Here is a 113158-nt window from a genome sequence, read left to right as displayed (position 1 = left end):
GCCCAGCGCCCTTCCGGCCCGCCGCGTTCACCCCGGCACAGGGCAGCGTTCCAGGCCTCCGCGTCATGGATCAGCGGTGGCAGCAGCCAGGGCAGCGAGGTGCCGACAAGGAGATGGTCGTACGAGCCCCGGTCCGACAGGGCCTGTTCGCGCACCCAGGCCGCCTCGGCCGGGTCCAGCATCGCCCGCGCGTCCTCCTTCAGGACCCGCCCCGCCCGGGTGTCGATCATCAGCAACCGCGTCCGGCCGAAGTCCCGGCGGTAACTCCAGCGCACGCAGGCCGGGTCGGCGTCCGCCTCCGCAGCGAACCGCCGCAGCAGGTCCGTGCCGTCCGGGACGGACCGGATCTCGGCGTACAGCGCGTCGGTGGCCAGCTCGGCGGGGGAGAGGTTGCCGAGGTGCTGGTACACCCAGTACGACATCAGCCCGCTGAGCACCCGCTCGCGCCACCAGTGCGTGGCCCGCATCCGGGCCAGCCAGGCGGCGCTGGTGTTCCAGTCGTCGATCACGTCGTGGTCGTCGAAGATCATGAAGCTGGGGACCGTGGAGAGCAGCCAGCGGACCTCGGGGTCGCCCCAGGACTCGTCGTAGAGCCGGGTGTACTCCTCGTAGTCCCCGACCTCCGAGCCCGGCGGGTCGCGCGGGTCCCGACGGGCGGCGAGCCATCGGCGGGTGGCGGCCGAGGTCTCGTCGGCGTACACCTGGTCACCCAACAGCACGAGCACGTCCGGCCGTTCGACGTCCGGCTGGTCGACATCCGGCGGTTCGGCGGCAGGCTGGTCGGCATTCGGCTGGTCGACATCCGGCTGGGCGCCGGCCGTGAGCTGCCGCGCGAGGTGCGTGGCGAGCGTGTCCAGGGCGTCCGGACCGACCGGGTCCCTCCCCTTCGCCGGTTTCGACGCCCAGCGGCAGGAGCCGAACGCCACCTTGACGTCGCCACCGGCGGAGGGGGTGCGGATCGTGCTCGGCGGGAAGCGCGAGTCGGCCGGCGGCCAGACCGTCCGGCCGTCGAGCCGCACCTCGTACGCCGTCGTCGTGCCGGGAGTCAGGCCGGTCACCGGGATCAGGGCGTAGTGATGGCCCGCGATCTGGAAGGTGCGCGTGCTGCCGCCGGCGCCGAAGGCGCCATGGACCTCCGCCGTGCACGGGCGGTCGGTCTCGACCCAGATCGTCGCCGAGTCGCCCGTCACCCCGTCGACGTACCGAAGTACTGGTCCGAGCCTCAGTCCGGCCGCCATCGATCTCTCCCCGCTCCTCCGTCGTCCCGCCCGTTCGGTAGGGAACGCCCGTACGGTACGGAACGAGGGAGGTGCGACGGAAGCGTTCTCAGCAGCCGTTCAGCACGGACTGCAGGGCGCTCTTCTCGGCGGAGTCCACGCTCAGGCCCCAGTAGTACTTCACGTGCACCCAGGCACGGGCGTACGTGCAGCGGTACGCGGTGCGCGACGGCATCCACTCGGCGGGGTCGAGGTCACCCTTGGCCTGGTTGACGTTGTCCGTCACGGCGATGAGCTGCGGGCGGGTCAGGTCGTTGGCGAACTGCTGGCGCTTGGCCGTGGTCCACGCGTTCGCGCCCGAGCGCCAGGCCTCGGAGAGCGCCACGACGTGGTCGATGTCGAGGTCGGCGGCGGCCGTCCAGGTCGCGCCGTCGTACTCGGAGTACCAACTGCCGCTGACGGCGGCGCAGCTGGAGTCCTGGACGACGTTCACGCCGTCGCGCTTGAGGACGACCTCGCGGGTGTTGCAGGCGCCGGACTGGGTGATCCAGTGGGGGAAGAGATCACGGCTGTAGCCGGAGGAGGAACCTTCCGCCTTGACCGTGAGGGAGGCGAGGTAGGTACGGGCGGCGGCCGCGCTGACAGGCGTGGGCATGGCTGCCTGGGCGGACGGCGCGGTGGCGAGGAGGCCGGTGACGGAGAGGGCGGCGGTGGCGGCGAGCACGGTCGCGCGACGGGCTATTCGACGCGCGTAGACGTTGGCGGCGAGCATGCGAACTCCCTTGAGGTGGGGGGACCTTGGCCGTGCCGTCCCGGGCGATCGCCCCGCGCGTCCCGGGCGGGTGCCCGGTGCGTACGGGGTGGAGTGCCCGGTGCGTGCCGGGTGGGTGCCCGGCGGCCCGGTCATCGTGGCGGCGCCAGGTTGCGGTTGGGGGTGCGCCAGGTAACAGGGTGACGACATGGGCACGTCACATCAAGGGGTGTGACGGAACGACACTTCCGTTTTCTGGCCCTAGGGTTGGTGCGTGCTTCTGGAAGTGAACGTCACCTTTGGGGTGGTTCTCGCCGTTCTGCTCGCCGTAGCGGCGGGCGTCGTCGCGTTCGCCCGGCTCGGGCGCCCCCGCGACTCGCTGATCGCGGGTGGGCGCGCGGCGGTCCAACTGGTCGCGGTGTCGCTCGTGATCGGCTGGGTGATGCGGCATCTGCCGCTGCTGCTGGTGTTCCTGGTGGTGATGTACGGGGTGGCGGCATGGACCGCGGGCCGGCGCGTCGTGCCCGGGGCGGGGCGGGGGCGGTGGTGGGTGGGGGTGCCGATCGCGGCCGGGGTCGGACCGGTGGTCGGAACGCTGCTGCTCACCGGGCTCGTGCCGGTACGGGGCGTGGCCCTCATCCCGGTCACCGGCATCCTCATCGGCGGCGCGCTGACCGCGACGGTCCTGGGCGGGAGGCGGGCCCTGGATGAGCTGGAGACGCGGCGCGGCGAGGTGGAGGCGGGGCTCGCGATCGGGCTGCCGGAACGGGAGGCGCGGCTGGAGGTGGCGCGGACGGCGGCGTCGGACGCGCTGCTGCCGGGGCTCGACCAGACGCGGACGGTGGGCCTCGTGACGCTGCCGGGGGCGTTCGTGGGGATGCTGCTGGGCGGTGCGTCGCCGTGGGAGGCGGGGGCGGTCCAGCTGTTCGTGCTGGTGGCGCTGATGGTGGTGCAGGCGGTGGCGGTGGCGGTGGTGCTGGAACTGGTGGCCAGGGGCGCGGTCGCGCGGGGGTGACCGGGGGGCGGGGGCCGCCGGGTCGGGGTGCGGGGTTACGCGAACGTCAGGCTGAGGGTGCCGTCCTGGAGGGGCGTCACCGTGATGGCCGTGAGGTCCTGGACGTGGACGTCCGGGGCGAAGGCCGCCGCCCGCGGGCCCACGCCCGCCACGCGCATGCCCGCCGCACGGCCCGCCTGGATGCCGGCCTCGGAGTCCTCGAAGACCACGCAGTCGGCCGGGTCGAAGCCCAGCTCCGCCGCGCCCTTGAGGAAGCCCTCCGGGTCCGGCTTGCTCGCGCCGACGCACTCCGCCGTCACCCGGGTCTCCGGCATCCGCAGCCCCGCCGCGCCCATCCGGGCCTGGGCGAGCTTCTCGTCCGCCGAGGTCACGAGGGCGTGCGGGAGGCCGTCGAGGGCGGCCATGAAGGCCGGGGCGCCCGGGACCGGGACGACGCCGTCGAGGTCCGCGGTCTCCTCCGCGAGCATCACCCGGTTGTCCTCGTAGTTCTGCTCCATGGGCCGGTCCGGGAGGAGGACGGCCATCGTCGCGTACCCCTGGCGGCCGTGGACGACCTTGAGCGCCTCGTCCGGGTCGAGGCCGTGACGCTCGGCCCAGCGGCGCCAGCAGCGCTCGACGACGGCGTCCGAGTTGACGAGCGTGCCGTCCATGTCGAGGAGCAGCGCGCGGGTGGTGAGCGCGGTCATCAAGGGTCTCCAGAGGGGTGGGAGGAGAGCAGAGCGGTCCCGCCCGCCGGTCAGGGGGTGCGGGCGGGGCCACTTTGTTCCTCGACGATACAAAACGAAAGGGCTCCCGCGCCAATCCGTCCCGCATCGCGGACCTCACGGGCCTCACGGGCCTCACGGGGCTAGGGACCTCACGGGCCTTGCAGGCCTCATGGCCGTGCTTCAGCCCGTGCGCTCAGTCCGTGCGCTCGGCACGTGCTCTCAGCCCGTGGTCACGGCCTCCAGGGCGCGGCGCGTCTCCGGCCCGTACACGCCCTCCTCGTCCTCCTCGATGTCCTGCCACGACTGGTACCGCTCGACCGCGCGCCGCACCTCTCTCGTGTACTCGCCGTCGATCGGGCCGTCGTAGACCCACACCTGTTCGAGCCGCCGCTGCAGCTCCGCGACCTCGGCCCCGGAGTCCCCGTAGCGCAGGGTCGGTGCCGGTGCGATCGGGGCGACCGTGGGCGTGCGCGTCGGTGCGGAAGTGGTCCGGGTGGCCGAAGGTGACGGCGGCCCGGCCGGCGCGGTGGCCGTGGTCGTGGCGGTCGCCTCCGTCGTACGGCTGGACGGGGACGGCGACGACGATGGTGACGTGGAACGTGAGGCCGAGGCGGACGCCGATGCCGCGGCGGACGAGGGGGACGCGGAGGCCGGTGAGGACGGGGCCTCCGACACGGCGACGTTCTCCGAGGCGCTCGCGGTGAGCGTGGGCGCGGCCGCCCGGTCGTCCGACTCGTTCCCGTCCCCGAGCAGCCCGCCCGCGACCGCCGCCGTGGCGACCACGGCGACCGCGACCGCCGCCGCCAGCGCCACCAGCGCGCCGCGCCGGCGGGTGGCAGGGCGCTCGGGTTCGTACGACCCGTACTCCGTGTCGTACTCGATGTCGTACGCCTGGGCCTCCGCCGCGATCCCGCTCAGGAGCAGGGGCGCCGTTTCGGCCGAGCCCGAGCCGGAGACCGGTCCCGAGCCCGAGACCGAGCCCGGTCCCGAGAACGAGTCGGGTCCGGAGGTCGGTCCCGGGGCCGCTCCGGGGCCGGAGACCGGTCCCGAGGTCGCTCCCGAGGTCGCTCCCGGGCCGGAGGCCCGTTCCAGACCGGCTTCCGGCCCGGCGGCCGGCCCAGGGCCCGCTTCCGGCCCCGCGCCCGGCCCGGCGACTGGCCCAGCGCTCGCTTCCGGGCGCTGACCTGCTCCCGGCTGCGGTCCCGCTTCCGGCCCGGCGGCCGGCCCAGCTCCCGCTCCCGGCCCCGCGCCCGCTTCCGCCCCCGAACCCGCCCCCGGAGGGGCCGGGACCGTCGGCGGGGCCGTCGGCGGGTTCCCCTGTTCGGCGGGCGACGACAGCGTCACGTACGGACGGATCCGCAGCGGATCGAAATCCTCCGCCGCGGCTATCTCCGCCTCGACACACGCGCAGCGCGGTCTGTGTACACCGCATTCAGGACAGACGTGTCCGACCACAGTTAGGCCCCTCCCCAGTTCACCTGGCAGCGATTATGCAGCCCGCACTTCGGCCGTCGTCCTCCACCAGGGGAACAGCCGTGCCCTTCCGCAGGCCATAACCGGACATTCCAATCAGGATGGGGAGGGGAACGGACCCGAGGAGATGCCCATGGCCCAGGAAGTACGCGCGGCAGACCCCAGCGGTGGCCCGGCGCCCGGGGACGGGCGGAGCCACCGCAGTGTGATGGTCGCGATCGGAGCGCTGCTGCTCGGCATGCTGCTCGCCGCACTCGACCAGACCATCGTCTCCACGGCCCTGCCGACCATCGTCAGCGAGCTCGGCGGCATGGAGCACCTGTCCTGGGTCGTCACCGCGTACATCCTCGCGTCGACCGCGGGCACGCCCCTGTGGGGCAAGCTCGGCGACCAGTACGGCCGTAAGAAACTCTTCCAGGGCGCCATCGTCATCTTCCTGGTCGGCTCCGCCCTCTGCGGCATCGCCCAGAACATGCCGCAGCTCATCGGCTTCCGTGCTCTCCAGGGCCTCGGCGGCGGTGGCCTGATGGTCCTGTCGATGGCCATCGTCGGCGACCTCGTGTCGCCCCGGGAACGCGGCAAGTACCAAGGGCTGTTCGGTGCGGTCTTCGGAGCGAGCAGCGTCCTCGGCCCGCTGCTCGGCGGGCTGTTCACCCAGCACCTCTCCTGGCGCTGGGTCTTCTACATCAACCTGCCGATCGGCATCGTCGCCCTCTTCGTGATCGCCGCCGTGCTGCACATCCCGGCCCGCTCCACCCGCCACACCATCGACTACCTCGGTACGCTCCTCATCGCCTCGGTCGCCACCTGTCTGGTCCTCGTCGCCTCCCTCGGCGGCACCACGTGGGACTGGAACTCCCCGCAGATCATCGGGCTCTCCGTTCTCGGAGCCGTACTCCTGGTGTGGTTCGTGTACGTCGAGGGGCGCGCCGCCGAGCCCGTCCTGCCGCTGAAGCTCTTCCGGATCCGGACCTTCACCCTCGTCTCGGTCATCAGCTTCGTGGTGGGTTTCGCGATGTTCGGCGCGCTGACCTATCTGCCGACCTTCCTCCAGGTCGTCCAGGGCGTCACCCCGACCGTTTCCGGCCTCCACATGCTGCCCATGGTCCTCGGCATGCTGATCACCTCGACCGTCTCCGGCCAGATCGTCTCCCGCACCGGGCGCTGGAAGGTCTTCCCGATCGCCGGCACCGGCATCACGGCCCTCGGGCTGCTGCTGCTCAACGAGCTGACGGAGAACAGCTCGACCTGGGAGACGAGCGCCTGCTTCTTCGTCTTCGGCGTCGGACTCGGCCTCGTCATGCAGGTCCTCGTCCTGGTCGTGCAGAACGCCGTCTCGTACCAGGACCTGGGTGTCGCCACCTCCGGCGCGACCTTCTTCCGCTCCATCGGAGCCTCGTTCGGCGTCGCCATCTTCGGCACGATCTTCACCCACCGGCTCAACATCAAACTCGACGCCGCCCTCGCCGGGCAGACGCTGCCGCCGGGCACCGGACCGGATCAGATCGCCGCCGACCCGCGCGCCATCTCCGACCTTCCGGCGGAGCTGCAGCAGCCGGTCGTGCACGCCTACTCGACCTCGATCACCGACGTCTTCCTCTACGCCGCGCCGGTCGTCCTCGTCGCCTTCGTCGTCGCCTGGTTCCTCAAGGAGGACAAGCTGCGCGGCTCGGTCACCGCCCCCGACGCCAGCCAGACCCTCGCCTCCAACCCGGTGGAGCGCTCCTCGTACGACGAGTGCGCCCGGGCCCTGTCCGTACTCGGCTCGCGCGAGGGGCGCAAGGCGGTCTACGAGAAGATCACCGCGAAGGCCGGGCTCGATCTGCTGCCCGCCGCGAGCTGGCTGCTGCTGCGGATCCGCCGCCACGGGACCGTGGAACCCGCCCGGCTCGCGGAGACCACCCCCGTACCTCTACGGGCCATCACCGCGGCGTCCCGCCAGATCGAGGAGCGCCGTCTGGCCCGCAGGGAGGGGCTGCAGCTCGTCCTCACGGAGGAAGGACTCGCGGCCGCGACACAGCTGGCCAAGGCGCGCGAGGAGTCGCTCGCCGAGCTGCTCGGCGACTGGTGGGGGCCGGACCGGCCCACCGATCTCGTCCAGCTGGTGGAGGAGCTGACGGCCGAGCTGAGCGGCTCGGACGCGGAGCGGCCGTACTCGCCCGAGCCGCCCCGCGACCATCACGCCTGAGCGTCCGTCACGCTGGAGTGACCATCACGCCTGAGCGTCCGTCACGCCTGAGCGACGATCACGCCTGAGCGTTCGTCACGCCTGAGCGTTCGTCACGCCTGAGCGACCGTCACACCCGAGCGTCCGTCATACCTGAGCGACGATCACGCCTGAGCGACGATCACGCCCGAGCGCCCGTCACGCCTGAGCGCGTTCGCGCTGGAGGTCCTTGCCGTACCAGACGTCCATGTAGGGGCCCTCGCAGTACGCCGGGATCTCCGCGTACCCGTGGCGCGTGTACAGGCCGCGGGCCTCGACCAGGTCCAGGCGCGTGTTGAGGACCATCCGCCGCGCGCCCAGGTCACGCGCCGCGTCCTCCAGCTTCCGCAGCAGGGCCCCGGCGCCGCCCGTGCCGCGGAAGGCGTGGCGCAGGAAGATCCGGGTCAGCTCGGCGCGGTCCTCGTCGAGCAGCAGCACCCCACCGCAGGCGGCCGGCTTCCCGTCGTAGCGGCCCACGAGGAAGTGTCCGGTCGGCGGGGCGAGCAGCTCCACGCCGTCGTTCGTCAGGCCCTCGTCTATCTCGGCCCGGGTCGCCGGCCGCTTCCAGTAGCGGCTCGCCACGTCGTCGTAGTAGTCCCGGCGCAGGGCGGTCGCGTCCTCCGTGTGGACGTCCTCGGGCGCGAAGGCCCAGCCCCCCGTGGTGGAACCGCTCACTTCGGGGACGCCTGCTGGACGACCTCGAACGACCAGAGCGTCGAGCCGCTGGCCGCCGGCTTGGGCCGCTCCCCGGCGCCGCCGCCCTCGTGCGCGGCCTTCATGGACCCGGACATCCAGTTCTGGAAGTCCTCCTCGCTGCGCCAGCGGGTGTACACGAGGTACTGGTCGGTGCCCTCGACGGGCCGCAGCAGTTCGAACCACTCGAAGCCGTCCGAGCCCTCCACGGCCCCGGCGCGCGAGGCGAACCGCTGCTCCAGGACCTCGCGCTGCTCGGCCGGGACGGTCAGTACGTTGATCTTCACGATGCTCATGAAGGGCAGGATATGACCGGCCCGGACCGGCCGCGTCACAGGAGCGGTGTGTCCGTCACGCCACGACCCGGGCCAGCAGCAGCCCGTCGTAACCCTTCACGCCGACCGTCTGGAGCGCTGTCGCATCCAACCGGGGTTCGCGGGAGACCAGTTCGAACATCGCGCGTGTGCCGGTGATCGCAGGGTCGTCCGTCTCCGCCTCCGCTTCGAGGATCGCACCGCCGCGCACGACGTTGTCGACGACGATGACCGTGCCGGGACGGGAGAGCTTCAGCGCCCACACCACGTAGTTCGGGTTGTTCACCTTGTCGGCGTCGATGAAGACGAAGTCGAACGGTCCCGCACCCTCGGTCTCCAGCTCGGCCAGGGTGTCCAGGGCCGCGCCCGTCCGGACCTCGACGACCTTCTCCAGCCCGGCACGGGCGATGTTGGCGCGAGCCACGTCCGCGTGGGTCGGGTTGTACTCCAGCGAGATCATCCGGCCGTCGGCGGGCAGCGCCCTGGCCATCCAGATCGTGCTGTAGCCGCCGAGCGTGCCGATCTCCAGGACCGAGCGCGCGCCGCACATCGTGACGAGCAGGTTCAGAAGCTTGCCCTGGTTGGGCGCGACGGCGATCTCGGGGAGTCCGGCGGCCGTGGAGTCGGCGAGGGTGGCGGCGAGCGCGTCGTCCGCCGGGGCGAGCAGATCGGTGAAGTAGCGGTCGACGGCGGTCCATTGATCCTGGGTCATGCGGCCGAACGTACCGCAGGGCTCCGCCGCCGTACGCGGATCGCCACGACCGTCCCGCCCGCCGCGAGCAGCACGCCGGAGACGGTGAGGAGCCAGACCGGGATCCCGTCGCCGACCGTGAGCAGCCGGTCGGTGTAGATCACCTCCCGGTACGGCGTGTCGGCGACCGTCCGCAGTTCGTGGTCGCCGTCGATCAGCGACGGTACGGGGAACGACTGGTCCAGGGCGGTCAGATAGACCGGGCGGCCGCCGGTGAGCGACGCGAGGGAGTCGCGCTGCGTCCCCTCGATCTCGCCCGCGAACCTCACCTCCGGCCGGTCGCCGCCGATGTCGTCGCGCGGCTCCATGCGGTGGTCGGCGAGGATGTACAGGCCGAGGGACTGCGGGGTCTTCGCCAGTCGGGAGAGCCGCATCGGGTAGACGAGCCGGTCGCTGGCGAAGCTGATCCGGAGCGGGGTCAGCTCGCCCTGGAGCGTGGTGCTGGTGCTGGTGCTGGTGCTGGTGCCGGTGGTGGTGCCGGTGGCGTCGGGCGCGAGCCGTACCGCTACGTACTCCCACTTCTGCTCGACGTACGGCGTCAGTTCGGTCGCCAGTCGTTCGGGGAGTTCGAAACCGTTCGTCTCCAGCCAGCCGCTCAGCGCCTTGGGGTCGGTGGCGGTCAGCCGCGCCACGTCGAAGGGGCCGAGCCGCTCGCGCCCGACGACACCGACGTCCGACCTGCCGCTCCCGGGAGCGGCGGCTCCGTCGGTGTCCGAGTTGTCGAGGTCGAAGGGCCAGTCGTCGCCGCGCGGCCAGAAGTAGTGCCGGTCCTCGTACGCGGGCCGGGTGAGGTCCTCCAGCGCGTCGAAGAGCGCCGCGTCGCCGAGCGTCACGTCCGCCCGGCCGGGTACGGGCATGATCCAGGCCGCCCGCTCGGCGTCCCCGCGCACGGTGAACCGCATGACGATCTGTTCCGTACGGCCGTCCCAGCGCACGGCCGAGGTCTCCCGGTCGACGCCGATCTGCTGGTTCCGGTCCGGGATCATGGCGCCGCAGCCGCAGGCGTACGCCGGTGCGATCAGCGAGCCGAGCTGGAGCGCGAGCAGCGCGACGATCATGGCCAGAATTCTGTGTGTCCCCCGCATGTGCGATCAGACGCGGCCCGGGAGATTCCGGTTCCGGGCGCCGAAAGCCTCGGAGCGGGGCGGGCGGGGCGGGCGGGGCGGGAGGCGGGGGCTCTGGGCGTAGGGGGATGGAACCCCCGCCTTCCGGTCTGTCAGGAGCGTCTGCCGGCCGCGTCCTTCGGGGGCGTTCGTCAGGAGCCGACCCGGACCCGCAACTCCTTGATCCCGTTCAGCCACGCCGCCCGCAGCCGCCGCGGTTCGCCCACCAGGGTCAGATCGGGCAGCACGTCCGCGAGCGCGTTGAAGATCAGATCGATCTCGTTGATCGCGAGCGACTTCCCGAGGCAGAAGTGCGGTCCTCCGCCGCCGAAGCCGAGATGCGGGTTCGGGTCGCGCGTGATGTCGAAGGTCTCGGGGTTCTCGAAGACCTCGGGGTCGTTGTTGGCGGAGGAGTAGAAGAGTCCGACCCGGTCTCCCCGCCGGATTTTCTGACCGCCGATCTCGGTGTCCTGGGTGGCGGTCCGCTGGAAGGAGACCACCGGGGTCGCCCAGCGCACGATCTCCTCGGCGGCGGTCGCAGGCCGCTCCCGCTTGTAGAGCTCCCACTCCTCGGGGTGGGTGAGGAAGGCGTGCATGCCGTGGCTGATGGCGTTGCGGGTGGTCTCGTTGCCGGCCACCGCGAGCAGCAGCACGAAGAAGCCGAACTCGTCGGAGGAGAGGTTGCCCTGGCCCTCGGCGGCGACGAGCTGGGTCACGATGTCCTTGGCCGGGCACTCCTTGCGCTCGGCGGCCAGGTTCATCGAGTAGCCGATGAGCTCCATGGCGGCCTCGGCGCCGATCTCCTCGGTGATGGCGTACTCGGGATCGTCGTACGCGACCATCTTGTTGGACCAGTCGAAGATCCGGGCACGGTCCTCCTGCGGTACGCCGATGAGTTCGGCGATCGCCTGGAGCGGCAGCTCGACGGCGACCTGGGTGACGAAGTCGAAGGAGCCGTCGTCGCCCGCGTTCCGCTTCGCCTCCTCGACGATCTTCCGGGCGCGCTCGCGCAGGGCGTTCTCCAGTGTCCGGATCGCGCGGGGGGTGAAGCCGCGCTGGACGATCTGGCGGACGCGGGTGTGCTCCGGCGGGTCCATGTTGAGCATGATCAGTTTCTGGACCTCGATCTGGTCCCTGGTGATGTGCTCGTTGAAGCGGATGACGGCCGTGTTCTCGGTGGAGGAGAACAACTCCGGGTGCGTGGAGACGTACTTGACGTCGGCGTGCCGGGTGACGGCCCAGTAGCCCTCGTCGTCGAAGCCCGTGATGCCGCGCGGCTGGGGGCACCACCAGACGGGTGCCGTCTGCCGCAGCGACGCGAACTCCGGGAAGGGTATGCGGCTCTGGAGCAGATCGGGATCGGTGGCGTCGAACCCTTCGGGGAGGTGAGGGCAGGGCATCGGCAACACACTCCATGTCTGGGACACCGGTGCCGGACGGCGTGCCTGGCGGCGTGTCCGGGCGGGTATGTCTGACGGCATGCTTGACGGGACGTCCAAAGTCTGACGGTCCATCAGAAGATGCCCGCAAGGTAGTAACGGGTTCTACAAGTCGCAAGGCATGCGACGGGAACTGTTGCCTGCGATCGGTGCACGCGGGTGCGTGCACGACCCTTGCGTACCGGCGGTAGCAGTCATAAGACTTCACTCAGAACTAGAACGCGTACTAGTTCCCCGTACCGCCCGCGTCGCGGAGTGCCGGGACACCCCGCCCGGGCGAGGAGAGGACGAGCTCATGGCCGCGGAACCCGTCATCGTCGAAGCAGTACGCACCCCCATCGGCAAGCGTGGAGGCGCGCTCGCCAATCTCCACCCCGCCTATCTCCTGGGCGAGACCTACCGTGAACTCCTCGGCCGCACCGGCATCCACGCCGACTGCGTCGAACAGATCGTCGGCGGTACCGTCACCCACGCCGGCGAGCAGTCCATGAACCCCGCGCGCAACGCCTGGCTCACCATGGGCCTTCCCTACGAGACCGCCGCCACCACCGTCGACTGTCAGTGCGGTTCCTCGCAGCAGGCGAGCCACATGGTCGCCAACATGATCGCCTCGGGCGTCATCGACATCGGCATCAGCTGCGGTGTCGAGGCCATGTCCCGCGTCCCGCTCGGCTCGGGATCCAAGCACGGGCCCGGTAAGCCCTGGCCGGACGAGTGGAACGTCGACCTGCCCAACCAGTTCGAAGCCGCCGAGCGCATCGCCCGGCACCGCGGCCTGACCCGCGAGCGGGTCGACTCCCTCGGCCTGCTCTCCCAGGAGCGGGCGGCGATCGCCTGGTCCGAGGAGCGGTTCAAGCGCGAGACCTTCGCCGTCCAGGTCCCGACCACCGAGGAGGAGCAGGCCGCGGGGCAGGGCATGTGGCGGCTCGTCGACCGTGACGAGGGGCTGCGCGACACCAGCATGGAGGCGCTGGCCCGGCTCAAGCCCGTCATGCCGACCGCCGTCCACACCGCCGGGAACTCCTCCCAGATCTCCGACGGGGCGTGCGCGCTGATGTGGGCGTCCAGGCGGATGGCCCGCGCCCTCAAGCTCAGGCCCCGTGCCCGGATCGTCGCCCAGGCCCTCGTGGGATCCGACCCGCACTTCCACCTCGACGGGCCGATCGACGCGACGCGCGCCGTGCTCGGCAAGGCGGGGATGTCGCTGAGGGACATCGACGTCGTCGAGATCAACGAGGCCTTCGCCTCGGTCGTCCTGAGCTGGGCGCAGGTCTTCGACCAGGACCTCGACAAGGTCAACGTCAACGGCGGCGCCATCGCGCTCGGGCATCCGGTGGGTGCGACCGGGGCGCGTCTGATCACCACGGCCCTGCATGAGCTGGAACGTACGGACAAGGAATTCGCGCTGATCACGATGTGCGCCGGCGGGGCGCTGGCGACCGGCACGATCATCCAGCGGCTGTAGGGCGCGAAAGCGCCGCCAGGCCGGCTGCCCGGGAAACGCCGCCGGGCCGGCCGCTCGGGAGACGCCGCCGGGCCGGCCGCTCCGGAAACGCCGCAGGCCCCGCCCCTCCGTGCGGAGGGCGGGGCCTGGCGGGTGCGCGGCTATCGGCGGCTGGGGGGTGACTCTTAGTACCAGCCGTTGGCCTGCCAGAACGCCCAGGCGGCGTTCGGGGAGCCGTAGCGCTCGTTCATGTAGTTGAGGCCCCACTTGATCTGGGTGGCCGGGTTGGTCTTCCAGTCCGAGCCGGCCGAAGACATCTTCGAGGCCGGGAGGGCCTGGACCAGGCCGTAGGCGCCGCTGGACGAGTTGGTGGCGGAGGGATTCCAGCCGGACTCGTGGGAGACGATCTTGCTGAAGGCCTGGTACTGCGAAGCCGGAACGATCTTCTTCGCGATCTCCTGCGGGGTCGCGGCCGAGGCCGTGGACGTCGTGCCGAGAACCGCACCCGAGGCGCCGAGCAGCACGGCTGCGGTGGCGGCGAAGGTCTTCTTGCGGGACGAGACACGAGTGGAGAGCGAGCGGAACACGAATCGACCTAACGTCGGGGACATGGGGCGCGCCGGACGTTTTCGGCAAGCCGGAACCAGAGCCCGGGGAACCCGGATCCTGCGGGGAATCGGCCTGTCCGAGGCGCTGCGCTGAACGCTGCTTGCCTGGCGACGTCCACCAGACAAGCAGGCCTCGGAAACCGCCGCAACGACCCCCTGTACGAAGCGGAGTCGGATCCGCGCCGAACGGCCCGGGGGTGGGCGCTCGGGTGTTGTCGCAGGTCAAGGCGGACTATGGGGGGATTTGGGAGGGTCTGACCCTCTCCTATTCCACGTCGTACGTGACCTACGTCCTGTGGGGCGCCTCACCCCGGAGCGGCACTTCCGGGCCCTCGAATGTGACCTGGGCCTCGAAGTTCGCACGCCGCGTGGCCCGCCGGAGCGCCTTCAGAAGGGTGCCGCCGACGGTCATCGTCAGGACGACGGTGAGGGCGGCCCTGCCGAGGTCCCAGCCGAGGGAGGTGGCGACGACGTACGCCAGGAAGCGGACCAGGTTCTCGTGCGCCGGCTCCCCGGGCTGGAACGAGATCCCGGTGCCGAGGCCGCCCACCGTGACCCAGCCGTACAGATTGGTGACGGTGCCGTACGCGAACGCCGCCACGAACCCGTACACCGACAGCATCAGCAGCTCGCCCCGGCCCCGGACCCCGTCCCGCGCCGCGCCCGGCAGCAGACCCGCGCCCATGGTGAACCAGCCCATGGCCAGCATCTGCACCGGCATCCAGGGGCCCACACCGCCCGTGAGCAGGGCGGACGCGAACATGGTGACGGCCCCGAGGACGAAACCGAAGCCCGGCCCGAGGACCCGGCCGCTCAGCACCATCAGGAAGAACATCGGCTCCAGGCCCGCCGTCCCCGCGCCGAGCGGCCGCAGCGCGGCGCCGACGGCTGCGAGGACGCCCAGCATCGCCACCGCCTTCGCGTCCATCCCGCAGTCGGCGATCGTCGCGACCACGACCGCGATCAGCAGCGGCAGCAGCGCGGCGAAGAGCCAGGGGGCGTCGGCGGCGTGGTTCGTGACGGCCGAGGCACCGTCCGCGAAGAGCGGCCAGGCGACGGCCATCGCCCCGACGAGGGAGACCAGGACGAGCGCCGCGATCGAGCGGGGCCCGAGACGTACGGGTCCTCTGCTCACCACGCCTCCCTCACCTGCTCGACCGTGAGCCAGGGCTGCGGGGCGAGGATCTTGGCGACCTGCGGGGAGAAGGCGGGTGAGGAGACGACGACCTCGGCCGTCGGGCCGTCCGCGACGACCTCGCCGCCCGCCAGGATCACCACCCGGTGCGCCAGCTCGGCCGCCAGCTCCACGTCGTGGGTGGCGAGCACGATGGCGTGGCCCGCGGCGGCGAGCTCGCGCAGATGGGCGACGAGGCGGGCCTTGGCCGCGTAGTCGAGACCGCGGGTCGGCTCGTCGAGGAGCAGGAGCGGGGGGCGGCCGGTCAGGACGACCGCGAGGGCCAGCGCCAGGCGCTGGCCCTCGGACAGGTCACGAGGGTGGGTGTCGTCCGCCACGCCCGGCAGCAGCTCGGAGACCAGAGCCCGGCAGGTGCCGGGGGCGGCGCCCGTGTCGGCGTCGGCGGCCGCGCACTCGGCACCGACGGTGTCCGCGTACAGCAGGTCACGGGGCTCCTGCGGCACGAGACCGACGTGACGGATCATCTCGCGGGGGTCGGTGCGGTGCGGGGCGTGGCCCGCGACGAGGGCGGTGCCGGAGGTGGGCGGGACGATGCCGACGAGCGCGTTGAGCAGCGTGGACTTGCCGGCGCCGTTGCGTCCCATCAGCGCGACGGTCTCACCCGCGTCGACCTTGAGCTCCACGCGCCGCAGCGCTTCGACCCGGCCGCGGCGGACGCCGAGGGCACGGACGTCGACGAGGTGGTGGGGGGCGGGCGCGGGTGCGTCGGGCAGGGGGCGCGGGCGCCGTCGGAACAGGGAGATTCCCCCATCCCTCCCCTTCCCGAGAGCCTGGCGGGGGCCGGCGGACGGCCGGTCCGCTCCGGGGCCGGCGGCTCGCTGCTCACCGAGGGCGGCGGACTGCTGCTCCCCGGGGCCGGCGGGCGCCTGAGCGCCGGGGGTGGCAGGTGACGCGCCGGGGGTGGCAGGTGATGCGCCGGGGGTCGCAGGAGACAAAGACGCCGAGGCGTCGGGGCGGAGGCCCCCGGCCGGAGTCCGGGCTTCCAGACGGGCCCGGACCGGGCCCGCCGCGCGGCGGGCGTCCCGGACCGTCAAGGGGAGCGGGCTCCAGCCCGCCAGGCGGCCCAGTGCCACCACCGGGGGGTGGACCGGGGAGACCGCCATGATCTCGGCGGGCGGGCCCATGACCCCGTCCGGAAGCAGCAGGACCTGGTCCGCGTACTGGACCACCCGCTCCAGGCGGTGCTCCGCCATCAGGACCGTCGTACCGAGGTCGTGGACCAGGCGCTGCAGCACCGCCAGGACGTCCTCGGCCGCCGCCGGGTCCAGCGCGGACGTCGGCTCGTCGAGGACGAGGACCTTCGGGTGCGGGGTCAGCACCGAACCGATCGCCACCCGCTGCTGCTGCCCGCCCGAGAGCGTCGCGATCGGACGGTCGCGCAGCTCCGCGAGCCCGAGCAGGTCCAGGGTCTCCTCGACCCGCCGCCGCATCACCGCCGGCGCCAGGCCCAGGGACTCCATCCCGTACGCCAGCTCGTCCTCGACCGTGTCCGTGACGAAGTGGGCCTGCGGGTCCTGGCCGACGGTGCCGACCACGTCCGCCAGCTCGCGCGGCATGTGGGTACGGGTGTCCCGGCCCGCCACCATCACGCGGCCCTTCAGTGTGCCGCCTGTGAAGTGCGGCACGAGCCCCGAGACCGCGCCGAGCAGCGTCGACTTGCCCACGCCCGACGGGCCCACCAGCAGGACCAGTTCGCCCTCGGGGACCGTCAGGTCCAGGTCCCGGAGCGTCGGCTCGCCCGCGCCGTACGTCACCGAGACGTTCTCGAACCGGATCACGAAGACTCCTTGGAGACGGGCACGGGGGCCACGAACGCGGGCACCAGGCCCACCAGGATCGACAGAGCGGGCCACACCGGAAGCTCCGGTGCGACCAGCGGTACGACGCCCGGGTGCAACGCCTCGTAGGCGTACGTGTTCGCCCAGATCATCAGCGCCGCCACCGCCACGCCCGAACCGGCGACCAGCCAGGCCCGCGCCCCCCACGCGTCCGGCCGGTACCGGCTCCGTACCGCCCGGCGGCCGCCGAGCCGGAGCCCGGCCATGGCCGCGACGAGACCGGCGACGACCAGCGGCAGCCCGTACCCCGCGCCCTGCGCCGCGAGCAGTCCGTACGATCCGGCGCACACCCCGAGCAGCCCGCCCAGCGTCAGGGCGTTCGTCGTCCGGCGCACGGCCGGAGGCACCTGCGCCGTACGGCCGTACCCGCGGGCGTCCATCGAGGCCGCCACCGCGATCGAGCGCTCCAGCGCGCCCTCCAGGACCGGCAGCCCGATCTGGAGCACCGCCCGTACCCCGCCCGTCGGCCGCCCCCGCAGCCGCCGGGCCGTCCGCAGCCGCACCACGTCGGCCACCATGTTCGGCGCGAAGGTCATCGCCACGACGACGGCGACCCCCGCCTCGTACAGCGCGCCCGGCAGCGACTTGAGCAGCCGCGCCGGGTTGGCGAGCGCGTTCGCCGCGCCCACGCAGATCAGCAGGGTCGCCAGCTTGGCACCGTCGTACACGGCGAAGACCACCTGCTCCGCCGTCACCCGGCCCCCGATCCGCACCCCTTGCGCCCAGTCCGGGATCGGCACCTCGGGCAGCGTGAACAGCTCGTACGTCCCGGGGATCGCCGAACCGAGCAGCACCGAGAACACCACCCGCAGCGCCACCACGAACAGACCCAGCTTCACGAACGCCCCGTAGGAGCGGGCCCACGGAGCGTCCGTGCGGCGGGCCGCGACGACGTAGCCCGCGACCGCGACGATCAGGCCGAGGAGCAGCGGGTTGGTGGTACGGGAGGCGGCGACGGCGAGGCCGAGCGCCCAGAGCCACCAGGCGCCCGCGTGCAGGGCGTTCGAGCGGCTCGCCTCGGGGGCACGGATCATGCGCGTCGGCGGGCCTTCCAGACCGCGGCGCCTCCGAGCACGAGCACCGCGGCTCCGCCCACGACGATCCCGACGGAGGGCCCCCCGTCGTCGTCACCCTTGGCCTCCGGCGCCGGGGTGGCCGTCACCGCGAGATCGCTGTCGGGCCGGCCTTCACCGGACGGCGGGTTCGTCTCCGCCACCTGCTCGCCGCAGCCCTTCGCCGGGTAGCCGGCGATCCCGCACAGCAGGGCTGCGCTGTCGTACCGCAGCGGCTTCGCCACCGCTGCCAGCGCATCCGCGCTCGTGGCGTCCTCGCGGACCTGGGCGCAGCCGGTCTTCACCGGCGGCCGGGGCGGGGCCTCGCCCGGCGGGGCGTCCTGCGGCGTGCCGAAGTCGACGACGACCGCCACCCGCTTGGTGCCGGCCTTCTCCTCCGTACCGCCGCAGACGCCTGCGAAGTCGGGGGCGGGGGTGGGCCGGGCGGCGTCGCTGCTGTCCTTGCTGACCGCGAAGCGGAAGCCGATGGCCTCGCCGTCGGACGGCCGGGCGGTCGCCGGGCCCTGCGTCGCGTACGCCCAGGTCCCGCCGCCGTCGCTCTCCCAGGACGACCAGTACCGGTAGCCGGCGGCCTCGGCGGGAGCGGCGGCGGCCAGCATCAGGGCGACGCCGGCCGCGGCGCCGAGGAGCCCGGCCCTCACTTCTTGCGCCCGCTCACCAGGAAGCCGATGCCGACGCCGACGACCATGCCGATGCCGATGATCCACCACACGTCGAAGGAGCCGGAGTCGTCGTCGCTCGCCGCGGGCGCGGCGGACGGCGAGGCCTGCGGCGCGGGCCCGGTGGCGGCCAGCTCCTTGAGGAGGTCGGTCGAGCCGAAGGCGCGCGGGTCGACGTGCATCGCCTTCGCGGCGAGGATCAGCTGCGCGTACGCGGCGGGGCCGCTCTCCTTCGCCCAGGCGGCGGAGTTCTTCTGGAGCCAGGCCAGCGCGCCGGACGCCTCCTTCGTGGCACCGGTCGCGGCGAGCGCGACGACGGCGTCGGCGGTGTTGCCGTGGTCGGGCAGTTCGGTCGGGTCGGTGGCGCCGGGCATCGGAGGGGTGTTCAGGTGGCCGGTCTTCGCCAGCGCGGCCGCCAGGTAGGAGGCGCCGTTGAGCGCGGCCCGGTCCATGGTGGGCTTCGCCAGGTCGGTGCAGACGGGGCTCTGCTGGGGCTCCACGCCCCGTGCGGTGATGCCCTTGCCGAGCCCGGCGAGCGTGGCGGCGGCGGTGGCGTCGGCGTTCGCGAGCAGCTTGCCGTCCTTGTCGGGCTGGTACGCGAAGGCGCCCGCTCCCTCCGTGGCGGAGCAGGGCACGGCGAGGCCGAGCAGGGCGTCGTACGGGGTCTTGCCCTCGGCGGACTTCACCGCGCCGGGCTTCTCGCCGAGCGCGGTGAGAGCGCTGATGACGATCGAGGTGGAGTTGGCGTCGCTGGGGCCGCCGGGGTTGTAGCCCCAGCCGCCGTCCTTGTTCTGTACGCCCTTCAGCCAGGTCGCGCCGGCCGCGGCCGCCTTGGCGAGGGGCTCGGGGTCGGTGCTCTGGCGCTTGGCGCCGGTGAGCGCCTGGACGGCGACGGCGGTGGCGTTGGTGTCCAGCATGGTGGCCGCGTCGCAGGGCTTGGCGGGGTCCGGGCGGTACGACGCGAAGGCGCCGCTGTCGCACTGCTGCTTCCGCAGCCAGGACACGGCCTCGTCGGCGGGCTGCACCCCGCTGGTGGTCTGGGCGATGAAGGCGAGCGACTGGCGCCACACGCCGTCGTACGTCGGGTCCTTCGTGCCGTAGAGCCCGGCGGGGATCACGGGCGCGGGGGTCGCGGACGGGGAGGGCGCGGCGGATGCGACGGGGGCGACGCCGGTGCAGAGCACCGCTGCGGCGGCGAACGCGGCGGCGCCGCGACGGACGGTGATCATGCGAGCTGTGGCCCTCTCCTGCGGCCGGGCACCGGCACGCTGAGGCACCAGGCTCGGCTCCGTATTCCTCGACGGTGCCGGCGGTCACGTCCCGGGCGGGGCATTCCGGCTTCCGTCCACGGCGGGCGAGGGCGGTCACGGTTGCGGGTCAGTGCCGGATTTGCACCGGCTTCCCCCCGTACGGGTGTGAGGACGACTCGCACACTCTACCGGCCCGTACACCGCCCGACCGGCGGGTGCGAGGCGCCTCACACGTCCGCCCGGACCGAGGGCGGCCGGGGCGTCACACCGCCACGTACGCCACGGGGTCGGTGCCCGGTGCGGCCTCCGCGCGGCCCAGTTTCACGAGGCGGCGCACATGGGCCTCCGCCTCACTGACCGCGATCGTCCGGGAGCCGTACGGGATCTGGTCCCACGGGCGGTTCCACTCCATGCGCTCGGCGAGCTGCCAGGGGGTGAGCGGGGTCGCGAGGAGGCGCAGGAGGCCGGTCAGCCGTTCCTCGTGGTGGTCGAGGAGCTCCCGTACCCGGCCGGCGGCGTCGGTGAAGGCGTACTGGTGGGCCGGGAGCACCTCGGCGACGCCGAGCCGCCCGATCCGCTCCAGCGAGTCCAGGTAGTCGCCCAGGGGGTCGGTGGCCGTCGCGTCGTCCGGGTCCTCGTAGAGGCCGATGTGCGGGGAGATCCCGGGGAGCAGGTGGTCGCCGGAGAAGAGCCGGCCGTGGCCCGGGAGTCCGGCGGGGTGTTCCTCCTCCAGGTGGAGGCAGACATGGCCGGGGGTGTGTCCGGGAGTCCAGACCGCGCGCAGTCGGCGGCCCGCGAGATCGAGGAGCTCGCCGGGGACGATCTCGCGGTCGGGGAGCGCGGAGCGCAGCCCGGGCAGGGTGCTCGCGCGGCCGGTGCGGGCGGCGCGGAGCGGCGCCGTGTGCTCCTCGGGGGCGCCGACGGCGGCCAGCTTGCGGGCGAGGTAGTCGAGCCAGGTGCCGGGTTCGGACTCGCGGGTGCGGCGGACGACGGCGGTGTCGGCGGCGTGCATCGCGATCCACGCGCCGGACGCCTCGCGCACCTGGCCCGAGAGGCCGTGGTGGTCGGGGTGGTGGTGGGTGATGACGACCCCGTGCACGTCGCGTACGGAGGTGCCCAACGCGGTCAGCCCGTCGGCCAGTTCGTTCCAGGACGCCGGATCGTCCCAGCCGGTGTCGATCAGCACGGGCCCGCGGTCCGTGTCGAGGACGTGCACGAGGGTGTGCCCGAGGGGGTTGTCCGGAATGGGTACCCGGATCGACCAGACGCCTCCGCCGTGCTCGGTCACCTGGCTCATGGGCCCTCATCTCTCCGCGACGGCAGGGCGATTGCTCGACCAGGGCCACTATAACGAGAACTGACGATCCGTCAGAGTAGCCCGCGGTGCATTGTCGGGCGCGCGGCGGCCGGGCCTGGGGTGGTGTCCGCGCGGCGGCCGGACACGGCCGCCGCGCGGACATGGCTCAGATCAGTACGTTCTTGTAGAAGATGCTGGAGCGCCGGTCGCCCTCGACGCCGGTGGCGAAGCCGATGAAGAGGCGGGCCTCGCCGGCGTCGGTGCGGTAGACCGCCAGGCCCTCGGGCTCGCGGTGGTGGAGGGTGGAGCCGGCCTTGGTGAGGACGGGGCCCTGCTTCACGGTGCCCGTGTTGATGTCGACGCTGGTGACGTAGGAGTTGCCGTCGCCGGTGGGGGTGCCGTCGCCGGGGTAGGCGTCACCCGTCAGGTAGTACATGTACGAGCCGTAGAGGGTGTAGCCCTGCGGAGTGCCGGGGATCGACGGCTGTGCGAAGTCGACCAGCGGCGACCCGAAGTCGCGCGTCTCGAAGGCGGAGAGGGGGTACACGGCGATGCGCTTGCCCCCGCTGGTGTGGTAGCGCACGATCATGCGCCGGTAGACGGGGTCGACGGAGCAGGTGTACTCGGTGGCCCCGGAGATCGGCCGGTACGCGGCCGAGCCGGCGGGCGAGCCCAGGGTGGTGTCGGCGGTGTACCGGATGGGAGCGAGCGCCGTGCCGTACCCGCCGGTGTTCGCGGCGCACTCGATCCACAGCTCGGTGCCGGAACCGCTCGGCAGCGCGGCGAAGGCGACGCCGTGGCCGAAGCCGTCGAGGTGCATGTACGAGATGTAGTTCCCGTCGAAGTCCATCTTGTTGATGCACAGGTCACCGGCGGACTCGGGGCTTCCGGTCCGCTTGGTCGCCACGAACAGGAACTTGTTCACCCAGTCGAAGGCGAAGCTCTGCTGGACCCGCGCACCGTGCGTGTTCGCGGACCGGAACAGGTCGTGCGACGGCTGCGTGAGATCGAACCGCTTGGTGGCGGCCACCGCGGCGGAGGCGGTCTGGGCGCCGACACCGAGCCCGAGTGCGGCGAGCGAGGCACCTGCGCCGGCGCGTATGAGGCCGCGACGGGAGAGGGGGGAGCCAGGGGTGTGGTTCATGGGGGGAAACTCCAGGCAGGGGTTTGGGGGGAAGGGAAAACGCGATGCTATCCGGCGCAGGAGAGTGGCCGATTGAGGGGTCTGGGTGGTCGGTTGGGGATCCGGCCGCCTTGGTGGCCCGAGTGCCGGTGAGGGCCATTGCCCCCTATAACTAGAACTGATATCAGTTCTGATACACAGTCAGAAACAGTGCGGGTTCCGGGAGGCAGTCGGCCATGACCGAGCTTGTGGAGCACGGAAAGCTGTACATCGGCGGGGCGTTGACCGATCCGGCCGGCGGGGACGTCATCGAGGTGATCTCGCCGCACACCGAGGAGGTCATCGGCCGTGTGCCGCACGCATCCCGGGGTGATGTCGACCGGGCCGTCGCCGCCGCGCGCGAGGCCTTCGACCACGGGCCCTGGCCCCGGATGACGCTCGAGGAGCGAATCGCGGTCGTCGGGCGGATCAAGGACGCCATCGCCGTACGCCACGAGGAGATCGCCCGCTCGATCAGCTCCCAGAACGGCTCCCCGTACTCCTGGAGCGTTCTCGCCCAGGCCCTCGGCGCCATGATGGTCTGGGACGCGGCGATCACCATCGCCCGTGACTTCCCGTACGAGAGCAGGCGCGCCGGCGTACTCGGGCCGATCCTGGTGCGGCGTGAGCCGGTCGGTGTCGTCGCGGCGGTCGTGCCGTGGAACGTCCCGCAGTTCACCGCCGCCGCCAAGCTCGGGCCCGCGCTGCTCGCCGGCTGCACGGTGGTCCTCAAGCCCTCGCCCGAGTCGCCGCTCGACTCGTACATCCTCGCCGAGATCGCCACCGAGGCGGGGCTCCCCGAAGGCGTCCTCTCCATCCTGCCCGCCGACCGCGAGGTCAGCGAGTACCTCGTCGGGCACCCGGGCGTCGACAAGGTCTCCTTCACCGGATCGGTCGCCGCCGGAAAGCGCGTGATGGAGGTCGCCTCCCGCAACCTCACCCGTGTCACCCTCGAACTCGGCGGCAAGTCCGCGGCCGTCATCCTGCCCGACGCCGACGTGGCCACCGCCGTCGCCGGGATCGTCCCCGCGGCCTGGATGAACAACGGCCAGGCGTGCGTCGCCCAGACCCGCATCCTCGCCCCGCGCAGCCGGTACGACGAGATCGCCGAGGCGTTCGCCGCCGCCGCGGGCGCGCTGGTGGTCGGCGACCCGCTCGACCCGGCCACCCAGGTCGGCCCCCTGGTCGCCCAGCGGCAGCGGCAGCGCTCCCTCGACTACATCAAGCTGGGCCAGGACGAGGGCGCCAAGGTCCTGACGGGCGGCGGCCGTCCGGCCGGCCTGGACCGCGGCTGGTACGTCGAGCCGACCCTCTTCGGAGCCGTCGACAACACCATGCGGATCGCCCGCGAGGAGATCTTCGGCCCGGTCATCTGCCTCCTTCCGTACGGGGAGGAGAGCGAGGCGCTCAGGATCGCCAACGACTCCGACTTCGGGCTCAGCGGCAGTGTCTGGACCGGGGACGTCGAGCACGGCATCGACTTCGCCCGCCAGGTCCGCACGGGCACGTTCAACATCAACACCTTCAGCCTGGACATGCTCGGCCCCTTCGGCGGCTACAAGAACTCGGGCCTGGGACGGGAGTTCGGCCCGGAGGGCTTCGGCGAGTACCTGGAGCACAAGATGATCCACCTGCCGGCCGGGTACGAGGGGCCGGGTGGTGCCTGATGGGCGACCGCTGGCATGTGGAGGTCGACCGGGGGGTGTGCATCGGCTCCGGCATGTGCGTGAACCACGCCCCGGACGGCTTCCGCCTCGACACGGCCCGTCAGTCCCACCCGAGCGAACCGGAGTCGGACGCGAACGAGCGGGTGCTGGCCGCGGCCGAGGGCTGCCCGGTGGAGGCCATCCTGATCACGCTGCTCGACAGCGGGGAGCCGGTCTTCCCGCCGGAGGAGTAGCCGCGAGCACTCGTTCACGCGTGCAAAAATCTTCCTCTGACCACGAGGGCAACAGGCCCGCGTGCGCCGAGGATTGGAAGAGTTGTGCGCAAGGCGATGGGGGTGGCGGCCGCGGCCGCCGGTGTGGTGCTGCTGGTGGCGGGTTGCGGCACCGAGGGCGGCGGCTCGGGCAAGAACAAGGGCGGCTCGTCCGCCTCCTCCTCGGGCTCCACGACCGGCGGTACGGAGGCGGGCGGCGGCGAGAGCCCGGATGCGGCCGCGGTACGGCAGGAGATCGGGACCGCGGCCACGGCGGCCGGCTTCACCGAGGACCCCTCGGGCGACGCGGTCCCGGCCGAGCTCAAGAGCTGCATGGTGTCCTGGACGGCCGACGCCAAGAAGGCGGCGGACCCGAAGAAGTCCTACGACGCCACGGTGACGGCGCTGACCGGTGGCGGCTGGAAGGAGGGCCCGGCCACGGAGCAGTCCGGTTCCACCGTCAAGACGCTGAACAAGGGCACCTGGTCGGTCAAGGCCAGCAACCACGGCGCCGCCGGCTTCGCCATCGTGATGTTCATCGGTACGGACAACACCCCGGAGTGCGAGGCCCTGTTCAAGGCCGACCTGGAGAAGAACAAGAAGCCGTAACGGCTCCTGGGGCTCCGTCAGACCGCTCCGCGGCCCTCGGCGGCCGCGGGCGTGGCCGGCCCGCTCGGCGCTCCCGGTGCGTTCTGCGCGGCCGGCCGGCCCTGCCCGGCCTGTCCGCTCGGTGCGGTGAGGTCGATCAGGCGGCAGACCGTCTCGATGTCGATCTTCACCTGTGCGATCGAGGCCCGACCCGACAGCCAGGTGATCAGCGCCGAGTGCCAGGTGTGCTCGATCACCCGTACCGCCGACAGCTGCTGCGGCGTCGGGTGTTCGAGCCCCATCGCGTCCAGGATGATCGCCGTCGTCAGCCGCGAGACCGTGTCCACCTCGGGGCTCACGCTCCGGTCCGCGAACGTCAGCGCCCGCACCATCGCGTCCGCGAGCTGCGGCTCGCGCTGGAGCGCCCGGAACGCCCTCATCAGGGTCTCCGCGACCCGCTCGGCCGAGGTGTCGCCCGCCGGCGGACGCTTCCGCAGCGTCGTGTGCATGTGCTGGAGCTGGTCCTGCATCGTCGCGACCAGCAGATGGATCTTGGACGGGAAGTAGCGGTACAGCGTGCCCAGGGCCACCCCGGCCGCGTCGGCGACCTCGCGCATCTGTACGGCGTCGAAACCGCCCCGCCCGGCGAGCTGCGCGCTGGCGTGCAGGATGCGGCGGCGTCGCGCCTCCTGGCGCTCTGTCAGGGGCGGCGAGGCCGGTCTTTCTTCCGCGGTCATGAAGTCCCGTTCCGTGCGGTGGGGGAGCGACAGTATGGCCGGAGTATGGCGGGGCTTCCGTCGTGGCGCGAATCACCTGATCCGGCTCTTACGGCGGGGCTACCTGCCGGTAGATTCTGTGCTCCTTGAACGATCAAGAACGATCAAGTCTGAAACTTGTTCTAGATTAGCGCGAGCGGTTACGCTCCCGCGAAACGCACGCTTGAAGGGGGCCGCGAGTGACCGCTGAGGCCATAGAGGCAGGCCCCCGCCAGGGCGTCACCGATCACGGTGACATTCCGTTGCGGATCGCTCTCCTCACGTACAAGGGTAATCCTTTCTGTGGCGGTCAGGGCGTCTATGTCCGCCACCTCTCCCGCGAACTCGCCCGCCTCGGCCACCACGTCGAGGTCATCGGCTCGCAGCCGTACCCGACCCTCGACGAGGGTGTGCCGCTCACCGAGATCGCCAGCCTCGACCTCTACCGCTCGCCCGACCCCTTCCGTACGCCGAAGCGGGACGAGTACCGAGACTGGATCGACGCCCTGGAAGTCGCCACCATGTGGACCGGCGGCTTCCCCGAGCCCCTCACGTTCTCCCTGCGGGCCCGGCGCATGCTCGCCGCCCGCCGCGGCGACTTCGACGTCGTCCACGACAACCAGACGCTCGGCTACGGACTCCTCGGCGGCACCCGCGCGCTCGGCGCCCCGCTCGTCACCACGATCCACCACCCCATCACCGTCGACCGGCAGCTGGAGCTCGACGCCGCCGCCGACTGGAAGCGCCGCGCCTCCGTCCGCCGCTGGTACGGCTTCACCCGGATGCAGAAGCGCGTCGCCCGCCGTATGCCGTCCGTCCTCACCGTCTCCGGCACCTCCCGGCAGGAGATCGTCGAGCACCTCGGCGTACGCGACGACCGCATCCGGGTCGTCCACATCGGTGCCGACACCGGCCTCTGGTCCCCCGACCCGTCCGTCGCCGAGATCCCCGGCCGGATCGTCACCACCTCCAGCGCCGACGTCCCGCTCAAGGGCCTGATCCACCTCGTCGAGGCCCTGGCGAAGCTCCGTACCGAGAACCCCGCCGCGCACCTCGTCGTCGTCGGCAGGCGCGCCGAGGACGGGCCGGTCGCGCAGGCCATCCAGCGGTACGGACTCCAGGACGCCGTCGAGTTCGTCAAGGGCATCTCCGACGCGGAGCTGGTGGACCTCGTCCGCTCCGCCCAGGTCTCGTGCGTGCCCTCGCTGTACGAAGGCTTCTCCCTGCCGGCCGCCGAGGCCATGGCGACCGGGACGCCGCTCGTCGCCACGACGGGGGGCGCCATCCCGGAGGTCGCGGGGGCCGACGGCGAGACGTGTCTGGCCGTGCCGCCGGGTGACGCGGACGCCCTGGCGACCGCGCTCGGCCGGGTCCTGGCCGATTCGGAACTCCGCGCGCGGCTCGGGGCGGCGGGGCGGGCGCGGGTCCTGGAGCGCTTCACCTGGGCGCGTGCCGCGCAAGGCACCGCGGACCTCTATCGCGAGGCGATCGCCCGCCAGGGCGCCCGGGTGCGCGGAGGCGCCGGGTGACCCCTCGCCGTGTGCGCCGGGTGCGGCCGGGTGGATGGGGTGTGCCCGCCCTTCCCCGAGCTTTCGGCTCCGCACGGGCAGGGGGGACCCCCGTCGCCGTGCGGAACGCCTGCCCACCACCCAGCGCCGCCCCGCAACCTCCCGTCAACACCGAAAGCAGGACCCCGTGCTGACCGTCGACTTCACCCGCTTCCCGCTCGCCCCCGGCGACCGCGTGCTCGACCTGGGCTGCGGTGCGGGCCGGCACGCCTTCGAGTGCTACCGGCGCGGCGCCCAGGTCGTGGCCCTCGACCAGAACGGCGAGGAGATCCGCGAGGTCGCCAAGTGGTTCGCGGCGATGAAGGAGGCAGGCGAGGCCCCGGCCGGTGCGACCGCCACCGCGATGGAGGGCGACGCGCTCAACCTGCCCTTCCCCGACGAGTCCTTCGACGTCGTGATCATCTCCGAGGTCATGGAGCACATCCCGGACGACAAGGGCGTCCTCGCCGAGATGGTCCGCGTGCTCAAGCCCGGCGGGCGGATCGCCATCACCGTCCCGCGCTACGGCCCCGAGAAGGTCTGCTGGGCCCTCTCCGACGAGTACCACGAGGTCGAGGGCGGCCACATCCGCATCTACAAGGCGGACGAGCTGCTCGCCAAGATCCGCCAGGCGGGCCTGAAGCCGTACGGCACCCACCACGCGCACGCGCTGCACTCGCCGTACTGGTGGCTGAAGTGCGCCTTCGGCGTGGACAACGACAAGGCCCTGCCGGTGCGGGCGTACCACAAGCTCCTGGTCTGGGACATCATGAAGAAGCCGGCCCTGACCCGGGTCGCCGAGCAGCTGCTCAACCCGGTGGTCGGCAAGAGCTTCGTGGCGTACGCGACGAAGCCGCATCTGCCGAAGGCCGACGCAGACGCCGCGGCCAGCGCTTCGGATGCCGCTTCTGACGCCGCTTCGGACGCTGTGGACGCGGCCAAGTGACCTCTCCCGAGCAGATCGCGGAGCACCTGCTCCTGCCCGGCGTCCTCACCGCCGAGCAGGCCGCCGAGACCGTCGCCGGAGTCCTCGCCGCGCAGCGCGAGGACGGGGCGATCCCGTGGTTCCGCAGCCACCACCTCGACCCGTGGGACCACACCGAGGCAGCCATGGCGCTGGACACGGCCGGCGAGCACACGGCGGCGGCCCGGGCGTACGAGTGGCTGGCCCGGCACCAGAACGCCGACGGCTCCTGGTACGCGGCCTACCGCGACGGCGACCCGGACGACGTCACGGACCGGGGCCGGGAGTCGAACTTCGTCGCGTACGTCGCCGTCGGCGTCTGGCACCACTACCTGGCGACCGGCGACGACGCCTTCCTCGACCGGATGTGGCCGGTCGTATACGCCGCCGTCGAGTTCGTCCTCGCCCTCCAGCAGCCCGGCGGGCAGATCGGCTGGAAGCGGGAGGAGGACGGCACGGCGGTCGACGACGCGCTCCTCACCGGCAGTTCCTCCATCCTCCAGGCGCTGCGCTGCGCGCTCGCCATCGCCGAGGCGCGCGAGGAGCCCCAGCCCGACTGGGAGCTGGCGGCGGGTGCGCTCGGCCACGCGATCCGCAGCCACCCCGAGCGCTTCCTCGACAAGTCCCGCTACTCGATGGACTGGTACTACCCGGTCCTCGGCGGCGCCGTCAGGGGCGCCGAGGCCACGGCCCGGATCGAGGCCCACTGGGACGACTTCGTCGTCCCCGGGCTCGGTGTGCGGTGCGTCCTGCCCAATCCGTGGGTGACCGGCGGCGAGAGCTGCGAGCTCGCCCTCGCGCTGTGGGCGATGGGGGAGTCCGACCGCGCCCTGGAGATCCTCCAGTCCATCCAGCACCTGCGCGCCGAGGGCGGTATGTACTGGACGGGGTACGTCTTCGAGGGCGACAAGGCCGTGTGGCCCGAGGAGCTCACGACCTGGACGGCCGGCTCGCTGCTCCTCGCCGTGGCGGCACTGGGCGGAGACGAGGCGACGGTAGCGGTCTTCGGCGGAGAACGGCTGCCGGCAGGCCTGGAGCCGGACTGCTGCGACTCCTGACACCGCCGGCCGGTCCGCAGCGGCCGGCCGCGGGGGTGGCCGCAGGGCCGACTGCCGGGCTGACTGCGGGGGGCGGCCGCCGGGCGGACTGCGGGGGTTGGCCGCCGGGCTGACTCCGGGCCGACTGCCGGGCTGACTGCGCGGCGTCAGCGGTGGCCGGCCGCAGGGCTGGCCGTCGGCCGGCCCCGGGCCGACCGCGGGGGTTGCCGCGTGGCGTCAGCGGCGGGCGAACTGCCGGGCTGACTGCGGGGGGTGGTCGCCGGGGCTGACGCCGGGCTGACTGCGCGGCGTGAGCGGCGGGCCCACCGCTGGGCTGACCTCGGGGCGTCAGCGGCGGGGTGCCCGCGGGGGGTGGGCGTGGGCTGCACCTGGGCGGACCGCCGTGCTGACTGCGCGGCGTCAGCGGTGGGCTGTCTGCCCGGGCTGACTGCGCGGTCGGCCGACCGCTGGGGTGGCCGCCGGGTTGCCCCCCGGGCCGATCGCCGGGCCGGTCGCAGGGCGTCAGCGGCGGGCTGCATGCGGGCCCCCGCCGGGCCGGCCCGGCGGGGGTTGACGCGTGGCGTCAGCGGCGGGGTGGCTGCGGGGCGAGCTCCGGGCCGGTCGTGCGGTGTCAGTGGCAGCGTAGGCTGCCGGCGACCGCGTGGCCGATCGCGAGGTAGACGACGGCGGCGAGGCCGTACCCCGTCACCACCCGCGCCCACGCCTCGTCGAAGGTGAAGAGGTCGTGGGACCATGCCGCCAGCCAGTGGGCGGCGTCCTGTACGAAGCTCACCAGGGCGTTGGCCCGGTTGGCCTCCAGCAGGTACATGAGGATCCACAGGATGATCAGGCCGGCCATGATGTCGGCGACCACGGCGATGACTCTCGCCGTCTGCGTTGTGCCGCTGCGTGAAGTCATGACGTTCGGTTTGCCGCGATCCGATGGCCGAAACCCGTTCGGAGTCGCCCGGGTGGCGGAGCCACGGGGGCGGGGCGAGGCTGTCGCCAAAGCCCTCAGGGAGGTTCCGCCGTGCCCCGCTCCGTACCCTCCGGTCCGATACGCCACGGCGTCGTGGCGCTCGTCCTGTCCTGCGCGCTGCTCCTGACGACCGCAGCCTGCGGCGGCAACGACGAGAGCGCGAGCGGCACGGTGACGCCGACGGGCACGGTCGAGCAGCAGCGGCTCGCCAAGACCCGCTTCGTCGCCAACGCGGGCCTGGCGGCGGGCGCGACGTACCAGTGGATCGTCAAGCCGTACCGCGACGGCAAGTTCAAGAAGGGCGCGGACGGACGGACGTTCGCCCTGGTCAAGGCCGGCCTCGCGGGTGCCTTCGCCTACAACCGGCTCAAGGCCGCGACGGAGAACGCCAAGGGTGACCCGCTCCTGTCGAAGGCGGTCGCGCCGCTCACGGCGGGCATCGACAAGCTCAAGGACCTCGGCACCAAGCTCCGTAAGGGCGAGGCGAGCGAGGCCGACGTCGGGGCGTTCGAGGACGTCATCACCGACGTGAAGGACGCGGGCAGGAGCGCGGGCGCGGTGGTGACCGACAAGGTGCCCAGCACGTCACAACTGGGCGGATGATCTCATGTGTTGAGCTCCGCGAGGAGCCGTAGCGTGGCCGGGTCCGGCGCCGTGACCAGCAGGTCGGTGACCGGGCCCTTTCGCCACCGGTCGAGCCGCTCGGCGATCCGCTCCCTCGGCCCGACGAGTGAGATCTCGTCCGCGAAGGCGTCGGGCACGGCGAGCACGGCCTCCTCGCGGCGGCCCGCGGCGAACAGCTCCTGGATGTGCCGGGCCTCGGACTCGTGTCCCATGCGCCCCATCAGATCGGCGTGGAAGTTCCGGGCGGCGTGCCCCATGCCGCCGATGTAGAAGCCGAGCATCGCCTTGACGGGCAGCAGTCCCTCGGCCGGGTCGTCGCAGAGCTGCGCACGGACCATGGGGGCGACACGGAAGCCGTCGGGGAGCCGGTCGGGAAGGGCGTAGACCTCGGCGTACCGCGCGGGGGACCAGTAGAGCGGCAGCCAGCCGTCGGCGATCCGCAGGGTCTGGGCGATGTTCTTGGGGCCTTCCGCCCCGAGCAGCACCGGCAGATCGGCCCTTAGGGGATGGGTGATCGGCTTGAGAGCCTTGCCGAGCCCGGTGCCGTCGTCCCCGGCGTACGGGTGGGAGTGGAACCGTCCGTCCAGCGCGACGGGCCCCTCGCGCCGCAGTACCTGGCGGATCACCTCCACGTACTCGCGGGTCGCCGTCAACGGGGAGCGGGGGAAGGGCCGGCCGTACCAGCCCTCGACGACCTGCGGCCCGGACAGACCGAGCCCGAGCATCATCCGCCCGCCGGAGAGGTGGTCGAGCGTGAGGGCGTGCATGGCGGTGGCGGTGGGCGTGCGCGCGGCCATCTGGGCGACGGCGGTCCCGAGTCCGATACGGGAGGTGTGCGCGGCGATCCAGGTCAGCGCGGTGAACGCGTCGGACCCCCAGGCCTCGGCGGTCCACACCGAGTCGTACCCGAGCCGCTCCGCCTCGCGGGCGAGTTCCAGATGGGCGGGGGAGGGGCCGCGCCCCCAGTAGCCGAGAGCGAGTCCGAGACGCATGACGTCCAGCCTTTCTGACGATCCGTCAGATCACCACTTCCCGGGACTGTACGACAACGGCCCCTCGCCCGGAAGGGATTCCGGGCGAGGGGCCGTGGGTGCGTCCGAGCGGAGGAGCGTGGGTGCTCAGCCGCGCTGGATGCCGGTGGTGTCCTGGAGGACGCCGCGGCGGCCGTCCTGCGTCTGGGCGATCAGACCCGGGCCGCGCTGCTCGACCGCCAGGTACCAGGTACCGGGGGCCAGTTCGGCGATCGGGGTGGGCGAGCCGTCCTCCGCGTACAGCGGACGGGCGACCGGGACGGCGAACCAGAACGGCGCGAAGTCACCGGACTGACCCTGGCCCTGCGCGGGGGCCGGCTGGGCGGTCGTCGGCTGAGCGGCCGGCTGGGCCTGCGCGTCGGGCTGCGGCTGGCCCGGGTACGGCTGGGGCTGAGCACCGTAGGGCTGCTGCTGCGCGCCCGGGTAGCCGTAGCCACCGGGGACGCCCTGCTGGCCGGGCTGACCCGGCTGCATGCCGTACGGCTGCGGGGTCTGCGGCTTCGGCGCGCTCAGCAGCGGGCCCTTGAGGGCCGGGACCAGCGGGGCGGCGACGGCGGCGGCAGCCAGGATCAGGGCGGCGATGAGGCCGAGGATGAGGCCGGCGCCGGCGTTGTCGGACTCGAACATCCACATCAGCACGTTCCAGGCCGAGGCCACGGCGAACGCGACGCCGACCTGGCCCAGCTCAAGACCCGCGACCTTACGGGGCTGCGGAAGTGCGTGCGACAGAACGACGAGAGCGGCACCCGCGATGCCGAGGAGGAAGGCGCCCCAGCCGAGGGGCGAGATCTCCCAGGAGTTCGTGCTCGGGACCTGGTCGCAGATCGCGGCGCCGGCGTCACAGCCGCTGATGTCGAGGAATGAGGCGATGAACAGCACCACCGCTGCACCGATCAGAACGCCATCGCCTCGAGTGAGGGAGCGGATATTCACGTAAGAGTCCTTCGTCGGGTCGTCTCGTCGGGGTGGCGCGAAAGCACGGGGGCGGCCCCCATCGTACGGAGGGAATCTATCGCCCGTCGGTACTACCCCTTGAGGTAGGTCCCGATGCCGTCCGCGATGCCCTGCGCCGCTTTCTGACGCCATGCCGCGTTCGTGAGGAGTGCGGCATCCTTCGAATCACGCATATTGCCGCATTCGACGAACACCTTGGGCACGGTCGAGAGATTGAGTCCCCCGAGATCGCCCCGTACGTCCAACCCCGTTCCGGAGCCGAGGTAGTTGGCGGGCGCGGTGCCGGTCGCGCGGGCGAACTGCCGGGCGATGTCCTCGCCGAGGTCGCGGGAGGGGCCGACGATCTTCGTGGTGTCGGCCACGCCGGTACTGACCTGGGCGGGCACGATCACATGGAACCCGCGGTTGCCGGTGGCGGATCCGTCGGCGTGCACGGAGACGACGGCGTCGGCGCGCGCGGAGTTGCCGATCCGGGCCCGCTCGTCGATGCAGGGGCCGAAGGGGCGGTCGGCATCGTGGGTGAGCACGACCTTCGCGCCCTGGGCCTTGAGGAGATCGCGCAGACGGTGTGAAACATCCAGGGTGAATGCGGCTTCGGTGTAATCCGCGTTCGTCGAGGTGCCTGTGGTGTCGCATTCCTTCCGTGCTGTGCCGATATCAACCTTCTGGTTGATTTCACGGGAATGCTGGAAATTGCCGGGATTGTGACCGGGGTCGACGACGATCGTGCGCCCGGCGAGCGGAAGGGCCCGGGCGGGGGCCGGGGTGGCTGCCGTGGGCGCCGAGGCCGTGTCCGGGGTCGCCGGTGTCGCCGGGGACCGGGTCGCTTTGGCGTCCGGTGTCCTCGGGGCGGCGGACTGCGAGCCGGCGCCGCAGCCGGCGAGGGCGGCACAGACGGTGAGGGCTCCGGTGAGCGCTGCGGCACGGGCTCCGGTGAGCGCTGCGGCGCGGGCTCCGGCGCGGGCTGCGGCGCGGGTGAGGATCTTGCGGTGGTCGTACGGCACCTTGCGACTCTAGTAGGCGGGCCCGCCGGGCGGTCCGTCGACGCGACAGGACTGTGCGGGGACTGTGCGGGGGCTGTGATGGGTAGGGAGAGAGGAGACACGGACCACGGGGGGAACTGTGGCGGGGGAAGAGCCGATCGACGCACGTCCATCGACCGGGCCGGGGGAGCCGAGGGACCCGAGGGTCTCGGAGACGCCCTGGGCCTACGGGGCGCCGGGGGCGTCAGGGTCCCTAGGGACACCTGGTACGCCGGGCCCGCCGGGTGCGCCCGCCGGGCCCCTGTTCCCGCCGCCGCCCACCGAACCGCCCGGCATGCCGGCGCAGCCACCCGCGCCGCCGGAGTCGAACCCGGCGCAGGCCGTCCTCGTCGGGCTGCTGAACCTCTCCTGCCTCGGACTCGGCTACGTCCTGCTCAAGCAGTGGATCCTGGCCGCCGTCTGCTGGCTGGCGACCGCCCTCCTGCTGCTCGTCGCGCTCCCCGCCGACGTGGACGGGGTCCCCACCGGCGTCCTCGCCGGTTACGGCGTCGTCCTGCTGGCCGCTGCCGTCGACGGGGCCCGGCGCGGGCTGCGCGCCCCGCTCGTGCTCGGCGGCGCACCGGGCGCGGGGACGGGCGCCGCCTCACGGCGTCTCGCGCTTCCGCCGGTCCTCGCGTTGGTCCTCGCGCTGGTCCTCCTCGCGGTGCCGGTCGGCGGATCGGTCGCCTATGGCGCGGCGCGGGACGAGGCCGTCGAGCAGTCGCTCCTGGCCCGCCTCGCCGCGGTGGACCAGCAGGTGAAGTCGGTCGAGGGCCAGAGCTTCGGCGGTGCCGAGCACACGTACCGCAAGGCGCTCGCCGTCTACCAGGAGCTCGGCACGAAGCACGCGGGCTCGCGGGCGGGCAAGCTCGTCCCGGACCGGCTCGCGGACTACTACGCCTCCGTCTCCGCCCCGTACGAACAGAAGAAGTACTGCGAGGCCGTCCCGGGCCTCCAGCATCTGCGCGCCCTGCCGGGGACGGTGGACCGCGGGCTGCTCGCCGGGCTGACGGGGAAGGCGGACGACCCGCTGGCCCACTCCTGGTACGAGTGCGGGGTCGCGGGACTCGGCCGGGCGGGCACCGAGACGACCGCCGGGGAGCACCTGAACGCGCTGCTGTCGACGTTCCCCCAGTCCCCGTACGCGGGGAAGGTCGAGCCCGCGGTCCGTGAGGGCCTCAGGACCCGGGCCGCGGCGGTGTCCGCCGGTGCCACCGGCGCCTGCGCCGCCGTCGTCGACCTGCGGCGCTTCGACACCTCCGTGGGCGCCCTGGAGCCGAAGGCCACGTTCGCCGCCGTCGCGCGCGACACGGGCAAGGAGATAGAGAAGGGCGACTTCGCCTGCGGGGTCGAGCAGTTCAAGGGCAAGGAGTTCAGCGAGGCCGTCCAGACGATGACGGAGTACGCCGAGCAGTACCCGGACAGCCCGCAGGCCGCCCACGCCAGGACCATCGCGATCGCCGCGGAGATAGCCGACGAGACGCCGGCCGCGGGCAGCCGGCTGCCGTCCGCCACCGCGCCCGGCGGCTCCCGGATGGTCATGGTGGTGTCCAACGACGGCCCGGGCGAGGTCGAGCTGCTCTACACCGGGCCGGTGACCGGCCGGGTCACGCTGAACGCATGCGGCAACTGCAAGGCGTACGAGGGCAGTCTCCGGCTGGGCGCGCCGAAGCCCAAGGTGTGCACCGGCCCGTCCTCGAAGTACCCGAAGGTGACGCTGACGCTGCCCGCCGGCCAGTACCACTTCCTGCAGAAGCGGTCGGAGACGGCGGGCACGCTGTCGGCGGCGGACAAGTCGAGCACGGCGAAGATCGAGCCGGGGTACTCGTACACGAACTGTCTGTACGTGACCTCGGGGTTCGGCTTCTAGCGTCGGCCGGGCCTCCGGCTTCGAGCGGCGACGGGGCTCTAGCGGCGACGGGGCTCTAGCGGCGGCGCAGGACGCGGAGGGAGTCCTTCACGGAGACCTCCTCGAAGTCGCCGGACTCCAGGGCCCGGAGGTAGATGCGGTACGGAGCCTGGCCGCCGTCCTCCGGGTTCGGGAAGACGTCGTGGATGACGAGCAGACCACCGGCGGCGACCTTGGGCGCCCAGCCCTCGTAGTCGTTGGTGGCGTGCTCGTCCGTGTGCCCGCCGTCGATGAAGACGAGGGCCAGCTCGCCCGCCCAGACCTTCGCGACCTGCGGGGAGCGGCCGACGACGGCGATCACGTGCTCCTCCAGGCCCGCCTTGCGCAGCGTCCGGCGGAAGGTGGGCAGGGTGTCCATGAGGCCGACCTCGGGGTCCACGACCGTCGGGTCGTGGTACTCCCACCCCGGCTGCTGCTCCTCGCTGCCCCGGTGGTGGTCCACGGTCACCGCGACGGTCCCCGCCTCCCGGGCCACGTCGGCGAGGAGGATCGTGGAGCGCCCGCAGTACGTGCCGACCTCGAGCAGCGGCAGGCCGAGCTTGGCGGCCTCCGTGGCGGCGGCGTGCAGCGCGAGCCCCTCGTCGACGGGCATGAAGCCCTTGGCGGCCTCGAAGGCGGCGAGGATCTCGGGCGCGGGCATGGGTCCTCCTACTGGCGGGTACGCAGGTGCGAGCGCCCATCGTGCCCTACGCGCCGCGGACGAACCACACCGTCCCCGCCCGCGACCGGCCCGGGCCGGTCGACCGCCGGCCCGCCCTCCCTGCGACCGCTGCCCCGCTCTCCCTGCGCCGCTAGCTCGCCTCCTTGCGCCGCACCATCTCGGCGATCCAGGCGGGCGCGAACGGCGAGGTGCAGTTCGGGGGAGTCGGGTAGTCCTTGAGTACCTCGAGCCGCTCGCCGATGTCGACCGCGCGGGCGCGGTACTCGGGGTGCTCGATCCCGATCTGCGCCAGGCAGTGGTTCATCGCCCACTGCAGCCGGTCCGGGGCGTCCTTCATCTCCGCCTCGACGATGTCGAGGAGACCCGGGAGGTCGAGGCCCTCGGGCTTCTTCGACACGCGCTCGGTGGTCAGCGCCCAGCCGGCGCTCGCGACCACGGGGTCCGGGTCCTCGAACCAGGAGAGGCGCAGCTCCTCGGCGTACGGGCTCTTCTTCACCACGTAGTTCACGAGCCAGTCGTGCACCTTGGGCGCGCGTGCCTCGCGCAGCATGGTGTCGAGCTCGTCGCGCTCGAAGGCCTTGGGGCGGCAGATCAGGAGCGCCAGGAGCCTCGCGGCGGTGTCATCCGTCGCCCAGAGCTCGCGCGAGAGATCCTGCTGCGTCTTGAGCTGCTTCGCGAGCGCGCGCAGCTTGCCGAGGTTCACACCGTGATCGTCACCGTGCTTCTCGTTCACCCTGCGCATCTTCGGGTCTTCGAGCACGGCCAGATCGGCCATGACCTCCGTCACCGTCGTCCCGGTCACCGTGGCCTCCTGTCCGTCGAGGGTGGGATCCAGGGTACGGCGGGCGGCCGGGGCGGCCGTTGCCGACGCCAGCGTTGCGCCGCACGAGGTTCACCTCCAGGTCATTGCAACATACGGGGGAGAGGTTGTTGCATTAGCCTCGAAGTCGTTGCAACGATTTGATGGCCGTGGCCTGCGTATATAGGAATCAGGCGCAATCGACTTGTTGCTCAGATCGTGAATGCAACGTAGCTTTTCCCTCATCGGAAACAGCGCGGCGCACGGAGCGCCCGCTCAGATGAAGGAGAGTCACCATGCAGAAGTTCGACACCCTCGCCCCGATCGCCGCCGTCCTCGACATCCCCGCCGGCCGCATCCGGTTCATCGCCGCCGACCGCGCCGACACCACCGTCGAGATCCTGCCCGCGGACGCCTCCAACGGCCGCGACGTGAAGGCCGCCGAGCAGACCCGCGTCGAGTTCGCCCACGGTGTCCTGCGGATCGAGGCCGCGCCGGCGAAGAGGGAGATCCTCGGCAGCTCCGGTTCGGTCGAGGTGACCGTCCAGCTGCCCGCCGGCTCCCGCGTCGAGGCCAAGGCGGCCGCCGCCGAACTCCGGGGCGTCGGACGCCTCGGCGACGTCACCGTCGAGGCCGCGCAGGGCCCGGTCAAGCTCGACGAGGCCGCGAGCGTCCGCGTCGCCCTGCTCGCCGGTGACGTGGTGGTCGGCCGCCTGGGCGGTCCCGCCGAGATCAGCACCAAGAAGGGCGACATCAGGATCGCCGAGGCCACCGGCGGCGAGGTCGTCCTGCGTACCGACGCCGGTGAGATCTCGGTCGACGCCGCCCGCGGGGTCTCCGCCTCCCTGGACGCCGGTACTTCCTACGGGCGGATCCGTAACGCGCTCCGGAACGCCGACGGCGCGGCCGCCGCCCTGAACATCCAGGCGACCACCGCCTACGGCGACATCACCGCCCGCAGCCTCTGACGCCGCACCCGTACGACAGGTCGTGGCGCCCACCCGCGGCGGACGGTGCCCTCACCGTCCGCCGCCGCCCGGCCCGGCACCGCTCGGCACCGCACCACAACCGCATCGCACCGCACCGCACCACAACCGCATCGCAGCGCACCACCCAGCACGGCATCGCAGCGCACCGCATCGCAACCCAGCACCGCATCGCACCGGCGAGGAAGGGCGAAGAGAATGAGCACCACTCAGGACTATCAGGCGGCGGAGCAGCTCCTCCGCCGACCCGCGCGCCCCGGCGAGCTCGTCGTCGGCGACAAGGTCAGGCCGCAGTGGATCGACGGGGGAGCCCGCTTCTGGTACGCGGTGAGCAACGGAGCCGGCAGGCGGTTCGTCCTCGTCGACCCGGCGGCGGGCACCCGCGAGCCGGCCTTCGACCACGCCCTGCTCGCCGCCGCGCTGGCCGCCGCCTCCGGACAGCAGGTCGACCCCGAGGCCCTGCCGTTCGCGGCCGTCGAACTGAACGGGAACGCCGTCGAGTTCGCCGCCTTCGGCGAGTACTGGCGTTGCCACCTGGACGGTTACGCCTGCGAGCGCGCCGCGTTCACGCCGCCCGGCAACCCCCTCGACGTCCCGTCGCCCGACAACACGTTCGCGGTCTCCCGGCGGGGACACGACCTGTGGGCCCGCTCGCTCCCCGACGGCCGCGAGTGGGCGCTGACCACCGACGGCGAGCCCGCCCACCAGTACGGCACCGGCCCCGAATGCACCGGAAACGGCACCCTGCTGCGCAAGATCGGCCTGCCGTACCTGCCGCCGGCGGTGGCCTGGTCGCCCGACTCGACGAAGGTCCTGGCCCACCGCACCGACGAGCGCGGCGTCCGGCAGACCCACCTCGTGGAGGCACGGCCCGCCGACGGCGCGGAGCCCCGCCTGCACACCCAGCGGTACGCCTACGCCGGGGACGAGAACCTGCCGCAGGCCGAGCTGGTCGTCCTGGACGTGGCCACCGGCTCGGTGGTCCGCGCGCAGGCCGAGCCGCTGCTCATGCCGGTGATGTCGCCGATCGCGGCCAAGTGGGCGTGGTGGGCCCCCGACAGCTCGGTCGTCCACTACCTCGGCCGGCCCCGTGACCTGCGCACGCTCACCCTGTACCGCCTCGACCCGGCCACCGGCGAGGTCACCGAAGTCCTCAGCGAGACCGGGGAGACCCGGGTGGAGCCCAACCAGTGGATGCTGGAGCCGCCGCTCGTGCGCGTCCTCGCCGACGAGGTGCTCTGGTACTCGCAGCGCGACGGCCGGGGCCATCTGTACCGGTACGACCTGCGCACCGGCGCGCTGCTCGGGCAGGTGACCTCCGGGCCGTGGGGGGTTCGGCAGATCCTGCGCGTCGACGAGGCCCAGCGGGTGGTGTACTTCACCGCCTCGGGGCTGGTCGACGAGGATCCGTACCGGCGCACGGTGTGCCGGGTCGGGTTGGACGGCTCCGGCTTCGCCCGGATCACGGACGACGCGCTGGACCACATCGTGACCATGAGGGACGGCCAGGAGTATTTCGTGGACTCCGCGTCCACCGTCGACACCCCGCCGGTGACGACGGTCCGCGACTGGACGGGGCGGGTGCTGGTCGAGCTGGAGCACGCCGACGTCGGCAAGCTCGTCGCCACGGGATGGACGCCGCCGGAACGGTTCCGCGTCAAGGCGGCCGACGGGGTGACGGACATCTACGGGGTGCTGTACCGGCCGCGGGGGTTCGACCCCGCCCGGTGCTATCCGGTGGTGGACAACGTCTACCCCGGCCCGCAGGTCGAACGGGTCGCCCCGTGCTTCGACCCCGGCGGGATGGGCCTCGACGCGGAACCCCTCGCGGCGCTGGGCTTCGTGGTGGTGGCGCTGGACGGGCGGGGTACCCCGGGCCGGGACAAGTCCTTCCACGACGCCTCCTTCGGCAACCTGGCCGACGCGGGCTGCCTGGCCGACCATGTCGCGGCGCTCCGGCAGCTGGCCGGGTCCCGGCCGTGGATGGACCTGGACCGGGTGGGCGTGTTCGGCCACTCCGGAGGCGGGTTCGCCGCGGCGCGGGCGATGCTGGACTTCCCCGAGGTGTACAAGGCAGGGGTCGCCCTCTCCGGCTCGCACGAGGCCCGCTGCTTCAACCCGGGCTTCGTGGAGACCTACGGCGGTGCGGACGACCCCGAAGCCTGGGCCCGCGCCTCCAACGTGGACCTGGCGGACCGGCTGGCCGGCAAGCTGCTGCTCGTCCACGGCGAGATGGACGACCAGGTCCACCCGGACCACACGCTGCGACTGGCCGACCGGCTCGTCGCCGCGGGCAAGGACTTCGAGCTGCTGATCGTGCCCGGGGCGGAGCACACGTTCATCGACTGCCTGGCCTACGTCCGCACGCGCTGCTGGGACTTCATGGTCCGCGAACTGATGGGCACGCGTCCCCCCGCCTACCGCCCGGCCCCCATCGCGATCGGCCCGGAGCTGCTGGCCGAGATGTTCGCCTGAGCACGGGCCTGTCGGGGGGTGAGCCGGCTCGCGGAGGCGCGCGCCGCCCGAGCCGGCTCCCCGGAGGAGCGTGGTACGGGCGGCTCAGTAACGGTAGCCGGGCCAGTGAGGGTCGTCCCAGCGAGCGGGACCGGTCAGCCCGATGAGCCGTATCCGGTGCAGCAGTTCCTCGTGACCGTGCCGGCCGCCGAGCCGCGCAGGGGCGCATCGGACGAGCCAGGCGGCGAGTTCGGTACGCAAGGCTTCCCTGTCGTTCCACGTGTCCCACGCGTCCCAGGGAAGTTCATCGCCCAGCAGGTCGTACTCCCAGTGGGCAGCGGCCTCGGCCAGGTGCCCGTCGGCGACGCGGTCGTCGAGTGCCTCCCAGACCGCGAGCCACGGGCCGAGCGTGGTGGACGCTTCGGTGCACAGGGCGAGGACTTCGTGGACGGGGACGGGGGGAGCCGGATCGGTGAGGCTCTGGGCCCACCAGGCCCGCAGGAACTCCCATACCGCCGCGCTCTGGTCCGCGGGCCACTGCCGCCAGTGACCACGGGCGAACGAATGCCCCACCTTGCCCATGCCGAACAGGGACTCCTCCACGAGTCCGTCGACCAGTGCCCGGGCGAACTGGGGCAGGATGCGGCGCAGCACCGCGCCGTGATCGTCCCAGTCGGGGGCGGTCCAGGTGCGGCGCAGAAGGTCGGGGGCGAGCTCGATGTCCGGAACCTTCAGCTGCGCGAGCTCCTCCGCGCTTCCCCAGTGACAGTCGCACTGCTGCTCCTCGCGGCGGGCGGTCATGCCGCGAAAGGTGGTGTCCAGGCGGTCGAGAGCGCGGTCGAGCCGGCGTCGCGCGGGAGTGTCGTCGGTGTTCGTCATGGTGGGCGGACCTCAGTGGGACTCCGGCGACTTCCGCCGACCGAAGATCCCGACTGTACGCATGACGCAAGGCGCCGTCACGCGAATTCTCCCTCCTCCGCGCTCTCGCGCATCCGGCGCGTATCTGACCTTCCGTCAGATTGAAACGTGTTCTAGTCTGCGCCTCATGGGCATCGGAATCACGCAAGAGCAGCGGGAGTTGGCCCGGTCCGTGCGCGGGTGGTTCGCTCGGGCCGTGCCGTCCGAGGATGTACGGAAGCTTCTCGACGCGCCTGCCGCGAGCGTCGTCGGACGGCCCGCCCACTGGGACGCGCTCGCCGGCCAGGGGCTCCTCGGGATCCATCTGGGCGAGGCGTACGGGGGTGGCGGCGGCGATCTCGTCGACCTGGCCGTCGTGCTGGAGGAGGCCGCGCGGGCGCTGCTGCCGGGGCCGTACCTCCCCACCGTGCTTGCCGCGGAGATCCTGCGCCGCGCCGGTGCCGCCGCCCCCGGTGCCGACGCCGGCGCCGTTCTTGTCGCGGAGCTCGCGAGTGGGGCCCGGGTCGCGGCGGTCGCCCTCGGGCCCGGTGGGCTGACCGCCGTCGAGACCGAGGGCGGGCTGCGGCTCGACGGCAGCGCCCCGCCCGTCCTCGGCGGCGCCCAGGCCGATCTGCTGATCCTGGCCGCGAGCACCGCGCGCGGTGTCGTCTGGGCCGCCGCGGACGCCGACACCCTCGCCGTCCGCCCCCACGAGAGCGCCGACCCCACCCGGCCGACCGCCCAGGTCACCGCCGACGGGACGCACGTGCCCGCCCACCGGATCCTGGACGTCGACCCCACCCTCGTACCGGACCTCGCCGCCGTGCTGTACGCCGCCGACGCCTGCGGGAACGCCGCCCGGGCGCTGGAGACGGCCACCGAGTACGCGAAGACGCGCGAGCAGTTCGGGCGGCCCATCGGGCAGTTCCAGGGGGTCAAGCACCTCTGCGCCGACATGCTCGTACGGGTCGAACAGGCCCGCGCCCTCACCTGGGACGCGGCCCGGGCGACCGAGGACGAGGCGCGCTCCCTGACCGCCGCGCTCGCCGCCTCGACCGCCCTCGACGCCGCCTACAGCTGCGCCAAGGACTGCATCCAGATCCTCGGCGGCATCGGCTTCACCTGGGAGCACGACGCCCATCTCACCCTCCGCCGCGCCCTCGTCGCCCGCCAGCTCCTCGGCACGGGCGACACCCACCGCGCGCACGCCGCACGGCTCGCGACGGAAGGCGCCAGGCGCGAGCTGAGGCTCGAACTGCCGCCCGAAGCCGACACGTTCCGCGCCGCTGCGCGCGAGGCGATCGCACCCGCCGCCGGGCTCGACCCGCGGGCTGCCCGCCGCGCCCTCGCCGCCACCGGCTATGCCGCCCCGCACCTGCCCGCGCCGTACGGACTCGGCGCCGGGCCGCTGCAACAACTGGCCGTACAGAGGGAGCTGGACGCGGCCGGGATCGTGGTCGGCGGACTCGGGATCGCGACCTGGGTCGTCCCCTCCCTCCTCGCGTACGGAACGGCCGAGCAGCAGGAGCGCTACCTCGCCGCCACCCTCCGGGGCGAGCTGCTCTGGTGCCAGCTCTTCTCCGAGCCCGGCGCCGGCTCCGACCTCGCCTCCCTCCGCACCAGGGCGGAACGCACCGAGGACGGCCGCTGGCGGATCAACGGACAGAAGGTGTGGACGAGCGCGGCCCAGTGGGCCGACCACGGCATCCTGCTCGCCCGCACCGATCCGGACGCGCCGAAGCACCGCGGGCTCACGTACTTCCTCGTCGACATGAGGACCACCCCCGGCATCGACATCCGGCCGCTCAAGGAGATCACCGGCGACTCGCTCTTCAACGAGGTGTTCTTCGACGACGTGCTCCTGCCGGCGGACGCCGTGGTCGGCGAGGTCGACGACGGCTGGCGCGTCGCCCGCAACACCCTCGGCAACGAACGCGTCCACATGGCCGACCAGGTCGCGTTCGACTCCGGTCTCGAAGCGCTGATCGAGCGGGCGGCCGACGCCGACAGCTCCGTACGCGTACGGATCGGGGCCCTGGCGGCCGAGGCGCACGCGCTCGCCTGCATCGGACTGCGGACCACGATGCTCCAGGTCTCCGGCCTGGAACCGGGCGCAGGGGCCAGCGTCCGCAAGCTCGTCCAGACCGTCCATCAGCAGAAGCTCGCCGAGCTCACGCTCGAAGTCCTCGGCCCCGAGGGCGCGGTGCGGGAGGGGCCGGGGGAGCGGGCGGTCCACGGCCTGCTGATGTCCCGCTGCCTCACCATCGCGGGCGGCACCACGCAGGTCCAGCTCAATGTCGTCGCCGAGCGCCTGCTCGGCCTGCCGAGGGACTGAGGGGGAACGAAGATGGGGAAGGCGTACATCGTCGGCGTCGGGATGACGAAGTTCGAGAAGCCCGAGACGCGCGACTGGCAGTACTGGGACATGGCGAAGGAAGCGGGGACGGCGGCGCTCGCCGACGCCGGGATCTCGTACGACCAGGTCGAGCAGGTTCCCGTCGGCTACTGCTTCCAGGCATCCACGGCCGGGCAGCGCGCCGCGTACGAACTCGGCCTGACCGGCGTGCCCGTCTACAACGTCAACAACAACTGCGCGACGGCGTCGACGGCGCTGATGATGGCCCGGCAGTTCGTGGAGGGCGGGATCTCCGACTGCGTCCTCGCGCTCGGCTTCGAGAAGATGGCGCGCGGGGCGCTCGGGGGCGGATCCGACGGGGGCGACTTCAAGACCTCGCCGGTGGCCCGGCACTACGGGATCATGGCCGCCGGCCACGGCTTCGAGATGAGCCCGCCGACCGCGCAGATCTTCGGCAACGCGGCCCGTGAGCACATGGAGCGGTACGGGACGACGGAGGCCCAGCTCGCCGCAGTCGGCGCCAAGAACCACCGGCACTCGGCGAACAACCCCAACGCCCAGTTCCAGGACGTGTACTCGGTCGAGGACATCCTCGCCGCCAAGACCATCCACCGGCCACTGACCAAACTCCAGTGCTCGCCCACCTCCGACGGCTCGGCGGCGGCGGTCGTGGTGTCGGAGCGGTTCGTGGTCGAGCACGGGCTGCACCAGAAAGCCGTCGAGATCGCGGCCCAGGCGATGACCACGGACACCGAGGACTCCTTCGCCTCCGGGTCGTGCATCGACGCGGTCGGCAGGCCCATGTCGCGCGCCGCGGCCCGGCAGGTGTACGAGCGCTCCGGCCTCGGCATCGAGGACGTCGACGTGGTGGAGCTGCACGACTGTTTCTCCATCAACGAGCTGCTCACCTACGAGGCGCTCGGCATGTGCGAGGACGGCGCCTCGGGGAAGCTCGTCGAGTCGGGCGCGACGACGTACGGCGGACGGTGGGTGGTGAACCCGTCCGGCGGGCTGATCTCGAAGGGGCATCCGCTGGGGGCCACCGGTCTCGCCCAGGCCGCCGAACTGGTCTGGCAGCTCCGCGGCGAGGCGGGCCCGCGCCAGGTCGAGGGGGCCCGCGTCGGCCTCGCGCACAACATAGGGCTCGGCGGCGCCGCGGTCGTCACGATGCTCCGGAGGTCGTAGGACTCATTCCCCATGTACGGGGTGCAGAGCGTCTGCGACCATCACACGCATGGTCCACACCGAGTCCGCCGCGTCCGCCGCCGCACCGACATCCCTCCGTCCCACCCCGCGCGCGTGGCTCGTCGTGCTCGCCGCGTGCGCGGGGCAGTTCCTGGTGGTGCTCGACGTGTCGGTGGTGAACGTCGCCCTGCCGTCGATGCGGACCGACCTCGGGCTCTCGGCCACCGGCCTGCAGTGGGTCCTCAACGCCTACTCGATCGCGTTCGCCGGGTTCATGCTGCTCGGTGGGCGGGCCGCCGATCTCTTCGGCCGGAAGCGGATGTTCCTGCTCGGGCTCGGGCTGTTCACCGCGGCCTCCGTCGCGGGCGGGCTCGCGCAGGAGGGCTGGCAGCTGGTCGCAGCCCGGGCCGTGCAGGGCCTCGGAGCCGCGGTGCTCGCGCCCGCGACGCTCACCATCGTGACCGCCGCCGTCCCCGCCGGGCCCGCGCGGACCCGGGCCATCGGCACCTGGACGGCCGTCGGTGCCGCCGGTGGCGCGGCGGGCGGCTTCGTCGGCGGGGTGCTCGTGGACCTCCTCTCCTGGCGCTGGGTGCTCCTGATCAACGTCCCCGTCGGGGTCCTGGTCCTCGTCGGCGCTGCGCTGTGGCTGAGCGAGAGCCGTACCGGCGCCGGCCGACGGCTCGACCTGCCGGGCGCCGTCCTCGTCACGGGCGGCCTCGCCTCCGTCGCCTACGGCATCGTGCAGACCGAGGAGGTGGGCTGGGGCGCGCCGGCAACCCTCGTCCCGCTGCTCGGGGGCCTGGCGCTCCTCGCGGCCTTCGTCGCCGTCGAGGCACGGACGGCGGCCCCGCTCATGCCGCTGAAGCTCTTCCGCTCGCGGGCGGTCTCGGCGGCCAACGTGGCGATACTGCTCGCGGGTTCGACCTCGTTCGCCATGTGGTTCTTCATGACCGTGTACGCCCAGAACGTCCTCGGCTACACCCCGATCCAGGCCGGGCTCGCCCTGGTCCCCAGCTCGGTCAGCGTCATCGTGGGCTCCAAACTGGCCCCCCGCCTGATGCCGACGACCGGCGCCCGCAACCTCGCGGTCGTCGGCGCCCTCATCGCCGCGGCGGGCTTCGGCTGGCAGTCGACGATGACCGCCGACGGCACGTTCCTGACCACCATCCTGGGCCCAGGCATCCTCATGATGGCCGGCATCGGCCTGCTCACCACCCCGCTGGCCACCCTCGCCACCTCCAGCGCCGCCCCCGCCGACGCCGGACTCGTCTCCGGCCTGGTCAACACCTCCCGCACGATGGGCGGCGCCCTGGGCCTGGCGGTCCTCTCCACCGTGGCCACCGCCCGGACGGCGGGCGCCACCACCCCCGCAGCCCTCACGGAGGGCTACGCCCTGGCCTTCCGCACGGCGACGGGGGTGCTGGTCGTGGCGGCGGCGCTGATGCTGCTGTGGCTTCCGGGCAGCGACAGGACACGCTCCACCGAGGCGTGATCTTGCCCACAAGGGGCGTCGGCAAACCCATTGTCACGCTTGGTGCTTCAACTGGAAGGCAGGTCTCCGGTTGAGGGTGGGCGTGGTGAACGGAGGGCCTGCAGCTGGCGCATCTCGGGGGCTGGAGAGGCCTGAGGTCCCTGTGCGCCTAGGGCCCCCTGGGGCCAAGGGTCGTCACGCTCCGTAGTCGAGGGGCGATCCCGGTCGGCGGTGGCACCCTGGTTGTCTCCTCATTTTCGCTGCTCATGGGGCGTTCGGGCCGACCGTCGCGTCCATGAGAACTCTTGACTCCGCGCGGCGCGATGCCGTTGGGTGACGCACCTGCTGTGTTCTTTGTGTAACCAGGGGTGGGGAAATGAACGGACAGTGGGCGCTTCGTCGTGCCCGCAGAACGACGGTTGCCGTCTCGGCAGTCGTCATGGCGCTGGTTGTCCCGGCGCCCGCCGTACAGGCGGTGAACCTGCCGGGGGCGGCGCCCGCGGCTGAGAAGACCACACTCGACGAGGGCCACCGCGCTCTCGCGGAGGCCAAGAAGTCGGGCCGGCGTGTCGAGGTCCAGGGCGAGCGGGCGGAGCGGACCACCGTCTTCGCCAACCCGGACGGCGACACCTTCACGCTGGAGCAGTCCACCGTGCCGGTGCGGGTCGCCAAGCCCGGCGGCGGCTGGCAGAAGCCGGACGCGACGCTCGTCCGCCGGTCCGACGGCTCGATCGGTCCCAAGGCGGCTTCGGCCGTCATGAGCTTCTCGGGCGGCGGCTCCTCGGAACCGCTCGTCACCATCGAGGAGCAGGGCCACTCGTTGGAGCTCGGCTGGCAGGGCAAGCTGCCGGCGCCGGTCATAGACGGGAGCAGCGCTCTCTACCGTGAGGTGCTTCCCGACGTCGACCTGAAGGTGACCGCCACTGTCGAGAGCTTCCAGCACGTGCTGGTGGTCAAGACGCCGAAGGCGGCCGCCAACCCGAAGCTGAAGGAGCTCACCTTCGGCCTCGAGGCCAAGGGCCTGAACGTCCGCAAGGGCGCCGCGGGCAACCTCAGCGCCGTCGACGGGACCGGGAAGACGATCTTCCGCGCGCCGCCGGCCCAGATGTGGAACTCGGCGGGATCGTCCGCCGAGACGCCGGCGACGACGGAGAAGCCCGCCGGGACCGCGGCGAAGCAGAAGTCCGCGTCACCTGCGTCGTCCGCGTCGCCGTCCTCGGTCGACGCCACGCCGCCCGGCACGCTGAGCGACCTATCCGAGACACAGCCGTCGGGCAAGGGCCTCGCGCCCGGCCAGGGCGACAAGGTCAAGCGGATGCAGGTCAAGCTCGGCAAGGGCACGTTGTCCGTCGTACCGGACGCCGCCATGCTCGCCACCAGCGACGCCTCGGCGTACCCGCTCTTCATCGACCCGACGGTGACGTGGGGCGAGTCGGAGCGGACGCTGCTGCGGAACGACGGCTACGAGTCGTACGGCTGGGGCAACGGCTCGGACGACCGAGGCATGGGCGTCGGCGAGTGCGGCTCCTGGGGGGCCTACTACTGCGGCCCCGGTTATGTGCAGCGCCTCTACTTCGAGTTCGCGCCCGACCAGCTCAAGGGCAAGCGCGTCCTCGACGCGACCTTCGCGGTGACCGAGCCCTGGGCCTTCCAGTGCGAGGACCGACAGGTCGACCTCGTCCGTACCGAGAACATCTCCTCCTCCACCACCTGGGCCCCCAAGGAACTGGACTGGATGGTCGACCGGTGGGTCTCGGCCGGACGCGGCTCGCTCTGCGACCCCAACTCCCCCGACGCGCCGATCGAGTTCAACGACAACCCGGAGGAGCCCAACGAGAACCTCACGCCGACCGTGCGCGACTTCGCCGCCGGCAAGTTCTCCCGGCTCACGCTGTCGCTGCGCGCCAACAACGAGACGGACACCTCGGCGTGGAAGCGGTTCAAGAACGACGCCGTGCTCCGGGTCGACTACGTCGCCTACCCGGACAGGCCGACCGGTGTCGGCATCGTGGGCGGATCCGGCGCGGTCTGCAGCACCAACGCGGCGGACCCGACGATCGTCTCCGACCCGACGCCCACGCTGAACTCGACGCCCCAGACCATGGCCGGCGGCGAGGCGGGCGCCAAGCTGAAGGCCTGGTTCCGTATCGAGACGCAGGCCGCGAACGGCACCTGGTCCGGTTCCGGCATCGGCGTCCCCGGAGGTACCGGCTTCGTCGGCGACAACGTCAAGGTCACCCACTCGTGGGGCGCCACTCTTGCCGAGGGCCCGCTGCACAAGTACATGTCGCTGACGCAGGTGTTCTACGACAACGGCACCCACGCGGGGTCCTCGGGCTACAGCCCGCACTGCTACTTCAAGGTCGACCCGACCGCTCCCAAGGCCCCCACGGTGGCGTTCAACGGTCCGTACCTCGAGTGCCTGCCCAACGCCTGCACGGCCGCCGGCGCTCCCGGTGTGGCCGGTGGCTTCACCTTCGGCCCCGCCGCCGGTGACACCAACAAGCAGTACGAGTACCGGCTGGCTCCCGCCACCACGTGGACGACGCTCGCCGCCGGCGTGCTGAAGGCGACCGTCAAGCCGCCGGCCTCCGGTACGTACGTCCTGGAGGTACGGGCGAAGGACACCCTGGGGCGCGCGGGCGCCACCAAGGCGGTCCAGTTCAAGGTCGCGACGGGTGCCGACCCCGTCGGCCACTGGCACTTCGACGAGACCGAGGGCGCTGCCCTGGACAAGGCACCCACCGGCGGGGCGTCCAACGCCACCCTCACCGGCCTGGTCAACCGGGACAGCCGAGGGCGACGCGGTCTGATCACGCACGACGGTCAGGGAGTGCCGCTGGAGGCGCCGATCACGGATAGGGGCCTCATCTACGCCGGGACCAACGGCTACGCCGCCACCAGCGGCCCCGTCGTGGCCACCGGATCGTCCTACACCGTCTCCACCTGGGTCCGCCTGGAGGACGGCAGCCGCAACAACACGGCTCTGAGCCAGGACGGCGCCATGACGCCCGCCTGGTACAGCGCCTTCTACCTCGGCTACCGGTCGGAGTCCAAGAAGTGGGAGCTGCGGACCTCGCCGAAGGATGCCACCGACGGTGACATCAGCAACCAGATCGTTCAGTCCAAGCGTCCCGCCGTCCTCGGTGTGTGGACCCACTTGGCCGCCGTCTACGACAACGACACCAAGACGATCAAGCTCTATGTCAACGGTGAGCTCCAGGGCACGGATGCCGTCGCCCAGTCGTGGACGTCCACCGGAAGGCTCCAGATCGGCCGCGTCTGGTGGCGCGGCGCGTACTACGACTACTGGAAGGGCTCGATCGACGAGGCCAAGGCCTGGCAGCGTGCCCTCATCGACTCCGAGATCGCCGACGAGGCGCGGCTGACGATGCCCGGCGGCATGACCGGTGTGGAACTCGTCGGAAGCTGGACGTCCGCCAACTCCAACGGCACCATCGTCGGCGACTTCGTCTCGGAGTACGGCCGTTCGCTGACGCTGGAGGGCGGGGCGGCACACGTCGGCGAAGAGATCGTGCTCGACGGCGTGGACGACGCGATGACCGTCGCGGGACCGGTCGTCGACGACACGGGCTCCTTCACGGTGTCGACGCAGGTCGCGCTGGACCGCGACAAGGTCCTCGCGAAGGCCGACGGCTACGTCGGCCAGGTGGTCGGCCAGCGCACGGCGGAGGGTTCGGCGTGGGGTCTCTGGTTCAAGAAGACCGGGACCAAGACGGTCCTCAACGAGGACACGCTGGAGGAGGAGACGCACCCCGTCGGGTTCTGGTTCTTCGGTCGGCTGAACACCGACGGGACCTTCTCGGCGGTGCAGTCGGACGCGGAGGCCGCCCTGGGAGCGACCGTCCGTCTGACAGGCGTCTTCGACGCCCAGAGCGGTGAGATCGCCCTCCGCGTCGGCACCTCGCAGAACGGCGACTGGAAGGCGTACACCGCCCAGGCCGGCACCGGCGAACTCGCCGTCGGCAAGGGCATGACCGGCGCGGCGTGGAAGCACTTCCTGCCAGCCAAGATCGCCGACGTACGGATCTGGGTCGGCGCCATGAACAACGAGAACCAGATCGAGGCTCAGGTCGGCTCCTGACCGGAACCGGCCTCGTCGGGCCGGGCGGCATCGCAGTGCGCGGTGGTGCCCGGCCCGACCCCTGTCGCGGGCGCTCGGGCGCTCCGTTCACCACGTCGTCAAAGGGTGGGGAAGAGTATCTGTGGTATTCGGAATAGGTAGTTCGGACACACGGCAGGGCAGAGCCCGCCGCAGGCGCCGCCGCGCGCTCGTGGTGTTGCCGCTCGCTGTGGCACTTTCCATACCGATCGGTCTCACACCGGTCGTGGCCGCGGACGGCAAGCCGGGCGGCCTCGGCCGCCCGGACCTTCCCGAACAGCGGGTCAGCAAGGTCAAGCCCGTCACGGGGCTCGGGGCGACGAAGGCCCACGAGCAGGTGGCGAAGGACCTGCGCGACAACACCGCGCAGGCGCTGCGAGCGCGAGCCGAACAGCAGCGCGGGGCCTGGCCGAAGGCCGGCTCCGCGGACGTGACGCTCGCAGCCGGAGAGACGAAGGCGGCCCCGGGCGGCCTGCCGGTCACGGTCACGCCTGCGGGCGGCAAGACCGGCGTCAAGGCGGGCACGGACACCACGGTGACGGTCCTTGACCAGAGGGCTGCGGGCAGGCTCGGTATCACTGGTGTCCTGCTCACCGCGGAGTCGGAGAACGCCGGCAAGGCCGAAGTGAGCGTCGACTACGGCGCCTTCGCCTCGGCGGTCGGCGGTGGCTGGTCCGGCAGGCTGACACTCGTACAGCTTCCGGCGTGTGCGCTGACGACGCCGCAGAAGGCGGAATGCCGCAAGCAGACCCCTCTCGCGTCTCGCAACGACGCGAAGGAACGGACGGTCTCCGCCGAGGTCACCCTCGCCAAGGCTGAGGACGGCCCGACCACGCAGCTCGGTGCCGCCGCCTCGGGCGCGACCGTGATCGCGGTGACGGCGTCGGGCAGTGGGCAGTCGGCCAAGGGAACGGGCGACTACAGCGCGACGCCCCTGGCGTCCTCGTCGTCCTGGGCGGCGGGCGGCAGCTCGGGCGCGTTCACCTGGTCGTACGGTCTCTCGACGCCGCCCGCGGCGGCCGGTCCTTCCCCCTCACTGACGCTGTCGTACGACTCGGGCAGCGTCGACGGCCGCACGGCCACCACGAACAATCAGCCCACCTCGGTCGGTGAGGGCTTCTCCCTCACCGACTCCTACATCGAGCGCACCTACGGCAGTTGTGACGACGACGGCCAGACGGACATCGCCGACCGCTGTTGGACGTACGACAACGCCCGTCTCGTGCTCAACGGCAAGTCCTCCCGCCTGGTCAAGACCGCCACGGCCGGAGTCTGGAAGCTGGAGAACGACGACTCCTCGACGGTGACCCGCCTCACCGGCGCCACCAACGGCGACAACGACGGTGAGTACTGGACGGTCGTCACCGGCGACGGTACGAAGTACGTCTTCGGCCAGGACAAGCTCGACGGGGCCACCACCCAGCGCACCAACTCCGCCTGGACCGCGCCCGTCTTCGGCGACGACGCCGGCGAGCCGGGCTACGACGCCGGCACCTCCTTCGCCGGCCGTGCGGTGACGCAGGCGTGGCGCTGGAACCTCGACTACGTCGAGGACACCCGCGGCAACGCGGCCACGTATTGGTACGCCAAGGACACCAACCACTACAAGAAGAACAAGGCCACCAAGGCGGACGCGGAGTACATCCGCAGCGGACGCCTGACGGAGATCAAATACGGTCTGCGCAAGGGCGCCCTGTTCACCGACAACGCCGACGCCAAGGTGATCTTCGGCTACGTCGAGCGGTGCACGGCGGCCGACTGCACGTCGCTGACGAAGGAGACGTCCGACAACTGGCCGGACGTGCCGTTCGACGCGATCTGCGCCAAGGACTCGACCGAATGCCTGTCGCAGTCCCCATCGTTCTTCACCCGCAAGCGCCTCACCGACGTCAGCACCTTCTCCTGGAACGCCACGAGCAGCGCCTACGACCCGGTCGACACATGGTCGTTCACGCAACAGTTCCTGGACGGCGGCGACATCGGAGACACGTCCGACCAGGTCCTGACCCTGCAGTCCCTCAAGCGGACGGCCAAGGCCGGCACGGCGATCGCGACGAATCCGATCTCGTTCACGTACCACATGCGTCCCAACCGCGTGGACGGCACGGACGACATCCTTCCGCTGACCCGTCCCCGGATCTCGACCGTCACCACGGAGACCGGCGCGATCACGACGGTCGGCATCAACGCGCCCGAGTGCGTCCGCAGCCAGGTCCTCGCCGCGCCGCAGGACTCCAACACGCGCAGTTGCTTTCCCCAGTTCTGGAACATCAACGGTGCGGCGGACGCGTCCGTCGACTGGTTCCACAAGTACCGTGTCCTCTCCGTCGTCACCACCGACCCGGCGGGCCAGAACGACGCCGTCGAGAACGAGTACGTCTACGGCGGTGCCGCCTGGCACTACAACGACGACCCGTTCACCCCGAAGGCCGAGCGGACCTGGTCCGACTGGCGCGGCTACCGCGAAGTCACCGTCTACAAGGGGTCGCGGAACGTCTCGCCCCGCTCCAGGACGGTCTCCCTGTACATGCAGGGCATGCACGGCGACCGGAACAAGGACGGCACCACCAAGTCGGTTTCCGTCGCCCCGCTCGCTCAGCCGACGATCGGCATCTCCACCATCCAGGACGGCGACGCGTACGCCGGGACACTGAGGGAGCAGGTCACCTACAACGGTGGCACTCCGATCTCGGCCACGGTCAACGACCCCTGGTCGCAGGAGACCGCGCGCCAAACGGACGTGGCCGACGCCGGTGACCACGTCGCGCGATTCGTGAGGACGAAGAAGACCACCAACTTCGCCTACCTCACCACGGCCGCGACGTGGCGCTCGACCGCCGTCGACACCGTCCACTTCGATGCCCACGGGCGCCCCGTCAAGGTCCTCGACACCGGAGACCTCGCCAAGACCGGCGACGAGACCTGCACCCAGACCTGGTACGCCGACAACGACACCGTGGGGCTCGGCAACCTCGTGTCCCGCGTGCGCACCGTCGCCCTGGGCTGTTCGTTCACCGAGGCGGACCTGAAGCTGGAAGCGGCCGACGGGACCCGCGGCAACGTCCTCTCGGACATGGCGACCGCCTACGACGGCTTCGCGTGGACCACCACGATGAAGCCCACCAAGGGCCTTCCCACGTGGATCAGCCGCGCCAAGAGCTACGGCACGGACGGGGCGGTCATCTGGGACAAGGGCACGACCACGGCGTACGACACGCTCGGCCGGCTCACCAAGGTAACCAACGCCGACATGAAGTCGACCACCACGGCGTACACGCCGGTCGACGCCGGTCCGTTGACCAAGACGGTCGACGTCAACGCCGAAACGCACCAGACCGTCACGTTCGTCGACCCGCGGCGTGGGCTGCCGGTCCGCATCTACGACGCGAACCTGAAGAAGACGGAGCTCGCCTACGACGCGTTCGGACGCCTGACGGACGTCTGGCTGCCGAACCGCATCCGCGGCACCCAGAGCCCCAACAGCACGTACGCGTACAGCCTCAGCAACACCAAGCAGTCCTGGGTTTCCACATCCTCCCTGAAGGCCGACGGCACGACCTACAAGACCAGCTTCGCGATCTACGACGCGCTGCTGCGGCCGCTGCAGACGCAGACGCCGACCCCGCAGGGCGGACGCCTGCTGACCGACACCCGCTACGACACCCGCGGTCTCGCCTACGAGACGTACGCGGACATCTTCGACACCACCAGCACTCCGAACAGCACGTACACGCGCGCCGAATACGGTGAGGCGCCCAACCAGACCCTCACCACGTTCGACGGCGCGGAGCGCGCCGTCTCCAGCACCATGCTCGTCTTCGGTGTGAACAAGGGGACGACGAACACCACCTACACCGGTGACTCGGTGGCCGCGACGGCGCTCGCCGGAGGATCGGCGACCCGTGCGATCACCGACGCCCGCGGCCGGACCACGGAGACCCGGGAGTACGCGGGCACCAGCCCGGTGGACACGCAGTTCGGGGGAGCGCTCGGCACGTCGTACACATCGACGACGTTCGGCTACGCCCTCGACGGCAAGCAGACGAGGATCACCGGCCCCGACGGCGCCGCGTGGACGTACACCTACGACCTGTTCGGCCGCCAGAAGAGCGCGAGCGACCCGGACAAGGGCACGACCACGACGGACTACGACCTTCTCGACCGGGCCGTGAAGACGACCACGGCCGGGAAGAGCGTCGTCACGGCCTACGACAACATCGGACGCCCGACCTCGACGTGGGCGGGCACGGCGACGCCCGCGAACCTGCTCACGAAGCGTACGTACGACAGCGTCCTCAAGGGGTACCCGACCGCCTCCACCCGCTACGTCGGCGGCGAGACCGGATCGGCCTACACCAAGACCGTCACGGCGTACGACGCGCTGAGCCGTCCCACGGCGACAGAGCTGACGCTCCCGGCCACGGACCCGATCACCGCCTCGGTTCCGGGCGGGAAACTGTCGTACACGAGCTCGTACCGGATCGACGGGACGGCGGACTCCGCATCTGAGCCCGCCCTCGGCGGTCTGCCTGCCGAGACGGTCAAGTACGGTTACGGCGATTTCGGCCAGCTCACCTCGCTCAAGGGCACGACCGGTTACCTCCAGAACGCCGACTACTCCGCCCTCGGCCAGCTCCAACAGGTCACCCTGGGCAAGGGCGGCACCGGTGACCGGAACGTCTACATCACCAACACCTACGAGGCCGGCACGGGTCGCCTGACCAACAGCGATGTCACGGACCAGACCCACCCATACATGCTGCAGGCCCTCACGTACACCTTCGACCAGGCCGGCAACGTCACCTCGATCGCCGACCCCACCACCCTGGGCGGCACGAGCCAGGCCGAGACCCAGTGCTTCACCTATGACGGCCACCGCCGTCTCCTCGAGGCCTGGACGCCCACGTCCAAGAACTGCGCGGACACCCGAGATTCCGCCGCCCTCGGCGGCCCCGCCCCCTACTGGACGTCGTACACGTACAACCAGGCCGGCCAGCGGAAGACGGAGACCCAGCACGCCGCCGCGGGCAACACGACGACGACGTACTGCTACGACGCCGCCAAGCAGCCGCACGCCCTCCGTTTCACCACGGTGCGGACGACCTGCGGCACGGCCGACCCGGTGAAGGACAAGGTCTACGACTACGGCAGCAGTGGCAACACCACGAAGCGCCCGGGCAGCGCAGCTCAGCAGGACCTGACGTGGTCCGATGAGGGCCAGCTCTCCAAGCTCACCGAGAGCGGGAAGTCCACGGACTACCTCTACGATGCCGACCGCACGCTACTGATCCGCAGCACCCAGGACGGCGAGCGGGTCCTGTACGCGGGCGCCACCGAACTCCACCTGCGTGCGAACGGCACCACCTGGGCCCAGCGCAGCTACACAGCAGGCCCTGCCGCGATCGCTGTCCGCACCAACCAGTCCGGCACCGACCAGCTCCAGTTCCTCGCCGGCGACCACCACGGCACACAGAGCCTCGCTGTCAGCTCTGACACCGAGCAGAAGATCACTAAGCGCCACATGACCCCCTTCGGGGCGGAACGTGACGCCAGGGTGGGCACCTGGCCCACGGACAAGGGATTCCTGAACAAGACCGCCGACAGGAACACGGGCCTGACGCACATTGGAGCCCGCCAGTACGACCCGGGAATCGGCCAGTTCATCAGCGTCGACCCGCTTCTCTCCGTAGGCCAGCACCAGTCTCTCAACGGCTACAGCTACGCGAATCAGCACCCGACCACGACCTCGGACCCCACGGGGCTGAAGGAAGACCACTGCAACCTCTACCGGGACTGCACGGCCAACGGCGGGTCCCGCAACGACTGCACGGGTGCGGTGGGCGACGGGAACTGTGTCTCCAATCCGGGAAAGCCGAAGAAGAAGCCGAAGACGCCCGAAGAAGAGGCCAAGAAGACTCGTCCGCAGGAGCAGGCTGAGCACGGCGATGAGGGTCGCGCCGAGGAGGCCAGGGAGTACCGCCTCCAGCAGTTGTTGGCCGGTGGCTACGGTGATATTGCCGATATATCAGGTGACCATGCCAGGCTCACCTGCAAGATGTCGGGAGGTGGAGCCTGTGGAATCATGGACTGGCTGTCCGAGATCATCGTGGCTGAATCGACGGAGAAGTATCTGCGGGAAATTCTTGAGAGGATCGACGAAAGCTGGGGTCGGGACTGGGGGCCGGGTCCGCGCAAGAAGACTGGACTGGACTTCAATCTCTCTTTCAAGGATGACACGGAGTTCATGACCGCATTCTTCCTTGCTCAAAAGGGTCACCACATCATGGGTCGCGATGACACCCTAGGTGGAGATGCTTACGTGGACGACGTCAGGGCAGATTTCAAGGCGGTCAGTACAGACAAGGAATCGACCATAGTCGGCGCGATCAAGAAGGCGAATGGCCAGGCTTCGGCGGGCGTGAAAATTGCCGTCATTGATCTGCGTCCCGGAGATGCGAGCCTGAAGACCGGAGAGGATGCGCTGGAATCCTTCAAGAGAAACAACACCGCGCGCCTGTCGGAAGTATGGTTCATCTCCGGGAATGAACTTGAGAAACACTCGCTAGGTTAGTGTCGTCGGGGGCCCACCCATTTCGGTGGGCCCCCGTGCGTTCCCGGAACTGATCGACGAAGGGATGGGTGAGCTGAATTGGATGAGCTTCCGGAGGGTACCTTTGTACTTCACGCGGGCTTTGCACGTGCGGAGAATGAGCCGCGCGAGGCTTTCCAGGAGAGCGACCGGAAAGGGCTCGCCGAGGCACTTGCAATGGTCATCGAATCGGTGGTCGGAACCTCCGCCAGCTGGAATGAGGATACGTCTGGCCTGTACCAGGCGGACTTCGACAGAGGTGACGTCTACGTCCAGCTGAGGCTGGATGACGGACGTGATGTGTGGCCGTACAACATGGTTCCGTCGTTGATCCGGGTCGTCGCCCAGGAAGGAGACGAGACGGTTCTCGAGATCTACCGTGCCCTGGACGCCCGTTCCTTCTATCTAGCTCTTGAGTGGGATGAACGAACCATGTTCTTGGAATCGAACTTCGTTGATGTATCGGAGTTCTGAGCGGAAGGCTTCGGAGTAGGTCCGGGGCGCGGTGTCCGAGGCTGCTGCAGTGCCCCGCCCCCGTTATTCCGCCTCACAGCGAGCCCAGTCGGCGGGCCGCGTGCACTGCCTCGGTGCGATTGCGGGTGCCCGTTTGCCGATCGCCGAGGAGAGGTAGTTGCGGACCGTGGAGTCGGACAGGTGGAGTGCCGTCGCGGTGTCCGCGGTCGCCGCACAGTCCGCCGAGGCCGCGAGGGTGTCCCTTCAGCGGGCCGTCAGCGGGTCCGGGCCCTCGTCGGGGGCCGCCGCGGCGAGGGCCGGGTCGATGACCGTTTCGCCGCGGAGGACCTGGCGAACGGCGTTCGCGAGCTCCTCCACGGGGCCGTCCTTCACCAGGAAGCCCGCCGCCCCCGCCTCCATCGCGCGGCGGAGGTGACCGGGGCGGCTGACCGTCGTGAGGATCAGGACCCGGCAGTCGGGGACCTCGTCGCGGAGGTCCGCGGCGGCCTCGAGGCCGGAGCGCCCGGGCAGTTCGACGTCCAGGAGCGCCACTTCCGGCCGGCTGACCAGTGCCGCGTCCACGATCTCGTCCCCCCGGCCCACCTGGGCGACGACCTCGATGTCGGGCTCCATGCCCAGCAGCAGGGTCAGGGCCCCGCGCCTCGTGCCCTGGTCCTCGGCGAGGAGGACCCTCACGGACTTCGCCGGCCGGTGGTCCTGCGGCATCTCGTTCACACGGAACAGCGTAGGGCGACCGGTCCGTCGGGGCGCGTTCGGCGAGCGGTGTCGGAGCAGATGACGCGGTCGTCCGATGGTGCGCTGCCCCGGGTGGGACGCGCACGCGGTTCGGAGCGGGGGCGGAGCTGGAGCGGGGCGGCCGGCAGCCGGCGCAAGGTGAGGCTCCCTGGAGCAGCGGGCTCCGGCGGAGGCCGTGCAGTGGCGACGGGCGGGCGGTCCGTCGTGGGCATCGCAGGGGACGTCGTGGCCGCCGCCGGCTGCACCGGGCCTCTCCCGGACGCCGTAACTGACGTACCGTCAGGCATGGCCGCCGGAGGGGTTCTCAACTCACCCCCGCTCGGCTATACATGAGGATCACCGACCTAGAACGCGTTCTAGAACGGGCGCGTACGGGACGGTCCCGCACGGCCTCGGTGCGGCCGACGGTGCGGACGGCCGCACCGAGGTCTTCCACTCGTCGAGGATCCTCACGGAACTCCAAGGAGCAGCATCCCCATGCCCATTGATGCCGCCAAGGCCGTCGCCGCCGAGCCCCGCAGCGCCGAGATCACCTGGGACCACAAGGACGTCCAGCTCTACCACCTGGGACTGGGCGCCGGGACCCCGGCGACCGACCCCGACGAGCTCCGCTACACCCTCGAATCCAGGCTCCACGTCCTGCCCAGCTTCGCCACCGTCGCCGGCGCCGGCATGGGAGCCGTCGGCGGCCTGTCCGCCCCCGGCATCGACGTGAACCTGGCCGCCGTCCTGCACGGCGGCCAGGCGATCACCCTCCACCGGCCGCTCCCCGCCCAGGGCAGGGCCGTCACCACCTCCCGCGTCGCCGCCGTCCACGACAAGGGCAAGGCGGCCGTCCTCGTACTGCGCTCCGAGGTCGCCGACGACGACGGCCCGCTGTGGACCAGCGACGCGCAGATCTTCGTACGGGGAGAGGGCGGCTGGGGCGGCGACCGCGGGCCCTCCGAGCGCCTCGAACTCCCCGACCGCGAACCCGACAAGACCGTCGAGCGCCCCGTACGCGACGACCAGGCGCTGCTCTACCGGCTCTCCGGCGACTGGAACCCCCTCCACGCCGATCCCGAGTTCGCCGAGCTCGCCGGCTTCGACCGGCCGATCCTCCACGGACTCTGCACGTACGGCATGACCCTGAAGACGGTGGTGGACACGGTGCTCGGCGGCGACGTCGCCCGGGTCCGCTCGTACCGCACCCGATTCGCCGGGATCGTCTTCCCCGGCGAGACCCTGCGTATCCGGATGTGGACCGGGGACGGCCGCGTCCAGGTGTCGGTCACGGCCGTGGAGCGCGAGGACGCTCCCGTGCTCGCCGACACTCTCGTCGAACATTCGTGATTGGAGCCGCACCATGCGCGCAGCCGTACTGCACGAGATCGGCCAGGAGAAACTCGAGGTCCTCGACGACGTCGAGGCGGTGGGCTTCGGCCCCGGCAAGGTGAAGATACGGGTCAGGGCGACCGGACTGTGCCACTCCGACGTCTCCGCCATGAGCGGAGTCCTCCCGCAGCCCGCGCCGTTCATCCCCGGCCACGAGGGCGCGGGCGAGATCCTCGACGTCGGCGACGGCGTCACCGGGCTGAGCGAAGGACAGCGGGTACTGCTCTGCTGGCTGCCCGCCTGCGGGGTGTGTCCCGCCTGCAAGCGCGGTCAGACCCAGCTCTGCCTCGCCGGCTTCATGAACGCCGGCACGCCCAACTTCCGCAGGCCCGGAGGGGAGGTCTTCGGCTTCGCCGGTACGGGCACGTTCACCGAGGAGGTCGTCGTCGACGCCGGCTGCGCCGTGCCGATCCCCGACGACGTGCCCTTCGACATCGCCGCCCTCATCGGCTGCGGCGTCACCACCGGGCTCGGCGCGGCCATCAACACGGCGAAGGTGGAGGCCGGTTCCTCGATCGCCGTCATCGGCTGCGGCGGCGTCGGCATCTCCGCGATCCAGGGCGCCAAGCTCCAGGGGGCCGCCCAGATCGTCGCCGTCGACCCCGTCGAGTCCCGGCGCGAGGCCGCCCTGCGCTTCGGCGCGACGGAGGCCGTCGCCCCCGACGCCCTCGGCGACGCCAAGCAGCGGGTCACCGCAGGTGAGGGCTTCGACTACGTCTTCGAGGTGGTCGGCAAGTCCGCCACCGCCCGGACCGCGTACGAGACGACCCGGCGCGGCGGCACGCTCTGCGTCGTCGGCGCGGGCGCCCTCGACGACTTCCTGCAGCTCAACATGTTCGAGCTGTTCTTCGACGAGAAGCGGATCCTGCCGTCGATGTACGGGGGCGGTGACGTGCTGCGCTCGTACGAGCGGGCCATCGCGCTCTGGCGGGCCGGCCGGATCGACCTGGAGTCCCTGATCACCCACCGGGTGCCGCTCTCCGGGATCAACGAGGCGCTGGAGCAGATGCGTACGGGTGTCGCGCTGCGCACCTGCATCGAGATCTGAGAGGACGAGAATCGATGTCACTCCCTCTGGAGGGGCTGTCCGCGATCGTCACCGGCGCGGGCCGGGGCCTGGGCCGTGCCGAGGCGCTGGAACTCGCCCGGCTGGGCGCGGCGGTGGTCGTCAACGACTACGGGCAGCCCGGGCGCGACGGCTCCGGCGCGGCGTCGGCGACCCCCGCCGAGGAGGTCGCCGAGGAGATCCGAACGGCGGGCGGCCGGGCGGTCGCGCACCTCGGCGACGTCGCCGACTTCGAGACGGCGCGGGGTCTGGTGGACCTGGCGGTGGGCGAGTTCGGGAAGCTGGACGTCCTGGTCAACAACGCGGGGATCCTGCGCGACCGGATGGTCTTCTCGATGAGCGAGGACGAGTGGGACTCGGTGATCCGGGTCCATCTGAAGGGCCACTTCAACACCACGCACTTCGCGGCGGTGCACTGGAGGGGCCGGGCCAAGGCGGGGGAGTCCGGGGTGTACGGCCGGATCGTCAACACGTCGTCGGAGGCGTTCCTCGCCGGTTCGGCGGGTCAGCCGAACTATGCGGCGGCCAAGGGCGGGATCGTGGGCCTGACGACGTCGACGGCGCTCGCGCTCGCAAAGTACGGCGTGACGGCGAACGCGATCTGCCCGCGGGCGCGCACCCGGATGACCGAGGACGTCTTCGCCGGGTTCGCGGAGCCGACGGAGGGTGAGCTGGACGCGCTGGCGCCGGAGCATGTCGCACCGGTCGTGGGCTATCTGGCCTCTCCCGCGGCGGCGGCCGTCAACGGCCAACTGCTGGTCGTGCACGGCGGGATGGTCGCCATCGTGGAACGCCCCAAGGTCACGGCGAAGTTCGACACGGCGAAGGACGCGTTCACGTACGAGGAACTGGACGGGCTGCTGTCCCCGCACTACGCGTCCCGGCCGGCGGGCGAGACGTTCGCGGCGGCGGAGGTGCTGGGACTGAAGCGAGGGTGAGGCCCGGGGATCCCGGGGTGGGTCCCCTACGGCTCCAGGTGGGGAACGTCGAACAGCCCCGGGTTTCCCCGGGGCTGCTCGGCGTGGTCACGACGAAGGATCAGGGCCGCTGGTCCGTGGCCACCGATCCGTGACTACTGCTCCGCGTTGCGGCGGTGGCGGCCGTGGGGGGAGGACGTGGAGTCCTCCGTCGGCGCCGCCTCGCCGCGGTGCTTTCCGGAGCCCTGCGACTCCGTCCCGTCCGTACGCGCTTCCGACATGGTGGAACTCACCCCGTAATGATCGCTGTTTTCGTGCGGCCGAGAGTCTAACCAGCGGCCTTACGGTCTGCGAGGGGTGCCTGCTGGAGTGGGACCGGGCGGCAGACGCGTGGCTCGACGGTGACCGTCACCGCGGCAGGCTCGGGGTCCGGCGGTACTTCGAGACCGATGATCCCGCAGGGCGTGTCAGGCGTCGTGTACGGGAGCCTCAGCACGCCCCCCGCCGTCCAGACCCCCGCCCCGGCCTGCCACCCCACCGGGGCGGCCAGTTGGTGCATCCGGCGCCCGGCCGGACGCCACATCCCCACCCAGCTCCCGGCCGCCGCGTCGATCCGCAGCGCGACCGCGCAGCTCTCCGGCAGCAGCACCTGCCCCGGCTGTACGGCGAAGGGGGTCACCGCCGCGTCGTCGAGCCGCAGGCACTCGGGGAACCGGACCGGCAGCAGACTGCCGAGCACGCCCCAGCCGAGCCGGTCGTGGCCGGGGGAGGGGGCGTCGGAGCGGATCAGCAGCAGTCCGCTGTCCGGGTCGGCCGTCAGCAGCCGGTCGTTGCTCTCCTCGGTGATCTGGAGCAGCGGCGTCACCTCGCCCCCGCGCTCCAGGTCGACCGCCACCGCCTTCACCGGTCCGTCGTCGAGGCTGCGGTCGAGTGCGAGCATCCGTCCGGTACGGTCCAGCCAGACGCCGCCCGTGCAGCGGCCCTTGACCTCCGCGACCTGCTCCGGACCGAACGCCCCGCCCGCCACCAGCCAGATCGTGGTGGTGTCCGCGCCGACGCACATCGCGTAGCCGCAGATGCCGTCGGGGGAGGGCGGCAGAAGGACGAGCTCGTCGGACTCGACGGCCCCCAGGGGCAGTTGACCCGTCCCCGGGCCCGTCGGATACAGCAGGGAGAACGTGTGCCGGCGGCCGTCCACCCGGCGGCAGATCAACACCCGCCCGTCCGCGAGCGGAAGCAGCTGGGTGTGGGACTCCTCGGGCTGGTCGAGCGGCAGCGGTACCGCGTACGGCTCCGGCCCGTCCAGCGTCCAACGCTCCGCGTACAAGGCGTCCCCCGTGCCGGCGAGCCGCGCCGCGTACGCCCCGTTCGCCGTGATCGTGAATCGCGCCGGCCGCACCGCGCCGCCGTCGTCCGTCGCTGTCTCAATGGCACAGGCTGTCATCGACTCGTCACCTCCGGCCACCGAAGCTAGTTTTCGCACTTCCTGCCGAACAACACGAGCCCGGTCACTTCACACATAAGGGTGGCCGTGAATCGATTCTGCTGAGGGGAGGGGGCCGGTTGTGCTGGAGAGATGAGTGGTGCATAAGGTAAGGCGATCCTAAGTGGAGCCTGTGGCTCCGGGTACGGGGCCGTCCTGCGCCCGTCCCGAACCGGCCACGCACCGGTGCACGCGTCGGTCGCGCGCCGGTTCTCGGGCCGGTTCTCGGGCCGTTCCCGGGCCGGTTCCGCCGCGGGTCCGAGCCGCCGTCCCCGTACTCGTACAGGAGAAGCCCCCCATGTCCCTCCGCCGCCGCGGCACCGCCGCCGCCGTCGCACTCGCCGCCGCGCTCTCCCTCGCGGCCTGTGGAAACGCTGACGACTCCTCGGGTGCCGCCTCGGAGAAGAAGGAGGGGGCCGCCAAGAAGGACGTCGCCACGGGCGGCAAGGACTTCGGCGACGCGGCCGCCAAGACCGCGGCGATGGGGACCGACGCCGGGCCCGGCCAGTTCCCGCGCACCCTCACCCACGCGCTCGGCACGACGGAGATCACCGCGGCTCCGAAGCGGGTCGTGGTCCTCGACGTGGGCGAGCTCGACAACGTCGTCTCGCTCGGCATCAAGCCCGTCGGATACGCCCCCTCCGAGGGGGACGATGGCATCCCCACGTATCTGGACAAGGACGCGGGCGCCCCCAAGTCCGTCGGCACCATCAACAACCTCAACCTCGAGGCGATCGCCAATCTGGAGCCGGACCTGATCCTCGGCAGCCAGCTGCGCGCCGCGGACAAGTACGACGAGCTGTCGAAGATCGCCCCCACCGTCTTCTCCATCCGCCCCGGCTTCACCTGGAGGGAGAACTACCTCCTCAACGCCGCGGCCCTGGACAAGACCGCCGACGCGAAGGCGAAGCTCGCCGCGTACGAGACGAAGGCGAAGCAGCTGGGCACGGACATCGGTCCGGACAAGCCGTCCGTCTCGATGGTCCGTTACCTCCCGGGCAAGATCCGCCTCTACGCCAAGGCGTCCTTCATCGGCACGATCCTGGAGGACGCGGGCCTGCCCCGGCCCAAGAACCAGCAGATCGACGACCTCGCCGCCGAGATCAGCCCCGAGAAGATCGACCAGGCCGACGCCGACTGGATCTTCACCGGCGTCTACGGCGACCCGAAGGCCACCAAGCGTGACACCGCCCAGGCCAACCCGCTGTGGAAGAACCTCACGGCGGTCAAGGCCGGCCGGGCCAAGGACGTCCCGGACGAGACCTGGTACCTGGGCCTCGGCGTGACGGCGGCGAACAGCGTCCTCGACGACCTGCGCGCCGACCTCGTCACGAAGTGACGACGTGACCTGGGGACGACGGGGCGGGCGGGGCCCGTCGCGGTTGTCCACAGGCAGGACGGCGGGGCACGGCGGCCAGGTAGCCTTTCCCCCGTGCCCCGTCTGTCTGAAGTCATCGCCGCGCTCGACGCTCTCTGGCCGCCCGAGCGGGCCGAGCAGTGGGACGCCGTCGGTACGGTCTGCGGCGACCCCGACGCCGAGGTCACCCGCGTCCTCTTCGCGGTCGACCCCGTCCAGGAGATCGCCGACGAGGCGATCGCGCTCGGCGCCGACCTGATCGTCACCCACCACCCCCTCTATCTGCGGGGTACGACGACGGTCGCGGCCTCGCACTTCAAGGGCCGCGTCGTGCACACGCTCATCAAGCACGACATCGCCCTGCATGTGGCGCACACCAACGCCGACACCGCCGACCCCGGAGTCTCGGACGCCCTCGCCGGCGCCCTCGACCTGCGGATCACCGGCCCCCTGGTCCCCGAGAACAACCTCGGCCGGATCTGCGAGCTGGACCACCCCGAGACGCTGGCCGAGTTCGCGGCACGCGCCGCGAAGCGGCTGCCCGCCACCGCGCAGGGCATCCGGGTCGCCGGAGACCCGGCGATGACCGTCCGCCGGGTCGCCGTCAGCGGCGGCTCGGGCGACAGCCTCTTCGACGCCGTACGGGCCGCGGGCGTGGACGCCTTCCTCACCGCCGACCTGCGCCACCACCCGGTGTCCGAGGCCACCCAGCACGCGCCGATCGGCCTGGTCGACGCCGCCCACTGGGCCACCGAATGGCCCTGGTGCGAGCAGGCCGCCGCCCAGCTCGACGAGATTTCCGACCGCCATGGCTGGGACCTGCGTGTCCACGTCTCGAAGACGGTCACCGACCCCTGGTCCTCCCATCACACCTCCCCTGGAGCCCCCAACTGAACGCCGCGCCCGCCGACCAGATCCGACTCCTCGACGTCCAGGCCCTGGACGTCCGTCTCCAGCAGCTCGCCCACAAGCGCAGGTCCCTGCCCGAGCACGCCGAGATCGAGTCGCTGACCAAGGACCTCACGCAGCTGCGCGACCTGCTCGTCGCCGCGCAGACCGAGGAGAGCGACTGCGCCCGCGAGCAGACCAAGGCCGAGCAGGACGTCGACCAGGTCCGCCAGCGCGCCGCGCGGGACCAGCAGCGCCTGGACTCCGGCGCCGTCTCGTCGCCGAAGGACCTGGAGAGCCTCCAGCGCGAGATCACCTCGCTCGCCAAGCGCCAGGGCGACCTGGAGGACATCGTCCTCGAGGTCATGGAGCGCCGTGAGTCCGCGACCGAGCGGGTCGCCGAGCTGACCGAGCGGGCCTCCGCCGTCCAGGCCAAGGCCGACGACGCGACCGCCCGCCGCGACACGGCCCAGGGCGAGCTGGACGCCGAGGCGGCGTCGATCAGCAAGGAGCGCGAGCTCGTGGCCGGTTCCGTCCCGGCCGACCTGCTGAAGCTCTACGAGAAGCTGCGTGAGCAGCAGGGCGGTGTCGGCGCGGCGCGGCTGTACCAGCGCAAGTGCGAGGGCTGCCACATCGAGCTGAACATCACCGAGCTGAACGAGGTCCGGGCGGCCGCCGCCGACACGGTGGTGCGGTGCGAGAACTGCCGTCGGATCCTGGTCCGTACGTCGGAGTCCGGCCTGTAATGACGGCCATCAGGGAAGTCGTCGTCGAGGCGGACGGGGGCTCCCGGGGGAACCCGGGGCCCGCCGGATACGGCGCGGTCGTCCTGGACCCGGTGACCGGCGAGACGCTGGCGGAGCGCGCCGAGTACATCGGCGTCGCCACGAACAACGTCGCCGAGTACAAGGGCCTGGTGGCCGGGCTGAAGGCGGCGCGTGAGCTGTTCCCCGACGCCGCGGTGCACGTCCGGATGGACTCCAAGCTCGTCGTCGAGCAGATGTCGGGCCGCTGGAAGATCAAGCACCCGGACATGAAGCCGCTCGCGGCGGAGGCGGCCCGGGTCTTCCCGGCGCGCCAGGTCCGCTACGAGTGGATCCCCCGCGAGAAGAACAAGCACGCGGACCGGCTCGCGAACGAGGCGATGGACGCGGGCAAGCGCGGCAGGCAGTGGGAGCCGTCGGCGTCCTCCGCGGCCCTGGACGCCTCGGCGGCGCCGAGCGCGCCGGCGGCGCCCTCGGGCCCTCCCGGCGACGCGACGGCGGGCGCGGCCCGCGCGCGGGCGGCCCTCGCGGGTACGGGCGCGGGCACGTCCTCCGGCGCGGGTACGGCCTCTCGTGCGGGTGCCTCCTCCGGTGCGCGTACGGGCTCCGGCGCCGGTACGGGCTCCGGCGGTGCGGCTGTCCGGGCCGACGACGGTCTGTTCGCCGCCGACGAGACGATCGCGGCGCAGGCCCGGGCCTCCCTGGCGGCGGCCGCCACGGCCGAGCGCGAGTCCGCGGCGAGCGGCGACTTCGAGGCCGAGGCCGGTGTCCTCGGCCACGAGCCCGCGCCCGCCGCGCCCGCCGCGCCCGGCTGGGGGGCGCCCGACATGGGGGCGCCGGCCACGTTCGTCCTGCTCCGGCACGGCGAGACCGCGCTCACGCCCGAGAAGCGCTTCTCCGGGAGCGGAGGCACCGACCCGGAGCTGTCCGCCGCCGGGCTGCGTCAGGCCGACGCCGTCGCCGCCGCGCTCGCCGCGCGCGGCACGATCCAGGACATCGTCAGCTCGCCGCTCAAGCGGTGCCGGCAGACCGCCGAGGCCGTCGCCGCCCGGCTCGGACTCGACGTACGGATCGAGGACGGGCTGCGGGAGACCGACTTCGGGGCCTGGGAGGGGCTGACCTTCGCCGAGGTGCGGGAGCGGTACGCCGAAGACCTCGACGCCTGGCTCGCCTCGCCCAAGGCCGCCCCGACCGGTGGTGGCGAGAGCTTCGCGACCGTCGCGCGGCGCGTCTCGGCGACCCGTGACCGGCTGACCGGCGCGTACGCGGGCCGGACCGTCCTCCTCGTCACCCACGTCACGCCGATCAAGACCCTGGTGCGGCTGGCCCTCGGCGCCCCGCCGGAGTCGCTGTTCCGGATGGAGCTCTCGGCCGCCTCGCTGTCGGCCGTGGCGTACTACGCGGACGGCAACGCCTCCGTACGGCTCCTGAACGACACCGCGCACCTGAGGTGACCTGAACGAAAGAACGGGGGCGGGGACACGGACGACCGTGACCCCGCCCCCGTTCGTGTTCCCGCGTACCGCGCGACCGCCCCACCGTGCCCCCCGCGACCGCCCCACCGTGCGACCCGCCGGGCCGCGATGCCCGGGTCGGCGCGCTCAGCGCGCCCGCAGCTCCGCCGCCTCGCGGGCCAGGGACTCCACGCGCGCCCAGTCGCGGGCCGCGAGGGCGTCGGCGGGCAGCATCCACGTACCGCCGACGCAGCCCACGTTGGGAAGCGACAGGTACGAAGGCGCCGAGCCCAGGGAGATGCCGCCGGTCGGGCAGAACCGGGCCTGGGGGAGCGGGCCGGAGAGCGACTTCAGATACGGGACGCCGCCTGCCGCCTCCGCCGGGAAGAACTTCATCTCGCGCACCCCGCGCTCCAGGAGCGCCACGACCTCCGAGGTCGTCGAGACCCCCGGGAGGAACGGCACACCCGCGGACCGCATGGCGTCCAGCAGGCTCTCCGTCCAGCCGGGGCTCACCAGGAAGCGTGCCCCCGCGCCGACCACGTCCGCGACGCCCGCAGCGGAGATGACGGTGCCCGCGCCGACGACGGCGTCCGGGACCTCGGCGGCGATCGCGCGGATCGCGTCGAGCGCGGCAGGGGTCCGCAGCGTCACCTCGATCGCGGGCAGGCCGCCCGCGACCAGGGCACGGGCCAGGGGTACGGCGTCGGCGGCGTCCTCGATCACCACCACCGGGACGACGGGTGCGAGGTCGAGAACGGAGGGCAGCGCGGAGGTCATGGACCTCATCCTGCCCGTACGCGACAACCTGCGCAACGAGCGTTGCGCGCTGTGCAACGCCCTGCTCCGGCCACCTAGTGGATCTCGTCCACCAGCACGTCCAGCGCCCCCGCCTTCCCCTCCTCCACCACGTACTTCAGGTCCCGTAGCGCCTCCACCAGCTCCACCGGGTCCTTCGGGGCCGCGCCCGCCTCGAGCAGGCTGCGCACGATCCGCCCCTTCGTCGCCTTGTTGAAGTGGCTGACCACCTTCCGCGTCGGCGCGTGCAGCACCCGGACCGTCGCGGTCCGCGCCGCCACCTCGCCCTTCGGCTTCCACGCCGAGGTGTAGGCGGAGGACCGCAGGTCCAGGACGAGCCCGTCTCCCGCTGCCTCCGGCATGACGGTCGCCATCGCGCCCCGCCAGTGCGTGCCCAGCGCCCCGAGCCCCGGCAGCTTCACACCCATCGAGCAGCGGTACGACGGGATCCGGTCGTCCACCCGCACCGCACCCCACAGCCCCGAGAAGACCAGGAGCGACGCCCGCGCCCGCTTCCGGGCGGCCGCGTCCAGGGTGGCCAGGCCCAGCGCGTCGTACAGCACGCCCGTGTAGATCTCGCCGGCCGGACGGGCGCCCGCCGTCCGCAGCTCCGTGTTCTTGGCGACCTCGCCGCGCAGCCCCTCGCTCAGCCCGAGCACCTCGCGCGCCTTCTCCTCGTCGGCGGCGCACAGCTCGACCAGCTCGTCCAGGACCGCCGCCCGCGCCTCGGCCAGGCCCGGCAGCGACAGGGACTCCGGCTTGAGCGGCGCCCCACGGCCCGATGCGGCCTTACCCTCCGACGGCGGCAACAGCACGAGCACGGTGGTTCTCCTTCGTACGTCCAGGGCTGGGGGTGCGGCCCCAGAGCGTTCAGCCTACAAAGTGCCGGGCCCCGCCCCGCGCCATACGCTCGGTCCATGCCCCGCCGCCACATCCACGTGACCGGCGCAGCCGAGGACCTGCGGGCCGCGCTGCGCGTACTGAGGACCCGGATGCAGGTCCCGGAGAGCTTTCCTCCGGCCGTCCTCGCCGAGGCCGAGGCGGCCGCGGCCTCCCCGCGGCTGCCGGAGTACGACGCCACCGACATCCCTCTCTTCACCATCGACCCGCCGGACTCCCGCGACCTCGACCAGGCCATGCACCTCGCCCGCCGGCCGGGCGGCGGCTACCGCGTCCACTACGCCATCGCCGATGTCGCCGCGTTCGTCACCCCCGGCGGGGAAGTCGACAAGGAGGCGCATCGGCGCGTCGAGACCCTCTACTTCCCCGACGAGAAGATCCCGCTGCACCCTCCGGTGCTCTCCGAGGGCGCCGCGAGCCTGCTGCCCGACCACACCGCGCCCGCCCTGCTCTGGTCCTTCGACCTGGACGCCGAAGGCCGCCAGGTCGCCGTCGACGTACGCCGTGCGCGCGTCCGCAGCCGACGCAGGCTCGACTACGCCGGCGCCCAGCAGCTGATCGACGCGGGCACGGCGGAGGAACCGCTCGCTCTGCTCAAGACGGTGGGCACGCTCCGCGAGGCCCTGGAGGTCGAACGCGGCGGGGTCTCCCTCGATCTCCCCGAACAGGAGGTCGTCGAGACCGGCGACACGTACACCCTGGTCTACCGGGCCCCGCGCCGGGTCGACGGCTGGAACGAGCAGATCTCTCTGCTCACCGGTATGGCCGCGGCCGACCTGATGATCGCCGCGGGCACCGGAATCCTGCGCACCCTCGGCGCCGCGCCGGACGGGGTCGACAAGCTCCGCAGCTCCGCCTCGGCGCTGGGGATCGAGTGGCCGCACCACTTCTCGTACGCGAAGCTCATCCGCTCGCTCGATCCGGGGAATCCCCGGCACGCCGCCTTCCTCATGGACGCCGCCACGGGCCTGTTCGAGAACTCCGGGTACATCGCCTTCGACAGCGGCCGTCTCCCGGACTCCGTGGTCCATTCCGCCATCGCCGACGAGTACACGCACTGCACCGCGCCCCTGCGCCGCCTGGTCGACCGCTATGTGGGCGAGCTCTGTCTGGCGGCCGTCGCGGGCCAGGCGCCACCCGGGTGGGTCGAGGACGCGCTGTCGAAGCTGCCGGCCGAGATGGACAGCGGGCGCGGCAAGGACGCCGACAGAGAGAGCATGGACGTCGTCGAGGCGGCGCTGCTCAAGGACCGGATCGACCAGGTCTTCGACGGGTTCGTGATCGACGTGAAGGACAGTGCGGGCAGGAAGGGCGTCGTGCATCTGAGGGACCCGGCCGTGGTGGGCACCGTGAAGAGTCAGCAGCGGCTGAAGCAGGGGAAGCCGGTGAAGGTGAAGCTGACGAAGGCCGACCCGAAGGACCCGGCCAGGGACAAGGTCCTCTTCGAGCACGTGCCGGAATGAGTCAGACGGTCGCGACGGCGTGTGTGAGCGCCCGGTGGAAGGACCGGGCGTCGTCCGCGTGACAGCGGACGATCCGCACGGCCCGGGGGCCGCCGAGGAACCGGGGCGCGTCGACCGGCTCGGTCAGCTCGATGACGACCGAGGTCTGTGAGGCGACGGCGAGATTCAGCTCCCCTTCCGTCTTCTCGTGGGTGAAGCGCAGCTCGTGCCGGACCGTCGCGATCCGGTCGAGCGGGATGTGGAGGTCGATGTGCGCGGCCTGCCGCAGGCGGAGCGCGTCGGGGGTGAGGATGTGCGGCCGGGTCACGGAGGCGGCGTGGATCCCGAGGACGAACAGGATCCCCGAGTACACGTCGAGGACCAGCACGATCGCATGGGTGACGGGCCAGTCGGCCAGCAGGTACGACATGCCGATGGTCTCGACGAGGCAGACGAACGCGAAGCCGTACATGAGGGCGGCCTGGTCACGGGCGTGCGGGAACACCTGGTCGCCGGGGCGGACGCCGTCGCGGCGGCGGGCGACCCACAGGGCGAGGCTGACCATCAGCCGCAGCTCGTGCCCGATGAGCCGCAGTACGGGTACGGGCACCAGCTCCCCGAGCGCCTGCCGCGCGGAGAGCCCGCGTCGCCGGAGGCCCACGTACGCCGTGAGGCTCGCGAGGGCGAGCAGGAGGGTGAGGACCTCGGCGGCGGCGAGGACGGGCATCGGTATCCGTACACCGGCGACGAGACAGACGACGAGGACGAGCTCGGCGGGCAGGGCGGTGTACGCGACCCCGCGCAGAAGCCGGATCAGGGCGGTCACCGGGCCCGCTCCGCGACGCGACGGAGGGCGTCCTGGACGGCGGCGGACTGGGCGGGGGAGAAGTCGCCGAAGAGGGCTTCGGCGAGCTGCCCCTGCGGTACGCCGCCCTGCTCGCCGAGCTGCACCGCCAGGGAGTCCGGCAGAAGGCCGGCGAGGGCCTGCCCCGCCTCGGCCACGCGCGGGTCGTCCGGGTCCGCGTCGGCGAGGGCGTCGAGGCGGGCGTACACGTCGTGGGCGCGGGCGACGGACTCGGGGTCCGAGGTCATGGCGCGCATCGTGCCGATGAGCTGCGACCGCTCCTCGTCCGGCGCCACGGTGTCGAGGAGCGCGAGGATCTCGCGGTCCTTGACGGCCATGGGGGACTCCGGGACCTCACCGAGGCCCGCGAACAGATCGGCCAGCTCGGCCGAGACGGGGCCCTCCGAGGTCAGCCGACCGGCGCGCGCCTCCCCGAGCAGCTCGGCGAGCCGCTCGCGCCGCTCGTGGATCACGGCCTCCTGCCGCGCGAGGTCGGTGTCCAGCTCCTCCAGTACCTCCACCAGCTCCCGCCCCTCGTCGTCGGCGAGCACGTCCCGCACCTCGTCGAGCCCGAGGCCGAGTTCGGTCAGCCGCCGGATCCGGGCGAGCAGGACGGCGTCCCGGATGCCGTACTCGCGGTAGCCGTTGGCCAGCCGTACGGGCTCGGGCAGCAGCCCGAGATGGTGGTAGTGCCGCACGGCCCGCGGGGTGACCCCGACGAGCGCGGCGATCTCGCCGATTCGCATGAGGTCAGTAGAAACCCTGACGCTGCGACAAGGTCAAGCGGACGCCGGGCGACGGGTAGCATGGTCGGCACGGCAGACGAGCCGGGCGGGCGGCCGCGTGGGGATCCTCGGATCCTCCCGAGGAACGTCCGGGCTCCACAGGGCAGGGTGGTGGCTAACGGCCACCCGGGGTGACCCGCGGGACAGTGCCACAGAAAACAGACCGCCGGGGACCTCGGTCCTCGGTAAGGGTGAAACGGTGGTGTAAGAGACCACCAGCGCCTGAGGTGACTCAGGCGGCTAGGTAAACCCCACCCGGAGCAAGGTCAAGAGGGGTCGTCCTCGGACGACTCTGCGCGGACGATCGAGGGCTGCCCGCCCGAGTTCGCGGGTAGACCGCACGAGGCCGGCGGCAACGCCGGCCCTAGATGGATGGCCGTCACCCCGACGACCGCGAGGTCCCGGGGAACAGAACCCGGCGTACAGCCCAGCTCGTCTGCCTCCACCCCCCCTGACCTGGGCTTCCTCCCGGGCGGAGGGCGGGCCCGCCACCGCTCCGTCACTCCGTCAGGGAGCGCTCCGCCACCCGCCGCACGTGCCCCGCGAAGACCTCGGCGGCATCCGGAGTCAGCGTGCGCAGCGCGACCATCGCCGTGATGATCACGTCGCACAGCTCGGACTCGACGTCCTGCCAGGTGTGCGAGGCGCCCTTGCGCGGGTTCTGTCCCGTCGCGCCGATGACGGCCTGCGCCACCTCGCCGACCTCCTCCGAAAGCTTCAGGACCCGCAGCAGGACGTCCTGTTCCGGAGGGAGCGTGTGGTGCGCGGAGATCCAGGAGGCGAGACGGTCGATGGTGTTCCACGGGTCGCTCATGGTGCAGAAGACTGCCAGTTCAGCGCGGTCGGTAGGGTACGCGCGTGATATTCGGGCGTGCGCGGCTCCAGGCCGCCGTGAGTGAGTTCGAGACCGCCGTACGGGCGCAGGACGGTGCTGCCGCCGAGCGTGCCTTCGGTGGTCTGCACCGGGCCTTCGGGCGGGCCGGCGACGCGGAGCTGCTGGAGGCCGGGCCGCGGCTCGCGGCGTTCCTCGCCGAGGTGCCCCCGGGGCCGCGCGCCGTGACCGCGGTGATGGTCGGGGCGTGCGTGGAGCGCGGGGCCGACGCCGTCGCCTGCGCTCCCGCCGTGTTCGCGGGGGCGCGTGAGGCGTTCGAGGCAGCCGAGGTGTTCTGCGAGCGGTGGGCGGCCACCGGCGGCGGCGACCTGCCGGGTCACGAGGACGGCGACCTGACGGAGGCCCACGTCGAGCGGGTCGGCTTCGAGGCCGTCGTCGGCTGGGAGTCGCTTCCGCAGTGGGAGATGGCCTGCGTCGCGATGCTCAACGCGAAGGCGGTACGGCACGAGAGCGGCGGCAAGGCGGAGCTGCGGGCGGTCGTGGAGCGCGTCCGGGAGGCGTCGGGGGACCCGTTCAAGTGCCTCGCCTACGCCCTGGACGTGCTGGACGACGAGCCGCTCGTCGTGCTCGACCGGCAGTCCGGTGCCGGATTCGCCGTACGCGTATCCGGGATCGGCGACAACTTCCAGCTGCACACCCTCCTCGCCGACGCCCTGATCGGCGGCGGACACCTGCCCGGTACGGCGCCCTCCCCGCAGGCCGTCGCCATGTGCCGGGACCAGCCCGGGATGACCTCGACCACCGGCTCCTTCAACCTCGTCGGCGCCGACGGCGAGTGGATATGGAACGAGGGCAACCCCTCCGAGATCCCGGTCGTCGACGGCGTACGGCTCGTGGTCCTCGACCCGCCCCCGTACGAGCGGAGCTGGCCGGCCGGCCGGTTCTTCCCCGGGATGACCGGCGAGCTCGTCCTCGAACGCGTCCTGCCCGGGAACGAGGCCGCGGCCCTGCTCGTCCAGGTGGCCGAGTCCGTGCGCTGAGCCGCGCCACACGTGCGGCCCGGGTCCGTGGGGAACGGGGCGGGGCGGTGTACGGGTAGGGCCATGACGATTCCCGTGGACAGACTCAGCGACCCGGCCGTGCGCGCCTTCGTCACGGCCCTCAACGCCAATGACCGCGACGCCTTCTTCGCGGTCCTCACTCCTGGCGCCACCATGTCCGACGACGGTTCCGACCGGAACGTCGACGAGTGGACCGACAAGGAGATCTTCTCCTCGCGCGGCCACATCGAGGTCGAGTCCGAGAAGGACGGCGGGCGCGCCCTCGTCGCCCGCTACCGCAACGACACCTGGGGTGAGATGCGGACGGCCTGGAGGTTCCAGGTGCAGGACGGGAAGGTCAGCCGCTTCGAAACCGGCCAGGCGTAGCCCCGGAGGGCGGGGGCCCTCCGAGGGCCCCTACCCTCGCCCGATGTACGGCATCGCCGTCGCCATCACCGTCGCGAACTGCACGTTCGCCTCCAGCGGCAGGCCCGCCATGTGCACCACGGTCGCCGCCACGTCCGCCGCGTCCATCACCGGCTCCGCCGCCAGCTGCCCGTTCGCCTGCAGGATCCCCGACTGCATCCGCGCCGTCATCTCCGTCGCCGCGTTCCCGATGTCGATCTGACCGCACGCGATCCGGTACGGCCGCCCGTCGAGCGACAGCGACTTCGTCAGGCCCGTCATCGCGTGCTTGGTCGCCGTGTACGCGATCGAGTGCGGGCGCGGCACATGCGCCGAGATCGAGCCGTTGTTGATGATCCGGCCGCCCTGCGGGGACTGCTCCTTCATCGTCCGGAACGCCGCCTGGGCGCACAGGAACGAGCCCGTCAGGTTCACGTCCACGACCGAGCGCCAGGTCTCGTGGGCGAGGTCCTCGACCGGGGTCCCGCCGCCCGCGAACGTCCCCGCGTTGTTGAAGAGCAGGTCGACCCGGCCCCACCGGTCCCGTACCGCGTCGAAGAGGGCCGTCACCGCCTCCGGCGAGGTCACGTCCGTCGGGACGCACAGGACGTCGGACGACGGGACGGACGCCGCCGTCTCCTCCAGGGGCTCGCGCCGGCGGCCCGCCAGCGCCACCGACCAGCCCGCCTCGGCCAGGGCCCGGGCCACGCCCCGGCCGATGCCCGATCCCGCTCCCGTCACCACTGCGATGCGCGACTCAGTGCTCATGGGCGCGCAGCGTACGTGAGATCGGTGCACAGGGAACTCATCTGTCCGACACGCGGATGTTCTGTACCCGACAACCCAGGGTCGTCCCGCGCCACTCCAATGCCTGACGGACAACATCCGTCAGGGGAGGGGCATATGACGTACGCACAGACACCCGCGTCCAGCCATACCGACGAACTCCGCGCCGCCGTGCGGCACTTCGGGCGCCGCGGCTTCCTCACCACCGCGGGCGCCGCCGCCGCGCTCGCCTTCGCGGTCCAGCTGCCGGCCGCCGGCGCGGCGAGCGCCGCCGAGCTGAACCCCCGCCGCATCACCGAGGACCCGTTCACCCTGGGGGTGGCATCCGGCGACCCGCTGCCGGGCTCGGTCGTCCTCTGGACCCGGCTCGCGCCGCGCCCCTTCGAGCCCGACGGCGGACTGCCCCGCGAACGGGTGGCCGTCCACTGGGAGCTCGCCCACGACGAGCGCTTCGGCCGGACCGTCAGGCGGGGCAAGGTCACCGCCCACCCCGAGTTCCAGCACAGCGTCCATGTCGAGATCGACCACCTCGACCAGGATCGTGTGTACTTCTACCGGTTCCGCGCCGGCGACTGGACCAGCCCCGTCGGCCGCACCCGGACCGCGCCCGCCCCCGGCGCGCGCATATCCGAGCTCAAGATCGCCGCCGTCTCCTGCCAGGCGTACCACGACGGCTACTTCACCGCCTACGGCCACCTCGCCCAGGAGGACCTCGACGTCGTCTTCCACCTCGGCGACTACCTCTACGAGTACGCCGTCAACGCCACCGGCGGCGCCCGCGCCTACACCGACCGGCGCCTGCCCGCGCACTTCAACCGGGAGACGATCACCCTGGAGGACTACCGGCTGCGGTACGCCCTCTACAAGTCCGACCCCGACCTGCGGGCGGCCCACGCCGCGCACCCCTTCGTCGTCACCTGGGACGACCACGAGACCGAGAACAACTACGCGGGCGACGTCCCCGAGAACGACGTGCCGCCGGAGGAGTTCCTGCTCCGCAGGGCCGCCGCCTACCGTGCGTACTGGGAGAACCAGCCGCTCAGGAGGGTCCAGCGGCCCGAGGGCCCGGACATGCGGCTCTACCGCCGCCTCCGCTTCGGCCGGCTCGCCCAGTTCGACATCCTCGACACCCGCCAGTACCGCTCCAACCAGGCGTACGGCGACGGCTGGCGGGTCCCCGGGCCCGAGTCCGAGGACCCGAGCCGCACCATGACCGGAGCCACGCAGGAGCGCTGGCTGCTCGACGGCTGGCGTGACTCGCGCGCCCTGTGGAACGTCGTCCCGCAGCAGGTCGTCTTCGCCGAGCGGCGCGACGTCCCGACCGACGCCTTCAAGCTCTCCATGGACTCCTGGGACGGCTACCCGGCCTCCCGGCAGCGGATCCTGGACGGCGCGGCGGCGGCCGGCATCGAGAACCTGATGGTGCTCACCGGCGACGTCCACGTCGGCTACGGCCTCGACATCAAGGCCGACCACCGTGACCCGGCCTCGCGCACCCTCGGGACCGAGATCGTCGCCACCTCCATCGCCAGCGGCAAGGACGGCGCCGACCGGCCCGCCAACTACGACAACCTCACCACCGCCAATCCGCACCTGAAGTTCTACAACGGGCGGCGCGGCTATGTGACGGTCGCGCTCGGCCGGGACAGCGCCCGCGCCGACTTCCGTACGGTGTCGGCGGTGACGACCCCCGGCGCCCCGGTCACGACGGCCGGGTCGTTCGTCACGGAGGCGGGCAACCCCGGTCTCACACCGGCGTGACCGACAGCTCCTGGGGATAGCGGACGCCGATGCGGTCCCGTACCGCGTCGAGCGTCCGCATCACCGCGAGGGAGCCCTCCAGCGGTACGAGCGGGGACTCCGTCAGCCCCGCCCGCAGACAGCGCGCCACCTCGGCCGCCTCCGGCAGCAGCGACTGCCGGTCGCCGTCCAGGACGAACTCCTCCGGCTCCCGGCCGTGGCGGCGCAGCGTGAAGCGGTCCGGGAAGAAGAAGCCGGCCGGGACGTCGATCCGGCCCGCCGACCCCGTCACGGAGGCGGTCATCGGGGTGTCCGCCACGAGCGAGCAGGACAGCAGGGCCGAGGCCCCCGAGGACCAGCCGAGGAGCATCCCCGTGTTCAGGTCCACGCCCTCGGGCGAGAGCAGCGCATGAGCCTGGACCGAGCCGGGCTCACCGAGCAGCAGATGCGCGAAGGAGACCGGATAGACCCCGAGGTCCAGAAGCGCCCCGCCGCCGACGGCCGGGTCGCGCAGCCGGTGGTCGGCGGCGAACGGGCCCGCGAGCCCGAAGTCCGCCTGGACGGTCCTGACCTCGCCGATCGCACCGTCCCGGACCAGCTCCGCCAGCTGCCGGACCAGCGGATTGCAGTACATCCACATGGCCTCCATCAGGAAGAGACCACGGTCCCGGGCGAGGGCGGCCAACTCCTCGGCCTCCCGCGCGTTCAGGGTGAGAGCCTTCTCGCAGAGGACCGCCTTGCCCGCCTCCAGGGCGAGCCCGGCGGCTTCCCGGTGCGCGTGGTGCGGGGTCGCCACGTACACCACGTCGACGTCCGGATCGGCGACGAGCGCGGCCCACGACCCGTACGCCTTCGGTATCCCGAACCGGTCGGCGAAGGCCCGCGCCGACGCCTCCGTACGGGAGGCCACGGCCACCACCTCCGCGTCGTCCGCCGCGAGCAGGTCGCCGGCGAACTTCGCCGCGATCCCGCCCGTCGCCAGCACGCCCCACCGCACGGTCTTCCCCATGTGCCCCACCCCACGACGTCCCGGTCCGTTCCGACGAGCTGAGAGCATAGGGAAAGTTTCAACGAAAGGGAGCAGTCGATGCCGGAGAGCGGCCAGCCCACGAAACAGGGATCGCAAGGACACATATCCGCCGGCCCCGCCGCCCCCGCACGGCGCGCGAGCCTGCTCGTCACGCTCGTCCTCGGCGGTCTCACCGCCCTCCCGCCGCTCTCCATGGACATGTACCTGCCGGCGCTGCCGGAGGTCACCGAGATGCTGCGCTCGCCCGCGGCGACGGTCCAGCTGACCCTGACCGCCTGCCTCGCCGGCATGGCGCTCGGCCAGCTCGTCGTCGGCCCGATGAGCGACCGATGGGGCCGCCGCAGACCGCTGCTCATCGGCATGATCGTGTACGTCGCCGCCACCGCGGTCTGTGCCTTCGCCCCCACGGTCGAACTGCTCATCGGCTTCCGGCTGCTCCAGGGCCTTGCGGGCGCGGCCGGCATCGTGATCGCCCGGGCCGTGGTCCGTGATCTGTACGACGGCGTCGCGATGGCCCGGTTCTTCTCCACCCTGATGCTGATCTCCGGCGTCGCCCCGATCATCGCCCCGCTCATCGGCGGCCAGATCCTGCGGATCACCGACTGGCGGGGCGTCTTCCACGTGCTCGCCGCCATCGGTGTCCTCCTGACCCTGGTGGTCTGGAAGTGGCTGGGGGAGACGCTGCCGCCGGAGCGGCGTCACGAGGGCGGTGTCGGGGAGGCGCTGCGCACCATGCGCGGGCTGCTCGCCGACCGGGTCTTCACCGGCTACATGCTGGCCGGCGGGCTCGCCTTCGCCGCGCTCTTCGCCTACATCAGCGCCTCGCCCTTCGTGGTCCAGGAGATCTACGGCGCCTCCCCGCAGACCTTCAGCCTCCTCTTCGGCCTCAACTCCGTCGGCCTCGTCGCCGTCGGGCAGATCAACGGCAAACTGCTCGTCGGCCGGGTCAGCCTCGACAAGGCGCTGGGCTGGGGACTCTGCGTGATCCTGCTCGCCTCGGTGGCGCTGCTGCTCATGACGAGCGGGGTCTTCGGGGAGCCGGGGCTCGCGCCGGTGGCCGCCGGGCTCTTCGTCCTGATGTCGGCGATGGGTCTGGCGATGCCCAACACCAACGCGCAGGCGCTGATGCGCACGCCGCACGCGGCGGGCTCCGCCTCCGCGCTGCTCGGCACCTCGTCCTTCCTGATCGGGGCGATCGCCTCCCCGCTGGTCGGCATCGCGGGCGAGGCCACGGCTGTGCCGATGGCCGTGGTGCAGCTGGTCTGTGCGGCTGGGGCGCTTGCCTGCTTCCTGGGCCTGTGCCGGCCGTGGCGCCCCCAGCCGGCCGCCTAAAATGTGGAGGTGAACGCCTCCGCCTCCCTTCCCTCCGGTGACACCGCCGCAGGTGACGCCTCCGGTGCCGCCTCGCGCGGCAGCCTGCGCACAGCCTCCGGCGACGAGCTGCGCGCCGCGCTCGCCGGACTCCTCGACGGGCTCCCGCCGCGCCAGGCGACCCAGGCCGTCGACCGGCTGATCGCCAACTACCGGGGGACCACCCCGACCGACGCCCCCGTGCTGCGCGACCGCTCCGACGTCGCGGCCTACGCCGCGTACCGGATGCCGGCGACGTTCGAGGCGGTACGGGCGGCACTCGACGCCCTGCGGGACGCGGCCCCCTCGTGGGAGCCGGCCACACACACCGACGTCGGCGGCGGCACCGGAGCGGCGAGCTGGGCGGTCGCGGAGGCCTGGGACGGCGCCGCCCGCACGACCGTGCTCGACTGGGCCGAGCCCGCGCTCGCCCTCGGCAAGGAGCTGGCGGACGGGGTCTTCCACGCGGAGTGGCGCCGGGACCGCATCAGCGGGGCGCTGCGGCTCGACACGGCGGACCTGGTGACGGTCAGCTACGTCCTCAAGGAGCTGACCGAGGCCGACCGCCGCGCGGTCGTGACCGAGGCCGCGCGGGTGGCGCAGGCCGTCGTGATCGTCGAGCCCGGCACCCCCGACGGCTACGAGCGGATCATCGAGGCGCGCTCCCTCCTCGTGGAGGCGGGCTTCACCGTGGCCGCGCCGTGCCCGCACAGCGGGGCCTGCCCGATCGAGCCGGGCAAGGACTGGTGCCACTTCGCGGCCCGGGTGAGCAGATCGTCGCTGCACCGGCAGGTGAAGGGCGGCTCGCTGCCGTACGAGGACGAGAAGTTCGCCTACGTGGCGGCGACCCGGTTCCCCGTCCTGCCTGCGGCCTCCCGGGTCATCCGCAAGCCCCAGATCCGCAAGGGCCAGGTCCTGCTGGACCTCTGCGGCCCCGAGGAGACCGGCCTGGCGCGCGAGACGGTCAGCAAGCGGCACGGGGCGCTGTACAAGGCCGCGCGGGACGCGGAGTGGGGCGACCCCTGGCCCCCGGAGCCCTCGGAGTAGGGCCCGGCGGGGAGGGGCCGCCCCGGGACTCACCCCAGGCGGGGGCGCAGCTCCTGGGTGCAGCACTTCACGCTGCCGCCGCCCTTGAGCAGCTCCGACAGGTCCATGCCCACCGGCTCGAAGCCACGGTCACGGAGCGGTTCGAAGAGGTCCACCGCCGCCTGGGGCAGCAGCACATGGCGGCCGTCGCTCACCGCGTTCAGGCCCAGCGTCGCCGCGTCCTGCTCCGTCGCGAGCAGGGCGTCGGGGAAGAGCCGGGACAGCACGGCCCGGCTGCCGGGGGAGAAGGCGCCGGGGTAGTACATGATCTCGTCGCGCGCCGGGTCGAGCACGCACAGCGCCGTGTCCAGGTGGTAGTAGCGCGGGTCCACCAGCTCCAGGCCGATGAGCGGGCGCCCGAAGAACTCCTGCGCCTCCAGGTGGGAGAGCGGGGTCGAGCGGAAGCCCCGGCCGGCCAGGATCCAGGACGAGGTCACGGCGAAGTCGCCCTCGCCCTCGTTCACGTGTTCCGGCACGCGGACCTCCGCGTAACCGTTTCCGCGGAACCAGTCCAGGTGCGCCGCCTCCTCCTCCGTACGCTGAGGATGGGCGAACCTCGCCCCCAGCACGCGGCCGTCGACCACGGTCGCGCCGTTCGCGGTGAAGACCATGTCGGGCAGGCCCGGGACCGGGTCGAGCAGCTCGACGGTGTGACCGAGCGCGCGGTACTTGGCCGTCAGGTCCTCCCACTGGGCGAGGGCGAGCGGCAGGTCCACCGGCTTGGTGGGGTCCATCCAGGGGTTGATGGAGTACGTCACCTCGAAGTGCGTGGGTGGGCACATCAGATAACGGCGGGGCGAGGCCTCGCGCGGGGTCTGGCGCAAAGAGGGCTCCTCACGGACGGAAGAACAGTCGTCTGACGGAGCCCATGGTCCGCCCTCGACCGGCTCCGCGCAGTGGACCGTTCGGGTGGTTCACCGAACGTCCGGACCGGGTACGAGAGGTAGGCGAGACGCACCGTCTCGCCTGCTGCTAGATTGGTGCCATGCCCGACACCAAGAGCCCGGCCGGCAAGAGCCCCGACGCCACCCGTCGCAGCGAGCGCTCCCGCCGCGCCATCTACGAGGCCGCCCTCGCCCTCGTCTCCGAGACCGGCTACGCCAGGACGACCATCGAGGGCATCGCCGCCCGCGCCGGGGTCGGCAAGCAGACGATCTACCGCTGGTGGCCCTCCAAGGCCGCCGTCCTCCTCGAGGCCTTCCTCGACCTCGCCGCTCAGGCCAACGAGGCGCTGGGGGGCGACGCCGACAGTGAGATCCCCGACACCGGCGACCTCGCCGCCGACCTGAAGTTCGTGCTCCGCGCCACGGTCGACGAGCTGAACAACCCCACCTACGACGCCCCCTCCCGCGCCCTGGCCGCCGAGGGCATCGTCAACCCCGAGCTCGGCGCCCAGTTCGTCGAGAAACTCCTGGAACCCCAGCTCCAGTACTACGTACGCCGCATCGAGGCCGCCCAGGCCGCCGGTGACATCGACCCCGGCGTCGACCCGCGCATCGCCCTCGAACTCCTCGTCGGCCCCCTGAACCACCGCTGGCTCCACCGCACCCTGCCCCTCACCCACGCCTACGCCGACACCCTCGTCGACTACGCGCTGCGCGGGCTCGCGCCCAGGGCGTAACCCCGTTACGTACCCCGGTTGGGGACTCCGGTCACCTGGAGCACCGGAAGATGCGACGATGGGCAGAGCCGAACGGGCGAGGACAGGTGTGAGGGGATAGATGGGCGACGGTATCGGCCGCTACCGCGGCACGGAGAGCAGGCTCCCGCAGTGGCTGCGCAGGCGGCCCAAACGCACCGCGGCCGAGGACGAGTCCCGCCGCGAGGACCTGCTCCTGGCCACCGCCGCCGCCGGACTGCCCCTCGCCCCCGCCGCGTACCCCGTCGGCTACCGCTGTTCCTGCGAGCGCATCGGCTGTCCCACGCCCGCCCGGCACCCCGTCTCCTTCGCCTGGCAGACGCAGTCGACCACCGACCGCGCGCAGATCGAGCGCTGGGCCAGGAACGAGCCCGAGGCGAACTTCATCACGGCCACCGGCATGGTCCACGACGTCCTCGACGTCCCCCTGGAAGCCGGCCGGGCTGCCCTGGCACGGCTCCTCGACCAGGGTGTGGAGGTCGGACCGGTCGCCGAGTCCGCCGAGAGCGCGGGCGACGGCGGCCGGATGCTCTTCTTCACCGCCACCCGCGGCACCCCCGAGGACGAGGACGAGTGGTGGCCCTGCGAGCTGGACTGCCATCCGGAGACCATGGACGAGCACCCGGGGCTCCGCTGGCACTGTCGTGGCAGCTACGTCCTCGTACCGCCGGCCCGGCTCATCGGTGACGAGGAGGAGCGGCCCGCGGTCAGCTGGGTCCGCGGCCCCGAGCACCCTCTGCCCGACCCGCTGAACCTCCTGGAGACCCTGACGGACGCCTGCGCCCGGCACGCGGCCGCGCAGGGGGACCAGCACACCGGACACGAGGTGGCCTGGCCGCTCGGCCGCCGCTGAACGAGCCCGGCGACGAGCCGTTCCGCTGCACCGGTCCGGCTACGAGCCCTTCGCGCCCGTGACGCCCTGGAGCCGGCCCGCGACCGTGACCCCGTCCGCGTCCGTGCCCGCCGGCTTCACCAGCACGGTCTGGCTCGACACCCACTCCTTGGTGACGGTGTTCTTCACCTCACCCGTCATCAGCGCCTTCACATCGGGGTCGACCTTCGGCCGGTACCCCTTGGCCGCCGTCTGCTGCTCGAAGTAGCGCGTCGCGAAGAAGACCAGCGCCCCGCCGTCCTCCGTCGCGAGAGCCAGCGGTGCGAAGTCCCCGGCGTCCGTGACCTGGTCGACGTACTGCGTCGCGAGCCCCACCCGCTTCGCGCCCTTCTCCCGCTCCTCACGCCACTGCGTGGTGTGCGGACCGGCGGCGAACTGGCCCCGCTCCCCGCCGCCGAGGAACGAGACGTAGCTCCGTCCCAGATCCTTGGGCGCGACCGCGAGGCCCGTGGAGTCCGCCGGCACCGGGACGGCGAACCCGCCCTCGGTCTTGAACGCCGGGATCTCGTCCGGGGTCAGGATCGCCAGATAGGCGACCTCCCACAGCTCGTCGGCGCCGTTGCGCACGAAGACCAGGAGCCAGCGGTTGTCGCCCCGGCCGTCGTCGGCGTCCCGGTTGGAGTCGGTGTCAGCCACGAACCAGCGTGGCCAGCCCGCCTTCTTGGGAAGGAAGAACGTCGCGTCCGTCAGCTCGAGCGGCTGATGCTGCGGGTTGCCCCCGGGGGCGGTGACCGAACGGGACTTCAGACCGGCCTGGTTGATCGCCCCGAGCGCTCCGGTGACCCGGTCCGAGTCGAGCTTCGGGTCGTGCGCCTTGTCGGCCTTGTTGTAGGCGTCGGTGAAGTCCTTGAGGGCCTGCTCGGCCTCGGTCTTCGTCGCCGCCGGGATCAGCTCCCGCTCGCCGTGCACCGTCACGCAGCCACTCGCCGTCAGCGCCAGCACGGTCGCCGCCGTCGTCGCAAGGAACGCCCTCGACGGTTGCCTCAGCCTTCTCATCGGTCGCCTTCTGCATCTTCACCGGCACGGACGGACCCGACCCTACCGGGGCCGCGAACAGCGCGAGCGCCGGGAGGGGACAGTGCGCCCACACCGTGACCTGAAGGACCGTCGGGTCCGTGGGGGGCAGGCACCTACGGTCACGTGCCCGAAGTGTCCGCGATCCTCGCTGCGGTGGCGCCGGTACCGCGTGCCGTGCGGCGCGGGACGACCAGCGGAACCCCCGTCCCCGGGTGCGGGAGGACCTCCACCGCCTGCCGGTACACCCGGCTCAGCAGCTCCTCCTCGAAGACCTCGGCCGGCGGCCCGTCGGCGGCGATCCGGCCGGCGTGCAGCACCCCGACCCGGTCCGCGTGCGCGGCCGCGAGTCCGAGGTCGTGCAGCACGACGACGACCGCGACTCCGGCCGCGGCACGCTCCCGGCAGACGCGCAGCACCAGTTCCTGATGGCGCAGGTCGAGCGCCGCCGTCGGCTCGTCGAGCAGCAGCAGCGCAGTGCGCTGGGCGAGCACCCGGGTTAGGGCCACGCGGGCCCGCTCGCCGCCGGACAGCGCGGAGAACGGGCGCCGGCCAGCCGGCGGCTGACCGGCCGCGGATCCGCATCTCGCCGGCCGCGGGCGCGAGATCGGCCGCAAAGGCCGCCAACAGGGTGGACTTCCCCGCCCCGTTGGGCCCGACCAGGGCCAGCACCTCACCGGCGCGTACGACGGTGTCCACCCCGCCGAGCACCTCGCGGCTTGCCGAGCCCGACCGGAAGCCCCCGGGCCTCGGCGACGATCTCGCCCGCTCGGGGAGGAGCGGGCAGCTCACGCGTTCGACGGGGGAGGAGACCGCGGATCAGTACGGGCGTCATGCCCAGCCACCTTGCTTGCGACGGGTCCTGCGCACCAGCCAGAAGAAGAACGGGCTGCCGAAGAGGGCGGTCAGGACGCCCAGGGGGAGTTCGGCGGGCGCCGCGAGCGTACGGGCCGCCAGGTCGCCGGCCGCGAGGACCACCGCGCCGCCGAGGGCGCTAGATGGGGCCGCACCCCCGGAAACGGCGGTGCGCGGGGCGTTGGCCCGTCGACACCAGCGCCGTCCCGTGCGTGTCCGGTTAGCGTGCGGGCATGCGACTGTTCCGGGAGAGCCCCTTCGGGCCGGTGTACCGCGTGGAGGGGCCGGCCGAACCGCCCGCACTGCGCTGGGAGATGACGGACGGCCGCAGGGCGCTGCTGCGCCAGTCGGGACGGCCCCTCCTGCTCGCCCGCGTCGACGAGGACCGGGGCGGGGTCCGACTCCACCGCCGCGCCGGGTACCGCTCGCCCCTTCCGCCGATCCGGGCCGACGAGTCCCGGCTGCTGCCCGACTGGCAGAGCCGGTACGCCGATCGGCTGGCAGCCTCCGAGCACGGGCCCCTGTATCCGGGGCGGTGGACGGTCGGCACGCGTGACGTGTTCCCGCCGTACGTCTGGGGCGAGGACTTCGTCACGGAGGGGCCGTACGGACACCTGGACTGGGGCAAGGACGGCTGGAACGGCGTCGTCCCGTCGCGGAGCCTGTCCGCCGCGGACGCTCCTCGCGTCAAGGCGTACCGCAAGCAGGCCAGGGACGGCACTCTCGCCCCCGTACTGCTGTGGTGGGTCACCGCCCTCGACGGCTGGCTGCTCCTCGACGGGCACGATCGGGCCGTCGCGGCCCTCGCCGAGGACCGTGCGCCGCATGCGGTCGTCCTGGCTGCCGCGGAGGACGACGAAACGCTGGCCGAGCGGTTCGCGGCGCTCTCCGAGCAGGAGGAGGAGGTCCGGACGCGCGCGTTCCGCGGTCCCGAACCCGAGCGGCAGCGCGCGGCGTTCCTGCGCGGCCTCGACGACTACGCCGCGGTGATCCCGTACGAGGAGGCCCGCACGCGTGCCTGGCCGATTCCCGGTGGACCGGCGGAGTGGGACGCCTGGATGCTTGAATTCCGCCATGAACGTGACCGCGACCGCGACGACCAGCGCGACTGACATCGACGTCCTGCGCGTCTTCTGCTCCGGCGACGGCCGGTACGGCAACGCCCTGGGCGTCGTACGGGACGGGCGCGCGTATCCCGACGAGGCGTCCCGGCAGGCGCTCGCCAAGGAGCTCGGGTTCAGCGAGACCGTGTTCGTGGACGACCCGGAGCGCGGGATCGTCGACATATACACACCCGGTGTGCGGCTGCCGTTCGCCGGTCATCCCCTGGTCGGGTCGGCCTGGCTGCTCGACCTGGAGGTCGTCCGCCCGCCCGCCGGTGAGGTGTGGGTCCGCGGCGACGGGGAGTTCACGTGGATAGAGGCCCGCGCCGAGTGGGCCCCGCCGCGGACCTTGCGGCGGTACGGCTCCGCCGCCGAGGTCGACGCGCTGGACGTGCCCGAGCCGGGGGAGTGGATCTACGCCTGGGCCTGGGAGGACGAGGCCGCCGGGCGCATCCGGGCCCGGGGGTTCCCCGGCCGCGGTGACGGCATCGACGAGGACGAGGCGACGGGCGCGGCGGCCCTGCTGCTCACGGACCGGCTCGGCCGGGCCCTGAACATCACGCAGGGCCGGGGGTCGCAGATACTGACGGCCCCCGGCCCGGACGGTGTGATCGAACTGGGCGGACGGGTCCGCCTGGAGCGGATCCTCGCCCGCTAGGCGGTCACGCGGCGGTCAGCGGGAACTCGCTTCCCAGCTCCCGGAACACCGCGCCGTTGAAGTCGAACGCGCGCTTGCACTCGTCGATGATCCGCTGCTTCTCCAGATCGTCGGCGTTCACCCCGTCGAGCAGCTCCCGGTACCCCCGCTTGAAGGCCGCCGGGTTCGCGATCTCCTCGAACACGTAGAAGCGGACACCGTCGCCCTTGCGTGCGAAGCCCCAGGTCCGCTCCGCCTTGTCGCGGATGATCTGGCCGCCGGAGAGGTCACCGAGGTAGCGCGTGTAGTGGTGCGCCACATAGCCGGCGGGCCACTCCCGCGCGCACTCCGCCACGCGCGCCGCGTAGGCGGCCGTGGCGGGCAGCGGGGAGAGCCCCTCGCGCCAGTCCGGGCCCCGCAGATGGGCGAGGTCCTGCTCCAGGGCGGCGGTGCGGAACAGCTCCGGCTGTATGAACGGCCCGGCGACCGGGTCGTCCTTCAGCGCCTCGGCGCCCTCCTCCAGCGCGCGGTACACGAACCACAGCTGCTCCGTGTACCGCGTGTAGGCGTCCACCGCGAGCCGGCCACCGAGGAGGTCGCTCATGAAGGTCGACGTCTCGGCCTCGGTGTGCTGCTCGTGAGAGGCCGTGCGGATGAGCGTCGAGAAAGGCGTGTCCAAGGCGTGCCTCCGGAGCCGATGGGGACGGGAACCTGCTGAGATACTGCTACTTAGGCATACCTAAGTCAACTGGTTCCCGACGTCCTGTCGGTAAACAACTACCCCGGGAGCGGCTCAGGGCAACGTAAGGATCTCGGCCCCGCTGTCCGTCACGACGAGCGTGTGCTCGAACTGTGCCGTCCGCTTCCGGTCCTTGGTCACGACCGTCCAGCCGTCGTCCCACATGTCGTACTCGTGCGTGCCCAGCGTCAGCATCGGCTCGATGGTGAACGTCATGCCGGGCTGGATGACCGTGGTGGCGTGCGGGGAGTCGTAGTGGGGGATGATCAGACCGGAATGGAAGGACGAGTTGATGCCGTGCCCGGTGAAGTCGCGCACGACGCCGTAGCCGAACCGCTTGGCGTACGACTCGATGACCCGGCCGATGATGTTGATCTGCCGGCCCGGCTTGACCGCCTTGATGGCCCGGTTCAGGGACTCGCGGGTGCGCTCGACGAGCAGCCGGGACTCCTCGTCCACGTCACCGCACAGGTAGGTGGCGTTGTTGTCGCCGTGGACCCCGTTGATGTACGCCGTGACGTCCAGGTTCACGATGTCGCCGTCGTTGAGGACGGTCGAGTCGGGGATTCCGTGGCAGATGACCTCGTTGACCGAGGAGCAGAGCGACTTCGGGAAACCGCGGTAGCCGAGGGTGGAGGGGTACGCCCCGTGGTCGCACATGAACTCGTGGGCGACCCGGTCCAGCTCGTCCGTGGTGACACCCGGAGCGATGTGCTTGGCGGCCTCCTCCATCGCCTGCGCGGCGATGCGGCCGGCGATCCGCATCCGCTCGACGGTGTCGGAATCCTGCACCTCGGGCCCCGTGTACGGGGTGGGCGCGGGCTTCCCGACGTACTCGGGACGACGGATGGCTCCCGGAACGGAGCGGTGGGGGGAGAGCTCCCCCGGTACGAGCAGCGACTGGCCAGACATGTCAGCGAGTCTAACGACCGCGTCTGGGGCAGCATGGCCTCAGAGGAAGGAGCCGACGATGGCCCTGTTCAAGAAGCGCACGGTGGGCAAACCGGGCGAGTGGTACTACTGCCTGGAGCACAAGAAGGTCGAGGAGGGGCCGGAGTGCCCGTCGAAGAACCGTTTCGGACCGTACGCCACACGTGAGGAGGCGTCCCACGCGATGGAGACCGCGCGGGACCGCAACGAGCAGTGGGAGACGGACCCGAAGTGGCACGACGCGCCGAAGGCGGACGAGACCCCGGACTAGATCCCGCCGTCACCGCACGTCGGACTTCTGCCCGTCAGGAGGCCGGGGCCCCGGTCCCGGCCTCCCGTGCGTCCCGCGCCCCGCCCGCCGGCGCCTCGCGGGCCTCCCGCTCCGCCTGCGCGGCCCTGTGGCGCAGCGCGTCCTCGTCCGTCTCGGAGTCGTACCGCAGGAGCTTCGGCAGGGCGAGGCAGAGCAGTCCCACCGAGGCCACGCACGCGACGCCGCCGGACCAGATCGCGGCCCGCGTCCCCGTCCAGCCCGCCATGGCGCCCGCCCGGACCTGGCCCAGCTGCGGGCCGACGCTGTAGGAGAGCACCTCGATCCCGGCGAGCCGGCCACGCAGCTCCTCCGGAATCGTCTGGTTCCAGATCGTGGCGCGGCCCAGACCGCTCGCCATGTCACCCGCGCCCGCGAAGGCCAGGCAGAGCAGCACCAGCCAGATGTTCGAGAACCAGCCGGCCGCGGCGATCGCGAGCCCCCACGCCGTGGCCCCGCACACGACCAGCCATCCGTGCCGGCGGATCCGCGAGGTCCAGCCGCTGGTCAGACCGAGGACGAGCGAGCCGACCGAGCCCGCCGCGTACATCAGACCCAGTGACCAGTCGGCGTCCAGCTCGTCCGCCAGGAACGGGAAGATCGTGTTCGGGAACGCGAAGAACATCGCGGCCAGATCGATCGCGTACGTCCCGAGGAGCACCGGCCGCGACCAGGCGTAGCGCGCGCCCTCCACGATGCCGCGCAGGGACGGCTTGTCGGCGTCGTGCGCGGGCGGCGCGGGGGAGAGCCGTAGACACAGCAGTACGGAGGCGAGGAAACCGGCGATCGTCACGGCGTAGGCGGGGGCGTGCCCCGCGTACGCCACGAGCAGGCCGGCGAGCGCGGGGCCCGCGATGGTGCCCATCTGCCAGCGCAGCGAGTTGAGCGCCGCGGCGGCGGTCTGCTGGTCGTGCGGCACGATCCGGGCGAGCAGGGAGTCCAGGGCGGGGCGCTGGAGACCGGCGAGCGCGGAGACGCCGGCGGCGACGACGTACAGCGGCCAGAGCATCGGCTCGGGCAGCAGGGAGTTGAGGAGCAGCAGCAGGGCGAGCAGCGCGAGCCCGGACTCGGTGGCGACGAGGACCTTGCGGCGGTCGACGGCGTCGGCGAGCGCGCCGCCGTAGAGCCCGAAGACGACCAGGGGGACCAGCTCGACCGCGCCCATCGCGCCGACGGCGAGCGGGGAGCCGGTCAGATCCTTGATCTGCAACGGCAGCGCGATCATCGCCACGGCGCTGGAGAAGAAGGCGACGAGCCCCTGGACCCAGAGGAGCCGGAAGTCGCGCGAGGAGCGCCAGGGCGCGAGATCGGGCAGTACGGCGGAGAGCTTCGAGGTCACGAGGTGCCATGCTCCGACCGCCACGAGGCGCCCGGCAACCGAATTACGGGGCGCAGGCAGGGGGGCGACCGCGGAAGGCGGAGGGCGCGATGGCGCCGGGAGTTCCGGAATGTGGTGACCGCGGACTGGCCGCGACCGGTTGCCGCGGGCTACCAGCGTGCCCGGGCGTTACCGGAACCGGTTGCCGTGGGCTACCAGCGTGTCGGTGGCGGAGACGTCAGGTGGTCCGCCAGGAGGGAGAGGCGGTCCCGGAGGCGGCGCCGCCCGCGCGGGGAGGGCAGGCTGTTCTCGCCGGCCGCCGCGCTCACCAGGTGCTGGACGGTGTCCAGGTCGACCTCCGCGCCCTCCCCCACCGTCAGCGTCTCGTGCGCGAGGCCCTGGACCTCCGGATCGCCGCCGTCGAGCGAGAGCACCGTCGCCCCCGCCCTGCGCGCGTCGTGGACGCGCTCCAGGAGCCCCGTGGGGGGCCGCTCCGGCGCCACCATCAGCAGCGTCGCCCCGCGCCGCGCCGACTCCAGCCGGCCGAGGCCCACGGCCAGGTGCGCCGGATCGCCCGGCCGCACCCGGTGCCGTACGAGCGTCGGCGTCAGCTCGGGCCTGCCCGACCAGGCAGCCTCGTCCACCAGATGGGCCGCCAGATGCCAGGGCTCGTACCCCTCCGTCCCCACCAGGAGCAGCCCGCCCCCGTGCGGTACGACCGAGGAGCGGAGCGAGCCCGCGAACCGGCGGGCCGCGGCCGGCCACTCCGTCCCGGCGAGCACTTCCCGCAGCAACGCGACGCGTACGGCATCCATGGGGCCGCATCCTGCCGCAGCCGGGCCGCGCGCGGAGGGCGGTTGCCGTGGGTTCCACCCGTACGGGAAAACCCGCCCGACGGGAAACGGATGGGCTGACCGGCCAGTAATGTCGAGGCCATGACTACGACTGACAGCAAGCCCGCCCCCAAGGACCCCTGGGACCTCCCCGAGGTGTCCGGCCTCGTCGTCGGCGTCCTCGGCGGCACCGGCGACCAGGGCCGCGGCCTCGCCTACCGCCTCGCCAAGGCCGGCCAGAAGGTGATCATCGGCTCCCGTGCCGCCGAGCGCGCCCGGACCGCCGCCGACGAGCTCGGTCTCGGCGTCGAGGGCGCCGACAACGCCGAGTGCGCCCGCCGCAGCGACATCGTGATCGTCGCCGTTCCGTGGGACGGGCACGCCAAGACGCTGGAGTCGCTGCGCGACGAACTCACGGGCAAGCTCGTCGTCGACTGCGTCAACCCGCTCGGTTTCGACAAGAAGGGCGCCTACGCCCTCAAGCCCGAGGAGGGCTCCGCCGCCGAGCAGGCCGCCGCTCTGCTGCCCGGGGCCCGGGTGACCGCCGCCTTCCACCACCTCTCCGCCGTCCTGCTCCAGGACCCCTCGATCGACGAGATCGACACGGACGTGATGGTCCTCGGCGATGAGCGCGCCGACGTCGAGATCGTCCAGGCGCTCGCCGGCCGCATCCCCGGCATGCGCGGCGTCTTCGCGGGCCGGCTGCGCAACGCCCACCAGGTCGAGTCGCTCGTCGCCAACCTGATCTCGGTCAACCGCCGCTACAAGGCCCACGCGGGGCTCCGGGTCACCGACGTCTGACCGCGTGCCCGGGCGGGCCCGGGCATGGGGGACACTGGACGGGCACCATCAGCCGTACCCGGACAGGAGCCGACCCCCATGCCCCGCCTCGCTCTGTACGCCCTCGCCGTCTGCGCTCTCGCCGTCGTCGCGGCCGTCGTCTCCTTCGCCGCGGGTATGTGGCTGGGGATCGTCTGGGTCCTGCTCGCCGGCCTCTCCTCGAACATGGCCTGGTACTACATCCGCCGCGCGAGGACCGAGGCCGCCCGCCCCGCCTCCGAGACGGCCTAGCCCCCGGGGCAGCCCTGATCCGGCCGGCTTCCCCCCGCCGTAGTGAGCTGTGGCGGGCGGAGTTCCTCGTGTCCGTCACCCTGGGCCGCACGGTGGGTAGCGCAGGCCGGGGCCGCGGCCCTAGACCTCGCAGAGGTCCGGCGTCTCCTGCCAGATGCGGTAGAGGTTCGAGCCGCAGTAGCGGGATTCCTCGGGCACGCCGAGCGCCCGCATCAGCGCGTCGATAGCGTCGAAGAACGCGCCGTTGACCGCCGGGACGAAGAGCAGCGCGATCACGATGAAGAAGCCGTACGGCGCGTACGGCTCGATCTGCCGCTTGATCTTGTACGACAGCCAGGGCTCGATCACCCCGTAGCCGTCCAGGCCCGGCACCGGCAGGAAGTTCAGCAGCGCGGCCGTCACCTGGAGGAACGCCAGGAACGCGAGCGCGTACTGGAACGCGAGCGGGACGCCCTCCAGCGCGTCCAGCCAGAACGGCGCCGTACAGACGATCGCGAACAGGACGTTCGCCACCGGGCCCGCCGCCGAGATGAGGCTGTGCTTCCAGCGCCCCCGGATCCGCCCCTGCTCGATGAAGACCGCGCCGCCCGGCAGACCGATTCCGCCCATGATCACGAAGAGCACCGGCAGGATGATGCTCAGCACGGCGTGGGTGTAGGCGAGCGGATTGAGGGTGAGATACCCCTTCGCGCCGACCGTGATGTCCCCGCTGTGCAGCGCGGTGCGGGCGTGCGCGTACTCGTGCAGACAGAGCGACACGATCCACGCCGAGGTCACGAAGAGGAAGATCGCCAGGCCGGCGGAGGAGGCGAAGCCGGTCCACACGGCCCAGCCGGTGACCGCCATGACGGCGAGGATCGCCAGGAAGACCGGGCTGATCCTGCGCTCATGGCTGCGGGCGGTGGCCGTGGTCATCGGTGGGACTCCCTGGGGCGCGGCGGGGTGTCTGCGGGAAACGTGCCGGGGCGGGGGTGAGTTCCTGCGATGATCCCCGGCTCACGGAGAATAGGGCCTGTGCGTTATTCCGTCCTCGGTCCGACCCAGGCCCACACCGCCCACGGCGCCCCCGTCGCCCTCGGCGGGGCCCGTCTGCGGGCGCTGCTGACCGTTCTGGCCCTGCGGGCCGGGCGGACGGTGCCGGTCTCCGTCCTCGTCGACGAGGTCTGGGCCGGGGACCCGCCGGCCGACGCCGGCGCCGCGCTCCAGGCCCTGGTGGGCCGGTTGCGTCGGGCGCTCGGGCGGGAAGCCGTGGAGTCGTCCCCGGGCGGCTACCGGCTGGCGGCCGGCCCCGAGGACGTGGACGCGCAGCGCTTCGAACGGCTGGCGGGCGAGGGCGTACGGGCGTTGGGCGCGGGCGACCCGGGGCGGGCGGCGGAGCTGCTCGACGAGGCGCTCGGCCTGTGGCGGGGGCCCGCGCTCGCCGACCTGCCCGACCGTACGGCGGAGGCGGCCCGCTGGGAGACCCGCCGCCTCGACACCCGCCGCGCCCGCTTCGACGCGGCCCTCGCGCTCGGTGACGGCGCGTCGGTCCTGCCCGAACTGTTCGCCCTCTGCGAGGCGCACCCGCTCGACGAACCCCTCCAGGCCCTGCGCATCCGCGCGTTGCGCGACACGGGCCGCGCGGCGGAGGCCCTCGCCGCCTACGACGCCGTCCGCCGCGACCTGGCAGACCGCCTGGGCACGACCCCGTCCCCGCCCCTGCGCGCGCTCCACGCGGAGCTGCTGTCGCCGGAGACCGGGCCGCCGGGCCCGGGCCAGGGGCGGACACCCCACGAGCCGCTCGCCCGGCCCGGGAACGGCCCCGGCTCGCGGGACGACCTGCCAGGCACCGGCACCCCTGCCGGGGCTGCGGGGCGGGGTGTGACTCGCCCCTCGGCCGCGACCGCTTCGGCACAAGCCGCCAACGCCGCTTCTGCCGGCCCTGCGGGGCACGGGGGCTCCGCCGCCCCGGCGCAGGCCGCCACGCCCGGCCCCGCCGGTCCCGGGGGCGCGGACGGATCGGTGCCCCCGGCGGCCACCGGCCCGGCGCAGGACGCCAACGGCGCCCCCGCCGCTACCGCGGATGGGCCCGTCGCCCGCGCGGCCATCGGCCCTGCGGGCGGCGCCGGTGTCGCCGCCCGGCCTTCGGGGCCGGACGGCTCCGTCGCCCCGATGACGCCCGGCCCGGCGCAGGCCGCCGACGGCGCCCCCGCCGCTTCCGCGGACGCGCCCGTCGCCCCGGTTACCCCCGGCCCGGCGCAGGACGCCACCGCCGCTCCCGCCAGCGCGGACGGATCCGTCCCCCCGGCAGCCCCCGGCCCGGCGCAGGCCGCCAACGGCGGCCCCGCCGCTCCCGCCGACGCGGGCGGATCCGTCGCCCCGGCGGCCACTGGCCAGGCGCAGGACGCCCCCGCCGACGCGGGCGGAGCCGTCGCCCCGGCACCCCCCGGCCCGGCGCAGGACGCCAACGGCGGCCCCGCTGCTCCCGCAGACGGCTCCGTCGCCCCGGCAACCCCCGGCCCGGCGCAGGACGCCGCCCCCGCCGCCCCCGCGGGGCCCGGCGGATCCGTGACCCCGGGAGGCCCCCGCCCGGCGCACTTTGCCCCCGGCGGTCTTGGTGGGCCTGTGGGGCGCGGGGGAGCTTGGGGGGCGGCGGCCCCCGGCTCGGCCCACGCCCCGGGCGCAGGGCGGGACGCGGAGGGCCTCGCGGACCCGGGGCGTAGCATCGGGCCGCCCCGGCCCGGGAACCTTCGGGCGCGGCTCACCAGTTTCGTCGGGCGCGGTCAGGACATCGCCCAGCTCCGCGACGACCTGCACGGGAGCCGGCTCGTCACGCTGCTCGGTCCCGGTGGGGCCGGGAAGACCCGGCTCTCGCAGGAGGGGGCCGAGCGCGCCGCCGGGGCCGGGGCGTGGCCCGACGGCGTCTGGCTCGCCGAACTCGCGCCCGTCACCGACCCCGAGGCCGTCGCCGAGGCCGTGCTCGGCGCCGTCGGGGCGCGCGAGACCGTGCTGCGGGGCGCGGGCGCGGAGGAGCTGCGCGGCACCGACACCCCGCTCGGACGCCTCGTCGAGCACTGCGCCGCGCGCCGCCTCCTGCTCATCCTGGACAACTGCGAACACGTCGTGGACGCGGCCGCCGCCCTGGCCGAGTCGCTCCTCGCCCGGTGCCCCGGCGTGACCGTCCTCGCCACGAGCCGCGAACCGCTCGGTGTCCCCGGCGAGTTCCTGCGCCCGGTGGAGCCGCTGCCGCCCGGGAGCGCGCTGCGGCTGCTCGGCGAGCGCGGCGCCGCGGCCCGCCCCGGCTTCGACCCCGGTGACGATCCCGAGGCGTGTGCGGAGATCTGCCGGCGCCTCGACGGCCTCCCGCTCGCGATCGAGCTCGCGGCCGCGCGGCTACGGCTCCTGACACCGCGCCAGATCGCCGACCGCCTCGACAACCGCTTTCGTCTCCTCACCTCGGGAGCCCGCACCGTCCTGCCCCGCCAGCAGACCCTCCGCGCGGTGGTCGACTGGTCCTGGGATCTGCTCGACGCGTCCGAACGGGCCGTTCTGCGCCGCCTGTCCGCCTTCACCGGCGGCTGCGGCCTGGAGGCGGCGGAGGCCGTCTGCACGGCACCCGTAGGACCGGCCGGCGAGGCCTCCGAGCCCGCCGCGCCGCACGTGGAGACCCTCGACGTGCTCGGCTCGCTCGTCGACAAGTCGCTGGTCGTCGCCGCGCCCGCCGACGACGGGACGATGCGCTACCGGCTCCTGGAGACCGTCGCCGAGTACGCCGGCGAGCGGCTCGACCAGGCGGGGGAGCGCGCGGAGATCGAACGGCGCCACCTCGTCCACTACCGCGAACTCGCCCGCCGTACCGATCCCGAACTCCGCAGCGGCGGCCAGCGCCGCGCCGTGACCTGGTTCCGGACCGAGTACGAGAACCTGCGCACCGCGCTGCGCCGCGCCGTCGCCGTACGGGACGAGCATGAGGCGCTCGTGCTCGTCCACTGCCTCATCTGGTACTGGCAGCTGCGCGACCTGCGCGCCGACGCCCTGCACTGGGCCGAGGAGGTCGCCGCGCTCGGGCCCGACCCGTTCGCGCCGCCCGCCGTCCCCGCCGTACCGCTCCACGAGCCCTGCACCGCCACTCCGCCACCGCTGAGCGAGGAGCAGCTCTGGGAGGCCAGACGCGGGGTGCGGCTGATCGAGCTGCTCAACATGGACTACGAGACGGGCGGGTGGACCAGCCCCGAAGGCTCGGAGCGGCTGCGCCGCATCACCGCCGTCTACCGGCCCGGGCTCCCCCAGACCTGCCGGATGCCCGGCTCCTTCGCCGTCTTCGCCGTCCTCCTCATCGGCGAAGGGGGCCGGATGCGGGAGGTCCTCGACGCCACCGTCGAGGCGTGCCGCGCCTTCGGGTACGAATGGGAGCTCGCCAACGCCCTCCAGACGCGCGCCAACCTGCTGGCCAACCGGTCCGACCTGGCGGCCGAGGCGGCCGCCGACGCCGAGGAGAGCCTGAAGATCTTCGTCCGCCTCGACGACGCGTGGGGCGCGGCCGAGGCGCTCTCCTCACGCGGCGAGGCCCGCGAGCGGCAGCGCCGGTACGAGGGCGCGGCGGAGGATTTCGCCGCGGCCATCGGCTACGCCGAGCGGATCGGCGCCCAGACCCAGAAGGCCCTGCTGCGCGCCCGCTACGCGGACATGCTCGCCGTGACCGGCCATGAGGAGGAGGCGGAGGTGATCCTCCGTGAGGTCCTGGAAGCCGGGGAGAACCGCGGACACGAGCCGGTGCTCGCGGCCCGGCTGTTCCTGGCGATGCTGCTCGGCCGCACCGGTCGTACAGCCGAGGCCCGGCAGCAACTGACCGGTCTCCTGGAGGACTTCAGCTCCGACACCCTGTCGATCTTCGCCGGGTTCACCCTCGGCGGTCTGGCCTGGCTGGACAACCTCGACGGGCAGTACGCCCCGGCGCTCGACCTGGCCCGGGAGGCCCTGGACCGGTCCCTGAGCACGCTGTCGATGATGGTCGCCCCCCAGATGCCGGCCCTCCATCTGGTCACCGCGGCCTGGGCCCTCGCCGGTCTCGGCGGCCCCGGTGGCCACGGCGGCCCCGGCGGCCACGACGCGACGATCGGCGCCCGGCTCCTCGGCGCCCACCGGGGCCTGCTCCCCGAGGGCCATCTGCTCTCGCCGCCCGAGCGGGAGAACCTGGAGCAGGCCACGGCACTCGCCCGGTCCGTCCTCGGGGACGAGGCCTTCGAGGCCGCCTACGCCGAAGGCGGTGGCCTCTCCCTGGAGGAGGCCACCGCCCTGCTCGCCCGCACCGACGCGATCAACGGGCGCGCCGAGTCCTGAACCCGTGAGCCTCAGGTCTTCTTGCGGAACTTGGCGACCGCGAGCGGCGCCGTCACGGCCGTGATCACCACGGCCCAGCCGAGCGTCATCCACACCGAGTCGCCGACGGGGGTGCCGTTGATCATGGCCCGGGCGGCGTCGGCGAGGTTCGACAGCGGGTTGTAGTCGGTGAAGGTCTCCAGCCAGCCGGGCATCGAGGTCGGCGGGGCGAAGATCGACGAGCCGAACTGCAGCGGCATCAGAACGATCATGGCCATCCCCTGGACGGCCTGGGCCGTCTTCATCGCGAGACCGAGCAGGATGAAGATCCACATCAGTGAGGCGCCGAAGACCATGGACAGGCCGATGGCGCCGAACAGGTCCAGGATCGAGCCCTTGATCTCCAGGCCCAGCAGGAAGCCCATGCCGAGGAGGATCGCGGTGGCGATCAGCATCCGGCCGATCTCGACGACGATCTTCGCGATGAGGACGGAGGACCGGGCGATCGGCATCGTCCGGAACCGGTCCATGACCCCCTTCTTGAAGTCGTCGTTGATGCCCGTGCCCACGGCCATGGCGATGTTCATGCCCATCATGGCCATCAGGCCGGGGACCACGTAGTTGACGTAGGCGTCGTTGTTGCCCTTGCCGGAGATCGCGCCGCCGAAGACGTACACGAAGAGCAGGACGAAGATGATCGGCATCAGGACGACGTCGAACATCGACTCCGGGTCCTGCTTGATCTGCAGGGCGTTCCGCCGGGCCAGGGCGCCGATGTGGCGGAGGTTGGCGCGCAGACCGATCCGGCCCTCACCGCCGGGCGCCGGACGCGTCGGAGCCGGGCCCGGCGCGTCGACGGGAGCCTTGGTGAGCTGTGTGGTCGTCGTGGTGCTCACGCGTCGACCTCCTCGGGGGTCGTGTCGGAAACGGTGGTCTTCTCGCCCGTGATGGCGAGGAAGACCTCGTCCAGGCTGGGCAGGTGCGTGCCGATGTGGGCGATGCCGAAGCCCCGCGCGCCCAGCAGGCCGACGACGGCGGTCAGCTGCTCGTCCGTCAGGATCGGCACGTACAGCGCGCCCTCGTCGGGGACGACGGTCGAGCCGGCGATGCCGTCCAGGCCCGACTCGCGCAGCGCCGACGCCATCGCGGGCAGGTCGGCCGGGTCCACCGGGCGGATCGTGAGCGTGCGGCCGCCGACGCGGGCCTTGAGCTCGTCGACCTTGCCGTTGGCGATGACCTTGCCGCGGTCGATGACGGTCAGCTCGCTCGCGAGCTGCTCCGCCTCCTCCATGTACTGCGTGGTGAGCAGCACGGTCACGCCCTCGGCGACCATCCGCTTCACCTCGTCCCAGACCTCGTTGCGGGTGCGCGGGTCGAGGCCGGTGGTGGGCTCGTCCAGATAGAGGACGGCGGGCTGCCCGATCATCGAGGCGGCGAGGTCGAGCCGCCGGCGCATACCGCCGGAGTACTGCATCGCGGGCCGCTTGGCGGCCTCGGTCAGCGAGAACCGCTCCAGGAGGTCGTCGGCGCGGCGCCGGGCGTCCGCGCGCGAGAGGTCGAGCAGCCGCCCGATCATGTAGAGGTTCTCCCAGCCGGAGAGCTTCTCGTCGACCGAGGCGTACTGGCCGGTGAGGCCGATCGTGCGGCGGAGCTGGCGGGGCTGCTTCACCACGTCGTAGCCGGCGACGGTGGCGGTCCCGGAGTCCGGGACGATGAGGGTGGACAGGCAGCGGACGAGCGTGGTCTTGCCGGCCCCGTTCGGGCCGAGCACGCCGAGGACCGTGCCCTCCCGGACGTCCAGGTCGACCCCGTCGAGGGCCTTCGTCTCGCCGTAGTGCTTCACGAGGCCTCGTACCTCGACGGCGTTGTGTGCGGATCGCGTCATGGCCACCATCAGATCAGCCGCCACTGACAACGCACCGACAGAAGACCGACAGCCGTCCGACACCCCGCCGACCGGCGTCGGAACGAATTCGGGCGACAGCGCGCGGCGGCTCTGGAACGCTGTCGGCCCGAACCGACGAGCGAACCGCGAGGGAGGGGCGACCGATGACGTTCGCGCTGGAGGGACCGCTTCTGGAGGGCGCGCTGGTGCGCCTGGAGCCGCTGGACCAACGCCACGCGGCGGATCTGGCCGCGGCGGCAGAGGAGGACCGCGGCTCCTACCGCTTCACGCGGGTACCGGTGCGGGCCGGGATCGAGGAGTACATCGAGACCCGGCTCGCCCTGGCCGCCACCGGGAAGCTGGCGCCGTACGCGCAGGTGGAGCGGGCATCGGGGCGCGCTGTCGGCGTCACCGCCTACTGCGCGCCGCGGCTCTCCCCGTCGGGGGACGGACTGCGCGCCGTCGAGGTTGGCTACACCTGGCTCGCGGCGTCCGCGCAGGGCACGGGCGTGAACACCGAGTCCAAGTACCTGCTGTTCCGGCACGCCTTCGAGAACTGGGACCTGCCCCGCCTCGATCTGGAGACGGACGCGCGCAACAGCCGTTCGCGCGCCGCGATCGAAGCGGTGGGCGCGCGCTTCGAAGGGGTGTTGCGCCAGTGGGCGCCGTCATGGGTCGAGGGCGAGGAGGGCCGGCTCCGCGACTCGGCGCTCTACTCGGTCATCGCCGCCGAGTGGCCGGACTGCCGGGCCCGGCTCGAACAGCGGCTGGCCGCGGGCCGCGCGAAGAGCTCGCGCGCGGCCCGCGGCCGGCTGTCCTGATCGAACGGCCCTCCTCAAGGGGCCCGAAGGCCTCCTAGCGGAAGGCGAACGGCCCTCCTCAAGGGGCCCCGGAGGCCTGCTAGTGGAAGGTGTGCTCCTCGGCCGGGAACGCCCCGCCGGTGACGTCCTCCGCGAAGGCCCGGGCGGCGTCGCCGAGGGTCTCGCGCAGGTTCGCGTACTGCTTGGTGAAGCGCGGCACCTTGCCGCCGGTCAGACCGGCCATGTCGGTCCAGACGAGGACCTGGGCGTCGGTGTCCGGGCCGGCGCCGATGCCGATGGTCGGGATGTGCAGGGAGCGGGTGACCTCGGCGGCCAGCTCGGCCGGTACGAGTTCGAGGACGACGGCGAAGGCGCCCGCGTCCTGGGCCGCCTTGGCGTCGCTGAGCAGCCGGTGCGCGGCCTCGTCGCTGCGGCCCTGCACCCGGTAGCCCATGGTGTTGACGGACTGCGGGGTCAGGCCCAGGTGGGACATGACCGGGATCCCGGCCTGGACGAGCAGCTCGGTCTGCGGCAGCGAACGCTCGCCGCCCTCCAGCTTGACCGCGCCGACGCCCGCGTCCTTGACGAGCCGGGTCGCGTTGCGCAGGGCCTGGACGGGCCCTTCCTGGTACGAGCCGAAGGGGAGGTCGCCGACGACGAGGGCGCGCTTGGTGCCCCGTACGACGGCGGCCGACAGGATGGTCATCTCGTCCATCGTGACGGGCACGGTGGTGTCGTAGCCGAGATGGCAGTTGCCCATGGAGTCGCCGACGAGGACGACCGGGATACCGGCCTCGTCGAAGACGGACGCGGTCATGGCGTCGTAGGCGGTGAGCATCGGCCACTTCTCGCCGCGGGCCTTGGCAGCGGTGATGTCGTGGACCGTGATACGGCGCGTGCCCTTGCCTCCGTACAGCGCCTTGCTGCTGTCGGGGGACTGCTTCTGGGCAGGCTGAAGCGTCATGGTGAACGGCTCCTTCGTCATCTCGAGGCGCCCTGACGGCGTCCCCGGACCACGTCCATGGTGGCACCTCCCGCGGCGACGGGGGAAGTGCGGTGAAGTGGCGCTGTTCACACCGCCGCAACGGCAGAATTTCGGCGCGTACGTACGAATGTGCGCGTTCTGTCACAGCCACCCCGCCCCGCGCCGGGCGCGGGAACCCGCCGCGCGGCCCTGTCGTCCCCCGTGGCAGTACCGAGGACCCGTCATCACCTAGTGTCGACGTCGGGTCACGGGGCACGGCAGCACGACGGCAAGGCAGTGAGGACTGAGTGATGGCGCGGGTGGACATGGCGGAGACGGAGAACGGTGGCGCCGGGGACGAGCGCTCCGGATCCCGGTTCCGATCGGCGCTCGACCGCCTCCGCGGCGACCGGGGCATCTGGCGCCGCGGCATCCTGCTGGCCGTCTGCGCGGTGCTTCTCACGCTGGCGATGGCCTTCCACGCCGAGATCCCCAACCGGATCGGAAATCTGGGCAGCCTCAACGAGACCTTCCTGCCCTGGCTGGGCGTCCTCGTGCCGGTGCTGCTGCTCCTGGCCCTGCTGCGGCGCTCGGCCACCGCGCTGATCGCCCTGCTCCTGCCGGCCGTGGTCTGGGTGAACCTCTTCGGCGGGCTGATCACCGACAAGTCCGAGGCGGGCGGTGACCTCACCGTCGCCACCCACAACGTGAACGCCGACAACCCCGACCCCGAGGGCACGGCCCGCCAGATCGCCGAGTCCGGCGCGGACGTGGTGGCCCTGGAGGAGCTCAAGGGCGAGATGGTCCCGGTCTACGAGAAGGGCCTGGCCGAGGCGTACAAGTACCACTCCGTGCAGGGCACGGTCGGCCTGTGGAGCAAGTACCCGCTGCACGGCACCGACTCCGTCGACATCGGGATGGGCTGGACCCGGGCGATGCGCTCCACGGTCTCCGCGCCCGGTGCCGAGGTCGCCGTCTACGTCGCCCACCTCCCGTCCGTCCGGGTCAAGATGAACGCGGGCTTCACCGCCAACCAGCGCGACAACAGCGCGGACCTGCTGGGCGAGGCCATCGCCGCGGAGTCCCACGAGCGGGTCGTCCTGCTCGGCGACCTCAACGGCACCATGAACGACCGCTCGCTCAACGCCGTCACCGCGCAGATGCGCTCGACACAGGGCGCCTCGGGCGACGGCTTCGGCTTCAGCTGGCCTGCCTCGTTCCCGATGGCGCGGATCGACCAGATCCTGGTGAAGGGCGTCGAGCCGATGTCCTCGTGGACGCTGCCGGAGACCAGGAGCGACCACCTGCCGATCGCGGCGCGCATCAAGCTCTGACGCTCGTACGGCTCCGACGCTCGTACGGTTCTGATCCGCTCCGGTCGTCGGACGGCCCTGATCGCGGCCGGGTCGAAACCTTCCCGTCACCTGGGGGAGGCCGCCGGGAACATTTCGGCTGAGAGTATTTGTTCAGTCGAAGAACTATTCCCTGGAAAGGCTTCTCCCATGCCCCTGGCGCTGTTCGCGCTCGCCGTCTCCGCCTTCGGCATCGGCACGACCGAGTTCGTGATGATGGGCCTGCTGCCCAACGTCGCCGACGACCTCGGCACCTCCGTCCCCACCGCCGGCCACCTGGTCTCCGCGTATGCGATCGGCGTCGTCATCGGCGCCCCGCTGCTCACCGCCCTCGGCTCGCGCGTGCCGCGCAAGAAGATGCTGCTCCTGCTGATGGCGCTGTTCGTCGTCGGCAACCTGGCGTCCGCGCTCGCACCCGGCTTCGGCTGGCTGGTCGCGGGCCGGGTCCTGGCCGGGCTCCCGCACGGCGCGTTCTTCGGCGTCGGCGCCGTCGTCGCCGCGCGGCTCGTGGCCGAGGGCCGGCAGGCTCGGGCGGTCGCCACGATGTTCCTGGGACTCACGGTCGCCAACATCCTCGGCGTACCGGCCGCGACCCTGCTCGGCCAGCACCTCGGCTGGCGGGCCACCTTCCTCGTCGTCACCGTCATCGGCCTGCTGGCCATGGCGGCGCTCGCCCGGCTCGTGCCGTACGTCCCCGTCGACGAACGCCAGAGCCTGGGCCGCGAGGTGCGCGCGCTCGGCCGGCCTCAGGTCCTGCTGGGCCTGCTCACCGCGGTCTTCGGCTTCGCGGGCGTCTTCGCCGTCTACTCCTACCTCGCCTCGATGACCACCGAGGTGATGGGCTTCGGCGAGTCCTCGGTCACCCTCGTCCTCGCCCTCTTCGGCATCGGCATGACGGCCGGCGCGCTCGCCGCGGGCCCGCTGACCGACCGGGCGCTGCGACCGACGCTGTACGGCTCCCTCACCGCCCTCGCGCTCGTCCTGGTCGCCTTCCGCTTCACGATCCATGTGCCGTGGCTGGCGCTCGTGACCGTCGTCGTCCTCGGCGCCGTCGGCTTCATGACCACCACCCCGCTCCAGATGCTGGTCATGAACAAGGCCAAGGACGCGCCGACGCTGGCCTCCGCCTCCAACCACTCCGCCTTCAACCTCGCCAACGCGGGCGGCGCCTGGGCGGGCGGCGCGGCCGTCGCGGCCGGCTGGGGCTGGAGCTCCCCGACCCTGGTCGGTGCGGTCCTGGCGGTGGTCGGCCTGGCGATCGCCGCGGTGGCGGGCCTGCTGGACCGCACCCGTACGACCGGGCACGCCTCCCGCGTCGTCGCGGGAGGCGCCCCGGCCGCCGAACGAGCGGTCAGTGGCTCGTCGTCTCCCGCCAGCGGTTCGTGATCGGCAGGCGGCGGTCCTTGCCGAAGCCCTTGGCCGAGATCTTGGTACCCGGCGGGTACTGGCGTCGCTTGTACTCCGCCGTGTCCACCATCCGCAGCGTCCGCGCCACCAGCTCCTCGTCGAAGCCGGCCGCGACGATGGCGTCCTTGCCCTGGTCGCGGTCGACGTACAGCGCGAGGATCCGGTCCAGGACGTCGTAGTCCGGCAGCGAGTCGGTGTCCACCTGCCCCGGGCGCAGCTCGGCGCTCGGCGGCTTGGTGATCGAGCTCTCCGGGATCGGCGGCGTCATGCCGCGCTCCTCGGCCGCCCGGTTGCGCCAGCGCGCCAGCCGGAACACGGTCGACTTGTAGACGTCCTTGATGGGTCCGTACGCCCCGACCGAGTCGCCGTACAGGGTCGAATACCCCACCGCCAGCTCGGACTTGTTGCCCGGCGCGAGGACGATGTGGCCCTCCTGGTTGGAGAGCGCCATCAGCATCGTGCCGCGCAGCCGGGACTGGAGGTTCTCCTCCGCGAGACCGGTGAGCCCCAGGGCGCCCATGTACGCGTCGAACATCGGCTCGATCGACACCGTACGGAAGTTGAGGCCGGTACGGCGGGCCAGTTCGGCGGCGTCGCCGCGTGAGTGGTCCGAGGAGTACTTGGACGGCATCGAGACGCCGTACACGTTCTGCGCGCCCACCGCGTCGCAGGCGATCGCGGCGACCAGTGCCGAGTCGATACCGCCGGAGAGGCCGATGAGGACCGAGCGGAAGCCGTTCTTCGCGGCGTACGCGCGCAGGCCCACGACCAGCGCCGAGTAGACCTCCTCGTCGTCGTCGAGCCGGTCCGCGTACCCGCCGGTCAGCTCCGGCTCGTACGCGGGCAGCGGCTCCTCGGAGAGGACCACCCGCTCGATCCGCAGCCCGTCGTCGACGACGCCGGTGGGCGCGTCGGGGGAGGCGGCCGGCAGGTCGAGGTCGACGATCACCGTGCCCTCGGAGAACTGCGGGGCGCGCGCGACGACTTCGCCGCTCGCGTCGACGACGATCGAGTCGCCGTCGAAGACCAGCTCGTCCTGGCCGCCCATCATCGCGAGATAGGCCGTGGTGCAGCCCGCCTCCTGGGCGCGCTTGCGGACCAGTTCGAGGCGCGTGTCGTCCTTGTCCTGCTCGTAGGGCGAGGCGTTGATCGAGACGAGCAGCCCGGCACCCGCGCTGCGGGCCGCCGGAACCCGGCCGCCGTCCTGCCACAGGTCCTCGCAGATCGCGAGCGCCACGTCGACGCCGTGGACCCGGACGACGGGCATGGTGTCGCCCTGGACGAAGTAGCGGTACTCGTCGAAGACGCCGTAGTTGGGGAGGTGGTGCTTGGCGAAGCGCAGCACCACCTCGCCGCGGTGGAGCACGGCGGCGGCGTTCTCGGGGGACCCGGCGGGCCGGCCGAGGCGGGGCTTGGCGCGGTCCGAACGGTCGAGATAGCCGACGATCACGGGGAGCTCCCCGAAACCCGCGGCGTCGAGGCGCCGGGCGAGCGCCCGCAGGGCGTCCCGGGACGCCTCGACGAAGGACGAGCGCAGCGCGAGGTCCTCGACGGGGTAGCCGGTCAGCACCATCTCCGGGAACGCGACCAGATGCGCGCCCTGCTCGGCGGAGTGCCGGGTCCAGTGGACGATCGCCTCGGCGTTCCCGGCGAGATCGCCGACGGTCGAGTCGATCTGATTCAGAGCGAGGCGTAGTTGAGGCACGTGCCCAGTGTAATCGTCAGACCGACGCTATGTCCTGACGACGGCCAGGATCGGTGTGGTCAGGCCGGGGCCGGGGTGGCTGCTCGGCCCCGGCCGCCGGACGACGACGGCCGACGGCGCGGCGGGGGGGGGGGCCCCCCCCGGGGGGGGGGGGGGGGGCGGCCCCCCGGGGGGGGGGGGGGCCCCGGCGGGGGGGGGGGGGGGGCCCCCCCCCGGGGGGGGGGGGCCCGGCCCCGCGCCGCGCGTTCGGCTACTTCGTCGGGCCGAGCCAGATCGCTTCCTCGTGGTCGAGGATCGTCGGGCTCAGCTGGACCTGCAGCTCCCCGTCCGCCTTCGGCGAGACCGAGAACGTGAAGTCGGACTTGGCCTGCTTGCCGGGCAGCACGTTGCCCTGGAACATCTGCGTGGCGTTGCTGCCGTCGAAGACCGGCTCGGCCCGCGCGCCCTCCGCGTCGCTCGCGTCCACCAGGGCGCCGGTGACGTCGAGGGTCTCCTTGCTGCCGTTGACGATCGTGACCGTCACCTGGAACGCGCTGTTGCCCTTGGCGTGCCCGGCGGCGAACTGGTCGGGCTTGTAGGCGCGCGGCTTGGAGACGGTCACCTTGATCCCGTCCTCGTACGCGAAGGTCTGACCGAACTTCAGCGCCGTCGGCGCGGCCTCGGTCGGCTCGGCGTCCGTGGCCTCCGCACCGGGCTTGGCGGGAGCGGCGGTGGCCTTCTCCTGCTTCTTGATCTCCTTGTCGATCTCGTCCGCGACGTCCTTCACCGCGGTGGCGACGACGATCAGCCAGATGATCGAGACGACGATGGAGAGCGCGCCGAGGATGAGGCCGGTGAGGGCCATCCCCTTGTTCGTCGCCTCGCCCTTACGCGCGCGGGAGTGGCCGATGATGCCGAATATGAGGGCCAGCAGGCCCAGGATCCCGCCGAGCCAGAACAGGAACGGGATGATCGCGAAGAGCAGGCCCACGATGCCGAGGACGAGAGCGGTCACCCCGAGCCCGTTGCGCGGCTGCTGGAACGGCGGCTGCGGCGGCATCCCGGGCATGCCGGTCGGCGGCTGCCCCCAGGGGTTCTGGCCTGGGGCGTTCATGGGCGTGGTCATGCGGCATCCTCCGAGGTGGTCAGGGTGTTGACGTTAAGCCAGCTGATTATGGAGGAGCCAGGGATTTTGTGATCAATCGGTGGTGGTCGCCGGCCGGCCGGTCGCACCCCGGCCGGTGGGACCCGGCAGCGTCCGCATAACATCCGTACCACTATGTCCACTTCTCGTCCCGGCAGTGCCGCGCGAGTCACCGCGGTCCTCCTCGTCCTCGGCGCGCTCGCGTACACCGCCTGGGCCCTCGAAGCCGTCGTCAGGACCGGGCTCGACCCGGTGCGGACGTACGTCTCCGAACTCGCCGCCACCGACCAGCCGCTCGGCGGCCTCTTCCGCGCGACCGACCTCACGGCAGGCCTCCTCGTCCTCGCGGCGGCCACCACGGCGCTCCTGGCGACCCGTCGGCAGCCGACGGACTCCGGCCGCCCCCGCCCCCGCCGTCTCGTCCTCGTCGGCTGGTTCGCCCTCGCGCTCTTCGGCGCCGCCACCGCCGTCGACTCCCGGCTGCCGCTCAGCTGCGCCCCCACCGCCGACCCGGCCTGCGCCGCCCGCGAGGCCTCCGGCCTGGTCCCCGGCACCCACACCGCGCACGCCGCCAGCTCCGGTCTCGCCATGGCAGGGGCGCTGGCCGCCATGATCGCCCTGACCCTCGCCGCCCGCCGCTACCGCATCTGGCGGCCCCTCAGCCGTACCGGCGCCGTCCTCGTCGCCCTCGAACTCGCCGCCACCGTCTGGACCCTGACCGCCGTCGCCGCCTTCGAGACGGGCGGGGGCACCTGGGCGCTGGGGGTCGGCCAGCGGCTCCAGGTCCTCCTCGTGGCACTCTGGCTCGCAGTACTCGCCGTCTCCGTGGCCAGGGAGAGACCTTGAGCGTGTTCGTACGGGTCGGGGGCGTGGCCCATCACGTCGTGACCGAGGGCACCGGACCCGTCTGCGTCCTCAGCGCGGGCCTCGGCATGAGTTGGTTCGACTGGGACGCGGTCGTCCCGCTGCTCACCCCCCACCGCACGGTCGTCCGCTTCGACCGGCCCGGCCACGGCCTCTCCGCCCCGGCCGCCGTCCCGCCCAGCGCCACGGGCGAGGCGCACCGCATCGCGGGCCTTCTGGACGCGCTCTCCCTGCCCGGGCCGGTCACCGTCGTCGGGCACTCCATCGCCGGGTTCCACGCGGAGGCCTTCGCGCGCCTCCACCCGGACCGTACCGCCGGGATCGTCCTCGTCGACGCGTCCGTCGAGGAGCACGCCCGTACCCCCGCCGCCCCCGCCCTGCGCACCGCCGCCGCCCGCGGCCTCGGGACCCTGCTGTCGGCCGCCGGCGCCCCGGCCGCCATCGGCCCCGCGGCCCGCCACGCCACCGTACGGCTCTCCCGCGCCGCGGGCGGGGACCCGGCACCCGCCGACCTCGTACGACGCGTGTACTCCACCTCGCGCGTGCTCCACGGAACGCTCCTGGAGAACACCCACTACCGCGCCGTCGCCGCCGAACTCCTCGCCCTGCGCGAGCGGTTCCCGCTGCCGCAGGGCCGCCCCGTCACCGTCCTCGCCGCCCCCGACGGCTCCGCCCGCTGGGCGAGCCGCCAGCGCGCACTGGCCCGACGGCTCGGCGCCCGCTACGAGGCGGTCGAGCCGTCGGGCCATCTGATGATGTGGGACCGCCCGGACGCCGTGGCGCGCGCGGTACGGGATCAGGAGGAGGCGTAGACGGTCGCGCAGAACTCCTTGATCTGCTCGTCGTTCAGATGCTGCGCCAGATCGGCCTCGCTGATCATCCCCACGAGACGCTTGTTCTCGATGACCGGCAGCCGCTTGATCTGGTGCCCCGTCATCTCGTCGAGAACCTGGCTCACATCCGAACCCGCCTCGATCCAGCGCGGAGTGCCCTGCGCCATCTCTCCGCAGGTCACCTTCGCCGGGTCATGGCCCATCGCGACACAGCCGACCACGATGTCGCGGTCCGTGATGATGCCGCACAGCCGCTCGTTCTCGTCGGCTATGGGCAGCGCGCCCACATTGAGGTCGCGCATCAGCTGAGCCGCGCGGTCGAGCGTTTCGTGCCGGGGGATCCACTGGGCCCCGGGATGCATGATGTCCTTCGCCGTGGTCATGGGGTGCGTACCTCCGTAGAAACGTCGTCGTACGTACGTCCCCGAGCGCAAACCATTGTCCGCGTACGCGGCGGCCCCCGCGACCGCTGGGGTCACGGGGGCCCGGCCCGCTGTCTGCCGGCCGTCAGGCGCGCGGCTTCCCGCCCCGCGCCTTCAGCAGATCCGCCATGAGGGCGATCTCCGACTCCTGGGCGTCGACCATGCCCTGCGCCAGGTTCTTCTCGATCTCCACGGAGCACTTGTCCACACAGCCCTGGGCCATGTGCACACCGCCCTTGTGGTGGTCGGTCATCAGCTGGAGGTAGAGGATCTCCGCCTCCTTGCCACTGGCCCTGCGCAGCTGCTCCAGCTCGGTCTTGGTCGCCATGCCCGGCATCAGTGCCCCGTCGAGCGGGCCGGTGCCGCCGTGCCCGTCCATGCCCATCCAGGCCATCGGCTCGGTGCCCGACTCGACCTTCGGCAGGCCCCACATGTCCAGCCAGCCCAGCATCATGCCGCGCTGGTTGGCCTGGGTGTTGGCGATGTCGTACGCCAGCCGGCGCACCTCCTCGTCCTCGGTGCGGTCCCGGACGATGAACGACATCTCGACGGCCTGCTGGTGGTGGACCGCCATGTCTCGGGCGAAGCCCGCGTCGGCCGAGGCCGGCACGGGGGACGCCGGAGCCTCCTCGCGCTCCGCCGAGGCGACCGTGACGGCGCCCCCGGCGAAGAGCAGCGCGAGGACGACGGCGGCGATCGACGCCCCGTGCGTACGGGTCAGCTTCACTGGGTGGCCCCGACACCGCCGGTGCATGCCGCGCCGGGCTCGGGGGTCTGCGGGCCCTGCACGTACTTGGTGAAGAAGGCGTCGACGCGCGGGTCGCTCGCGCTGTCCACGGTCACCTGCTTGCCCCAGGCGCTCAGCATGATCGCGCCGGTCTGGTCGTCGACCGGGCTCATCAGCGAGTACGGGGTCTTGCCGACCTTCTCGGCCAGCTTCTTCACCTCGGCCTCGTCGGCCTTCTTGTTGTACGTGACCCAGACGGCTCCGTGCTCCAGCGAGTGCACCGCGTTCATCTCGGCGATCTTCGCCGTGTAGACGTCGCCGTCGCAGTTCTGCCAGACCTGGTCGTGGTCACCGCCGACCGGGGGCTTCATCTCGTAGGCCACCGGGGTCGTCACGTGGTTGCGGCCGAGCTTCTTGGCGTCCCAGGACTTCTCGTCCTTGATGGGGGCCTTCGCGGCGGCCTCCTTCTGCTCCTTCTTCTCGGACTCCTTGTTGAGCACGTAGCCGCCGAAGCCGACGAGGCTCAGGACGACGACGGTGGAGACACCGATGGTGAGGAAGCGGTTGCGGCGCTCGCGGGCCTGCTCGGCCCGGCGCATCTCCTCTATTCGGGCGCGGCGGTCGGCGTTGGAGGAGCGGTTGGCGGCCATGTGAATGTCGTCCTTCTCGGATGTGGGGTGGCGTCAGGCATCGGGCGTGAGCCGGGGGCGGGGGCGGATGCGGCCCGCCGGCTACGTCCGCATTACTTGAAGGACGTGCAGGTCCGGTGCGCGGGGCTGCGCGTCGGGACGGAGCGCCCGGCCGGTGTCGTACGCCGGTACGGGGCCCGGGAGCCGGCCCTCCGCGTGCTGCGGAGGGTCGAGCGGCGGCGCGGTGAGCACCGCCGGGCTGAGCGAGGGGAACAGCGAGCAGTCGCCTCGGTCGTACGGGCAGACGTACTCGTTCACGTGGGCCGCGACCCGGTGGTGCGCCCGGGTGGTCTCGTCGTGGGCGGAGGCCGTGTCGCCGGCACCCAGACAGACGAAGAGCGCGGCGAGGAGCGTCGCCACGGCACTCGCCAGTGCCATGGGACGCGCGCGCCTGGACAGGCGTACGAGTGGAGGGCCCCCCATGTGCGGAGATCGTAGTGGCCCATGGGCCGGGAGTGGGGATCCGGGGGGAAGTACGGGGGAAGTGCGGGGGAACCACAGGGGGAGCGGACGCCCGGAACCGGCCTGTCCACCGTTACCTGAGTCACACCCGAGCAGGCACTATGGGTGTGCAACGTGCGCGAAACCATGTGGTGGGATGCTCAGGTGCCCCCCGATGTGCCCGAGGCGGTGGGAACAGGCGGCCTGACCAGCAAAGATGGGTGTGGAAATGGACAAGCAGCAGGAATTCGTGCTCCGGACGCTCGAAGAGCGTGACATCCGGTTCGTGCGGCTGTGGTTCACCGACGTGCTCGGCTTCCTGAAGTCGGTGGCCGTGGCGCCCGCCGAGCTTGAGCAGGCGTTCGACGAGGGCATCGGCTTCGACGGCTCCGCCATCGAGGGCTTCGCCCGCGTATACGAGTCGGACATGATCGCCAAGCCGGATCCGAGCACGTTCCAGATCCTGCCGTGGCGCGCGGAGGCTCCGGGCACGGCCCGGATGTTCTGCGACATCCTCATGCCGGACGGCTCACCGTCCTTCGCGGACCCGCGCTTCGTCCTCAAGCGCATCCTGGCAAAGACCTCGGACCTGGGCTTCACCTTCTACACCCACCCCGAGATCGAGTTCTTCCTGCTGAAGGACAAGCCGCTGGACGGCACGAAGCCGACCCCCGCCGACAACTCGGGCTACTTCGACCACACCCCGCAGAACGTGGGCATGGACTTCCGCCGCCAGGCCATCACGATGCTGGAGTCGATGGGCATCTCGGTGGAGTTCTCCCACCACGAGGGCGCCCCGGGCCAGCAGGAGATCGACCTCCGCTACGCCGACGCGCTGTCCACGGCCGACAACATCATGACCTTCCGCCTGGTCATGAAGCAGGTGGCGCTGGAGCAGGGCGTGCAGGCCACGTTCATGCCGAAGCCGTTCTCGGAGTACCCGGGCTCGGGCATGCACACCCACCTCTCCCTCTTCGAGGGCGACCGCAACGCGTTCTACGAGTCGGGTGCGGAGTACCAGCTCTCCAAGGTGGGCCGCTCCTTCATCGCCGGCCTGCTGAAGCACGCGGCCGAGATCTCGGCCGTCACCAACCAGTGGGTCAACTCCTACAAGCGCATCTGGGGCGGCTCGGCCCGCAGCGCGGGTGCGGGCGGCGAGGCCCCCTCGTACATCTGCTGGGGCCACAACAACCGCTCGGCCCTGATCCGCGTCCCGATGTACAAGCCGGGCAAGACGGGCTCGTCCCGCGTCGAGGTCCGCTCGATCGACTCCGGCGCCAACCCCTACCTGACCTACGCGGTCCTCCTGGCGGCGGGCCTCAAGGGCATCGAGGAGGGCTACGAACTCCCGGCGGGCGCGGACGACGACGTGTGGGCCCTCTCGGACGCGGAACGCCGCGCGATGGGCATCGAACCGCTGCCGCAGAACCTGGGCGAGGCGATCGCGCTGATGGAGAAGAGCGAACTGGTGGCGGAGACGCTGGGCGAGCACGTCTTCGACTTCTTCCTGCGCAACAAGAAGCAGGAGTGGGAGGAGTACCGCTCAGAGGTCACGGCCTTCGAGCTCCGGAAGAACCTGCCGGTGCTGTAGGCGCAGGTCAGAGCGGGTTAGACCCCGAAAACACGATCAGGGCCGACGGCGGCGAACCGTCGGCCCTGAGGCGTTTCAACGGGGCTGGGCCGTCTCTGGGCCGTCCGGCAGCGGGGAGGCAGCCTCGTATGCGATTGGCAGCGGTGGCTCGGGAGGAGCCGTCTGCCATGAAGGTCGCGCTGCCGAGTTCCGCCGAGCGCCGGCCGCTCCACTCCCACCTGTGGAAACAGAGAGAGCGCTCCGGAATCCGCCCAGGTGGCTACTGGGTGGCAGCGGCAGATCCACACGCCGCCAACGCCGCCCTGCACGGTTCATACCCGAGGGGCGGCGTGGCTCGCGCCGCACTGCTGACGGACGGTGCGGCACGGCTGAAACGATTTTCATCGTGGCAGATTGGGCGGAACCCGCTGGCCACGCAGCAAGCGACTGCGGTCTTCGTACGTCCATAGAGCAACCGTGCGGCGCCTGCTTATGGCTCTCTCTACTTCATCCAGGGAGCGCGTCCCCCACGCGCGGGGCGTGCGGCCCATCGTCCGGGTCGCCGCCCCTGTCTTCGCTCGCTCCGGCCGCCGCCCAGGTGGCATGCATCCACTGAGAGTGATCAGTCGCGTGGTGGTGGGTTTTCGGCGTTTGCACGGGAAGTGGTTGCCGCTTCGTCATCGCCAGCGCAGGTATACGCAGCGGCAGACTGTTCCCATGCTTCCCGAACCCGGGACGGCTCGGCACCGGATTTAGCCAAACTGGTGGCGAGCTCGCCCCATGCTTCCCCAGCGCGCGCCCAGTCTTCCTCCATGGCCAGCATGGCGACCGCCTTCTCTCCCGCCGCGAGGGCCTCTGGGTAGTGCTCCAGATTGCGCTCTGCGACGCCGAGGTTGTTCCAGACGATGGCTTGGCTGTGGGTGTCGCCTGTCTGCTGGTACAGCTGGAGGGCGGTTTGGTGCGCGGTGTGTGCTTCGTCGTATCGCCGGAGCTCTCCGAGTGCGTTGCCAAGGTTCGTCCAAACGTCGGCTTGGCCGCTCACGTCGCCTGTCTGCTGGTGGAGCTGGAGGGCGGTTTGGTGCGCCGCGTGTGCTTCGTCGTGGCGCCGAAGTGCTCCGAGTGCGTTGCCGAGGTTGTTCCAGACGT

General features: G+C 72.1%; 98 protein-coding genes, 1 other RNA gene, 3 pseudogenes and 1 riboswitch (1 of these 103 running past the window's edge). Of the genes and pseudogenes, 48 read left to right on the top strand and 54 right to left on the bottom strand.

What is annotated here, in order from left to right; translation table 11 throughout:
* Together ACFY8U_RS23605 and ACFY8U_RS23600 are read right to left on the bottom strand one after the other, a co-directional pair.
* A protein-coding gene (locus ACFY8U_RS23605) for an alkaline phosphatase D family protein (RefSeq protein WP_389573210.1) crosses the window boundary here: on the bottom strand, positions 1 to 1238 show its 5' portion. It extends 517 nt beyond the left edge of the window; only the first 1238 of its 1755 coding nucleotides appear in the window; the start codon lies at positions 1236 to 1238; its stop codon lies beyond the left edge, outside the window.
* Positions 1239 to 1326: 88 nt separating this feature from the next.
* Complete coding sequence (locus ACFY8U_RS23600; protein ID WP_389573207.1) at positions 1327 to 1989, bottom strand: HNH endonuclease family protein; 663 nt, start codon at positions 1987 to 1989, stop codon at positions 1327 to 1329.
* 253 nt (positions 1990 to 2242) lie between these two features.
* Here ACFY8U_RS23600 and ACFY8U_RS23595 point away from each other — a divergent pair, with 253 nt between their 5' ends.
* Positions 2243 to 2983 (top strand): ABC transporter permease, encoded by a 741-nt coding sequence (locus ACFY8U_RS23595; RefSeq protein ID WP_389573204.1) that lies wholly within the window; start codon positions 2243 to 2245, stop codon positions 2981 to 2983.
* 35 nt (positions 2984 to 3018) lie between these two features.
* On the opposite strand, the gene ACFY8U_RS23590 is transcribed toward ACFY8U_RS23595, so the two are convergent.
* Both ACFY8U_RS23590 and ACFY8U_RS23585 read right to left on the bottom strand, forming a co-directional pair.
* Positions 3019 to 3669 (bottom strand): HAD-IA family hydrolase, encoded by a 651-nt coding sequence (locus ACFY8U_RS23590; protein WP_389573202.1) that lies wholly within the window; start codon positions 3667 to 3669, stop codon positions 3019 to 3021.
* A 240-nt stretch (positions 3670 to 3909) separates the two neighbouring features.
* Positions 3910 to 4122 carry a peptidoglycan-binding domain-containing protein gene (locus tag ACFY8U_RS23585; protein WP_361594150.1) on the bottom strand — a complete coding sequence of 71 codons (213 nt, stop codon included), beginning with the start codon at positions 4120 to 4122 and terminating at the stop codon, positions 3910 to 3912.
* Between the two features lie 61 nt (positions 4123 to 4183).
* On the opposite strand from ACFY8U_RS23585, the gene ACFY8U_RS23580 reads away from it, so the two are divergent.
* Positions 4184 to 4873, top strand: coding sequence for a hypothetical protein (locus tag ACFY8U_RS23580; RefSeq protein ID WP_389573304.1), 690 nt, complete (start codon positions 4184 to 4186; stop codon positions 4871 to 4873).
* A gap of 423 nt (positions 4874 to 5296) precedes the next feature.
* Complete coding sequence (locus ACFY8U_RS23575; RefSeq protein ID WP_389573199.1) at positions 5297 to 7351, top strand: DHA2 family efflux MFS transporter permease subunit; 2055 nt, start codon at positions 5297 to 5299, stop codon at positions 7349 to 7351.
* Between the two features lie 177 nt (positions 7352 to 7528).
* Here the strand turns inward: ACFY8U_RS23575 and ACFY8U_RS23570 are convergent, their stop codons facing one another.
* The 5 genes from ACFY8U_RS23570 to ACFY8U_RS23550 all read right to left on the bottom strand — a co-directional run bounded on the left by ACFY8U_RS23570 (position 7529) and on the right by ACFY8U_RS23550 (position 11630).
* Positions 7529 to 8044, bottom strand: a complete 516-nt coding sequence (locus ACFY8U_RS23570; protein WP_389573196.1) for a GNAT family N-acetyltransferase — start codon at positions 8042 to 8044, stop codon at positions 7529 to 7531.
* Positions 8041 to 8358 (bottom strand): antibiotic biosynthesis monooxygenase, encoded by a 318-nt coding sequence (locus ACFY8U_RS23565; protein WP_361593594.1) that lies wholly within the window; start codon positions 8356 to 8358, stop codon positions 8041 to 8043. Before ACFY8U_RS23565 ends, ACFY8U_RS23570 begins: the two co-directional genes overlap by 4 nt.
* A gap of 55 nt (positions 8359 to 8413) precedes the next feature.
* Positions 8414 to 9088: an O-methyltransferase gene (locus ACFY8U_RS23560; protein WP_389573192.1), complete on the bottom strand. Its 675-nt coding sequence runs from the start codon at positions 9086 to 9088 to the stop codon at positions 8414 to 8416.
* Positions 9085 to 10185, bottom strand: a complete 1101-nt coding sequence (locus ACFY8U_RS23555) for a DUF2330 domain-containing protein (protein ID WP_389573189.1) — start codon at positions 10183 to 10185, stop codon at positions 9085 to 9087. The genes ACFY8U_RS23560 and ACFY8U_RS23555 overlap by 4 nt, the downstream gene beginning before the upstream one ends.
* Before the next feature lie 197 nt (positions 10186 to 10382).
* A complete protein-coding gene (locus ACFY8U_RS23550; RefSeq protein WP_389573187.1) occupies positions 10383 to 11630 on the bottom strand; it encodes a cytochrome P450 in 1248 nt (415 codons plus the stop codon).
* A 334-nt stretch (positions 11631 to 11964) separates the two neighbouring features.
* On the opposite strand from ACFY8U_RS23550, the gene ACFY8U_RS23545 reads away from it, so the two are divergent.
* Complete coding sequence (locus ACFY8U_RS23545; RefSeq protein WP_389573184.1) at positions 11965 to 13134, top strand: steroid 3-ketoacyl-CoA thiolase; 1170 nt, start codon at positions 11965 to 11967, stop codon at positions 13132 to 13134.
* A gap of 164 nt (positions 13135 to 13298) precedes the next feature.
* Here ACFY8U_RS23545 and ACFY8U_RS23540 read toward each other — a convergent pair whose 3' ends face one another.
* The 8 genes from ACFY8U_RS23540 to ACFY8U_RS23505 form a co-directional block, all read right to left on the bottom strand.
* Positions 13299 to 13700, bottom strand: coding sequence for a transglycosylase SLT domain-containing protein (locus tag ACFY8U_RS23540; protein ID WP_361593586.1), 402 nt, complete (start codon positions 13698 to 13700; stop codon positions 13299 to 13301).
* Between the two features lie 307 nt (positions 13701 to 14007).
* On the bottom strand, positions 14008 to 14856 hold the full coding sequence (locus ACFY8U_RS23535; RefSeq protein ID WP_389573180.1) for an ECF transporter S component: 849 nt from the start codon (positions 14854 to 14856) through the stop codon (positions 14008 to 14010).
* Entirely contained in the window at positions 14853 to 16694 is a 1842-nt protein-coding gene (locus ACFY8U_RS23530) for an ATP-binding cassette domain-containing protein (protein ID WP_389573178.1), read from the bottom strand. Before ACFY8U_RS23530 ends, ACFY8U_RS23535 begins: the two co-directional genes overlap by 4 nt.
* Positions 16691 to 17788: an energy-coupling factor transporter transmembrane component T gene (locus tag ACFY8U_RS23525; protein WP_389573175.1), complete on the bottom strand. Its 1098-nt coding sequence runs from the start codon at positions 17786 to 17788 to the stop codon at positions 16691 to 16693. Before ACFY8U_RS23525 ends, ACFY8U_RS23530 begins: the two co-directional genes overlap by 4 nt.
* Entirely contained in the window at positions 17785 to 18426 is a 642-nt protein-coding gene (locus ACFY8U_RS23520) for an SCO2322 family protein (protein ID WP_389573298.1), read from the bottom strand. Before ACFY8U_RS23520 ends, ACFY8U_RS23525 begins: the two co-directional genes overlap by 4 nt.
* Before the next feature lie 38 nt (positions 18427 to 18464).
* Positions 18465 to 19715 carry a prenyltransferase/squalene oxidase repeat-containing protein gene (locus ACFY8U_RS23515; protein ID WP_389573171.1) on the bottom strand — a complete coding sequence of 417 codons (1251 nt, stop codon included), beginning with the start codon at positions 19713 to 19715 and terminating at the stop codon, positions 18465 to 18467.
* Positions 19716 to 19813: 98 nt separating this feature from the next.
* A riboswitch (cobalamin riboswitch) is annotated at positions 19814 to 19891 on the bottom strand.
* A gap of 107 nt (positions 19892 to 19998) precedes the next feature.
* Positions 19999 to 21033 (bottom strand): MBL fold metallo-hydrolase, encoded by a 1035-nt coding sequence (locus tag ACFY8U_RS23510; RefSeq protein ID WP_389573169.1) that lies wholly within the window; start codon positions 21031 to 21033, stop codon positions 19999 to 20001.
* Between the two features lie 166 nt (positions 21034 to 21199).
* On the bottom strand, positions 21200 to 22177 hold the full coding sequence (locus tag ACFY8U_RS23505; protein WP_389573167.1) for a teichoic acid biosynthesis protein C: 978 nt from the start codon (positions 22175 to 22177) through the stop codon (positions 21200 to 21202).
* A gap of 215 nt (positions 22178 to 22392) precedes the next feature.
* On the opposite strand from ACFY8U_RS23505, the gene ACFY8U_RS23500 reads away from it, so the two are divergent.
* The 3 genes from ACFY8U_RS23500 (at position 22393) to ACFY8U_RS23490 (ending at position 24722) form a co-directional block, all read left to right on the top strand.
* Positions 22393 to 23862 (top strand): aldehyde dehydrogenase, encoded by a 1470-nt coding sequence (locus tag ACFY8U_RS23500; protein ID WP_389573164.1) that lies wholly within the window; start codon positions 22393 to 22395, stop codon positions 23860 to 23862.
* The gene (locus ACFY8U_RS23495; protein ID WP_361593572.1) at positions 23862 to 24095 is read left to right on the top strand and encodes a ferredoxin; all 234 of its coding nucleotides are present in this window, start codon (positions 23862 to 23864) and stop codon (positions 24093 to 24095) included. The genes ACFY8U_RS23500 and ACFY8U_RS23495 overlap by 1 nt, the downstream gene beginning before the upstream one ends.
* An 84-nt stretch (positions 24096 to 24179) precedes the next feature.
* On the top strand, positions 24180 to 24722 hold the full coding sequence (locus tag ACFY8U_RS23490; protein WP_389573161.1) for a hypothetical protein: 543 nt from the start codon (positions 24180 to 24182) through the stop codon (positions 24720 to 24722).
* Positions 24723 to 24739: 17 nt separating this feature from the next.
* Here the strand turns inward: ACFY8U_RS23490 and ACFY8U_RS23485 are convergent, their stop codons facing one another.
* Positions 24740 to 25438 (bottom strand): TetR family transcriptional regulator, encoded by a 699-nt coding sequence (locus ACFY8U_RS23485; RefSeq protein WP_389573160.1) that lies wholly within the window; start codon positions 25436 to 25438, stop codon positions 24740 to 24742.
* 218 nt (positions 25439 to 25656) lie between these two features.
* Here ACFY8U_RS23485 and ACFY8U_RS23480 point away from each other — a divergent pair, with 218 nt between their 5' ends.
* From ACFY8U_RS23480 to ACFY8U_RS23470, 3 genes are all read left to right on the top strand, one after another.
* On the top strand, positions 25657 to 26985 hold the full coding sequence (locus ACFY8U_RS23480) for a glycosyltransferase family 4 protein (RefSeq protein WP_361434807.1): 1329 nt from the start codon (positions 25657 to 25659) through the stop codon (positions 26983 to 26985).
* A 166-nt stretch (positions 26986 to 27151) separates the two neighbouring features.
* Positions 27152 to 27949: a class I SAM-dependent methyltransferase gene (locus ACFY8U_RS23475; protein ID WP_389573156.1), complete on the top strand. Its 798-nt coding sequence runs from the start codon at positions 27152 to 27154 to the stop codon at positions 27947 to 27949.
* A complete protein-coding gene (locus ACFY8U_RS23470) occupies positions 27946 to 29025 on the top strand; it encodes a prenyltransferase (RefSeq protein WP_389573155.1) in 1080 nt (359 codons plus the stop codon). The genes ACFY8U_RS23475 and ACFY8U_RS23470 overlap by 4 nt, the downstream gene beginning before the upstream one ends.
* Before the next feature lie 610 nt (positions 29026 to 29635).
* On the opposite strand, the gene ACFY8U_RS23465 is transcribed toward ACFY8U_RS23470, so the two are convergent.
* Positions 29636 to 29923: a hypothetical protein gene (locus ACFY8U_RS23465; protein WP_389573153.1), complete on the bottom strand. Its 288-nt coding sequence runs from the start codon at positions 29921 to 29923 to the stop codon at positions 29636 to 29638.
* A 111-nt stretch (positions 29924 to 30034) separates the two neighbouring features.
* On the opposite strand from ACFY8U_RS23465, the gene ACFY8U_RS23460 reads away from it, so the two are divergent.
* Positions 30035 to 30586 (top strand): hypothetical protein, encoded by a 552-nt coding sequence (locus ACFY8U_RS23460; RefSeq protein ID WP_389573151.1) that lies wholly within the window; start codon positions 30035 to 30037, stop codon positions 30584 to 30586.
* Between the two features lie 2 nt (positions 30587 to 30588).
* On the opposite strand, the gene ACFY8U_RS23455 is transcribed toward ACFY8U_RS23460, so the two are convergent.
* The 3 genes from ACFY8U_RS23455 to ACFY8U_RS23445 form a co-directional block, all read right to left on the bottom strand.
* Positions 30589 to 31599 (bottom strand): LLM class F420-dependent oxidoreductase, encoded by a 1011-nt coding sequence (locus ACFY8U_RS23455; protein WP_389573148.1) that lies wholly within the window; start codon positions 31597 to 31599, stop codon positions 30589 to 30591.
* 126 nt (positions 31600 to 31725) lie between these two features.
* A complete protein-coding gene (locus ACFY8U_RS23450) occupies positions 31726 to 32571 on the bottom strand; it encodes a DUF5336 domain-containing protein (RefSeq protein WP_389573146.1) in 846 nt (281 codons plus the stop codon).
* A gap of 92 nt (positions 32572 to 32663) precedes the next feature.
* A complete protein-coding gene (locus ACFY8U_RS23445; protein ID WP_389573143.1) occupies positions 32664 to 33596 on the bottom strand; it encodes an N-acetylmuramoyl-L-alanine amidase in 933 nt (310 codons plus the stop codon).
* A gap of 313 nt (positions 33597 to 33909) precedes the next feature.
* Between ACFY8U_RS23445 and ACFY8U_RS23440 the strand changes: the two genes are divergently transcribed.
* Positions 33910 to 35484: a hypothetical protein gene (locus ACFY8U_RS23440; RefSeq protein WP_389573140.1), complete on the top strand. Its 1575-nt coding sequence runs from the start codon at positions 33910 to 33912 to the stop codon at positions 35482 to 35484.
* A gap of 55 nt (positions 35485 to 35539) precedes the next feature.
* On the opposite strand, the gene ACFY8U_RS23435 is transcribed toward ACFY8U_RS23440, so the two are convergent.
* Both ACFY8U_RS23435 and ACFY8U_RS23430 read right to left on the bottom strand, forming a co-directional pair.
* The gene (locus tag ACFY8U_RS23435; protein WP_389573137.1) at positions 35540 to 36163 is read right to left on the bottom strand and encodes a class I SAM-dependent methyltransferase; all 624 of its coding nucleotides are present in this window, start codon (positions 36161 to 36163) and stop codon (positions 35540 to 35542) included.
* A gap of 151 nt (positions 36164 to 36314) precedes the next feature.
* The gene (locus ACFY8U_RS23430) at positions 36315 to 36959 is read right to left on the bottom strand and encodes a DNA alkylation repair protein (protein ID WP_389573295.1); all 645 of its coding nucleotides are present in this window, start codon (positions 36957 to 36959) and stop codon (positions 36315 to 36317) included.
* Positions 36960 to 37279: 320 nt separating this feature from the next.
* On the opposite strand from ACFY8U_RS23430, the gene ACFY8U_RS23425 reads away from it, so the two are divergent.
* Together ACFY8U_RS23425 and ACFY8U_RS23420 are read left to right on the top strand one after the other, a co-directional pair.
* Entirely contained in the window at positions 37280 to 37951 is a 672-nt protein-coding gene (locus tag ACFY8U_RS23425; RefSeq protein ID WP_389573135.1) for a DUF4097 family beta strand repeat-containing protein, read from the top strand.
* Positions 37952 to 38167: 216 nt separating this feature from the next.
* The gene (locus tag ACFY8U_RS23420) at positions 38168 to 40444 is read left to right on the top strand and encodes a DPP IV N-terminal domain-containing protein (protein ID WP_389573132.1); all 2277 of its coding nucleotides are present in this window, start codon (positions 38168 to 38170) and stop codon (positions 40442 to 40444) included.
* A gap of 84 nt (positions 40445 to 40528) precedes the next feature.
* Here ACFY8U_RS23420 and ACFY8U_RS23415 read toward each other — a convergent pair whose 3' ends face one another.
* A complete protein-coding gene (locus tag ACFY8U_RS23415; protein WP_389573129.1) occupies positions 40529 to 41302 on the bottom strand; it encodes a hypothetical protein in 774 nt (257 codons plus the stop codon).
* Between the two features lie 166 nt (positions 41303 to 41468).
* Between ACFY8U_RS23415 and ACFY8U_RS23410 the strand changes: the two genes are divergently transcribed.
* From ACFY8U_RS23410 to ACFY8U_RS23385, 6 genes are all read left to right on the top strand, one after another.
* Positions 41469 to 43655: an acyl-CoA dehydrogenase gene (locus tag ACFY8U_RS23410; protein WP_389573127.1), complete on the top strand. Its 2187-nt coding sequence runs from the start codon at positions 41469 to 41471 to the stop codon at positions 43653 to 43655.
* A gap of 12 nt (positions 43656 to 43667) precedes the next feature.
* Positions 43668 to 44861: a lipid-transfer protein gene (locus tag ACFY8U_RS23405; protein WP_389573124.1), complete on the top strand. Its 1194-nt coding sequence runs from the start codon at positions 43668 to 43670 to the stop codon at positions 44859 to 44861.
* A 49-nt stretch (positions 44862 to 44910) separates the two neighbouring features.
* The gene (locus tag ACFY8U_RS23400) at positions 44911 to 46353 is read left to right on the top strand and encodes an MFS transporter (RefSeq protein WP_389573122.1); all 1443 of its coding nucleotides are present in this window, start codon (positions 44911 to 44913) and stop codon (positions 46351 to 46353) included.
* A gap of 418 nt (positions 46354 to 46771) precedes the next feature.
* Positions 46772 to 50437, top strand: a complete 3666-nt coding sequence (locus ACFY8U_RS23395) for a LamG-like jellyroll fold domain-containing protein (protein WP_389573119.1) — start codon at positions 46772 to 46774, stop codon at positions 50435 to 50437.
* 208 nt (positions 50438 to 50645) lie between these two features.
* On the top strand, positions 50646 to 57026 hold the full coding sequence (locus ACFY8U_RS23390; protein WP_389573116.1) for an RHS repeat-associated core domain-containing protein: 6381 nt from the start codon (positions 50646 to 50648) through the stop codon (positions 57024 to 57026).
* Between the two features lie 78 nt (positions 57027 to 57104).
* On the top strand, positions 57105 to 57518 hold the full coding sequence (locus ACFY8U_RS23385; RefSeq protein WP_389573113.1) for a hypothetical protein: 414 nt from the start codon (positions 57105 to 57107) through the stop codon (positions 57516 to 57518).
* A 73-nt stretch (positions 57519 to 57591) separates the two neighbouring features.
* On the opposite strand, the pseudogene ACFY8U_RS23380 reads toward ACFY8U_RS23385, so the two are convergent.
* Positions 57592 to 58223: pseudogene (locus tag ACFY8U_RS23380) on the bottom strand (response regulator).
* 507 nt (positions 58224 to 58730) lie between these two features.
* Between ACFY8U_RS23380 and ACFY8U_RS23375 the strand changes: the two are divergent.
* From ACFY8U_RS23375 to ACFY8U_RS23365, 3 genes are read left to right on the top strand one after another with little or no spacing between them, the layout of a single operon-like run.
* Positions 58731 to 59585, top strand: a complete 855-nt coding sequence (locus ACFY8U_RS23375) for a MaoC/PaaZ C-terminal domain-containing protein (RefSeq protein WP_389573110.1) — start codon at positions 58731 to 58733, stop codon at positions 59583 to 59585.
* A gap of 13 nt (positions 59586 to 59598) precedes the next feature.
* Positions 59599 to 60675 (top strand): Zn-dependent alcohol dehydrogenase, encoded by a 1077-nt coding sequence (locus tag ACFY8U_RS23370; protein WP_389573108.1) that lies wholly within the window; start codon positions 59599 to 59601, stop codon positions 60673 to 60675.
* 14 nt (positions 60676 to 60689) lie between these two features.
* Entirely contained in the window at positions 60690 to 61631 is a 942-nt protein-coding gene (locus ACFY8U_RS23365) for a 3-oxoacyl-ACP reductase (protein WP_389573106.1), read from the top strand.
* Between the two features lie 134 nt (positions 61632 to 61765).
* Here ACFY8U_RS23365 and ACFY8U_RS23360 read toward each other — a convergent pair whose 3' ends face one another.
* Both ACFY8U_RS23360 and ACFY8U_RS23355 read right to left on the bottom strand, forming a co-directional pair.
* Positions 61766 to 61903 (bottom strand): hypothetical protein, encoded by a 138-nt coding sequence (locus ACFY8U_RS23360; RefSeq protein ID WP_361433583.1) that lies wholly within the window; start codon positions 61901 to 61903, stop codon positions 61766 to 61768.
* Between the two features lie 35 nt (positions 61904 to 61938).
* Positions 61939 to 63054 (bottom strand): hypothetical protein, encoded by a 1116-nt coding sequence (locus ACFY8U_RS23355; RefSeq protein WP_389573103.1) that lies wholly within the window; start codon positions 63052 to 63054, stop codon positions 61939 to 61941.
* 337 nt (positions 63055 to 63391) lie between these two features.
* Between ACFY8U_RS23355 and ACFY8U_RS23350 the strand changes: the two genes are divergently transcribed.
* The 4 genes from ACFY8U_RS23350 (at position 63392) to ACFY8U_RS23335 (ending at position 67556) form a co-directional block, all read left to right on the top strand.
* Positions 63392 to 64432, top strand: a complete 1041-nt coding sequence (locus tag ACFY8U_RS23350; protein ID WP_389573100.1) for an ABC transporter substrate-binding protein — start codon at positions 63392 to 63394, stop codon at positions 64430 to 64432.
* Between the two features lie 93 nt (positions 64433 to 64525).
* Entirely contained in the window at positions 64526 to 65344 is an 819-nt protein-coding gene (locus ACFY8U_RS23345; RefSeq protein WP_361433489.1) for a Nif3-like dinuclear metal center hexameric protein, read from the top strand.
* On the top strand, positions 65341 to 66084 hold the full coding sequence (locus ACFY8U_RS23340) for a zinc ribbon domain-containing protein (protein WP_389573293.1): 744 nt from the start codon (positions 65341 to 65343) through the stop codon (positions 66082 to 66084). The genes ACFY8U_RS23345 and ACFY8U_RS23340 overlap by 4 nt, the downstream gene beginning before the upstream one ends.
* Positions 66084 to 67556: a bifunctional RNase H/acid phosphatase gene (locus ACFY8U_RS23335; RefSeq protein ID WP_389573097.1), complete on the top strand. Its 1473-nt coding sequence runs from the start codon at positions 66084 to 66086 to the stop codon at positions 67554 to 67556. The genes ACFY8U_RS23340 and ACFY8U_RS23335 overlap by 1 nt, the downstream gene beginning before the upstream one ends.
* A gap of 147 nt (positions 67557 to 67703) precedes the next feature.
* On the opposite strand, the gene ACFY8U_RS23330 is transcribed toward ACFY8U_RS23335, so the two are convergent.
* The gene (locus ACFY8U_RS23330) at positions 67704 to 68336 is read right to left on the bottom strand and encodes a bifunctional 4-hydroxy-2-oxoglutarate aldolase/2-dehydro-3-deoxy-phosphogluconate aldolase (RefSeq protein ID WP_361593516.1); all 633 of its coding nucleotides are present in this window, start codon (positions 68334 to 68336) and stop codon (positions 67704 to 67706) included.
* 74 nt (positions 68337 to 68410) lie between these two features.
* Complete coding sequence (gene yaaA / locus ACFY8U_RS23325) at positions 68411 to 69175, bottom strand: peroxide stress protein YaaA (protein ID WP_389573095.1); 765 nt, start codon at positions 69173 to 69175, stop codon at positions 68411 to 68413.
* Positions 69176 to 69271: 96 nt separating this feature from the next.
* Between yaaA and ACFY8U_RS23320 the strand changes: the two genes are divergently transcribed.
* Positions 69272 to 70717 (top strand): RNB domain-containing ribonuclease, encoded by a 1446-nt coding sequence (locus ACFY8U_RS23320; protein ID WP_389573092.1) that lies wholly within the window; start codon positions 69272 to 69274, stop codon positions 70715 to 70717.
* 1 nt (position 70718) lies between these two features.
* Here ACFY8U_RS23320 and ACFY8U_RS23315 read toward each other — a convergent pair whose 3' ends face one another.
* Together ACFY8U_RS23315 and ACFY8U_RS23310 are read right to left on the bottom strand one after the other, a co-directional pair.
* On the bottom strand, positions 70719 to 71522 hold the full coding sequence (locus tag ACFY8U_RS23315; RefSeq protein WP_389573089.1) for a hypothetical protein: 804 nt from the start codon (positions 71520 to 71522) through the stop codon (positions 70719 to 70721).
* Positions 71519 to 72286, bottom strand: a complete 768-nt coding sequence (locus ACFY8U_RS23310; RefSeq protein WP_361593508.1) for a MerR family transcriptional regulator — start codon at positions 72284 to 72286, stop codon at positions 71519 to 71521. The genes ACFY8U_RS23315 and ACFY8U_RS23310 overlap by 4 nt, the downstream gene beginning before the upstream one ends.
* A 77-nt stretch (positions 72287 to 72363) precedes the next feature.
* Between ACFY8U_RS23310 and rnpB the strand changes: the two genes are divergently transcribed.
* An RNA gene (gene rnpB, locus ACFY8U_RS23305) (RNase P RNA component class A) lies at positions 72364 to 72764 on the top strand.
* Positions 72765 to 72824: 60 nt separating this feature from the next.
* On the opposite strand, the gene ACFY8U_RS23300 is transcribed toward rnpB, so the two are convergent.
* Entirely contained in the window at positions 72825 to 73139 is a 315-nt protein-coding gene (locus ACFY8U_RS23300) for a MazG-like family protein (RefSeq protein ID WP_361433476.1), read from the bottom strand.
* 44 nt (positions 73140 to 73183) lie between these two features.
* Between ACFY8U_RS23300 and ACFY8U_RS23295 the strand changes: the two genes are divergently transcribed.
* The gene (locus tag ACFY8U_RS23295; RefSeq protein WP_389573086.1) at positions 73184 to 74197 is read left to right on the top strand and encodes a hypothetical protein; all 1014 of its coding nucleotides are present in this window, start codon (positions 73184 to 73186) and stop codon (positions 74195 to 74197) included.
* 63 nt (positions 74198 to 74260) lie between these two features.
* Complete coding sequence (locus ACFY8U_RS23290) at positions 74261 to 74584, top strand: nuclear transport factor 2 family protein (protein WP_361433471.1); 324 nt, start codon at positions 74261 to 74263, stop codon at positions 74582 to 74584.
* 30 nt (positions 74585 to 74614) lie between these two features.
* Here the strand turns inward: ACFY8U_RS23290 and ACFY8U_RS23285 are convergent, their stop codons facing one another.
* Positions 74615 to 75370 (bottom strand): SDR family oxidoreductase, encoded by a 756-nt coding sequence (locus ACFY8U_RS23285; RefSeq protein WP_389573084.1) that lies wholly within the window; start codon positions 75368 to 75370, stop codon positions 74615 to 74617.
* A 135-nt stretch (positions 75371 to 75505) separates the two neighbouring features.
* On the opposite strand from ACFY8U_RS23285, the gene ACFY8U_RS23280 reads away from it, so the two are divergent.
* Positions 75506 to 77149 carry an alkaline phosphatase D family protein gene (locus tag ACFY8U_RS23280; RefSeq protein WP_389573083.1) on the top strand — a complete coding sequence of 548 codons (1644 nt, stop codon included), beginning with the start codon at positions 75506 to 75508 and terminating at the stop codon, positions 77147 to 77149.
* Here the strand turns inward: ACFY8U_RS23280 and ACFY8U_RS23275 are convergent.
* A complete protein-coding gene (locus ACFY8U_RS23275; RefSeq protein ID WP_389573081.1) occupies positions 77136 to 78137 on the bottom strand; it encodes a Gfo/Idh/MocA family protein in 1002 nt (333 codons plus the stop codon). The two genes, ACFY8U_RS23280 and ACFY8U_RS23275, sit on opposite strands and share 14 nt — an antisense overlap.
* 78 nt (positions 78138 to 78215) lie before the next feature.
* Here ACFY8U_RS23275 and ACFY8U_RS23270 point away from each other — a divergent pair, with 78 nt between their 5' ends.
* Together ACFY8U_RS23270 and ACFY8U_RS23265 are read left to right on the top strand one after the other, a co-directional pair.
* Positions 78216 to 79490 (top strand): Bcr/CflA family multidrug efflux MFS transporter, encoded by a 1275-nt coding sequence (locus ACFY8U_RS23270; protein WP_389573079.1) that lies wholly within the window; start codon positions 78216 to 78218, stop codon positions 79488 to 79490.
* Positions 79491 to 79574: 84 nt separating this feature from the next.
* A complete protein-coding gene (locus ACFY8U_RS23265) occupies positions 79575 to 80555 on the top strand; it encodes a small ribosomal subunit Rsm22 family protein (protein ID WP_389573291.1) in 981 nt (326 codons plus the stop codon).
* 29 nt (positions 80556 to 80584) lie between these two features.
* Here ACFY8U_RS23265 and ddaH read toward each other — a convergent pair whose 3' ends face one another.
* Positions 80585 to 81418, bottom strand: a complete 834-nt coding sequence (gene ddaH, locus ACFY8U_RS23260) for a dimethylargininase (protein ID WP_389573076.1) — start codon at positions 81416 to 81418, stop codon at positions 80585 to 80587.
* Between the two features lie 161 nt (positions 81419 to 81579).
* Here ddaH and ACFY8U_RS23255 point away from each other — a divergent pair, with 161 nt between their 5' ends.
* On the top strand, positions 81580 to 82215 hold the full coding sequence (locus ACFY8U_RS23255; RefSeq protein ID WP_389573074.1) for a TetR/AcrR family transcriptional regulator: 636 nt from the start codon (positions 81580 to 81582) through the stop codon (positions 82213 to 82215).
* A gap of 100 nt (positions 82216 to 82315) precedes the next feature.
* Positions 82316 to 83086 (top strand): bifunctional DNA primase/polymerase, encoded by a 771-nt coding sequence (locus ACFY8U_RS23250; protein WP_389573072.1) that lies wholly within the window; start codon positions 82316 to 82318, stop codon positions 83084 to 83086.
* A 39-nt stretch (positions 83087 to 83125) separates the two neighbouring features.
* Here the strand turns inward: ACFY8U_RS23250 and ACFY8U_RS23245 are convergent, their stop codons facing one another.
* From ACFY8U_RS23245 to ACFY8U_RS23235, 3 genes and pseudogenes are all read right to left on the bottom strand, one after another.
* Positions 83126 to 84121, bottom strand: a complete 996-nt coding sequence (locus ACFY8U_RS23245) for a hypothetical protein (protein WP_389573069.1) — start codon at positions 84119 to 84121, stop codon at positions 83126 to 83128.
* Positions 84122 to 84261: 140 nt separating this feature from the next.
* Positions 84262 to 84974: pseudogene (locus ACFY8U_RS23240) on the bottom strand (ATP-binding cassette domain-containing protein).
* Positions 84971 to 85141, bottom strand: a pseudogene (locus ACFY8U_RS23235) (iron chelate uptake ABC transporter family permease subunit); the annotation flags it as partial. The pseudogenes ACFY8U_RS23235 and ACFY8U_RS23240, both read right to left, overlap by 4 nt.
* 86 nt (positions 85142 to 85227) lie before the next feature.
* Here ACFY8U_RS23235 and ACFY8U_RS23230 point away from each other — a divergent pair.
* Together ACFY8U_RS23230 and ACFY8U_RS23225 are read left to right on the top strand one after the other, a co-directional pair.
* Complete coding sequence (locus ACFY8U_RS23230) at positions 85228 to 86106, top strand: hypothetical protein (RefSeq protein ID WP_389573065.1); 879 nt, start codon at positions 85228 to 85230, stop codon at positions 86104 to 86106.
* Positions 86069 to 86755, top strand: coding sequence for a PhzF family phenazine biosynthesis protein (locus tag ACFY8U_RS23225; RefSeq protein ID WP_389573062.1), 687 nt, complete (start codon positions 86069 to 86071; stop codon positions 86753 to 86755). Before ACFY8U_RS23230 ends, ACFY8U_RS23225 begins: the two co-directional genes overlap by 38 nt.
* Before the next feature lie 4 nt (positions 86756 to 86759).
* Here the strand turns inward: ACFY8U_RS23225 and ACFY8U_RS23220 are convergent, their stop codons facing one another.
* Both ACFY8U_RS23220 and map read right to left on the bottom strand, forming a co-directional pair.
* Positions 86760 to 87413, bottom strand: coding sequence for a biliverdin-producing heme oxygenase (locus ACFY8U_RS23220; protein WP_361593482.1), 654 nt, complete (start codon positions 87411 to 87413; stop codon positions 86760 to 86762).
* A 114-nt stretch (positions 87414 to 87527) separates the two neighbouring features.
* Entirely contained in the window at positions 87528 to 88385 is an 858-nt protein-coding gene (gene map, locus ACFY8U_RS23215) for a type I methionyl aminopeptidase (RefSeq protein WP_361433441.1), read from the bottom strand.
* 58 nt (positions 88386 to 88443) lie between these two features.
* Between map and ACFY8U_RS23210 the strand changes: the two genes are divergently transcribed.
* On the top strand, positions 88444 to 88674 hold the full coding sequence (locus ACFY8U_RS23210; protein ID WP_361763265.1) for a hypothetical protein: 231 nt from the start codon (positions 88444 to 88446) through the stop codon (positions 88672 to 88674).
* Between the two features lie 34 nt (positions 88675 to 88708).
* On the opposite strand, the gene ACFY8U_RS23205 is transcribed toward ACFY8U_RS23210, so the two are convergent.
* Both ACFY8U_RS23205 and ACFY8U_RS23200 read right to left on the bottom strand, forming a co-directional pair.
* A complete protein-coding gene (locus ACFY8U_RS23205) occupies positions 88709 to 90049 on the bottom strand; it encodes an MFS transporter (protein ID WP_389573058.1) in 1341 nt (446 codons plus the stop codon).
* A 191-nt stretch (positions 90050 to 90240) separates the two neighbouring features.
* On the bottom strand, positions 90241 to 90843 hold the full coding sequence (locus tag ACFY8U_RS23200; RefSeq protein ID WP_389573055.1) for a hypothetical protein: 603 nt from the start codon (positions 90841 to 90843) through the stop codon (positions 90241 to 90243).
* A 120-nt stretch (positions 90844 to 90963) separates the two neighbouring features.
* On the opposite strand from ACFY8U_RS23200, the gene npdG reads away from it, so the two are divergent.
* Both npdG and ACFY8U_RS23190 read left to right on the top strand, forming a co-directional pair.
* The gene (gene npdG / locus ACFY8U_RS23195; RefSeq protein ID WP_389573052.1) at positions 90964 to 91662 is read left to right on the top strand and encodes an NADPH-dependent F420 reductase; all 699 of its coding nucleotides are present in this window, start codon (positions 90964 to 90966) and stop codon (positions 91660 to 91662) included.
* 24 nt (positions 91663 to 91686) lie between these two features.
* Positions 91687 to 91932, top strand: coding sequence for a hypothetical protein (locus ACFY8U_RS23190; protein ID WP_389573049.1), 246 nt, complete (start codon positions 91687 to 91689; stop codon positions 91930 to 91932).
* A gap of 120 nt (positions 91933 to 92052) precedes the next feature.
* Here ACFY8U_RS23190 and ACFY8U_RS23185 read toward each other — a convergent pair whose 3' ends face one another.
* Positions 92053 to 92847 carry a site-2 protease family protein gene (locus ACFY8U_RS23185; RefSeq protein WP_389573046.1) on the bottom strand — a complete coding sequence of 265 codons (795 nt, stop codon included), beginning with the start codon at positions 92845 to 92847 and terminating at the stop codon, positions 92053 to 92055.
* Between the two features lie 99 nt (positions 92848 to 92946).
* On the opposite strand from ACFY8U_RS23185, the gene ACFY8U_RS23180 reads away from it, so the two are divergent.
* On the top strand, positions 92947 to 97251 hold the full coding sequence (locus ACFY8U_RS23180; protein WP_389573043.1) for a BTAD domain-containing putative transcriptional regulator: 4305 nt from the start codon (positions 92947 to 92949) through the stop codon (positions 97249 to 97251).
* Positions 97252 to 97262: 11 nt separating this feature from the next.
* On the opposite strand, the gene ACFY8U_RS23175 is transcribed toward ACFY8U_RS23180, so the two are convergent.
* Positions 97263 to 98126 carry an ABC transporter permease gene (locus ACFY8U_RS23175; protein ID WP_389573040.1) on the bottom strand — a complete coding sequence of 288 codons (864 nt, stop codon included), beginning with the start codon at positions 98124 to 98126 and terminating at the stop codon, positions 97263 to 97265.
* Positions 98123 to 99115 carry an ATP-binding cassette domain-containing protein gene (locus ACFY8U_RS23170; protein ID WP_389573038.1) on the bottom strand — a complete coding sequence of 331 codons (993 nt, stop codon included), beginning with the start codon at positions 99113 to 99115 and terminating at the stop codon, positions 98123 to 98125. The genes ACFY8U_RS23175 and ACFY8U_RS23170 overlap by 4 nt, the downstream gene beginning before the upstream one ends.
* A 164-nt stretch (positions 99116 to 99279) precedes the next feature.
* Between ACFY8U_RS23170 and ACFY8U_RS23165 the strand changes: the two genes are divergently transcribed.
* Positions 99280 to 99936: a GNAT family N-acetyltransferase gene (locus tag ACFY8U_RS23165; protein WP_389573036.1), complete on the top strand. Its 657-nt coding sequence runs from the start codon at positions 99280 to 99282 to the stop codon at positions 99934 to 99936.
* Between the two features lie 79 nt (positions 99937 to 100015).
* Here the strand turns inward: ACFY8U_RS23165 and panB are convergent, their stop codons facing one another.
* Positions 100016 to 100879 (bottom strand): 3-methyl-2-oxobutanoate hydroxymethyltransferase, encoded by an 864-nt coding sequence (panB, locus tag ACFY8U_RS23160; protein WP_389573033.1) that lies wholly within the window; start codon positions 100877 to 100879, stop codon positions 100016 to 100018.
* A 311-nt stretch (positions 100880 to 101190) separates the two neighbouring features.
* Here panB and ACFY8U_RS23155 point away from each other — a divergent pair, with 311 nt between their 5' ends.
* Together ACFY8U_RS23155 and ACFY8U_RS23150 are read left to right on the top strand one after the other, a co-directional pair.
* The gene (locus ACFY8U_RS23155; protein WP_389573031.1) at positions 101191 to 102213 is read left to right on the top strand and encodes an endonuclease/exonuclease/phosphatase family protein; all 1023 of its coding nucleotides are present in this window, start codon (positions 101191 to 101193) and stop codon (positions 102211 to 102213) included.
* A gap of 168 nt (positions 102214 to 102381) precedes the next feature.
* Positions 102382 to 103617 (top strand): MFS transporter, encoded by a 1236-nt coding sequence (locus ACFY8U_RS23150; RefSeq protein ID WP_389573028.1) that lies wholly within the window; start codon positions 102382 to 102384, stop codon positions 103615 to 103617.
* On the opposite strand, the gene ACFY8U_RS23145 is transcribed toward ACFY8U_RS23150, so the two are convergent.
* Together ACFY8U_RS23145 and ACFY8U_RS23140 are read right to left on the bottom strand one after the other, a co-directional pair.
* Entirely contained in the window at positions 103583 to 105343 is a 1761-nt protein-coding gene (locus ACFY8U_RS23145; RefSeq protein ID WP_361593456.1) for an NAD+ synthase, read from the bottom strand. The genes ACFY8U_RS23150 and ACFY8U_RS23145 overlap by 35 nt on opposite strands.
* 250 nt (positions 105344 to 105593) lie before the next feature.
* Positions 105594 to 106448, bottom strand: coding sequence for a DUF4190 domain-containing protein (locus ACFY8U_RS23140; RefSeq protein ID WP_389573025.1), 855 nt, complete (start codon positions 106446 to 106448; stop codon positions 105594 to 105596).
* A 153-nt stretch (positions 106449 to 106601) separates the two neighbouring features.
* Between ACFY8U_RS23140 and ACFY8U_RS23135 the strand changes: the two genes are divergently transcribed.
* Both ACFY8U_RS23135 and ACFY8U_RS23130 read left to right on the top strand, forming a co-directional pair.
* Positions 106602 to 107312, top strand: a complete 711-nt coding sequence (locus tag ACFY8U_RS23135; protein WP_389573022.1) for a DUF998 domain-containing protein — start codon at positions 106602 to 106604, stop codon at positions 107310 to 107312.
* Positions 107309 to 108142: an alpha/beta fold hydrolase gene (locus tag ACFY8U_RS23130; protein ID WP_389573020.1), complete on the top strand. Its 834-nt coding sequence runs from the start codon at positions 107309 to 107311 to the stop codon at positions 108140 to 108142. The genes ACFY8U_RS23135 and ACFY8U_RS23130 overlap by 4 nt, the downstream gene beginning before the upstream one ends.
* Here the strand turns inward: ACFY8U_RS23130 and ACFY8U_RS23125 are convergent.
* The 4 genes from ACFY8U_RS23125 to ACFY8U_RS23110 form a co-directional block, all read right to left on the bottom strand.
* The gene (locus tag ACFY8U_RS23125; protein WP_361763223.1) at positions 108127 to 108546 is read right to left on the bottom strand and encodes a CBS domain-containing protein; all 420 of its coding nucleotides are present in this window, start codon (positions 108544 to 108546) and stop codon (positions 108127 to 108129) included. The two genes, ACFY8U_RS23130 and ACFY8U_RS23125, sit on opposite strands and share 16 nt — an antisense overlap.
* A gap of 124 nt (positions 108547 to 108670) precedes the next feature.
* Positions 108671 to 109306: a DUF305 domain-containing protein gene (locus ACFY8U_RS23120; RefSeq protein WP_389573288.1), complete on the bottom strand. Its 636-nt coding sequence runs from the start codon at positions 109304 to 109306 to the stop codon at positions 108671 to 108673.
* A 2-nt stretch (positions 109307 to 109308) separates the two neighbouring features.
* Positions 109309 to 109962 (bottom strand): DUF3105 domain-containing protein, encoded by a 654-nt coding sequence (locus ACFY8U_RS23115; protein ID WP_361593446.1) that lies wholly within the window; start codon positions 109960 to 109962, stop codon positions 109309 to 109311.
* An 81-nt stretch (positions 109963 to 110043) separates the two neighbouring features.
* Positions 110044 to 110379: a hypothetical protein gene (locus tag ACFY8U_RS23110; protein WP_389573018.1), complete on the bottom strand. Its 336-nt coding sequence runs from the start codon at positions 110377 to 110379 to the stop codon at positions 110044 to 110046.
* A 292-nt stretch (positions 110380 to 110671) separates the two neighbouring features.
* Between ACFY8U_RS23110 and ACFY8U_RS23105 the strand changes: the two genes are divergently transcribed.
* Positions 110672 to 112033 carry a glutamine synthetase family protein gene (locus ACFY8U_RS23105; RefSeq protein WP_352188302.1) on the top strand — a complete coding sequence of 454 codons (1362 nt, stop codon included), beginning with the start codon at positions 110672 to 110674 and terminating at the stop codon, positions 112031 to 112033.
* Between the two features lie 601 nt (positions 112034 to 112634).
* On the opposite strand, the gene ACFY8U_RS23100 is transcribed toward ACFY8U_RS23105, so the two are convergent.
* Positions 112635 to 113158: tetratricopeptide repeat protein (locus tag ACFY8U_RS23100; protein WP_389573016.1), on the bottom strand; the 524-nt coding region annotated here is incomplete at its 5' end.

The sequence above is a fragment of the Streptomyces sp. NPDC012508 genome (genome assembly GCF_042902595.1).
Taxonomy (GTDB): Bacteria; Actinomycetota; Actinomycetes; order Streptomycetales; family Streptomycetaceae; genus Streptomyces.
This window is presented reverse-complemented; position numbering and strand designations above follow the sequence as displayed.

Bases quoted from the DNA above. Each gene is read 5' to 3' on its own strand.
- ACFY8U_RS23600 (WP_389573207.1), bottom strand. From the start codon at position 1,989: ATGCTCGCCGCCAACGTCTACGCGCGTCGAATAGCCCGTCGCGCGACC.
- ACFY8U_RS23590 (WP_389573202.1), bottom strand. From the start codon at position 3,669: ATGACCGCGCTCACCACCCGCGCGCTGCTCCTCGACATGGACGGCACG.
- ACFY8U_RS23575 (WP_389573199.1), top strand. From the start codon at position 5,297: ATGGCCCAGGAAGTACGCGCGGCAGACCCCAGCGGTGGCCCGGCGCCC.
- ACFY8U_RS23565 (WP_361593594.1), bottom strand. From the start codon at position 8,358: ATGAGCATCGTGAAGATCAACGTACTGACCGTCCCGGCCGAGCAGCGC.
- ACFY8U_RS23560 (WP_389573192.1), bottom strand. From the start codon at position 9,088: ATGACCCAGGATCAATGGACCGCCGTCGACCGCTACTTCACCGATCTG.
- ACFY8U_RS23555 (WP_389573189.1), bottom strand. From the start codon at position 10,185: ATGATCGTCGCGCTGCTCGCGCTCCAGCTCGGCTCGCTGATCGCACCG.
- ACFY8U_RS23550 (WP_389573187.1), bottom strand. From the start codon at position 11,630: ATGCCCTGCCCTCACCTCCCCGAAGGGTTCGACGCCACCGATCCCGAT.
- ACFY8U_RS23545 (WP_389573184.1), top strand. From the start codon at position 11,965: ATGGCCGCGGAACCCGTCATCGTCGAAGCAGTACGCACCCCCATCGGC.
- ACFY8U_RS23525 (WP_389573175.1), bottom strand. From the start codon at position 17,788: ATGATCCGTGCCCCCGAGGCGAGCCGCTCGAACGCCCTGCACGCGGGC.
- ACFY8U_RS23520 (WP_389573298.1), bottom strand. From the start codon at position 18,426: ATGCTGGCCGCCGCCGCTCCCGCCGAGGCCGCCGGCTACCGGTACTGG.
- ACFY8U_RS23515 (WP_389573171.1), bottom strand. From the start codon at position 19,715: ATGATCACCGTCCGTCGCGGCGCCGCCGCGTTCGCCGCCGCAGCGGTG.
- ACFY8U_RS23510 (WP_389573169.1), bottom strand. From the start codon at position 21,033: ATGAGCCAGGTGACCGAGCACGGCGGAGGCGTCTGGTCGATCCGGGTA.
- ACFY8U_RS23505 (WP_389573167.1), bottom strand. From the start codon at position 22,177: ATGAACCACACCCCTGGCTCCCCCCTCTCCCGTCGCGGCCTCATACGC.
- ACFY8U_RS23500 (WP_389573164.1), top strand. From the start codon at position 22,393: ATGACCGAGCTTGTGGAGCACGGAAAGCTGTACATCGGCGGGGCGTTG.
- ACFY8U_RS23495 (WP_361593572.1), top strand. From the start codon at position 23,862: ATGGGCGACCGCTGGCATGTGGAGGTCGACCGGGGGGTGTGCATCGGC.
- ACFY8U_RS23485 (WP_389573160.1), bottom strand. From the start codon at position 25,438: ATGACCGCGGAAGAAAGACCGGCCTCGCCGCCCCTGACAGAGCGCCAG.
- ACFY8U_RS23465 (WP_389573153.1), bottom strand. From the start codon at position 29,923: ATGACTTCACGCAGCGGCACAACGCAGACGGCGAGAGTCATCGCCGTG.
- ACFY8U_RS23455 (WP_389573148.1), bottom strand. From the start codon at position 31,599: ATGCGTCTCGGACTCGCTCTCGGCTACTGGGGGCGCGGCCCCTCCCCC.
- ACFY8U_RS23440 (WP_389573140.1), top strand. From the start codon at position 33,910: ATGCCGGCGCAGCCACCCGCGCCGCCGGAGTCGAACCCGGCGCAGGCC.
- ACFY8U_RS23435 (WP_389573137.1), bottom strand. From the start codon at position 36,163: ATGCCCGCGCCCGAGATCCTCGCCGCCTTCGAGGCCGCCAAGGGCTTC.
- ACFY8U_RS23430 (WP_389573295.1), bottom strand. From the start codon at position 36,959: ATGGCCGATCTGGCCGTGCTCGAAGACCCGAAGATGCGCAGGGTGAAC.
- ACFY8U_RS23425 (WP_389573135.1), top strand. From the start codon at position 37,280: ATGCAGAAGTTCGACACCCTCGCCCCGATCGCCGCCGTCCTCGACATC.
- ACFY8U_RS23420 (WP_389573132.1), top strand. From the start codon at position 38,168: ATGAGCACCACTCAGGACTATCAGGCGGCGGAGCAGCTCCTCCGCCGA.
- ACFY8U_RS23415 (WP_389573129.1), bottom strand. From the start codon at position 41,302: ATGACGAACACCGACGACACTCCCGCGCGACGCCGGCTCGACCGCGCT.
- ACFY8U_RS23410 (WP_389573127.1), top strand. From the start codon at position 41,469: ATGGGCATCGGAATCACGCAAGAGCAGCGGGAGTTGGCCCGGTCCGTG.
- ACFY8U_RS23405 (WP_389573124.1), top strand. From the start codon at position 43,668: ATGGGGAAGGCGTACATCGTCGGCGTCGGGATGACGAAGTTCGAGAAG.
- ACFY8U_RS23400 (WP_389573122.1), top strand. From the start codon at position 44,911: ATGGTCCACACCGAGTCCGCCGCGTCCGCCGCCGCACCGACATCCCTC.
- ACFY8U_RS23395 (WP_389573119.1), top strand. From the start codon at position 46,772: ATGGCGCTGGTTGTCCCGGCGCCCGCCGTACAGGCGGTGAACCTGCCG.
- ACFY8U_RS23375 (WP_389573110.1), top strand. From the start codon at position 58,731: ATGCCCATTGATGCCGCCAAGGCCGTCGCCGCCGAGCCCCGCAGCGCC.
- ACFY8U_RS23370 (WP_389573108.1), top strand. From the start codon at position 59,599: ATGCGCGCAGCCGTACTGCACGAGATCGGCCAGGAGAAACTCGAGGTC.
- ACFY8U_RS23365 (WP_389573106.1), top strand. From the start codon at position 60,690: ATGTCACTCCCTCTGGAGGGGCTGTCCGCGATCGTCACCGGCGCGGGC.
- ACFY8U_RS23355 (WP_389573103.1), bottom strand. From the start codon at position 63,054: ATGACAGCCTGTGCCATTGAGACAGCGACGGACGACGGCGGCGCGGTG.
- ACFY8U_RS23350 (WP_389573100.1), top strand. From the start codon at position 63,392: ATGTCCCTCCGCCGCCGCGGCACCGCCGCCGCCGTCGCACTCGCCGCC.
- ACFY8U_RS23335 (WP_389573097.1), top strand. From the start codon at position 66,084: ATGACGGCCATCAGGGAAGTCGTCGTCGAGGCGGACGGGGGCTCCCGG.
- ACFY8U_RS23330 (WP_361593516.1), bottom strand. From the start codon at position 68,336: ATGACCTCCGCGCTGCCCTCCGTTCTCGACCTCGCACCCGTCGTCCCG.
- ACFY8U_RS23320 (WP_389573092.1), top strand. From the start codon at position 69,272: ATGCCCCGCCGCCACATCCACGTGACCGGCGCAGCCGAGGACCTGCGG.
- ACFY8U_RS23310 (WP_361593508.1), bottom strand. From the start codon at position 72,286: ATGCGAATCGGCGAGATCGCCGCGCTCGTCGGGGTCACCCCGCGGGCC.
- ACFY8U_RS23300 (WP_361433476.1), bottom strand. From the start codon at position 73,139: ATGAGCGACCCGTGGAACACCATCGACCGTCTCGCCTCCTGGATCTCC.
- ACFY8U_RS23290 (WP_361433471.1), top strand. From the start codon at position 74,261: ATGACGATTCCCGTGGACAGACTCAGCGACCCGGCCGTGCGCGCCTTC.
- ACFY8U_RS23285 (WP_389573084.1), bottom strand. From the start codon at position 75,370: ATGAGCACTGAGTCGCGCATCGCAGTGGTGACGGGAGCGGGATCGGGC.
- ACFY8U_RS23280 (WP_389573083.1), top strand. From the start codon at position 75,506: ATGACGTACGCACAGACACCCGCGTCCAGCCATACCGACGAACTCCGC.
- ACFY8U_RS23275 (WP_389573081.1), bottom strand. From the start codon at position 78,137: ATGGGGAAGACCGTGCGGTGGGGCGTGCTGGCGACGGGCGGGATCGCG.
- ACFY8U_RS23270 (WP_389573079.1), top strand. From the start codon at position 78,216: ATGCCGGAGAGCGGCCAGCCCACGAAACAGGGATCGCAAGGACACATA.
- ACFY8U_RS23255 (WP_389573074.1), top strand. From the start codon at position 81,580: ATGCCCGACACCAAGAGCCCGGCCGGCAAGAGCCCCGACGCCACCCGT.
- ACFY8U_RS23250 (WP_389573072.1), top strand. From the start codon at position 82,316: ATGGGCGACGGTATCGGCCGCTACCGCGGCACGGAGAGCAGGCTCCCG.
- ACFY8U_RS23245 (WP_389573069.1), bottom strand. From the start codon at position 84,121: ATGAGAAGGCTGAGGCAACCGTCGAGGGCGTTCCTTGCGACGACGGCG.
- ACFY8U_RS23230 (WP_389573065.1), top strand. From the start codon at position 85,228: ATGCGACTGTTCCGGGAGAGCCCCTTCGGGCCGGTGTACCGCGTGGAG.
- ACFY8U_RS23225 (WP_389573062.1), top strand. From the start codon at position 86,069: ATGAACGTGACCGCGACCGCGACGACCAGCGCGACTGACATCGACGTC.
- map (WP_361433441.1), bottom strand. From the start codon at position 88,385: ATGTCTGGCCAGTCGCTGCTCGTACCGGGGGAGCTCTCCCCCCACCGC.
- ACFY8U_RS23210 (WP_361763265.1), top strand. From the start codon at position 88,444: ATGGCCCTGTTCAAGAAGCGCACGGTGGGCAAACCGGGCGAGTGGTAC.
- ACFY8U_RS23200 (WP_389573055.1), bottom strand. From the start codon at position 90,843: ATGGATGCCGTACGCGTCGCGTTGCTGCGGGAAGTGCTCGCCGGGACG.
- npdG (WP_389573052.1), top strand. From the start codon at position 90,964: ATGACTACGACTGACAGCAAGCCCGCCCCCAAGGACCCCTGGGACCTC.
- ACFY8U_RS23190 (WP_389573049.1), top strand. From the start codon at position 91,687: ATGGGGGACACTGGACGGGCACCATCAGCCGTACCCGGACAGGAGCCG.
- ACFY8U_RS23185 (WP_389573046.1), bottom strand. From the start codon at position 92,847: ATGACCACGGCCACCGCCCGCAGCCATGAGCGCAGGATCAGCCCGGTC.
- ACFY8U_RS23170 (WP_389573038.1), bottom strand. From the start codon at position 99,115: ATGACGCGATCCGCACACAACGCCGTCGAGGTACGAGGCCTCGTGAAG.
- ACFY8U_RS23165 (WP_389573036.1), top strand. From the start codon at position 99,280: ATGACGTTCGCGCTGGAGGGACCGCTTCTGGAGGGCGCGCTGGTGCGC.
- panB (WP_389573033.1), bottom strand. From the start codon at position 100,879: ATGACGCTTCAGCCTGCCCAGAAGCAGTCCCCCGACAGCAGCAAGGCG.
- ACFY8U_RS23155 (WP_389573031.1), top strand. From the start codon at position 101,191: ATGGCGCGGGTGGACATGGCGGAGACGGAGAACGGTGGCGCCGGGGAC.
- ACFY8U_RS23150 (WP_389573028.1), top strand. From the start codon at position 102,382: ATGCCCCTGGCGCTGTTCGCGCTCGCCGTCTCCGCCTTCGGCATCGGC.
- ACFY8U_RS23140 (WP_389573025.1), bottom strand. From the start codon at position 106,448: ATGACCACGCCCATGAACGCCCCAGGCCAGAACCCCTGGGGGCAGCCG.
- ACFY8U_RS23135 (WP_389573022.1), top strand. From the start codon at position 106,602: ATGTCCACTTCTCGTCCCGGCAGTGCCGCGCGAGTCACCGCGGTCCTC.
- ACFY8U_RS23125 (WP_361763223.1), bottom strand. From the start codon at position 108,546: ATGACCACGGCGAAGGACATCATGCATCCCGGGGCCCAGTGGATCCCC.
- ACFY8U_RS23115 (WP_361593446.1), bottom strand. From the start codon at position 109,962: ATGGCCGCCAACCGCTCCTCCAACGCCGACCGCCGCGCCCGAATAGAG.
- ACFY8U_RS23110 (WP_389573018.1), bottom strand. From the start codon at position 110,379: ATGGCACTGGCGAGTGCCGTGGCGACGCTCCTCGCCGCGCTCTTCGTC.
- ACFY8U_RS23105 (WP_352188302.1), top strand. From the start codon at position 110,672: ATGGACAAGCAGCAGGAATTCGTGCTCCGGACGCTCGAAGAGCGTGAC.